Below are 115,343 nucleotides of genomic sequence, written 5' to 3'. Positions count from 1 at the left end.
CACCGTTGCCCTTGCCTGCACCGTAAACTTCGCCGAGGTCTTCCTTCGTAATCTTCTTCATGAAGTCTTGGAGGAGAGGAATGCAGCGGTTTGCGAAGAGGTAGCAGCCGTATTCAGCGGTATCGCTAATGACGCGGTTCATTTCATAGAGCTTCTTGCGCGCGATGAGGTTTGCAATCAGCGGAATTTCGTGAAGGGTTTCATAGTAAGCGCTCATCGGCTTCATGCCCGAAGCGGTCATCGTTTCGAATGCAAGTTCCGAACCAGCCTTGATCATAGCGACCATGAGAACGCCGCGGTCAAAGTATTCTTGTTCGGTAATCTTTGCGTCCGAAGCAGCGGTCTTTTCGAAAGCGGTCTTACCCGTTTCTTCACGCCAAGTGAGCAAATCCTTGTCGCCTGCTTCCCAGTCTTTCATCATCGTCGAAGAGAATTCGCCCGAGATAATGTCGTCTTGGTGACGGCGATAAAGGTCGGTCATAATCTTCTTCAATTCCAAGGAAAGTTCGTAAGCGCGAATCTTTGCCGGATTCGAAAGACGATCCATCATATTCGTGATGCCACCGTGCTTCAAAGCTTCGGAAACAGTTTCCCAACCGTATTGGAGGAGCTTTGCTGCATAACCCGGTTCAATGCCTTCGGAAACCATCTTATCGAAGCCGAGGAGAGTTCCGGTCTGGAGCATACCGCAGAGAATGGTCTGTTCGCCCATCAAGTCGGACTTGACTTCGGCGATGAAAGAGCTTTCGAGAACGCCGGCGCGGTCTGCATGAAGACCAGCAGCGTAAGCCTTTGCATAATCCCAACCCTTGCCTTCTGGATCGTGGTCCGCTTGGACAGCGATGAGGCACGGCATGCCGAATCCGCGAACATATTCTGCACGCACTTCGGAACCCGGACCCTTCGGAGCACACATAATCACGGTGATATCATCGCGAATCTGTTGACCTTCTTCGATGATGTTGAAGCCGTGGCTGTAAGAAAGAACTGCACCCTTCTTCATAAGCGGCATAATCTGCGGAATCACATTGTGATGCTGCTTATCCGGTGTGAGGTTGCAAACGAGGTCTGCACTCGGAATGAGTTCCTTGTAAGTACCTACCTTAAAACCATTTTCCGTCGCATTCTTGAAAGATGCGCGCTTTTCTTGAATTGCAGAATCGCGGAGTGCGTAAGATACATCCAAACCGCTATCGCGAAGGTCAAGACCCTGATGAAGGCCCTGAGCACCGCAACCGATAATCACAATTTTCTTGCCCTTAAGAGCTTCGGTTCCACGAGAGAATTCAGAAGCTTCCATAAAACGGCAATGACCAAGTTCTTCGATCTTCTTGCGGAGAGGGAGTGTATTGAAGTAGTTCATTTTTTTACCTCTAGTGTGTTACTACGTTCGCACAATAATGTAGAAAAATTTAGAATGCGAAAGCGGTTAAAAAGGAGGAATTAGTGGTCGGTGATCAGGGGTTAGTGGTTAGTGGGCAGGGGTTAGTGGGCAGGGGTTAGTGGTCGGAAATTTGCAAAATTTCATCTCCGGAGTTCCGATGGAATAATTTTTCATGTAAAATGTTATCTCCGGAGTTCCGATGGAATAATTTTTCATGTAAAATGTTATCTCCGGACTTCCGATGAACAAATTTTGCGTGTAAAATGTTATCTCCGGAGTCCCGACGGACAAATTTTGCGTGCAAAATGGTATCTCCGGAGTCCCGACGGACAAATTTTGCGTGTAAAATGTTATCTCCGGAATCCCGACGGACAAATTTTGCGTGCAAAATGGTATCTCCGGAATCCCGACGGACAAATTTTGCAAAAATGAGGCGCTTCGCACGAGTACATCAAAAATTTTCCGCTCTAAAACTTCGCGTTTCCCCTGCGCGGCTACGCCGCGCCATTATTTTCAATTCCTCCTTCCTCCCTCCTAATTTTTTCTTAAAGCTTTCCTTTTCTCTAAATTCTTTCTATAATAACGCTATGAAATTAGACGAATTGCTGGAAAAAGCTCAGTCCATCGCTATTTTTGGCCACGTTCGCCCTGACGGCGATTGCATCGGTTCTTGCCTTGGGCTTTACAATTACATTTGCGATAATTATCCCGAAAAAACGGTACAAATTTTTGCGGAAAATTTTCCGCCGAGTTATCGCATTTTGTCGGGAGCCGAAAAAATTCTTCCGGAATATGATGGACGCGAAGCGGATCTTTGCTTTCTTCTCGATACACCTTCGTTTGAACGCTGTGGCGCGGGCGGCGAAGCGGCTTTTCAAAAAGCGAAATTTACCTGCAACATCGATCATCACATTAGCAATCCTCAAAATCTTTGCACGCTGAATATCGTCGAACCGCAAGCGAGTTCCGCGAGCGAAGTCTTGTATTTTCAACTGGACTCGGAACGCATAAGCCAAAACACCGCCAACGCCATTTACTTAGGAATCGTCCACGATACCGGCGCATTTAAATTCAGCTGCACGGGAAAACGCACCATGATTGCCGTCGGCGATTTAATTGACAAAGGCGCCGATTTCGCGCGCATTATCAACGAAACTTATTACACGCGAAGCTACAAAGCCACGCGCGTCACCGGATTCGTCTTAGAAAATTGCAAACTCGCTTTAGACGGAAAAGTCGTCTGGGGAAGCATTTCTCCCGAAGAGTTGAAACGCTTTGAAGTTTCTCCGCTCGATTTGAGTTCAATTATCGATACACTCCGCGAAGTCAGCGGAACCGAAGTTGCGATTTTCCTTTATCCGGTCGGCAATTCGTATAAATTGAGTTTCCGCTCCAATTACATTATCGATGTCAATCAAATCGCAGGAAATTTTGGCGGCGGCGGTCACACGCGCGCAGCGGGGGCAAGCGTGAACGAATCTCCGGAATCGGTGATTCCCAAAATTCTCAGTCTAATTCAAGCACAACTTTCTCATTTCAATGCGATTTAAAGAAGGTTTATTGTGACGAAAAAAATTTTACTTATCAACTGGCGCGATATTAAAAATCCCGAAGCCGGTGGCGCAGAACTTTATTTCCACGAAATTTTCAAACGCCTAAACGCGAACGGCTACGAGGTCACCGTCCTCGCCCACCGCGTAAAAGGTTTGCCCGATGAAGAAGTCATCGATGGCATGCGCACGGTCCGCATCGGGAGCAAATTTCTTTTCAATTATTCCGCATTCTTTTACGCAAAAAAACACGAAAAAGAATACGATTTAATCGTCGAAGATTTGAATAAAATTCCTTTCTTTACGCCGCTCGGCACAAAAGCAAAACGCTTACACATGGTGATGCATTTCTTCCGCAAATCCATTTTCCGCGAGACATTTTTTCCGCTTGCGCTTTATGTTTATTTGATGGAACGCGCTGTTGCGCTCTTTTACAAGAACGAAAATTTCCTCGCTATTTCCGAAAGCACGAAAGAAGAAATCGACGACATGGGAATTCGTTACAAGAAAATGTTCCTCGTTGAACCGGGAATTGATACGGAATATTTTCACCCGACAGAAGCGAAAGCAAATCCGCCAGTCATCTCTTTCATCGGCCGTTTGATGAAATACAAAAACGCGCAATTTGTGATTCAAGCGATGCCGCGTTTAAAAGAACTCATCCCCGGAATTCAACTTCAAATTGCGGGCAGCGGCGATTATCGTCCCGAGCTTGAAAAACTCACGAAAGATCTCGGCGTTACCGATTCCGTGCAATTTCTCGGGCGCGTTTCCGAAGACGAAAAGCGCAATTTACTCAGCCGTTCTTCTCTTTTTATCAATCCTTCGTTCAAAGAAGGTTGGGGCATTAACAACATCGAAGCCAATTTATGCGGAACGATTTCGATGTCCAATAATGTCGCCGGTTTAAAAGATTCTGTCATCGACGGTGAAACAGGAATCCTTTATGAAAATGATAATCCCGAAGGATTTTGCGAAAAAGCCGCTGCGATTTTACACGCTCCTGAACGCCTGCACACCTTAGAAGCGAATGCGAAAAAGCGTGCGCTCGGCATGAGCTGGGATGCGATGGCCGAAAAAATGAAAGTCGCTGTCGATTCGGCTATGGAATCGTAAACGCTTTTCCCTCACAAAACAAAAAGCGAAAAACTTTTTAAATTGGCTGTAAAATTTTTCACGAGGTTTTATGTCTCAAATTGCAGATTTCTTTGCGAATTATTGGTGGCTTATTCTCATTTTAGTCATCGTCGTTATCATTATCGCCGCTGTGCGCGCGGTGCGCCGCGTCATCAAAGAAGGCGGTGGTGCATTTGACTTGGAAACGATTAAAAAGAATACCGCGCCGAATTTGGAATTTGTCCGTCAGAAAGGGCAAGCGATGCTCAAAGACGCCGACGTGATTTGCGAAATCAAAAATGGTCGCGTTATTCCGAAGCGCGAAGACATTATGACTTTCCGCACCGTTTACAAGACCAAGTACAAAGCCGCTTCATTCTACATCGCCAAAGAAAATAAAGTTGTTTATTTCTTCTGCAAAACCGAAGCCGGTTTACAACGCCGCTTGCAAAATTTGCTTTTCGATCGTCAAATGAAGAATAGCCATTGGCCGTATGCCGACAAGGCGACCGCCGAACATTTGCGCTATCCGAAAGCTTAAAATTCGATGGACGATTCCGCATTTCAAACGCTCCCGCTTTATGAAAGCGCGAGCGTTATTCGTCAAGAAATTCGTAAACAAAAAAATCTTCTTTTAACGGCGCCGACCGGCTCCGGAAAATCCACTTTGGTTCCGTGGATTCTCGCTTCCGAAAAAGAAGAACTTGCCAAAGTCGCAGTTCTCGAACCGAGACGTTTAGCGGTGACAAGTCTCGCCGGATTTCTCGGAAGTCTTTTGCCCGAAAATTCCTGCGTCGGTTACCGCATTCGATTCGAAAGCAATTCTTCGCCTTCGACAAAAATTCTCTTCACCACTTACGGCAATTTTTTAGAATCCATTTTGCACAAAGCCGAAAATTTCGACTGGATTGTTTTCGATGAATTTCACGAACGCCGCGCCGAAATGGATTTGCTTCTCGCCTATTTTTTAGCGTTACAAAAAACATCTCCGCAAGCGCCGCGCATTGCGATTCTCTCGGCAGAACTCAACCGCGAAGAACTCGAAAATATTTTACAAGTTCCGTGTTTAAAAGTCGGAAAGCCCGGTTTTCCGGTGCAAATTCTCAATCAAGATTCTCCCGTCGGAACGCCTCTCGCAAAAAATGTGGAGAAAGCGCTTCGCACTTTAGAGCGCAATCGAATTTGGGAAACTTCCCTCGTTTTTCTTCCGGGCAAAGGCGAAATTTCTACGGTGCACCGCCACTTAGACGAAGCATTCGGTTACGGAAAAGTGAAAATTTTGGATTTATTCGGCGGCCAAGAAAAATCGATTGAACGCGAAATTTTTTTGCATACAAAAGAACCGCGGATTGTCCTTTCGACAAATATCGCAGAAACGAGTTTGACAATTCCGAACGTTACCGGCGTCATCGATTCCGGTTTAGAACGCACGACCGAATTTAACGCCGAACAAAAACGGAACATTTTAAAACTCAGCCGAATTTCTCTGCAAAATGCGGTGCAGCGCACGGGGCGCGCGGGAAGAACGCAGAAAGGCGTTTGCATTCGTCTGTGGAATTCTCGCGAAGAATCGCTTTTCCCGAAAGGCATTATTCCCGAAATTTTGAAAAGCGATTTGCGTCCGCTCATCTTAAAAATTGCAGCCCTCGCTAAGCGTGCGCAAGTTCCGTTCGATGCCATTCTTTTGCCGACAAAGCCCGACGCAAAAAATTTTGAAAAAGCTTTTGCGGAACTCGTCAAAAATCAATTTTTAACCGACGAAAAATGCATCACCATTCTCGGCGAAAAAGTTTTGCAAATTCCGTTGAACGATTTATCGCTCGCCAAAGCTTACGCCGAAGCCGAAAAAATTTCTGCGCTTTCCATTGCGCTATTCAGCATTCTCGATGCCGATGAAATGCAAAGCAAAGAGCGGACGCCGCTCAATGCGCTCGAACTTGCCCGCGATTTAACCGAAAAAGGAAATCGCCTTTCACGAGAAATTCGACTTGCCCACAAACGCCTTCTCGATTATGCCAAAGAAAATGACCGCAAAAAATTTTCTGCGGATAATTCCGACGATGCAATCGCCATTTTCTTGAACGCATTTCCCGAAAGCATAGCGATTGCAAACAGCAACTCTTACAAAACGCCGACGGATACTTTTCCCATTTCGCCTGCGAGCGTAAACGATGCCAAAGCGATTCTCGTCTTTCATTTACTGCGCACGAATTCGCAGCAAAAATCCGAAATGCGCGCGGGCCTTTATCTGCCTGTTCCCGAAAAATTTTTGCAGCACGAAAACGCAACCGTTCGCTATGAACTGCTTTGGCGCTCGGGGCAAGAACGCTACATTGGACTTTTGATTCGAAGTCACGGCGATGTGGAAATTTCCCGCGAAGAAATTCTCCCGCAAGAAGCGAACGCCGAAACTTTGCAAAAACTTTTAGCGCTCACCGCAGACACTTGGATGGAGCGTCACCGCCGCGAAAATTTTTCGCATTTGTGGATGGACGAAGCGAATCAAATTCTTCTTTGCAAGATGAAACTCGCCGCCGAAAATTTTCCCGATTTTGGACTTCCTTTGTGGAATGACGAAGATGTGGAACTCGTCACCGCAGATTTTTTTGACGGCGTTTTTTTAATGCGCGATCTTTCGCCCGAACGCTTCCGCAAAAAAATGCAAGAATACTTCGGCGAAAATATGCTCAGTTGGCTCGCAAAAATGTTTCCGGATTTTCTCGTTCTTCCAAACGGCAAGCGGGCGCATTATCATTATGTGGAAAATTCTCCCGTCGAACTTTCTGCACGCATCGAAGACCTGATGACATTCCGCGGTGAACATTTTATCACGCAAGGAAAAGTGAAAGTCCGCTACGATATTTTAGCGCCGAATTTTCGCACGGCGCAGAAAACGTGGGATTTAACAGGATTTTGGAAAAATACTTATCCCCAAATACGAAAAGAGCTTCGGGGTCGTTACCCGAAGCATCCTTGGCCCGAAAGCGTTCTTTAATTATTCCATTTTGACGACGCTCCATTTTTTCGGCGTCGCATATTCACTCTTCGAATCGAAATTATCAAACTTGAAACTGTCCGCCGTTAAATTCTGAATGGCACCGCGTTCCGTTTTGCATTCAATGGATTTTGCCGCTTGGCAAGTATCGACCGTTAACACAAGATAATCGCCGAAGACTGCCCACTTGCCGAGACGACGCACTTTCATCGTGTTATCGCTCAAACCGGTTTTTCCGACGACGCGATATTCGTCATATTTAAAATCGAGAGTCCACTTGAGAGTGTCATTACTTTCGGATTCCCAACCGTGATCCGTCAAATCGGAAACTTTCGGATATTCCACTTTCATCGCAGTTGTGTGATAAGTTTTCTTATCGGTTGCGCCTTCGAAAATCAAATCGTCATCATCGACTTTCACCGTGTAATTGCCGAGAGTCGTCACCTTGCCCACGTGATACGCCGGGAGCAAAAGCAAATGCTGACGATGCACATCGTAATAACCCGCTTCAAACAAGTCTTCTTTCTTGTCGCCATTTTCTGCGACCGAAATGCGGACATATTCACCGTTTTTAAAGAAGCGATAAATCGACGACGCATCGCCTGTGCTCCATTCCGCTTTCTTTCCGACGAGAGAATCGGAGCGCGAAAGATAATCTTTAGTCACTTTACGCGTTGCTTTGCCGACTTCCTTCGCCTCTTTTCCGTTGATGGAAACCGTGAGAGAAGAATCCTTCACCGCAAATTCCAAAGAAATTCCCTTTTCCAATTCGGCGAGGAATTCATCGCCCTGCGCTTCGCCCGCTGCGTAAACCACGCCGTCGTCCTTCGTAAAGGTCAATTTTCCGCTCGAAATATCTGCGGTTTTTGCGACCGTGCCATACGAAGTTTCCGGATTCGAGGAATCGATTACCCACAAAGAATAAAGCCCGTTCGCGCCCGCCGTAAGCCAGAGCTTTCCGCCGAAGCGTTCGCCCAAATCCATATTCGGCATTTCGCTCATGATTTTTTGAATCGCATCTGCATCTTCTGCTTTTTGCGAAGACGAAGAAATATCTGCTGCGGACGAAGACGAATCTTCTTCGGGAGCAGAACTGCTAGAACTATCACTGCACGCAGTAAAGAAAAGTGCCGACGCAGCCAAAGCCAAAGAAATTTTTTTCAAATTCATAAAAACCTCATTTTTGATTTAAAACTAAATTCTTAAAAGCCGCCAAAACAAAGAATGTTGGATTTTCAAATTTGTTTATGGCAAGTCACAGCATTTCGTCATTGAGAACGAAAATGATTTGTCCAAGAAAATGAAGAAAAAGAAAAATTACTGCACAAAATGTAACTACTTTTCAAAATTTTTAGTATATTTAGACCATGATTGAAAGTTTACACGGAATTTTGATTGAGCGACACCCGACTTTTGCAGTGATTGAATGCGGCGGAGTCGGTTACGGCGTTCAAATTTCTTCGCGCACAGGCGAACGCTTGCCGCAAGAAGGTTCAGAACTCACGATGTTAACGCATTTAGTCGTCCGCGAAGATGCGATGGAACTCTTCGGATTTGCCGATTCTCAAGAAAAAGAAGTTTTCTTAAATATGATTTCGGTAAATGGCGTCGGGCCCAAAACCGCTCAGCGGATTCTTTCTGGCATTTCTCCGGGAGATTTTTTAGCGATTATCGCCCGCGAAGACAAAACTGCCCTCGGAAAAATTAAAGGCGTCGGAAAAAAGACTGCCGAACAGTTCATTCTCGCTCTCAAAGACAAAGCGATTGCCCTCTCGTCCGTCTCTGGGGGTGAACAAACGGCATTACTTTCTCCGAATCAAAGCGAAGCGGTCTTGGCGCTGCATACTCTCGGCGTCAAAGACCCCGCTGCCCAAAAAGCGGTCGAAAAAGCGGTCGAAATTCTCGGCGTTAACGCTTCGGTCACGCAAATCATTCCCGAAGCCCTCAAACACGTTTAACGATTCCCTATGTCCGAACGCATTATTTCTCCCGAACAAGCAAATGGCGAAGAAGCGGATTTGGAGAGAAGCCTCCGCCCCGAAACCCTCGCCGATTTTACCGGCGAAGATCACATCAAAGAAAGTTTGCAAATTGCGATTGAAGCCGCCAAACGTCGCGGTGAAGCGTTGGATCATTGCCTTTTCGCAGGTCCTCCCGGACTCGGCAAAACGACTCTTTCGGGAATTATCGCCAAAGAAATGGGAGTCGGCATTCACATTACCAGCGGTCCCGTTTTAGAAAAAGCGAGCGATCTTGCAGGACTTCTCACAAGTCTTGGCGAAAACGATGTGCTTTTTATCGATGAAATTCACCGCTTAGGCCGCGTCATCGAAGAATATCTTTATCCCGCGATGGAAGATTTTCGCTTGGATATTATGCTCGATTCCGGGCCCGCTGCCCGCAGCGTCAATTTACCGCTCAAGCATTTTACGTTAATCGGCGCTACGACGCGGACAGGGCTTTTGACCGGACCACTCCGCGATCGCTTTGGTTTACATTACCGTTTGGATCTTTACCCCGCCAAAGATTTGGAGCAGATTTTAAAACGCAGCGCCAAAATTTTGAATGTTAAAATCACCGATGAAGCGGCGAAAATTTTGAGTTCAAAATGCCGAGGCACGCCGCGTATTGCAAACCGAGTGCTTCGCCGTGCCCGCGATGTCGCCGAAGTGCGCGGCGAAGGAATTATCGATTTAGAAGTCGCCGAACGCACGCTGAAAATGCTCGGGATTGATAATCGCGGCTTAGATCCGATGGATCGAAAAATTCTTTCGACGATTGCAACGAATTTTTCGGGCGGTCCAGTCGGACTCGGAACAATTGGTGCATCCCTTGGCGAAGAACCCGATACCCTTGAAGAAGTTTACGAACCTTTCCTCATCCAGCAAGGACTTCTTTCGCGGACTCCGCGCGGGCGCGTTTTAACCCCGACCGCTTACCAAGCGCTGCATATTCCGATGCCCAATGGGATGCAAAGCGAATTGCCTTTCGCATAAATTTTTCGTTTAGACCTTTCGCGTAAAAATTTCAATCTTTGCTTTTGCAATCTTGAGCAAAAATGGACTAGCGAAAATTGAAATTTCCATTTTTTGCGAAAACATTTAACCATTTTCAAATAAAACTTTGAAATTTTTCAAAATTTTTGTTTTTTCTAAGAATTTTTACTGTTCATTTCAATTTTCACGATGATTTGAATTCATTTCAAACGAAAATTGAAATTTATTTGAGCATTACCTTGCTACGCCATTTTCCGCTTTTCCAACGGAATCGGAATAAAATGGGAGCAGTGCAATAGACGCAAACGATTGCTGCCCACGCATAACGGGGCGAAAATTGAAATACGTAAGCGGTCACATAAAGCGCAATCGCCGCAGCCCAATTCATGAGTGCGCTCGCAAACATGACCCAAAGCGTATCGCCCGCCCCGCGGAGAGCGCCCGCATAAACCACCAAAAAAACTTCGACCATAATGTAAAGAATCGCAAGCCGAATCATAAAAATCGCATGAGGACGCGCCGCATCAAAAATCGAAAGCGAAGCAGCCGTCGCATCAGCGGCTTCGGGGCGGAAAATGTCCGCAAGAACTCCGGGCAAAAATAAAAACAAAAGTCCGATTAACGCCGAATACATCCATCCAATTTTTAATCCCGAATAAGTCACCCGATTCGCTGCCGCCCCCGCTTTTGCGCCCACATAACGCCCGACCAAACTTGTCGTCGCCACTTCTAAACCGATGAGCGGAACGTAAGCGACCATGTCCCAGTTAAACATAATGGACGCAGCCGTCGCCGAAACCGAGCCGAGTCCGTGAAACATTAAAATCAAAAGTTGGAACGCCGCCATATTGAGGAACATTTCAACGCCAGACGGAAGCCCGCGTTGGAGCAATTCTTTTAACAATTTTCCGTTGAGCGCAAAAGAAAGAGTCGTCCCAAAACGATTGCGGTAACGTTTCCCAAAATAAGTGGCGAAGAGAATTATCGTCGAAACGGCATTCCCGATGAGAGTTCCGTAAGCGGCTCCCGCGACACCGCATTTCGGAATCGGTCCAAATCCAAAAATCAAAAAATAATTGCAGATGACATTGACGAGCATCCCGGCGAACGCCGCTTTCATCACAATTTTCGTTTCACCAATTCCGCTGAAAAAGCAAGGCGCTACATTGCGAACCAGACTAATCACCCCGCCAAACATCAAAATATCAAAGTAAGTCGTCTGCGCCGAAAGTTGCTCGACATCCAAATGCTGCATCGAAAAAATCCAATGCCCGAACGGAATCGTGAGAAGCAAAAACGGCACGCAAAAAAGGGAAAAGTAAATCGCCTGCACAAAAATGCGCGCACATTCGGTATATTTTTTCGCCCCGAGACGCTGCGAAACCATCGCCGTCGTATAACTAATCGCCCCCGTAAAAAGCGAGAAAAGCACAATCGTGACTCCCCCGCCACCGAGAGCCGCATTCATTTCGGCAGGTCCAAGCTTTGAAAGGAAAAGCCTATCGACAAAGGTCATCAGCGTGTCAAAAGACATAGAAAGGAGCATCGGCAGTGCAATAATCAGCACATCCTTCATGTCGCCGTTCTTTTTTAATTTTCCACGCTGAAAAATTCGAGCCGGAAAAATTCTCGAATAAATTCCTTCCAACATGAGTTACCTCGGAAACAAAAATAGAAAAATGAGGATGGGGGAACGGATTTATGCGCGAAGTTTTAAAGCGGACAATTTTGAAAATTTCATTCGAAATTTTGAATTAAGAATTTCACCATTTGAAAATTTGGGGCATTATCTTGACGCTGAAGATTACTGCTAGATTCTACCCCAAAGGACTTAATTCAACTAAGGAACTAAAGTTCCAAGTTTCATATATCGCTCCGCCTACGGCTTCACTCAGAATGACTTAGAGTTTGTCATCCCTTCGCAATGCCCTGCGTGTCATCCTGAACGCAGTGAAGGATCTAGCTGTTCTCATTGCGAAAAAAAAAACGCTAGATAAATCTCATTTCCAGAAATCCGGTGAACAAATTTCCTCCGGGAAATTTCATTTCTAGAAATCCGGTGTACAAATTTCCTCCGGGAAATGTCATTTCCAGAAAGCCGGCGAACATATTTCCCCTGGGAAATCTCATTTCCAGAAATTCGGCGAACATATTTCCACCGGGAAATCTCATCTCCAGAAATTCAGCGGACAAATTTCCTCTGGGATATGTCATTTCCAGAAAGCCGGCGAACATATTTCCACCGGGAAATCTCATCTCCAGAAATTCAGCGGACAAATTTCCTCTGGGATATGTCATTTCCAAAAATCCGGCGGACTTATTTCCCCCGGGAAATGTCATTTCCAAAAATCTAGCGGGCAAATTTCCCCTAGGAAACGTCATTTTTAATTTTTTAACGCTGAAAATTACAGCTAGATTCTACCCCAAAGGGCTTAATTCAACTAAGGAACTAAAGTTCCAAGTTTCATATATCGTTCCGTGCTCCGCACTCCTCTCAGAATGACACGGCGGTTGTCATCCTTTCGCAATGCCCCGCGTGTCATCCTGAACGAAACGCAGTGTAGTGAAGGATCTAGCTGTTCTCATTGCGAAAAAAAACGCTAGATAAATTTCATTTCCAGAAATCCGGTGAACATATTTCCCCTAGGAAATGTCATTTCCAAAAATCCGGCGAACATATTTACCCTGGGAAGTGTCATTTCCAGAAATTCAGCGGACAAATTTCCCCTGGGATATCTCATTTCCAAAAATCCGGCGAACTAATTTCCCCCGGGAAATGTCATTTCCAAAAATCCGGCGAACTAATTTCCCCCGGGAAATGTCATTTCCAAAAATCCGGCGAACTAATTTCCCGCAGGGGGGGGGAAGAACTTAGATTTTAGAACTTAGAAACTCTAAGCTCTAAAATCTAAGTTCTAAGATCTTGCATTGTGCGCCCCTAGTTGGAGTTTTCTAGGCAACGGACGGAAAACGCGTGGTACTTAATGTCGAGGTACTGGCGCGCGGACTCGACGTAGTAGGACAAGTCTATGTAGTAGACAATATCGTCGCTATCGACCTCGGTACTGGACCAAAAGATAGCGTACTCGTCTGCGTCGATGTAGCGTTCATTGAGGAAGCCGATGCCTGCGGGGAGCGCCGAAAAGCCAAAGGCGTCCGTTCCATTACCACTCTTTCCTTCGTATTCTTTCCAACCATTTTTCGCCTTGAGGGCAATGCCTGCTTTATCTTCTCCACCCACAGCATCCATTAAAGTTTTCCATTCGGCTTTGGACGGTAAGTGCCATCCCTCGGGGCAAGCATTTTGTGCCTCATCCCAAGTATAAAGCCGTCCCCATTTTTTGCAGTTATCAGGATTATCTTCATAACAGAAGCCATCCCCTGCGTAATTCAAATTTTCTGCCATCCAAATTTGGGTACCGATTTTCACCGTCTTGTAAACTTTGCTGTCGCGTTTGTCTGTCATCGTGTTTGGATTCCCGCAGGCAGAAAGCCCGAATACTAAAGCGGCTCCCAACGCCACCGCTGCGCATTTTGTTTCCAAGTGAAATTTCATATTACACTCCTAGGTTATTCTTCGCGACGAAATGCAAGAAAAAAACAGAAATGGCTAGGGATTTTGACTTTCCCAACTCCTAATTCTTCATTAAAAAAAAGAAGCCCACACGCATGCGGGCTCCTTTTTTTCGCTGGAATGCTTTTTAAGTGTTGCTGAAAATTTGGAATCCACCGTAGGATTCTTGACCGTGTTCCGAAAGATCAAGACCGCGGAGTTCTTCCTTTTCGCTCACACGCAGACCGATTGTCTTCTTAATCGCAAGGAAGATAATGCTTGCGCAGAGGAAGCAAGGAATCGCATAAGCGACAACGCCCAAGAGCTGAGTGAGAACGCTGAAGCGACCCGTGTAATCGAAGACGCCGACTGCAATCGTTCCCCAGACGCCGTTCACCAAGTGAACCGAAAGCGCACCCACAGGGTCGTCCAAACGCATTCTGTCAAAGAAGAAGACGGCGAGCACGACGAGGACACCTGCCACGGCACCGATAATCCAAGAACTCATCGGAGTAACTGTATCTGCGCCCGCGGTAATCGCCACAAGACCTGCCAAGCAACCGTTCAAAGCCATCGTCGCATCCGGCTTCTTCGAAAGAATCCAAGAAGTCGCTGTCGCTGTGATAATGCCTGCAACTGCGGCGAGATTTGTCGTTACCAAGATGAGAGAAGTGTCAAACGGATTTCCGGAAAGAGCAGAACCGCCGTTGAATCCCCACCAACCAAACCACAAGATGAATGTGCCGATGGTTGCGAGCGGAATATTGTGCGCAGGAATTGCGTGAGACTTGCCCTTCGAATACTTGCCGAGACGCGGTCCCAAGATGATAACGCCCGCAAGAGCTGCCCAACCGCCGACAGAGTGAACGAGTTCCGAACCGGCGAGGTCGTGGAAGCCGAGCTTCGAAAGCCAGCCACCGCCCCAAACCCAGCTACCGACAATCGGATAGACGAAAGCGACATAGAGCAAAGTGAAAACGAGGAAAGAGCTGAGCTTAATGCGTTCTGCAACAGCGCCCGAAACAATCGTCGCAGCCGTTGCCGCAAACATCGCTTGGAAAAGCCAATCCGAGAAGAGAGTAAAGTGGCCGTTATAACCGCTTGTAAAACTCTTCGGATTTAACCAATCGCCGATGCCAAAGCCCGCAAATCCGAGGATGCCGTTAAATTCACCCGGATACATAAGACCAAAACCGACGAGAGCGTAAACCGAAATGCCAATCGCCGGCACAGCGATATTCTTAAAGCAAATGTTCGCGCTGCTTTTCGCACGGCAAAGTCCCGATTCTACGCAAGCAAATCCGAGTCCCATGATGAACACGAGCATTGCGCTAATCATAATCCAAATGTTTTCGCTGATAAAGAGCGAATAATCCGGAGCGCCCGTAATAATCGAGCAATCGCCCATCAAAGGTCCGCCGTTTCCGCAGGCTCCGGTTACCGCTTCGGTAATTGTGGTTAAAGAATCCATGATTTATCTCCTTATCCGATAGCAGCTTCGCCGGTTTCACCCGTACGAATGCGAATGCATTGTTCCAAGTTTTCGACGAAGATTTTTCCGTCGCCAATATTTCCCGTGCGGGCGCCTTTAATAATCGCATCGATGCAAGGTTGCACAAATTCATCATTTAATGCGATTTGAATGCGAATCTTTTTGAGCAGTTGAACTTCTGTTTCGGTTCCGCGGTAGGTCGCGGTGTAACCTTTTTGCTGTCCACAACCCAAAACATTGGTGACGCTCATCTTGTAAATTTCAGCTTCGTAAAGAGCTTCTTTGACAGCGCCGAGTCTTTCGGGTTGAATGTAAGCGGTGACGACTTTCATTGTGTATTCTCCAGTGTTTGTAAAAGATCAAAGGAGCTGACCTTTTCGCTTCGGAGATATGCAAAAGCCGTGCCAAAAAAGAAAATTGGCGAAAATTAGCGAAAAAACGGCAATTTTAAAAGCGGAAAATTAAAATCCGACATTTTTGTTTGCGTAATTTCACAAAATTGTCAATTTGAAAATTCAAAAAAAATGCAGGAAATTCCTGCGCTGCTTATTTTTCGTTTTCTAAATACGATTGTAAAATGTGCTGTGCCGCAAGGCGATCGATTAAGCCTTTATCTTGTTTCTTTTTTTTCTTTTTTAAATAACTCGTTTCTTGAAGGGCCGCAACCGATGTATATGCTTCGTCTTCGGTTTTAATCGGAATGTTCGGGAAGCGTTCTGCGAGCTGTTTTACGAATTGTTCGACGACGAGATTTTTCCCATCTTGACGGCCATCGGGGCGATACGGCATTCCTACGACAAAAATGTCAATTTTATTTTCGCGGACAAGTTCTTCAAGCCGCGTCATCAAATCCGTCTTTTTTTGGTCTATCGTTTCACGGGCAAAAGCCCAACGCAATTCCGAATCGGCGAAAGCGATGCCGACGCGATGTTCACCGTAATCAATTCCCAGATAATTCACTCTCTAAAAGTAGAAAATTTTTTCTAAATTTTGCGCCAAATTGACGAGTACCTGAAGTACCCAAAATAGGACATCCAAAATGGATCAAAATAAAATCAGAAACATTGCGATTATCGCACACGTTGACCACGGTAAAACCACACTCGTGGACCAGATTCTTAAGCAATGCGGCACGTTCCACGAAGGCGAAGAAGTGAACGAACGCGTGATGGACTCCGGCGCTATCGAACGGGAACGCGGCATTACCATTCTTTCCAAAAACGCAAGCGTAAACTATAAAGGGTACCACATCAACATCGTCGATACACCGGGGCACGCCGACTTTGGCGGTCAGGTGGAACGCGTTCTCGGAACCGTTGACGGTGTGCTCTTAATCGTCGATGCTTTTGAAGGTCCGATGGCGCAGACTCGTTTTGTGACGCAAAAAGCTCTCGCTCTCGGATTAACTCCGATCGTCGTCATCAATAAGATTGACCGCGACGGTTGCAATCCGCACAACGCTTTGGACAAAGTCTTTGATCTTTTCTGCGAACTCAATGCGACCGAAGAACAGTTGGATTTCTCTTGCGTTTACGCAAGCGGTCGTAAAGGCATTTGCCGCAAAGAAGTCGATGATCCGGATGGCGATCTCCGCATTTTGATGGATCTCGTCATCGATAAAATTCCGGCTCCGAAGGGCGATCCGAAAGCTGCTCCGCTTCTTCAAATCAGCACTCTCGAATATTCGAGCTTCCTCGGACGTATGGCGGTTGGCCGCGTTCAACAAGGAACTTTTAAGACGGGCATGACCGTTGCGCAAAGCTTCCTCACGGACGACGATACCGCAACACCGAAAGTCAAGAACATTCGTATTCAGAAAATTTTGCATTACGACGGAATTCAATCCGTTCCTATCGACGAAGCAGGTCCGGGCGAAATTATTCAAATCGCAGGCCTTGAAATGTTCGATATCGGCGATACTCTTTCTGCTGTCGATAATCCGGTGCACTTGCCGCGCATTCACATCGACCCGCCGACCATCTCGATGCTCTTTACCGTGAACACTTCCCCGCTCGCGGGCAAAGGCGGAGGAAAGTTCCTCACCGGCAATAACCTCGCCGAACGTTTGGAACGCGCACACATGGCCGACCCGGCTCTTCTCGTCGAAAAGGCAGAAGGCGCTTCGACATTTAAAGTTTCCGGTCGCGGTATTTTGCATTTGACGATTCTCATCGAAAGCATGCGCCGCGAACTTTATGAATTCACGATCGGTTCTCCGCAAGTGATTTTCCAAAAAGATGAAAACGGAAAAATTTTGGAACCGATGGAACAATTCAAGGTTGAAGTTCCTTCGGAATATAGCGGTCCGGTGATCGAAGAACTCGGACACCGCAAAGGCGAAATGGTCGATATGGTGACCGACGATAATAACCGCGTTTCTTTGGAATATAAGATTCCGAGCCGCGGCCTTCTCGGCATCCGTTCGAAGCTCCTTTCTCTCACGAAGGGTTATGCTGTTTCGCAGTCTCTCTTCTTAGACTTCGAACCGTATAAGGGCGATATTCCGGCGCGCGTCAACGGCGTGTTGATTGCAAAGGAACCGGGACAAGCTGCGAGCTATGCACTTTCGAAATTGGAAGATCGCGGTTCTCTCTTCATCCCGCCTGCAACCGAAGTTTATCCGGGCATGATTATCGGTGAACACAACCGCACAACCGATATCATTGTGAACGCGACCAAGGGCAAGCACTTGACCAATATGCGTTCGAAAGCTTCGGACGATAACATTCAGCTTACGCCGTATCGTCGCATGACTTTGGAAGAATGCGTCACATTCATCAACGATGACGAATGCGTCGAAGTCACTCCGCAGTGCTTACGTCTTCGCAAGATTACTTTGGATCCGCATCTGCGCAAGCAAGAATCCAAGGCTGCCGTCGAAGACGACGACGACGATTAAGAAGAACATTAAAACAGAAAACTTCCCGCCTTTGGCGGGAAGTTTTTTTGTGCTCTGAAATTTTTTTAATTCTCGTAAACTTCCATGTAAGCGACATCGCTCCGCGTTCCTTGACGAACCATTTTAAAGCGATTCGCTTGCGGATAATAATACCAAATCATCCATTCATTTGCCATATCGGTGCGCTTGGTTTTGAGCATCGTCGGTTTTTCGCCGTTGAAGAAATCGCGCTTATGCGGAATCATCCGTTCCATCGGACGGTATTTGTGCACTTGATCGCCGCAGTGGCGTTCGATCATCCCTTGCGAATTTTTGCTCCAAATAATTTCCACATCGCAATCATCTTCGTCGCGGATTTTTTCGCAAGAACTCGGTCCTTCGGGACACCAAACGAACTTTTTAAATTTCTCGGAAACTTCGGAATCGCGGAAAACTTCGGCGCGGTGACGATATTCTTTGTAAACATCGTAAGTGCCCGCTAATTTGAAATGCGGCGAATCATATTCTTCGCAGCCATTTTCTGCGACGCGGACTTTGCGTTCAAACAAATCAATCGCAATTTTACAGCCGTCTTCTTGATAATCAAATCGCGTGTGCCCAAATTCTTCGCGGGCTTGCACATTTCCCATCGCCATTTCGGCGCGCGATGCGCCATCGCCATTTTGAATTTGAATATTGAAACGCCCCGGAGAATTCGGCGATTTCGAAAGAATCACAGAACCCGTCGACGACGAATAAATTCCGCTTAAATCGGAAGAACGTTCTTTGAAACGCGCGAGGTCTGCGCGGCGCACATAACCTTGTTTTGCAAATCGCGTTTTCACCGGAATATATTCGGGCGGTTCGGTGCGCGGCACATTTTCGTATTTCACCACTTTCTTTTTTTTCTTGGATTTTTTCTGCTTAATATACTTCACCACTTTTTTGCGCATCGGCGGAATCGGTAATTCTTCGACTTTATCCGTCGCCGTTAAATAGCCGAGAATGCGAGATTCCGGATTTTCTTTTTGGTAAACAGGAAGAGTTTCTGCAGCAAAAATAAAGGTGCACAAACAAGTCAAAAGCAAAATAATTTTCTTCATATCCATACCCCTTAGATTTAAACTTTTTTGCGCACAAATGAATGTAAAATAGTGTTTATTTTTAGCGCGAACCGATTAACTGTTTCACTTGAATTTCGGCTTTGCATGCTGCAAAGCGCGCCGCGAGAAGCGCTTCGCGGACCGAGCGCCATTGACTTTGCGTTTCGCGAAATTCGAAGGCAGAAATTCTTCCGACTTTAAAACGTTCTTCGCCCAAAGCGAGCATTTCGGAAGCGAGTTTATCATTGCCTTCGGCAACTTCTAACGCTTCTAATGCGCGGAGATGAGTTTCGACTGCGTTTGCCACATTCGTTTCGATATTCAAACGCACATTTTCCACTTTGAGTTCCGCAGAACGTTCTTCAATTTTTGCCGATTCCATCGTCGCATTATCTGCAAAACCGTTGAAGAGATTCCACGAAAGCGCAGCACCTACGCGGAAATATTGACTGTTCGCTTCGGCGGGATTTCCTTTATCTGCTTCGCTCGCTGTCGCATTCCACGATCCGTGCAAATTGAGTTTGGGATAAAGAGAAGATGACGCACCGCTGCGATTTGTCTCCGCATATTTTTTAGACGCAATCGCCGAGAGCAATTCGGCATTTTGTGAAACGGCGCGTTCTTTTGCCCGAGCAAGTCCTTCGGGAGTTTTCCAATCGGGATTGCGCTCTACCGAAATGGAATCGGGAAGATCGTCTGCGCTTGCGATTACGCCACCGCCGAGAAGTTCGTCTAAGTTACGAATTGCCGACGCAAGAGTCGACGCCTTCGAAAGATTCGCCGCGCTATCACTTGCAAAATCCATTTGCGCCGAAAGAACATCTAAACGAGTCATCGCTCCCGCTTCGAATTTATCCTGCGCCAATTTTTTTCGGGCGCGCGAAACCGATAAATTGGAATCGGAAAGGACGAGAGAAGAGTGCGCGTTCACCGCGGTAAAATAAGCGATTAAAACATTCGCAATTAAATTTTCGCGTTCCCGCTGCAATTCCGCTTTCGCCACTTCGACTTGCGCTTTTCCCAAATTGTATTTCGAAATATCCGCGAAGCCATCGAAGACCGTATAATTGACCGCAATTTGAAACGCGTCGCTATGACTTAAATCGTTATCGATATCCGTTTTCACGCCGGCTTGATTTTTCGAATAAGTGTCGCCGTAATTGTAATAGCGCGAAAGAGAAAGATCGACGGTCGGAAGCAAACCTTTGCGAGAATTTTTAAGTCCGGCGTTTGCGCTTTTCACATTTTCTTCGTAGATGAGCGCTGTCCGATTTTTTTCAAGCGCAGTCCGCACCGCTTCTTCGGGCGAAAGTTCTGCAGCGGCATTCGGTGACACAAAATGCATCATCACAAAAATGAGCGGAAGAATTTTCATCGCGGGCAAAAGCATTCCCGATTTGAATTCTTTCTTTTCTAATTCTTTTTTCGGTTTTCCCGCAAAGAACGAATACGCAGCGGGCACGACGAAAAGGGTGAGAAATGTGGCGAAAGAAAGTCCGCAGACAATGGTAATTCCCATCGCGATGCGACTCGGTGTTCCCGTTAAAATCAAAGGTACTGCGCCGAGAACGGTCGAAAGACTCGTCATGAGAATTGGACGGAAGCGAAGACGCGCTGATTTTTTTGCCGCCGCTAAGCGCGAGCAGCCGGTGCGTTCCATAATTTGGTTTGCAAATTCGACGATTAAAATGCCATTTTTCGTCACAAGTCCAAGAAGTAAAATCAAAGCGATTTCACTAAAAATATTCAACGTTTGCCCAAAGAAATAGAGAGAAATAATTGCGCCGGCTAATGCGAGCGGCACCGTGAAAAAGGTGACAAACGGAGAACGATAACTTTCAAATTGTCCCGCGAGAACGAGGAAAATGCAAGCGAGTGCGAGCAAGAAAACCATATACAATCCCGAAGAACTGTCTTCGTATTCTTTGGAAGTTCCCGAAAGTTCTGTTTGAATATTTAACGAATCCGGGATGACTTTGCGTGCGATGCGACGCATTTCGTTAACGCCATCGCCGACCGTTTTTCCCGGCATAAGTCCCGCAGAAATTGTTGCAGCGCTAAAGCGATTGTAACGCGGAAGTGACGGCGACGCGGACTGTTCGGAATAGGTGATGAAATTGGAAACCGAAAGCATTTCGCCCGAAGCATTGCGCACGCTGAGTTCATCTAAATTCGAAGGCGATGCGCGATATTCATAAGGCACGGCTCCGATGACATCATACTGACGACCGTCTTTATAAAATTCTCCATAAGTTTGATCGCCGAGAGTTAACGCAACAGTGCTTGCAATATCGTCGATGGAAACGCCTTGATCGTGCGCTTTATCGCGGTTAATTTGAACGTGAAGTTCTGGCTTCGTAAATTTTAAGTCCGCGTTAACCACGCTGAAGACATCGCTCTTTTCGGCTTCGGCGGTAAACTTCGGAAGCAATTCGCGGAGAGTTTCAATTTCGCCCGCTTGCAAAACGAATTGCACAGGAAGCCCGCCGCGACTTGTGCTAATCGCTTGCGGTTCAAAAACCATAACACGTAAATCCGGATAACTTGCGCCCAAAATTTGCACAGCCCGCGCAATTTCACTTTGCGAACGCCGTTTCGTTTTATCGCTAATGAGAGTGACGCGAATCATTGAACTTCCGCCCGATCGTGCGCCCGCTTGAATTTCTTCGTATTCCGAAGAATCCATTAACGCGGTCATTTCTTCGACGAACGCTTCCGTCATTTTTTTCGTTTGCCCAAGTCCTGTTCCTTCGGGCGCAGAAATGTTCACCATAAACATATTGCTGTCTTCTTGCGGAGCCATTTCACTCGAAAGATTTGTCAAACAAAAATATGCGATAAAAAGCAATGCGGCGATGATGACGAAGATAAGTCCGCGCACCCGCAAAAATCCGTTGAGAAGAGTGTTGTAAACGGAATTCAACCATTCAAAAATCGGTTCTGTTTTTTCGTATAAAATTCCTTTTTTCTGTGCCCGTAAAATTTTAGAGCAAAGCATCGGCGTAAGCGTTAAAGCGCAGAAAGTCGAAATCACAACCGTTCCAATCATCACTGCGACAAATTCGCGGAAGAGAAGTCCAGTCGTTCCGCCGAGCGCAAGCATCGGAACAAAAACCGCCATTAACACTACCGAAGTCGCGATGACCGCAAAGAAAATTTCGTGAATGCCCGCGACCGCAGCCTCTTTCGGCGACATTTTCTTCTCAATTTTTTGGTAAATATTTTCCACGATAACAATCGCATCATCGACGACTAAACCGATTGCTAAAACCATCGCCAGGAGAGTGAGAACGTTGATGGAAAATCCGAAAATATAAAGCACGAAGAAACTTCCGATAATCGAAACAGGAATTACAATCATCGGAATAAATGTGGTACGAACTTCGCGGAGGAAAATGAAAATCACCGCAATAACGAGCAAGAAAGAAACGAAAATCGTTTCGATGACTTCGCGAATAGAAGAGCGAATGCTCACCGAAGAATCCATGCCGTTGATGATTTTTACATCCGAAGGCAAATCGCGACGAAGCGCATCGACGCGTTTATAAAATTCGTCTGCGATGGCGACGTGATTCGAACCCGGCTGAGCGATGAGCGCAACAGCAATCACATTTTTTCCATTGCGTTTAAAACCGGTGCGCGTATCTTTCGGTTCATAATGAATTGTCGCTACATCGGAAAGGCGAATAATCGTTCCGTCCGCTGCCGTTTTCACCGGAATCGCATGAAAGTCTGCAGGCTTTTCTAAGCGGCCCAAAGTCCGGATGGAAAGATCCATCGTTTGCCCTTCAATTTTTCCGGCGGGCAATTCTTCGTTTTCTTTGGAAAGTGCTTTTGAAATGTCCGAAGGCGAAACGCCAAGCGCTTTCATCCGCAGCGGATCTAGCCAAAGACGCACCACCGGCGTTTTTTCTCCCCACAAATTCACTTCGGAAACGCCCGGAATGGTTTGAAGTCTTTCTTTCACCACATTCGAAGCGAGCTCCGAAAGTTCCATCGCATCGCGGGTATCCGAAAGTAAACTCGCAATTAAAATCGGATCCGAATCCGAATCGGATTTATAAACTACCGGCGCATCCGCTTCATCGGGAAGTTTTCTTTGTACGCGTGAAACGCGGTCGCGGATATCGTTTGCTGCGGCTTCCAAATCGGTGCCCACTTCAAATTCCGCGCGGATGACAGAACGTCCATCCGAACTTGTCGAAGTTAACGATTTAATGCCCGCAGCACTGTTCACCGAAGCTTCGATAATTTCTGTGACTTCGGATTCGACAACCGCTGCGTTTGCGCCCGTATAAGATGTGCGCACAGTGATAATCGGCGAATCGACATTCGGATATTCGCGAACGCCTAAATTCATCGCGCCAAATGCCCCGATTAAAACAATGCCCAACGCGAGCACTGTCATGAGAACGGGACGCCGAATGGAAAGAGTTGCAAAACTCATTCGTGCACCCCGTAATTCATGCTGTTTGCAATATCTTTAATTTCAAGAGAAGAACCTTCGCGGACGCTCATCAAGCCCGAAACGACGACAGTATCGCCTTCGGCAATTCCTTGCATGACATCGACCGTAATCGGAGTTCTAAGTCCCGTTTTCACATAAACTTTTTTCGCTTTTCCCGCTTGCATCAAAAAGACGTATGCGCCGTTGGCGTCAAGGGTGAGCGCTTCAGCGGGAATGGGAATGCCCGAAAATTCTCCGCCTGCAAAATGCAATTCCACGCGGACATATGTTCCCGCGAGATATTTTCCGCCCGCATTTTTAACGACTGCGCGGACTTTGCGCGTGCGACTTGTTGACGATAATGTCGCATCCATAAAACGCACCGTGCCCGCGATTTTCAAATTGCGTTCCGCATCGAGCAATTCCACTTTATCGCCGATTTTTAATTTCTGCGAATAACGCTGCGGCAATTCAAATTCCACTTTGAGTTCTTGCGTGTTCGTAAGAGTTGCGATTTTACTGCCGGCGGTAAGCCATGCGCCTTCGGACAAATCAACCGTTCCTAAAATTCCCGCAAACGGCGAACGAATTTCGGTCTTTTTCAGCTGCGCTTGAATTAAATCCACACTCGCTTCGGCGGTGACGACGGCACTTTCTACGGATTCTAATTCTTCGGCAGTTGCACCATCTTTTTCATAAAGAGTTTTCAAACGCGCCGCTTTCTTTTTGGCGAGTTCTAAATTCGCTTGAGCATTTTTCAAATTCGCTTTGAGTTCGGCGTCTTCAATTTTGGCAAGAAGAGTTCCCGCTGAAACTTTCATTCCATCTTTTGCGTACAACTTTACCAATTTTCCAGACATTTCTGCAGCGACATTTACTTGGTCGCTCGCAATCAGTTGTCCGTCTGCGGAATACAAACCCGAAGTTGAATCCGCCTTCGCAATATAAGCGGAAATACGAAGAGTTTTGGGAACTGCGCCCAGTCCGCGTTTTCCTTTGGCATTTCCCGCGGGAGCCGCCTCCAAGGAACACGAAGAAAGGAAAATACATCCGATAAGAAGAGCGAAAACCGCAGAAAAATTTTTCATTATTCAACCTTTTCAATTCATTATTTAGATGCATTTCCACGCCTTTCGGTTGCACGCCGAACGTCAAAAATGCATTTAATTAGAAACCGCAATTTCGGGGAAAGCGAGCGCCGGCACCATTAAACTCGTATAATCATCGGGATATTCGCTTCCGATGGCGACGAGACTTTCGAGTAAATCGATAAAGTTTGTGCTGAGAGTTGCGCCTTCAACGGGATGCACGATTTGTCCGTTTTCCGCGTAAAGGCCTTGCACGCCGATGCTCATTTCACCGCTTACCGCACTGCAGCCCGAATTGCCTTCGAGCTTTACTACGAGCAAACACCGCGGGAACATTTTTAAAAGTTCTGCAGTAGATTTTTCGCCCGGAAGAATGACGAGATTTGAAAATCCTGCACCGACTTTTCCTTCGTAAGAACGCAAAGCGCAGCCGTTGCTTTTACGTCCTTCGACTGCAGCCGTTTCCAAATTGTACAAGAAATCCGAGAGAACGCCATCTTGAATGACATTCACCACATCGGCGTAAGTGCCTTCGGAATCGTAAGTTTTCACTCCCGGCAAATCTTCGCGAGTCGGATCCGAAAGCAACGTGAGCCCAGCTCCCGCCACTTTTTTGCCGAGTTTTCCTTGCATCCGCGATTGTCCTTTTTGCACTTGTTCTGCGACAAAGGATGACGCATACATACCAAAGACTTGGCCCGCGACGCGTTCCGAAAGAATCACGGGCATTTTTCCGGATTCAATTTTTGATGGTTCCAAAAGTTCGCGCGCATACTCGACAGATTTCGTCGCAATTTTTTCTGCGGAAAGATCTTCGAATTTCATTTCGAGTTGATCGTATCCGCCGATTTTTTTGGAGCCATTCCGTTCGGCGACGACTCCGACGCCTGCGCTAATGCCGTTATCTTTGCGTTCAAAACGAACGCCGTTTGAATTCGCAAAAACAATCAGTCCTTCGGATTTTTGGCAGCCGAGATACGGCACATTTTTTACATCCGATGATTTTTCAAAGCAGCGTTTTTCAATGTCGATGGAAATTTCTGCCATCTGCGAAAGCGTGACATTTTTTAAATCGGGATTGTAATCAATTTTTCTTAACGGATGATTTTCGGGATGCGGCAATTCCAGTTTTAATTCTTTGGTAAATGCCGTATGCGAAAGCGCATCTTTCAAAGTTTGCTTTAACGCTTTTTCGGTTAAGCGCTCCGTGTAAGCATAACCCGGATGATTTCCTTGAAACGCGCGAATGCCAACGCCGACCGATTCCGAGATTTCGGTATTTTGAACTTTTCCTTGAAAAACAGAAACGCCTTCGGACTTTGAATGCGTTCCGATAATGTCAAAAGATGTCGCCGATTTTTTTGCTTCTTGCGAAAGAAATTCTACTGCTTCGGAAATATTCATGCGCGTGCCTTTTCAAAAGCGATTTGCGCTGCCGCAACCGTTTTCGTGAGAATTTCTTCGGAATGTTGTGTGCCAAAAAATGTCGTTTCAAATTGCGACGGCGGGAAAAGAATTCCTTGATCGAGCATCGCGTGGAAAAATTTTGCAAAGCATTTTGTATTCGAAGCCATTGCCGATTCCGTATCGTTCACCGGAAAATCCGAGAAGAAAATCGTGAACATCGCACCGACGCGGTTAATTTGTACAGCACAACCTACCGAAGCCGCTGCCCGTTTTAATCCCGCTTCTAACTTCATTCCTTTTTCTTCGAGAGCTTGCCACGGATTTAATTGATAAAGAGTCCGCAGTTGCGCAAGGCCCGCAGTCACTGCCATCGGATTTCCCGAAAGAGTTCCCGCTTGATAAACTTTTCCGAGTGGGCTCACATTGCGCATAAGCGATTCCTTGCCCGCATAAGCAGCAAGCGGCATTCCTCCGCCGACGATTTTTCCAAATGTAATCATATCAGGCGCAATGCCAAAACGCTTTGCAGCTCCGCCGTCCGAGACGCGGAATCCCGTCATCACTTCATCAAAAATTAAAACGGTTCCATTCTCTGTGCACAATTTGCGCAGCCCTTCCAAAAATCCCGGGCGCGGTGGTACGCAGCCCATATTGCCCGCAATCGGTTCGACGATTACCGCTGCGATTTCCGAAGCGTGCGCAGCAAACAAAGCAGAAACTTGTTCCAAGTGATTGTAATCTGCGATGAGAGTATCTTCGGCAACTCCCGGCGTTACACCCAAAGAACTCGGAGCTCCATGCGTTAACGCGCCCGAGCCCGCTTGAATCAAAAACGAATCGCCGTGACCGTGATAGCATCCGCGGAATTTGATGATTTTATTTCGTCCCGTCGCCCCGCGCGCAACGCGCACAGCGCTCATCGTCGCTTCCGTTCCCGAATTGACCAAACGAATTTTTTCCATTCCCGGAACTTTGGAAAGAATCAATTCCGCTAGTTCGACTTCGATGTCTGTTCCCATTCCAAAGCTCAAACCGCGAGAAAGTTGTTCTTGCAACGCTTCAATGACTTCGGGCGGATTATGTCCTAAAATCATCGGACCCCAAGAGCCGATATAATCCACATATTCTTTTCCACTGTCCGCATAAAGATACGGACCTTTTGCCCGACGAATAAAAATCGGTTCACCGCCCACGCCACCAAATGCGCGCACCGGCGAATCCACGCCGCCTGGCAAAACTTTCAAAGCACGAGTCCACCAAGAAACTTCCATTATTCCAACCTCACTTTTTTCCAGCCTTCTGCCCCAAAACGCAAATCGCGTTCCACGAATTCCCAAACTACTAATTTTTTCCCTTTGAGAACACCCGATTTGCGGGCAAGTTTTTCGCGGACAAGTGTACTTGCGCCACCGTCCGAAACAATCGCTGCAACCGGAGTTTGCAATTCACTAGCAAATTGCGAAATCCATCCCGCAGACATCGGCGCATCGGTTTCATAAATGCGCGAATAACTATCGCCTAAAATCAAAATTTTCGATTTGCGAAAATCATTTTGCCGCGGGCCTTTTGCATTTTTAATTTGATACGCTTCCACCGTTTGCACGGGGAACGCATATTCCAAATCCGCCATCGTCGCCACGTCGCCGGTTCGATCCGCAGAGACGAGAGAATCGGTGAAATTTTCATGCGGAAGTTCATTTGCAATCGGCATTTTGCGAACTTTTTCAGCAATCGCTTTCGCAGCAATTTTTGCACCGCGAGGCGTCCAATGCGTATCCGTATTTAAATACAGAAAATCGCCCGCACGATCTTTTTGCTTTGCCGCTTGTAAAACCGGATACAAATTCACCACGTTCACATTAAGTGTTTGCAATGTATCGACGAATCGTCTTCCAAGAGAAATATTCAAACCCGAAAGTCCATAAAGAATTGGATTTAAAATTTCTGGATAAATCGAAGGCTTTCCGGGAACGACGACGACCAACAGTTCTACGCCGCGCTTCGCCAGTTCATTGCGAAAATCAAGAACCGCTTCGATGGGATTTTCTAAGCTGTCCATTTTCCACGGTGCAGGCTTCACTAAGAAATCGACATCTTGCCGATAGAATAAAAAATTCGAATCGGCGAGCACCGCTTTTTCACCGGGATCGTGCAAAACTTTCCACGAAAATGTCTGATAAATCGGGCGCGTTTTTTTTACAAAAGTATTTTCTTTTTCCAAGCGATTTTCATAAGCCCGCAAATATTTTCCGCTGAATAATCCGTGATGAATCCACGAATCAAAAATTCGACTCCAAGAAATTCCCGCATAATTTTTCTGCAAATCCTGCGCCATTTTAAATAGCGAATCGCGGACGCTTTCTTCGGATTCCCACTCGCCAAGTAATCGTTCAAACACCGAAATTTTCTGCACCGATTCTTCCGTAGAATCAAGCGGGAGAAGTGAATTCACTTCGAGAAGTGTGCGTTTAAAATCTTGGACTTTCGTTTCTAAATCCGAAAGCATTTCTGTAAAAGAATCCGAGCGTTCGCCATTTTCCGTTTCAATTTCTGCAACGAGCGCTTGCAAATCCGATTGAATTTCGGAGGATTGTTTTTGCAATTTCTTTTCCCGCGAAAATGGAGAAAGAAAATCTTTTACCAAATCGAGCGGCGCAAAAGGTTCTCCCGTTCGAATAGAATGAACCAATTCCCACGACACCGGCAAAAGCAGCATCAAAAAAAATATCGCGGTAAAAAAAACGTAGTGGCGTTTCATAGAATTAAAAAAGTACCCCCACTGCGAATCGAACGTAGATCTCACCCTTAGGAGGGGCGTGCTCTATCCATTTGAGCTATGAGGGCAAAAAAATGGTAACGCAAATTTAGAAAAATTTTTCCTTCAAAAAATGCAGCGGATATTTTGCACAAAAAAATTGCCCGCCGGAGGCGGGCAATTTGCAGTTTTATTTCCGATTAATTTTCTTCGGGCTTTTCATTCGAAGCTTCAGAAGAGTCTGCAGTTTCAGCATTTTCTGCTGATTCCGAATTTTCTTCTGCTTCTTTCGGATTCACGCCGTCGGTAATTTCTGCTGTCGCTTGACCTTCGACGCTTTCTTGCTCGATGTCTTCGCTGCTCGGTAATGCGGTTGCGTCTTGCACCTTATCGTTTTCCGAAAGGGTAATCGCCTTCACACCTTGAGAAACGCGTCCTGTTTTGCGGATGCTTTCGACCGGAATACGAATCACTTGACCTTCACGGCTTGTGATAATCAAATCGTAATCGTCGGCGACGCTATCGACAAAGACAACATTTCCCGTTTTTTCGGTGATGTTGAAATTGCGAACACCTTTACCGCCGCGACGCGTAATGCGATACGATGCCGGTTCCGAGCGTTTGCCGTAACCGTTTTCGCTAATCGTTAACACCTTGCGATCGGACTTGAGCCAAAGCAGAGCGATGACTTCGTCACCTTCGGCTAAGCGAATTCCGCGGACACCGTGAGTGCCACGGCCCATCGTGCGGCAACTAGAAATCGGGAAGGTAATCGCTTGCCCGTTCTTTGTCGCGAGCATGAGCAAATCCTTCGCCAAGTTAGTACTGTCTGCGGGTTCTTCGCCATTTTCATTTTCCGATTCTTCGGTTTCAGGAACATTCGAATCGTCTTCGATTTCTTCGCCACGAGCGGCAGCTTCCATTTCTTCTGCAGTGACGCCCACGAGAATGACTTTGACCAATTCATCGCCTTCATCGAGAGAAATTGCGTTCACCCCGATGCGACGCGGATTTGAGAAGACCTTCAAATCCATTTTGTTGATGACGCCATTCTTTGTCACAAAGATGAGGCAATTGTATCCGCCGAATTTACGCACCGGAACAATCGCCGAAACTTTTTCGCCAGTCGTCAACTGCACGAAATTCACAATCGGACGACCTTTGCCGTTACGCGTGCCTTCGGGCAAATGATAAACCTTTGTCCAGTAAGCGCGACCTTTATTCGTAAACACGAGAAGGTAACTGTGCGTGCTCGCTGTAAAGATGGATTGAATATTATCCTGATCTTTTAAGCCTGCACCGATGATACCTTTACCGCCGCGGTTCTGCGCTTTAAACGTTCCAATCGGAAGACGTTTTACATAACCTTCGCGGCTAAGCGTAATCACTTGTTCTTCTTCTGGAATCAAATCTTCGGAATCGTAATCTTGCACAGCGGCTTCAATCGAAGTGCGACGTTCATCGCCGAATTTTTCGGTAATCGCATCGAGGGATTCGAGAAGAATTTGAACGCGACGTTCTTTGCGAGCGATGATATCTTCCAAATCGCGAACCGTAATGATGAGTGCTTGATATTCGTTTTCGAGTTTTTCAATTTCGAGGCCGGTAATACGCTTGAGTTGCATATCCACAATTGCCTGCGCTTGAATATCGTCAAACGAAAAACGATTTCTCAAATTCGTCTTAGCGTCTTCGGTGCTGCTCGAATTTTTAATAATCGAAACGACTTCATCCACGTTGCTGCACGCGATGCGGAGCGCTTCCAAAATGTGCATTCTCGCTTGCGCTTTTTTCAAATCGAATTGCGTGCGGCGGAGAATCACTTCCAAGCGGTGATCGACGTAGCAGCGAATCATATCCTTTAACGGGAGAAGAGTCGGCTGCGTCCGATTGACGAGCGCCAAATTGTAAATGCTGAAAGTATCTTCGAGCTGCGTGTATTTATAAAGATTATTGAGAACGATGTCGCCTTGGAAATCGCGTTTGATATCGACGACGACGCGCATGCCTTCGCGGTCCGATTCATCGCGGATATCGCTAATGCCGTCGAGTTTTTTATCGCGGACAAGATCAGCGATATTTTTCACCAAGAGCGCTTTATTCACCATGTACGGAATTTCGCTGATGATCAAGCGTTCGCGGCCCTTCGCATCTTTTTCAATTTCCACGCGAGCGCGCACACGAATTTTTCCACGGCCAGTCAAATACGCATCGCGGATGCCGGTCTTGCCGCAGATAATTCCACCCGTCGGAAAATCCGGCCCCGAAACATAATTCAAAAGTTCTTCGCCGGTGATGTCATTATTTTCGCAGTATGCGTGAATCGCTTTCGTGACTTCGCGCAAATTGTGCGGCGGAATATTCGTCGCCATCCCGACTGCAATCCCCGAAGAACCGTTGACGAGCAAATTCGGAAGTGCCGACGGCAAAACGAGTGGTTCGTCCAAAGTTTCGTCGTAGTTCTTTCCCATATCGACGGTTTCTTTGTCCAAATCTTCGAGCATCGTTTCGCCGATGCGGGTCATTTTCGCTTCGGTATAACGCATTGCTGCAGGACTATCGCCATCGACAGAACCGAAGTTTCCTTGACCGCGGACAAGCGGATAACGGAGCGAGAAATCTTGCGCCATACGCACAAGAGTATCGTAAACTGCCGAATCGCCATGCGGGTGATATTTACCGATGACTTCACCGACGATACGCGCAGACTTCATCGTCGGCTTGTCGGCGTTTAATCCGAGTTTGTGCATTGCAAACAAAACGCGGCGGTGCACCGGTTTAAGACCATCACGCACATCCGGAAGAGCACGAGCTACGATCACGCTCATCGAATAGCGCAGGTAACAATCCTGCATATCTTTTTCGATCAGGGATTCGTAATGAGTTCCCGGAGTCAATTTATTGATTTCATCAGCCATTGATTTTCCTCGATTTTATCTTAAAAAAACTTTTTGAATTTCTCGATCCAGCGGGGTCAGGTCGCTTTCCAAAGTTTGATCCACCGTCATCGGTGTAATGGACGCGTAGCCTTGGCTCAAGACGAGATCGTCGGATTTTTCAGCAAATGTTTCGGGCACTTTATAGCCCTCTAAAAAATACTTGCCCTCTTTTTCCACATAATAATCGGTAAACATGGAAACGTTCTGGCGCGCCACGCGGTAACCCGCAAAAGGAATTTTATCGTCGGGATAATTCACATTCCAAAATGTATGCGCCGGAATTTTTTCATACAATTTCGACTGCAAAATCGTTTTGGCAAATCGCGCCGCTTCTTTTTCCATTTTCTCTGAAATTTGAAAATCGGAATTGAGCGCAAACGAAACCGCAATCGCAGGAATCCCCCAAAGAGCCGCTTCGCGGGCACCGGCGACCGTTCCCGAATAAAGAGAAGAAACGCCGGCATTTTCGCCTTTATTCGGACCCGAAAAAACGCAGTCAATTTTTTCGTCGCGGAATAATTTTTTGATGGCGAATTTGGCGCAGTCTGCAGGGGAACCGGAAAGCGCATAAAATTCTAGCGGTTCTTTGCCTGCAATTTTCCGAAGAGAATGTCCCAAAAATCCGCAAAATGCATGGGAAACTCCGCTTTGCTCGGTCTCGGGTGCGACGACATAAACCGTCGCCACTTCCGTAAGCGAAAGCGCAAAACGTTCCAAATACGGGCTACGAAACCCGTCATCGTTTACCAGTAAAATTTTCGGCTGTGTATTTCCCGACATTGCGCATACAATGTAGAAAAATTCTACATTTGCGTCTGTATGACAAACGTTAAGATGCAGACTCCTCCGCTTCCCAAGGGAACGCGCGACTTTTACCCCGAATCCATGCGGATTCAAAATTATATTTTCGACACTTGGCGCAAAGCTGCGCTCCGTTTTGGCTACGAAGAATACGAAGGTCCGATGTTCGAACATTTGGAACTTTACACCGGAAAATCCGGCGAAGAAATCGTAAGCCAACTCTACGATTTTATGGATAAAGGCGATCGCCATATTGCGCTCCGCCCCGAAATGACGCCGACTCTCGCCCGCTTAGTCATTCAAAAAGGCAACTCGTTAAGAAAGCCGTTTAAGTGGTTCAGTATGCCGCGTCTTTTCCGCTATGAACGTGCGCAAAAAGGTCGTCTTCGCGAATTTTTCCAGCTGAATTTAGACATCATCGGAACAGAAAGCATTTATGCCGAAGCGGATTTGCTCTCGGCGATTGCGTCGATGCTCAAAGATTTCGGTCTTCAGGCGGATGATTTTTACATCGGCGTTTCGAGCCGTAAATTGCTCAACGCTTACCTCGAAGAAATCGGCGTTTCCGATGTTTCCAAAGTTTATCCGGTTTTGGACCGCCGCTTAAAAATTGACAAGCGCGACTTTTACGCAGAACTCGCCGACGCAGGACTTTCCGAAGAGCAAACGAAAAAGCTCGATGAATTGATGGACTGCAAAAGCATTGATGCGGTCGCCGAAAAATTGCAAAGCGAAAATGCAAAAGCTGCCCTCGACGAAATTCGTCAATTATTCAAAACCCTCGAATTTTCGGGCGCAGGAAAATCCGTTGCACTCGACCTTTCGATCGTCCGCGGGCTCGCTTATTATACAGGCATCGTCTTCGAAGTTTTTGACAAAGGCAAATCGATGCGCGCCATCGCAGGCGGTGGCCGATACGATAGCTTAACCGAAAAACTCGGCGGACCAAAAGTTCCCGGCGTCGGATTCGGCATGGGCGACGTTGTCCTCGCAAACCTTCTCGAAGAACGCGGGCTCTTGCCTTCGAACAAGCAATCTCTCGACTTTTTCGTCGCCAGTTTCACCAACGATATGGATAAAATTTTTGCCGTCGCTAGTGAACTGCGCAACCGCGGATTCGATGTCAACCACCCGCTTTCTCCGGTAAAACTCGGCAAGCAAATGGAACAAGCCAATGCGCAAGGCGCAAAAGTCGTCGTCTATGTCGATGGCGATAAAGCTCCTGCCGGCGGATTTGAATATAAAATTCTCGCCACCGGAACATCGGGCGCAGGAACTCTCGACGAAATCGCGGCACTTGCGAAATAAGGCGGACGCATGTCGCCCTTTCGCACTCTTCTCGCGATTTTAGCGGTCTTTTTCTTACTCGGGCTTCTTTCGTTCATTTTTCCCGCCGAAGGAATTTCCTTTGGTAGTTATACTTTGCGGTTTCCATCGCTTACCGAAGAATTGCGTGAAAATGCGCAAGTCGATTCGGTAACCGTCAATCCCGAAGAACAAATTCAAAAAATGCTCGAAGAAACGCGAGCGAAAGAATTCGCCGAATACGCGGATTCTTTGGCTTTTTACGAAGAATTTTTCCGCAACGGTTCCACGCGTTTTGATTTTCCCGACGAAAACATCGCATGGTTTGACCGCTTTTTTCAAGAAATCGAAGAAGCGTCCGATTCGGGCGAAGTCGTTCACATTGTTCATTACGGCGATTCGCAACTCGAAGGCGACCGCATCACCTCCACTCTCCGCGAATTTTTGCAAACACTTTGGAAAGGAACAGGCCCGGGAATGGTGCCGCCTCTCGCCGACATTCCTTCCTTTGTTTTCAACGGACACAGCATCGGCAACTTAGAACGCCACCGCATTTTTGGTCCCGCGAGCGAACACGCGCGCCACAATAAATATGGGCCACTCGCCCAAGTTACCGATCTCCGCGGAAGCGCAACTTTCACATTCAAAAAAAGTTTGCATTTAAAAGGTTATCCGCACGCTGGAAAATTTCAAAAAATTCGATTGCTCGCTAACAAAGCCAATCTCAAAACAAAATTGATTTATAGCGCAACGGTTTCCGATACGATTTTCGCCGATTCTCTTCCACCAAAAATCGTTGAAAAAAAGAAAAAATTTCAAGCGAATCTTCCCGAAGTCGAAACTTTCCCTGGCCTTTCTCTTTACACGTGGAATTTGCAGTACGAAACCGAATCGGTGACCTTAACCGTTTCGGGAAATGCTGAACTTTACACCATCGCACTAGATGCAAACGCCGGCGTCGCCGTCGATAATGTCGCCATGCGCGGAAGCTCGGGAACGATTTTCACCAAAATGGATAACGCGCTTCTCGCAAGCAGTCTTCGCGCGATGAACGCCAAACTCATCATCATGGAATACGGCGGAAATTTAATGCCGAGTGTAAACAAATCCAATTTAGATTGGGTCGAACGCATTTTGGAAAAGCAAATTTTAGCGATCCGCGAAGCCGCTCCCGATGCAGACATTCTTTTCATCGGCCCCGCAGACATGTCCAAAAAAATCGGCGGACGTTGGAACAGTTTCCCAAGCCTCGAAATGACCATCGAAAAAATCCGCGAAATCGCACTGCGTAACGGCTGCGCTTATTGGGATATGTATCGCGTCATGGGCGGACACAATGCGATGATTTCTTGGGTAAAAGAAAATCTCGGCGGTCCCGACTACATTCACTTTACGCGAAACGGCGCAGCGCGCATGGGCGAACTCCTTTATCAAGCGATTAAATTACACTACGATCATTATCGTTTCCGGAAAAGTCACGGCATCGATACCGAAAAATGGAACGAAATTCACGCATTTCAAAATCAAGAAAAATCCGCCGACACTTTAATCGCCCAAAACGATACTCTCGTTTTAACGCCGATAGAAAAAATTCCCGAAGACGATAACTTCGTACTCGATAGCGCCGACGAAAAAAGCGATTTTGAAAATGCAGATTCCATTCCGAGTGAAATAAGCGATTCGGTAAACGCAGCAGAAAATGCGCCAACGAATGAATTGAAAGAAGAATTCAACGAAAGCGTCGATTCCGCTAGCGCAGAAATTCGCCCCGAAAATTCCCCGTCGGAGGAAACTCCATGACGAAAAAAATTTTCTTTCATTTTCTCTTTGCAATTTTCCTTTTCCCGACGACTCTTTTGGCGGGAAGTAAAACCATCAACTTGCCAATTGATACGGCGAAAAATCACATCATCTTTCCCGCAGGAAATGCAGCGTTCGCACCATTTTTGCGCAAATTTGATTCGCTCACTTTCACCGGGAAAGGAAACATCAACATTTTACATTTAGGCGGTTCGCATTTACAAGCCGATGTTATTTCGAATCGCACACGAGTTCGTCTTTTAAAAGAATTAAAAATTCCCGCAGCTGGCCGCGGATTTGTCTTCCCTTACGCTGCCGCAAAAACCAATACGCCCGTGAGTTACGCATCGCGGAAAAAAGGCCACTTCAAATGGAAGCGCAGCGTTCTCAAAGGCAAGCGCCCGCCTCTCGGCGTTTTGGGATTTGAAGTGACGACCATTGACCCCGATGCCGAAGTGCGCATCGTTCTCGATAGTCGAATTCCCGACGAAGATTTTTGGAATTTCACCCAAGTCCGCGTTTTTGGATTTTCTCCCGATTCCATTGAACCAATTTTACAACTCGAACGCGGCGGCGTTTATTATCACGGCGAACGCGATTCTCTTTCGGACAGTTTTGCTTTTGATTTGCCCGTCCGCGCAGATTCTTTGATTCTCAGTTTCCCGTGGCCGAACGCACACAAAGAAAAAAGGCTCCGCGATACGCTTTCCAAACTTTCTCCCGCCGAACAAGATTCGCTTTTTGCAAATTCCCATTTTTTCAATTCGCAGCCATCGTTTACTCTCACCGGAATTTTGCTCAACGATACAATTCCCGGGCTCATTTACAATTCGATTGGAGTCAATGGCGCCGATATGAAAGCGTATCTTTCCCTCGAAAATTTAGAACGCGATTTGGAATTTTCGAAACCGGATTTAGTGATTTTTGCGATTGGCATTAACGATGCAAATGTGGAAATTTTCAATTCCGAACTTTTTAAAGCGCGCTACGATACACTCATCGCCCGCATCCAATCCGTTTCTCCGCAAGCCGCATTCATTTTCGTTTCGAATAATGATTGCTATCTCACTTCGACGAAACAGCCAAATTTAAACAGCGTTCTCGTCGCCCAAGCGGGTTACGATTTAGCGAAAAAACACAAAGGCGGATTTTGGGATTTATACGGAGTCATGGGCGGATTTAAATCTATTGAAACTTGGCAGAAAGCCGATTACGCCAAAAAAGATCATGTGCATTTTAAAAATGCGGGCTATGAACTTTTAGGCGATCTCTTTTACGATGCGCTCAAAGAAGTCATGCGCCCCGAAGCGCCGAGCATTTCGGTCATTCCGCAGAATCTTCCCGCACTCGGAAGACTTCCCACAGCGAATGCTCCCGCCAAAAGCATTAAGCACAGCAAATCCAAAAAATCCGCGCACAAGAAGGTGAAAAAATGAACCATCTCGCCGACCTTCTTCAAAGCATTTTCTTATTCGATCCTTCGAAGCCGCTGATTTTTACGCAGTTTTATTTCTGGGCATTTTTTGCCATCGTCTTTGCGCTGTTCACGATTTTTCACAGCAAAATTTTACTGCGCAATGCGTTTCTCTTTTTTGCGAGTCTTTTCTTTTATTATAAAACGAGCGGAAGTTATTTAACGCTTCTCGTTTTCTGCGTCATCGTCAATTTCTTCGGCGGGAAAATTTTAGACAAATTAACTCGTCGCGGATTTAAAATTGCGTTGCTCGTTTCTCTCGTCGTCATCGACCTTTTAACTCTCGGCTATTTTAAATATGCGTACTTTTTCGTCGATGTCGTGCACCAACTTTTTGGCATCGATTTAAAAGTCTACAACTTTTTTGCCGCGGCGGGCAATCGCATTTTCCATACAAATTCTCTAGTCGATCAAATCATTCTCCCTGTCGGCATTTCATTTTTTACCTTTCAAGCGATTAGCTATTGCGTCGATGTGTTCAAGAAAACGGTAAAACCGATTCAGAATATTTTTGACTTCGGATTTTATTTGACATTTTTCCCGCAACTCGTCGCCGGCCCGATTATCCGCGCCGATAAATTTATTCCGCAATTACACCGCAAATTTTTCTTATCGCATCACGCCTTTGGGATGGCAGTCTTTTGGATTTTAAACGGCCTCGCCAAAAAAATTATCATGAGCGATTTCTTGGCGACGCAATTCGTCGATAAAGTTTTCGAGACTCCGCTACTCTTCACGGGCTTTGAAAATTTACTCGCACTCTTTGCGTATTCGTTACAAGTTTACGCCGACTTTTCGGGCTATACCGATATTGCGACCGGAGTTGCGCTGCTCATGGGCTTCCGTTTGCCGCAGAATTTTAACAGTCCGTATAAAGCCGACAAGCCTTCGGAATTTTGGCATCGTTGGCACATGTCGCTTTCTCGTTGGCTACGCGATTACATTTACATTCCTCTCGGCGGAAACCGCGGCGCAGGATTTGGCACATTCTTTTGGACTGCGGTCATTTCGGCGATTGCGATTCTTCTTTCGGGAAGCGTTTGGGTGGCACTCGGGCTCGGCATTCTTTACGCAGCCCTTGCGCTCTGGGCATTTTTCCGAGTGGATTCGCGCAAAACAATTGCGAAGCATATCAATGCGATGATTACGCAGCTCATGGGCGGACTTTGGCACGGCGCAAGTTGGAATTTTATCATCTGGGGCGGATTAAACGGAATCGGAATGATCGCCAACACGCAATGGTGTAAACAAAAAATTGAAGTACGCGCAATTCTCATGTTTGTGATTACAGCAGTCGCCACCATTCTTTGCAAATTGCATTACGAACCGATTTTTGGAATCGCAGCCATTTGGAGCGGAATTATTTTCGTTGGCATTTATGCAAAACTCGTTTACGGACTTTTTTCTAAGACGCCACTTCCCCGCTTACGTTTTGCGTGGAATGTGATTTTGACATTCATCTTTATCACTTCAACGCGTTTATTTTTCCGCGCAGGTTCCAATTTGGATCCCGCTGAAGCGAACGAAGTCGCTTGGGAAACCGCCCGTAATATGATTCATCAAATCGGTTCTCCGTGGAATTTTTCACTCGTTCCGCAGATGGCATATTCGCATCTTTCGATTATTCTCGTCTTTGCGCTCGGCATGGCGATTCATTGGTTGCCCGATCGTTTTAAACGTTCTTACCGCGTCATTTTCTGTCACCTTCCCATTTGGGCGATGATTTTATTCGCCGTATTTGCGTGCCTTGTGATTTATCAATTTTCAAGCGCAGACTCGCCACCGTTCATCTACTTCCAATTTTAAACGTTGAAACGCACGGCTTCGCCGTGCGTTTTCATTTGAACTTGTCAAAATTTTTAGCGCGAAAGTTTTCGCACGCAGACGATTCCTTTGCGCCATTTTTCAATCGGTTCTGCGGGAAAGCCCGCATAAACTGCGCCCGCGGGGATGCTTTTTGTGACTCCCGCTTTCGCAGCGATGACTGCCCCGCGACCAATCGTTAAATGCCCCGCAATTTGTGCGCCGCCTGCAAATTCACAATCGTCTTCGACAACGGTTGTCCCGCCGAGACCCGACTGCGACGCCATATAAACGCGATTTCCCACTTCGCAATTATGCCCGATTTGCACAAACGAATCAAAATGACAATCGTCGCCAATTTTCGTCGGCGCAAGAAATCCCGCAGCCACGACAGAATTTGCGCCAAATTCAGAACGGTTGCCGATGCGAACTCCGCTCACATGCGGAACCATTTTGCGTTCGCCATCTTCATCGACATAAAATCCAAAGCCGCGCGACCCCACGACTGCGCCCGCTTGGAAAATGCAATTTTCACCGATTTTTACATTCGGATAAATCGTCACATTCGCCTGCAAAATTGTCCCCGCGCCAATTTCTGCCCCGCGCATCACCACGGAGCCCGGCCCGATTTCCGCCTTTTCACCGACGATTCCTTCTACAACTGCAGACGGATGAATTTTTGCCGACGCAGCAATTTTCGTTTCCGAAAAATTTTCTTCGTATAAAAATTTCACCGCCCGCACCATCGCCGCATACGGATTTTTCACCCGTAAAAGCGCACCGACTTCGGGCTCGCCCACAAAATCCGAAGCGACTAAAAGTAAACCCGCGGACGCGCTCCGCAATTCACCTGTTACCGTTTTCCCCGTAAAAAAAGAAATTTGATTTTGATTTGCCTCTTTCAGCGGCGCAAAACCTGTGATTTCAAAATTTTCCGTCGCCGTTTTCCATTGCAATTCGCCCGCTAAAAATTTCGCAAGCGATTCCGCATCTATTTTTTTCATCCGATTTTTATTCCCGGTTCGAGAGTGAGCATTTGCACCCGTGAACCAAATTCAATATGAATTTCTGAGCCGACGCGACGCGTCAAATCATCGCCATCCAACTGATGAAATTCTTCTTCGGAAGTCTGCAAAATAATTTCTTTCGCATGATGCGTTTTGAGAAAGCAACGCTTATAAATTTTTCCTAAAAGCGGAACCGTTCCAAGCGCAAGCGCTCCGAAAAAAGAATTCATATTGGGAACCGGCACCACTTCTAAAAGGCCGTCCGCCATATCGCCGCCGTCAAACGGATTTGCGCCCGACGCAAAGCTCGGAATATTGCCGACGATGACCGTGCGAAATCCCGAAACATCTTCTTCTTGCCAAATGCCATCTTGCGTTAAAAATTTGAGTTTCGCATTTCCCAAACAATGACGACGATCGGCAAAGAAACGGCGCACATAATGCAATTTATTGGCGATTACCGATGTGCTTGAAACTTTCCCCGATGCGCGATCCGCATTAAAATCGTGAGCAATCCGCGCGTCAATTCCGCTCGAAAAATAATTTGCCAACACAAATTTTCCGTTGACTTTCCAAATGTCAAACGGACGATGCTTCGCTTGCACTAAACGACGCACCAAGAAAAGCAATCCTTTATTCACAAAGGTATCGTATAAATTTAAAACGCGCGCTAAATCATTTCCTGTGCCGAGCGGAATGAGTCCTAAGCGAACTTTTTCGGCGAGCCCCGATTCGAGCATTACCGAAAGCATTGTGGACATCGTGCCATCACCGCCGACAGCGATGAGAGTTTCCGTTTTTTCGGCGACTTCGCGAATTTGTTCGCGCAGCCTTTTTCCATCGGTGAGTTCAGCCTTCCATTCGGAATTTTCAAATCCCATGGATTGCATAATTTCCGGTACAAACTTTAAGATGGACTTTCCTTGCCCACCGCCGCTGATCGGATTGATTAAAAAGCTGAACTTCAACATACCCTTTTAAATTACATTTTTATTTTTTAATAAGCAAAATTTGAACTTTCCCTTTTTAATCGAGCATGCCCAAACTAGCAAAATCAAAATAATAAATCGGATGAATGGAACTCGATGTGAGAATGAATAATTCATCTTGGGCGATGTCAATGTCCAAAGCCCCGCGGATTCCTTCTTCCGTTAAATCCACCCGACGAATCAATTCTCCGTTCAAATCAAAAATGCCGACGTAAGCGCATTTTGCATCGAGAAGCGCCAAGTATGCCGCACCAAAACGGATTCGCGTCGCCGAACAAAAATGCAAAGTGTTGCGTTTATCGCCCGCGGCCAAAGCCCGTCGCACTTGAAGATTTCCGCTTTCACTATAAATATTCAACCGCTGCGGTGGATCGGTTAATGCGCCCGAAGTTTCGACCGTCGCAATCATTCCCGCTTTGGCATCCATCGCCATGACCCGCGTCGCAGCGAACGAAGTCTGCGTTTTTTTGCAACCCGTTCCGTTGATTTTCAATTTTTCTAATCCCGAATTAGGCGCGTAATAAATTGCCGACGATGTAATCGCCATTTGCCGAAGCGAAACGTCGCAAAGAAATTCATCATCGTCGTAGCGCAAAAGAGAAATGCCATCGTAATAATACAAGAACGATCCAACGCTTTCAATTTTTTCCGCTTGACCCACCGGAATTTGCCCATCGGAATTTTCCGGTGTCCGAAATAATTCAAATGCACAAGTCCGCGCATCATTGCGACCGTAAACATACACGTGATTAAATCGATCGAGAATGTAAAGATCTTCGCCGTCTGCAGAAAGGGAAATTTGCTCCGCCGATGTAAACGGCACATCCGAAATGCGGCAAGAAAGCGCCGTCGAATCTGCAGCAGTCCATTCGCCACCGCACGAGACGAATAGCCCGAGAAAGAAGACGAAAAAAGCCAGAGATTTCACAAGACAAGTATAACAATTTTGCTATAATTTCACTTTAAAAGTCCTCTAGGATTTTGCGAAATGACACTAGAACAAAACATCGACAGAATAACGCACAAATGGCCGATTCCGCTTCGCGTGATGATCGTTTCCACGAAAGCATTTCTGTTTAATCACGGAACGATTCGAGCCGCAGCGATGACTTACACATCGTTTTTAGCGGTCATTCCGTTTTTAATTCTTCTCACCGCAATTTCGCTTTCTCTCGGACTCGGTTCTTTCTTCAATACTTATCTGCCTGTTCTCGACCAATTCTTCTCTCTCGGTCTTCCGCTTGACGATATTATGCCGCTCCTCGAAAATACGGAGCACATTCATCTCCGAACTCTCGGCGTCATCGGTTCTGTTTCGCTTTTCATCACTTACATTTTCGCAATCGGCAACTTAGAAGTCAATATGAATGTCGTTTGGGAAAATCAAACTTCGCGGCCATTCTTCAAACAATTCGTCGCTTATACGCCGCTGCTTCTTGTCGCCGCTCTCGGTTTCGCTTTTTTTGCCATGTTCGTGAATCATTTGAAAACCGGACTTTTAGAAGTCGCGAATAACTGGGAATTTTTGACAGCCGAAACGATTCCGCAAATCATGAGCACATTTTGGACAGTCGCGATGAATGTGATTTTTGTTGCGCTCATCTTTTTTGCGATTTTTCTTTTGCCCTACCGCAAAGGGCATTATTCCTACAAAAGACTTTTTTGGCCTTCTCTTGTCGTGAGCCTTGGCATTTGGGTTTGCACTTGCGGTTACCTCGTCATTTTAATTATGCTGCAAAAAAGTTTGGTGAGTCGCATGTCGCTCTTCTACGGTTCACTCGCTTTTATTCCGCTCGTGCTGCTTTTTGCTTTTGGATTTTGGGCGATTATGCTCTACGGAAATTGTTTGGTTTGGACGATTTATTCTTGGCCGCGTTCTGGAATTAAAAAATGGAATTGGGTGCAACCCGAAGGCTCGCTGTGAAAAAATTTTTCACCCTTTTCGTTTTTCTTTTTTTCGCTCCCGCATTCGCAGAAATTTCGAGTTTAAACGATTCGGAAAATGCAATTGTTTCGGACGAGAATAAAATTTTTCTCGGCTTTGAAGCGAATAATATTTTACTTCTCGAAGACGGTTCTCTCTATTTTTCTTTTCACGGCGGCGTTAAAATTCATCCGCAATTCCGTTTGGGAATGTATGCGGCAACCGTCGCAAACGATGTAAACACCAAAGAGCACGGCAAAAAAATTTCCATCGATTATAATTCTCTCGGAATTCTCGCCGAATATAAACCGCTTCAAATCGGCAATTTTTCGCTTTCGATTCCCGTGACAGCAGGCGCAGGATTTACAAGCATCAACACAAAAGGCGAAGAACATTCCAAAGCAAAAGACGGTTACTTTGTCGCCGATGCGGCGCTCCATTTCAATTATCAAATCAATCCGTCAATTGAAATCGGCATCGGTGGCGGTTACCGAGTATTCCTCGGCATCTCCGAAGATGACTTTGAAAATAGCGATTTCAACACGCCCTTTGGTGCGTTCTTCATCAACTGGGGCGAACGCTGAGGCTTCCCGTGGATAGCGAAATTTCTCTTCGCGGAGCGCATCTCCGCAATCTGAAAAAATTAAACGCCGACTTTCCCGTCGGAAAAATTACCGTGGTCTGCGGGCCTTCGGGCTGCGGAAAATCTTCTCTCGTTATGGATGTTTTGCACGGAGAAAGTCGCCGCCGTTACTTGGAAACGCTGAGTCCTTTTGCACTCAAAATTTTGGGAGGCCGCACCAATATTCCGCTCGATAGCGCGGACGGTCTGCGCCCAAGCATTGCGATTTCAGCTTCCCGCGGAGACGCTCCCGCAAAATCTTCGCCGCTTTCGATTTCGGAATGCGAATTTCCGCTGCGCATTTTATGGGCTGCACTTGCAAATCCTGCATGTCCCATCTGCGGAAAACCGATGACGTGTGACACGCGTGAAAATATCATCGTGAAAATTTGCGAACTTCCCCTCGGCAGTCGTCTCCAATTTCTCGCTGCCGTTGAAGTCAAAAATTTATCGCTCGATGCCATTTCGGCAACTCTTCTTTCGCAAGGATATTCCCGCGTTATCGCCGACGGAAAAAGTTATTCTCTCGATGCGCTTCGCGCAGAAGAAAAGCTTCTCGTTCCCCAAGAAATTTTCGTCGTCCTCGACCGCGTCATTATCCGCGAAGGCGTCCGCACACGCATCGCCGAAGCCGTCGACGCGACTCTCCGTTTTTCGCATACAAAAGTCATCTTGGATTTGGGTAGCGAACGAAAAATTTTTAGCACAATTCCATTTTGCGCCGAACACGATACGACAGCGGCAGCGTTAAATCCTGCGGACTTGTCTCCGCATTCTCTGCATTTTCAATGCAAAACTTGTGGCGGCAACGGAGAAATCGAAAGCAAAACCGAAGACAAAGATGCAGAAATTTGTCCGGACTGCGGCGGTTTTCGTCTGCAAAATTTCATCTTGGAATCGAGCGTGCAAGGAATTTCTTGGCGAAAAATTTTAAGCTCTTCTTTTGCTGAATTAGAAAAAATTTTGCCGGAAATTTTTAACGGGATTCTTCCCGAACATTTGAAAAGCACCGCCGAAATGCTTTTCGCACGCATTCACGCGGTGAACAAAATCGGACTCGGCTACTTGGGCGCCGGGCGCATCGGCAGTTCCCTTTCGGGCGGAGAACTCGGAAGACTTCGGCTTTCGCCTTTAGCAACGGGACATTTAGACGGCATGTGCATTTGCCTCGACGAACCCGCCAGCGGACTTTTTAAAACCGATGTCGAAAAACTTTGGAAAATTTTTGAAGAAATTCGCGACCGCGGAAACACTCTCGTTTTAATTGAGCACAATCCGTTTTTAATTGAGCGCGCGGATAAAGTCATTGAAATGGGCCCAGGCGCAGGCGAACTCGGCGGCGAAATTCTCTTCAGCGGAACTCCCGCCGAACTCCAAGCAAACGAAAATTCTCCCACCGGAAAATGGCTCCGCGAACTCGCCAAAAATCCGCCACAAAAATCCGACGAAAAATCAGACTCTTGCATTCACGTGAAAAAATTTCACCTCTACGATATGGCGCCCGTTTCTGCAGAATTTCCACTGCAAAAATTCAGCGTGATTTCGGGAGAAAGCGGAAGCGGCAAAAGCACTCTTTTATTCCAACATATTTTGCCGCGTTTTTACAAAGGCGATTTCAAAAAACTCGGCATTCAAAATATTTCGCTTTTAAGTTCCCGCGGATTTTTCAGAAATCGTCGCAGCACAGTTGCAAGTGCCATCGGCATTGCGCCGCTTTTCCGCGATTTGTTTTCAAAACTTCCCGAAAGTAAAATCAAAGGATTTTCCGCATCAAAATTCAGCACCGCAGTTCCCGGCGGACGTTGCGAAACCTGCAAAGGCGAAGGCATTCTCCGCGATCCATCGGGCTTTGAAGAAAGCGAATGTCCCGTTTGTCTCGGAAAACGTTTCCGCGATGAAATTTTAGAAGTCCGCTTTAAAACTCTTTCCTACGCCGATGTGTTGGATTTAACCGTCGAAAAAGCAGCGACGATTTTCAACTTCGCTTCTAAATTTACCGAAAAACTTTTGCCGCTTGTGCGCACAGGTCTCGGCTATTTACGACTCGGCCAATCGACTGCAAATCTTTCTGGTGGCGAAGCCGCTCGCATTAAACTTTCTCTCGCCCTTTCCCGCGCGAAATTTCCGAATACACTTTTCCTCTTCGATGAACCCGCCCGCGGACTGCACAAAAATGACATCGATAAAATGATTGCTTTAATCCGCGAACTCGTAGAAAACGGTCACACCGTCATCGCCATCGAACATCAAGAAGATTTTTTAAGAAACGCCGATTATAAAATCGAATTAAAAAGAAAAAATCATTAGCTTCTGCTAGCCGTAAAACGCACGTGGAAAGAATTCGAAGTCCATTTCACATTGCTATAATCATCGTCATCAGCGACGATTAAATTATAACTTAGCGCAATACCTAAGCTCCAATTTTCACCGACCCACCATTCTTTTCCCACTTCAAGATCGATTCCAACTCCTGTCGCCGAAAAACTTTCATAATTATAACGCAGCCAATCATCATCATCGTCATCCGAAGTGAAGACGGCAAATCCAACCGTTCCGCTGAAAAATAAATTGCTCATCACACCGTAATGAAACGGATAAATCGTAACGCCCGGGCCTAAAATACACGAAAGTACAGTGATTCGAGCCGTCGAGTTCCAATCTCCATTATCAGTGTAAACATTGAAATCATTTCGTCCGACCGAAAACCAAAATGCTCCATGAAGCACAACCGTTTGGTTTAAAGCACCGCCCACTTTGACAACCAATTCTTGCGAAAAATCATTATCCGATTCAATTTTATTTCCATCAAAGCGATTGGTTTCTTGCTTTGACAACCCCGCACCGTATTGAAGATTGATGAAAAATCCATCGTGAGTATACGGTTCTGCAAAAGCGAACGCTGCGACGGAAAGAATTAAAGCCAAAAATTTTTTCATCGGATACCTCCCAAAAATTCTGCACTAAAATGTAAAAAAAAATTTCATTTTCGCAATCATTTCGGATTGGAATCATTAAAAATTTTCATTTAACTACGCGTCAAAGAGAGGCGCAGACGGAACGAATTCGCATACCAAGAAATCGTATTTTTAAAATCGCTATCATCCGCAACGATGAAAGTATAAGCAAGCGAAAGCCCAAACGTCCAACTTTTTCCAGTCCACCATTCCTTTCCCACTGCAAAATCAAACCCATAACCGCCTGCGCTAAAATCTCCCGGATCATTATAGCCGTCACGATAAGACCATAAACTAGCCACGCCCATCGATCCGCTAAAAAAGACGTCTCGCATCCAACCTTGCTCTTTCGGATAAATGGTGATTCCTGGTCCCAAGAATATCGAAAAAAAGCCATCTTTATACTCAAAATCTCTCTGATATTCTTTTGCATCTCCGTAATAATTAAAATCACTTTGACACGTCGTCATAAAAAATGTTCCGTGCAATGCAACAGTCTGTTCAATAACACCGCCCACTTTGAATAAAAATTCGTGTGAAAAACCAAAGTCCGATTTCACCTGGCCGCCATCAAAATGATCCGATTGCACCATCGCGCCACCGGGACCATATTGAAAACTCATATAAAATCCATCGTGCACATAAGGCTCTGCAGAAACCATTGCGCAAGCAAGAATCACAAGAAGCAAAATTTTTTTCATCAACGCCTCCAAAACGTTTTTAAAATGTAAATCTTTTTCGATTTTCTTTTTTCGTTTTTTTCGATTTGAAACTTTTTCTCGCCTAAAAAATTTTGGGAATTCTTTCTGCGCTTTTCAAAAATCTGCAAAAAAAATTCGACGAAAATAATTAACTTTAACCGTGTCTTTATCCAAACGCATCAAGCGGCACGTGTCCGCAACTCCGCATCTTTTTCGAGTGATTTGTCATCTCGGTTTTGAAAAAACTTGTGCCAAAGAATTGCAGCAACTCGGGCTCGTTTCTCCGTGCACGATTAGCGACGGCGCAATTTTCTTAGAAGCAAAAATCGAAGACGCTTGGCGTTTCCTCGCTTTCTCGCGAACGGCGACGCGCATCGAAATGCAAATTGCAGAATTTCGCGCAGAAAATTTCGGGCGTTTAGAAAAGAAGTCCGCAGAAATTCCTTGGGAACTTTATTTTTTCAAATCGTCCATTCCCGCGGTACATTCCTTTTGCAAAAAATCGCGATTGTATCACAGCGATGCCATTTCAGAACGCGTTTCTGCAATCATTCAAAATGCATTAAATGAACGCGGCATTTTGCCTGCAGATTTAGACGATGGATTTTCGCCCGCTTGGAATTCTCCAACGCAAACCATTTTTGTGCGCTTGGAAAATGACATTTGTAAAATCAGTTTGGATCTCGCCGGCGAACCGCTTTATAAACGCGGATTCAATCGTCATGTTGAAAGCGCTCCGGTCCGCGATACTCTTGCCGCGTCCATTCTCTTCGAAGCGGAATTTTATTCGAAAAAAATTCTCCTCGATCCAATGGCGGGAAGCGGCACATTTTCTCTTGAAGCCGCTCTTTTCAAAGCGCAAGCGCATCTCAATAAAACGCGCCATTTCGCAACAGAATCGTTGCCCTTTTTCCGCCCCGCTGCGTGGAATTTTCTCACCTCGCATTTTCAAGGAATTGACGCCTCTTCTCTTTCAAAAATTGCGGCCAGCGATTTTTCCGAAAAAGCATTTTCCACTTTGCAATTCAATTTAATTTCTGCGGGCGCAGCGCCGTTTTTAAAAAATCTTCCTGCAGAAACTTTGCAAATTTCTCGCGCGAATTTTTTTGATTTGCCCCAAGCCAAAGCGGGAACTCTTCTCGTTTTAAATCCGCCGTATGGAAAACGCATTTCCGCGGACATCACAACTCTTTATCGCGAAATCGGAAAAAAAATCCGCAGCGATTTTACGCAAGCGGATATCGCCATCATGATTCCGGGATTAGCGGCCGAAAAAGCGTTTGCGCTCACCCCGAATCATTTTATCAAAACGTCAAACGGCGGCATTGACGTCAAAGTTTTCTTCATCAAAAACGGATAAATTTTTCGATTATTTTTTATCCTGCGACTTTAACGAACTCTGCATCACTAAACTTTTGACAAGTCCGAGAAGCGCGCTCATTTCAAATCGCGTTGGCGCTAAGCGCTGCAAAAATTCGCGAACCGCGGATTCGGTCCACGTGTTATTTTGATAACGATCCGTTAAATGCGCCCGCAGATACTGAAGAAAATTTTCAATTTGTCCGATATTCGCTTGTTCAACGCGTCCGCGTTTTAAAGGCACGCGATCCGTGCGAAGTCCGCGATTGTCCAAAAGACCATTGCGACAAAGTTCGTAGCACGCAGTCGTTACCGCTTGCGCTAAATTCAAACTCATTTGACCCGGAACCGGAATTTCACAAATCATCGCGCAGCGTTCAATTTCATCGAGCGCAAGCCCGCAAGATTCGCGGCCAAAAACGAGCGCAACAGTTCCCTCTTTCGGAAGAATTTCTGTAACCTGCGGAAGCGGCGTATGCGGAATCACCGTATCAAATCGACGACGAGAAAATGCGATGGCATAATGCGCAGTCGCAAGCGCTTCGTCTAATGTATGCACGACTTTTGCCGCATCTAAAATTTCTGCAGAATTGTGCGCCGTCCGATACGATTCTGGATTGACCGTATCGCGATTTGGATACACAATATAAAGTTCGGGAATCGCGTTGCAATGCATCGCCCGTGCGACAAATCCCACATTATGCGGATGTTCAGGTTCTACAAGAACAATTCGAAATGAAAGCATAAATCTTCACTTTTGAAAAGTTAATTTATACAAAAAATTTTTACAATTTCCACGCAAAATCTTGTCCGCGGATTTCGTTTTTCACGCATTCATTTTCTTCGGTTTTTGCGCCCGGAAAAAGAATCACATGATCGAGAGAAACGCCCGCAGAAATTTCTGCGCCCGGCATTAAAACTGTCGCTTTGGCATTCGCCACATTTTCTAAAGAAACACCGAAATTTCCGACGCCGAGTTCCTTTCTCCGAAAATCGCTCGCCCGCATTAAACCTTCGGGAGTTCCCATGTCAATCCAAAGCGCATGCTTTTGACTGTCATCGATAAACGGCGGCATTCCCATTTCACAAAGTCGTTTCCAAAATTCGCGGACATCGCGTTCCGATTCGCGGATCATTTGCAGCGCCCGTTTGGAATACCAAGAAATGCCAGAAAATGTCACACGTTCTTTTGTGCGTAATCCAAAACGATTTTGAATTCCCGCCATATAACCGCCCTTGACCGAAATCGAATTGACCGCTGGATTATCCACCGCTAAAAGGGCGCACGGCGCCCCCGATGAACGCGCCAAACGCAAAAAAGATTTCAAATCAAATTTGCAATAACAATCCGAATTCATCACGAGCAAATCGTCGCAAGGATCTTCGGCATTCATCCGAAAAAGCGGACCGCCTGTGCCCAAAATTTCGGGCTCTTCCGTCCACACTTTTTCAAATCCAAGCGCTGTCGCGGCTTCGGTTAATTTATCTGCAAAATAATGTGCATTCACATGCAAATGCGCTTCGGGAATTGTATTCGCGAGTTCCATTTGCAATTCGAGAATCGTCTTATCGACAACGCGCACAAGTGGCTTCGGCATTTGAAGAGTTAACGGACGCAGTCTTGTGCCGAGGCCTGCAGCGAGAATTAAAATGCGCACTTACAATTCTCCGTTTTCAATAAAATCGTGACGATACGTTCCCGAACCCAAAAGAATATCGATGGGAAGTTTTTCATATTCGTATTCGTAAGGCGGATTTTTCCACGCAAAATCTTTCGGATATTCGTGCACCAAATAACGCAGAATTCGAATTGCCATCTCAAAAGAGCGAAACACATTTCTATCTAAAACATGAATTTGTGCACCGCCGCAAATTTGACCTGCGCCTTTATGAAATGTCGGCTGGAAATAATTTTCACGGAAATAAACTCCCGGCAATTTGAGTCCATTCAAATAACGGCAAAGTTTCGGCGCATCGATAAACGGCGCACCAAAAAGTTCAAACGGACGCGTCGTTCCGCGGCCTTCGCTCACATTCGTCGCTTCGAAAAGGCACATGCCCGGATAAACGATTGCCGTATCGAGAGTCGGCATATTCGGCGAAGGCATGACCCACGGCAGTCCGGTTTCGTCAAACCACATTTCGGGTTTGTAACCGTCCATTTCCATCACATAAAGTTCACACTTCGGATAACATTCGTCTTGGAATTGTTTTGCGATTTCACCAATCGTCTTCCCGTGGCGGATTGGAAGTTTCCAAAGCCCGACGAAGCTCGTATAATTCAAATCCAAAGTCGGTCCTTCCACGGTATTTCCAAGCGGATTCGGACGGTCGAGGACGATGACTGGAATGCCCGCTTTTTCACACGCTTTCATGCAAAGGAAAAGCGTCCAAATGAATGTGTAATAACGCGCTCCGACATCTTGCATATCCACAAAAAGAACGTCGATATGCGAAAGCATCTCGGGCGAAGGCTCGCGGGTTTTCCCGTAAAGACTATAAACCGGAATTCCCAGTTCTGGATCGACAGAACCTTCCCATTCGATCATATTGTCTTGGGTGTGCCCTTTGATCCCGTGTTGCGGGCCAAAAAGAGCCGAAAGTTTGAAAAGTTTGCCATCATAACGGCGAAGGGTTTCGAGGGTATGATGATAATGAGAATCCACTGACGCTGGGTGCAAGAGGGCGCCTAAACGTTTTCCGCGTAAATGCTGCGGATAAGATTCTTCAAAATGAGAAAGAGCGATTTGAACAGTCATAATTTTCTATATTTTAAGGTACGATATCAAATATAAGTAGTTATATCTCATAAATCGTAAAACACATTAGGAAAATACAAATGCCTTATTTGAACAAAGTTATGCTCATCGGAAACATCGGCAAGGACCCTGAAACGAAAGTCACTCCGAGTGGACGCAAACGCGTTTCTTTTTCACTTGCAACTTCTCGCCGCTACCGCGATGCGAACGGTGAAACCCGCGAGCAGACAGACTGGCACAATATCGTCGGTTGGGGAAAAATCGCAGACATTATCGAACAACTCGGTGTTCACAAGGGAATGACTCTCTACGTCGAAGGCACTTTGACCTATCGTTCTTGGGATGACCAGAATGGTCAGAAGCGCTACGCGACCGATGTGAACATGGACACTTTCCAGCTTTTGACTCCGCGCAGCCAGAGCAACGGAAACTACCAGAACAATTACAACCGTCAACCGCAAGCAACGCCGGCGCCAGCTCAGACTCCGAGCTATGGTCGTTCTCCGACGATGAACGCTCAGCCTTCTCTTCCGCCGATGGGTGCAGGTCCCGACGTCGAAGAAGATCTGCCGTTCTAATTTTTTAGCGACAGAAGGTCATGCCAGCTTTTGAACTTATCGGTTTAGCGATTCTCTGGAGCATTGGGCTTTTGGCCGTGATCCAGACAATCAATTCCCGTGGCGCCATCCGAACAGCAATTTCCGGAATCATCACCGTTATTCTGCTTTTGATGGCGTGCTTTTTCAGCTACCTCAAGTTCGAAGGTTACGGATCTTTTGTTTCGCCGATGCTTTCTCCGACTTCAATTATCGCGGCAAATATTTCAGCCAACGAAGCCGAATTTAACAAGCGAACCAGCGACAGCACACAAAATCCGATGTCAAGTATTTCAAACGATGTCGGAATGAGCAAAAATGCTCTCAATTCTCCGGAGCGCTACATTTCTTCTGCAGAAAAAATCGCAGACGAAGCCCTTTCTCTTGTAAAAGAAATCGAAAAATTCAAAGCGCTTCCTAATGATATTGACGAACCGAGTCGCGAAACCGCCGAATCCAAAGCGCTCGCTCTCCGCAACGCCACCGCCAAAGTCAACAGCAAAGCGGCGGCTCTTTTTCATCCGAAGAGCGTGAGTGAACTTCACAGCAAACTCGTAAGCGCAACCGAAGGACTTCGCCTTGCCGGCTACGCGCTCCACGCTTACACAACCCTCGAAAATGCAGCCGATAAGCAGGCGCAATTTGAGCAAAGTAAGCGGCAAGCCGCTGCCGCCGCAGAAAGTATTTCGGCATACAAATCCGAACTCGGGAAACTTTTAAAGAATTAACCAATCACCACAACAAAGGCCAATTATGAGTCGCAATGTTGCCATCGTCGGCGCCACAGGCGCAGTAGGACAAGAACTGATTTCCATTTTGGAAGAGCGCAATTTTAAGCTGGATTCGCTGAAGCTTCTCGCCTCCAAGCGTAGCGCTGGCCGCAAAATGAAATTCCGCGGCGAAGAACTCACCATCGAAGAACTCACCCACGATTCTTTCAAAGGAATTGACATCGTCTTTTCTTCGGCTGGTGCTGCTATTTCGCAAGAATTTCTCCCGTCGGCAGTCAAAGCGGGCGCAGTTTGCATCGACAACACAAGCTTCTACCGCATGGATCCGACAGTTCCTCTTGTCGTTCCCGAAGTCAACCCCGAAGACATTAAACTTTACAAGCCAGAATTCGGCGGCAAAGGCATTATCGCGAACCCGAACTGCACAACCATTATGATGGTTGTGGTGTTAAATCCGATTAACAAAATTTCGCACATTAAGAAAATTCACATTTCTTCGTATCAGAGCGCAAGCGGTGCTGGCGCCGTTGCAATGGAAGAATTGAAGCAACAATACAAAGACATTTTGGAAACCGGTTCAACCACTCACATTTCGAAATTCCCGCATCAGCTGGCGTATAATGTGATTCCGCAAATCGACAAAATGACGGAAAACGATTACACGAAAGAAGAAATGAAGATGTTCAACGAAACACGCAAAATTATGCACAGCGATGTGCGCACGAGCGCCACTTGCGTCCGCGTTAGCTCGCTTCGTTCGCATTCCGAATCGGTTTGGTTCGAAACAGAACGTCCGGTTTCTGTCGAAGAAATTCGCGCTGCGTTGAAAAATGCTCCGGGCGTCACCCTCAAAGATGACCCGCAGAATTACGTTTACCCGATGCCGCTCGAAAGCGCTGGCCACGACAATGTTTACGTCGGCCGTATCCGCAAGGATCTCGCAGACGATAACAGCAACACGCTCTGGCTCACCGGCGACCAAATTCGAAAGGGCGCTGCATTAAACGCTATCCAAATCGGCGAATTGCTTTAAATCGAAAAACGCCCCGAAGGGGCGTTTTGAATGGAGTCTTTGCGATTTTTCGCAGAGACTTTTTTATTTTGCCGCAGATTTTTTTGCAATCAAACGACGATAACCTTCGGCGTTCCATTCCGCGGAACCTTTTTTAAATGGCGGAGTCAATTCATTTTTGAATTCAAAAATTTGATTGTTTTCATTTTTCCATTTTGCGCCCGAAGCAGCATCTTGACCGTCGAAGACAACGGCATCGGCTGCCGAAATAAGAATCGCACGATGATCCAATTTTTCATCTTTCAACGAAATGCAAAAATCGGGAGCCGCAAACGGTTCTAATCCAAGAGTAAACATCGAGTCTGCGGTTTCTACAAAATTCACAAAAGCTTCGAGAGGAACATCGCCATTTACAATTTCTGTAAATGTTTTCGCAGACCATGCCGCGCCCGAATTTTCACTGTAAACGCCGAGTGCGCCGGCTTCTAAAATTTTTTTGGCGAAAGTCAAAAACGATTCAAATTCTTCTGCACTTTGCACCGAAAATTCCAAAAAGAGAAGCGATTTGTGCGCAGCAATCTCTGCCGATTCTTCGGAAGAAAGCGGCGAATGTTCTGCAAAAATTGCCGCCAAATCGGCGACCGCATTTTGCAAAATCGGTTTATAAAAAATGGAAGAGCCCGCAACCATTACGCGCTCTTTGGACGTATCCAAATTCAATTTACTTTGCAAAAATTCAGGCGCTTCTTGTAAAGAGAACGGAAGCGGAAATGCGATGACGAAAGATTTCATTTTTTCCTCGTTTCAAGTTTGCGGGCGGTGTTTAAAAGAGAAACTGCCGAAATTTCGTGCTGCGTGAGAAGCTTTGCAAAGCCCGCTTGCTGCAAAGAATTTCCCAAATACACTTGTTCTGTTTGACCGGGAGTCGGAACGAAAATACATTTTGCAGATAAATTCACCATATCCATCACCGTGCTATATCCCGGCCGAGAAATCACCCACTTTGCATTTTTCACAGCATTCGCAAAATCTGCAGTTTCTAAATGATTGAAAAGAGTAATATGGGATGACGTCTGCGGAAGATTTTTTTCACCGGGAAGTCCGCGAATTATCGCATGCTGCCCCGCAATTTTGGAGAACGCACGGAGAAGTGCATTTTCAAACGCAGTGCGCATCGGTTCTGGGCCCGAAAGAAGTGCGAGAAAGCGAAATTTTTTTTGTGCATTTTCCGAAGTGAATTTATCCGCATTCTCTTTTGAAAAACGCGATTGCGGACCAATGTAGCGAATTTTTTTTGCAAAATTTTCGTCGGCATATTCAACGTGCGAAAGCTTTCCCGCAAGCCCCGGAAATTCTGCGTAATCGGGCACCCAAATTTCATCAAATTTTTTCATTTGACTTTGATGCCATTCCACGCCAATTTTTTCAAATGCGGAAAATGCCTGCGGAAACGCAATGCGCAGTTGATGCGTCATATAAATATTCTTCGCGCCCGCCGCCCAAAATCCAAAACGATTATCCGAAAAAAGAATGTCGTAACCGCGTTCGCGTTTTAAATTTTCGGCGATTTGATGTTCTGCGCGGATGACCCGCCGAATGTGACGATAATTTTTGAACAACCAAAACGGCATTTCAAATCCGCGTTCCGGATAACGGATGTTGTAACCCGAAATGTTAATTTGTTCTAACTCGGGAAATTCCGATTGATAGAGAGCCGCTTCGCGCCCGGAAACCGCCAAGTCAACAGTCGCACCTTGACGCAAGAAATTGCGAATCACGGGAATTGTCCGCGTCGCATGTCCAAGCCCCCAATCGAGCGGTGCCACGAGAATTTTCATTTGACTTCACTCGAGAACCAAGCATTTGCCCAGTCGCCGTGATCACAGTTTCGGTCACCGCCTTGATCGATTTGCAATTCGAATTGACGAGCGCCCGCAATTTTTACTTGCACCGGATACGATTCGCCGACATACAAACGCTTTGATTGCCAAACTTTTTTCCCGTCTGCGATGACGATAAATTCTGCGCCATCGCCGCAAGCGCTTTCATCATCGAGCCCGACGACAGCGTGGAAAGTTTCGTATGCTTCGGGCAAATTAAAAGACATTTTGGAAGTCGCATGCGAACCGATTCCAAAGCGGTAAGTTTCACCATTTAATTGCATGGTGTGATGTTCCACCGATTCATTCGTCTGCGGTTCGCCCCAATCCTGCGTATAACTCACAATCGGAATGGACGAAAGCAATTTTACTCCCGGCGCTTCGACAAAGACATCGCGCGTAATGCGCACTGTATCATCGGGCACATAAAAATCAAAACGATAACGCGAAAGCCCCGAAGAAACATTTGCTAATGAAACCGTTGAAACGGTGGAATCGAGAGTGCCTTCTGACGCTACCGAATCGCCGAGCCAAATGCGATACGCAACCGATTCGGGGAAATTCTTCGTGAGCGCAAACGAGCCCGCCGCATTTTCAATTTGCATATCGCTCACCGAAATTCCTTGCGCATAAAGGGAAAGTCCGTGTTTCGAAACAATTTTGTGCAGAGTCAACGGATAACCGAAAAGGCGATTTTCCGCGAGAATTTTTTCGACTTTATAACCGTCCAAAATCGATGTAATTTGATCCGTCGTTTTGAATCCGACGACGCGTGATTCGCGATTCACTTGGCCGTAGCCATCTTGCCCGCGGACCAAATAAATGTTGCCGTTCGTTTCATTTTGATATTTCGCAAATTCGTCGGCAGTCCAACCCATAAATGTGCGCTCGCTAAAACTCGAATATCCCGAAGCGAGCATTTGCCACGGACGCGCATAAATGTAAATGGAATTTTTCGGGAAAGTTTTCAGATACGAATTCAAATAATTTTCTTCGCCGAGAAGTTTATTTTTGTAATAAAGCATATTCGCATCAAAGCTCGAAGTATGCCAAATCGCAAGCCCCACCGAAAGGAAAATCGCAACCGCAGCGGCTACCGACGAAGATTTTTTGAAATTCAAACCGCAGGTTTCCAAGCAATCGCTTAATCCGAGCGCCATAATGAGCGCAAACATCGGAAGCGCCACCAACACATAACGCTGGTTAATGTCAATTTCAAATGTTCCCGAGACATTAAAAAGAATCACAAAAATTTGCAAGCAGAAAAGAATGCCGAGAATAAATCCGCGACGATAACGCTTCTTAAAAATCATCCGATAAAGAAGCCAAGCCGTTGCAAGCAAAAGCAGAATCGTAAACGTCGTATAGAACGGATCATTCATAATGCCGCCGTGCGACAAATCGCTTTCTAAACTCAGCATATGCTGAATATCGGTTTTGAGATTAAACCAGAAATTTGAGAAAGAATGCGCCGCATGCGTTCCGCCTTGGAAATCAAATCCGCGATAAGCCGCCATCGTGTTGACCGCAGGCCAACTCACCGCGATAACCGAAAGCACAAAAAGCGGTAAGCGATAAAATTCGCCGCGGAAATAACGGACATAATATAAGCCAAACGGAATGAATGCAAAAACGGTTTCTTGTCGCGTTCCCGAGAAAAATCCGAGAAGCGGAACCGTCAACAGAAAATGTTTCCACTTCACTTCTTTCGGCGGGACAAGCGCATACCAAGCGAGCAAAAGCGAGAAAATGCAAATGTACAAGACTTCGGTAGAAGCCGAGCGCGATTGCATTAAATATATCGGCATCCCTCCGAGGAAAACCGTCGCCGCAAGCGCACGCCAATCGCTTTTAAACCAAATTGAAAGCGCTAAGAAAAAGGCGATTAAACTCAAAAGATAAAACGGATAATTGACGAGCAATGCGGTATCGCGATTCGGTTCCGCGAAATGGAAAACGAGAGAATAAACGAAGCCGAGTGTTTTCCCTTTGAAATTATTCACTTCGGTATGGCAATCGAGAACGCCATCTTTCCAAATGCCTTCGTTGCAAATGCCTCCGGTATGATCGAAATACATTTGAAGACCCATCGATTCCCAACTCGTTTCGTCCGAAAGAACGCGGTGAGAATTTTCGATGTGATTCCACGAGAAAACGGTAAAAAATCCGAGAAGACAGAAAAGGGCGAGAAGACTTTTTGAAGACGGTAAATGCGCCCGTGTCCGCAGCACAATTTCTTTGGCGTTGACGATAAGCCCGACGATAAAAACGATAAATGTTATCAAGGACGCATAATAGCCGTAGCGAATATCCCACGTCCGCGCAAAAGGAACCGAGAGATTATTAAAAATTAAAAAAGCGCCGACAAGAACCAACAAGGTCAAAAAAATAATCCGCGCATCCTTCAGAGAAATTGAAAAGGAAATTTTATCGTTCATAATTGCAAAGTTAGAAATTAACCACAATAAAAAAATCCGCAAAAGCAAAAAACTTCTGCGGACATTCTTTTTGAAAAAGGAAAAATTACTTCACTTCGAGATAGTAAGATTGAAGAGTCTTGCCGTTCGAAGAAATCACGATGAGCTGCTTGCCCTTCGGAAGATTTCCCTTCACCGAGAAGAGACCTTCGGCCTTGTATTCTACAGCGAGTTCAGTCTTCTTTGAAGCATCGGGGAAGATACCGTTCTTGTCGGTTTCAAAGCCTTGGCAGTCTGCGTGAGCCGAAACGAGAGCGGTCGCAGCCGGATAAGCAGCAACTTCTACAGCGGTCGTCACAGAACCCGGATTGCAGTAGAGGAAGTCAACAGCCGATTCCACGACTTTCGCATCCGGAAGTTTGTTCACCTTGATATCTTTCTTGTTCTTCTTCGCTTTCTTGTCTTTCTTCTGGCTCGGAGCCGAAGCCTTCATGTCTTGTTCAAAGCTAATGCGAAGACCTGCGAGAGATTCTTTACAAGTCGTCGAGAAAATCGCCCATTCATTGGCAATCTTCACCGGAGTTTCGCCCGGAATATAAAGACCCGGAGAAACGGTGTCCGAATATTCGTACAAGGTAATTTCCTTGTTCGGTTCCTTATCGGTGGTCGTAAAAGTCTGCTGACCCAAGATATACTTGTTGCGACGAGCCTTGATCAAATACTTGCCAGCCGGAACATTTTCAAATTTGAACTTGCCGTCTTTCAGCATGTCTTTGTAAGCATACTTCTGAGCGTGCGTGCCGTAAATGGTCGAATCCATCCAAACGGTCGGCATTTCCACGGGCTTGCCGGTGAAAGCATCGACAACTTGACCCGAAATGGTTCCAGTCTTCTGGCAGCCCGAAAGCGAAAGAGCAATCGCAGCAGCAAGAGTGGGGAGCAAAATTTTCTTCATAGCAAATCCTCAATCAAATTTTTGTTGTCCAATTATAGATTTTTTTCAAAAGTTTTCCGCTAAATCGTCTTTGAAAAGACGCCTTCACGCTGCACCTTTTGCATGAGCGGATCAAGCTGCATCGCCAAATAGCGAATGACAAGAGTTCCGCGTTCCGTGGTGACGATTTCGTCGTCGGATTTCTTTTCTAAGAGGCCTTCTTTTTCCAAAGAAAGCAAGCGTTCAAAGCCTTCCCCGATGACGCGTTTTTCTTCGTCCGAGACCTTCAGTCGGCGATTGCACATAAGGCGTTCAATCACATCGCGGATAATCCGTTCTTCGTTCGAAAGTTCTTCGCAGCGGATTTCGGTGAGTTTGTGCGCTTCTTGCAATTCCACGTATTTCTGACTTTCGTGAACATTTTGCGTGTAAGCATTATCGAGTTGCGAAATCCCGCTCGAACCGAAAGCGTAAACTTCGCCGGTCGTTGCCCGCGTGCAATAGCCTTGGAAATTCCGATGCAAAAGTCCCGCAGAAAGTGCCTCAGCAAGAGAATCCTTCGGATCGACAAAATGATCCATCCCGACATCGATAAATCCCGCTTTCTTAAAATATTCGCGAGCGCCGAGGAATAATCCGAGTTTTTCTCGCGGAGTAGGCATCGGGAAACGTTCCAAAGTTTTCTGCGCTTTTTTTACCCAAGGAACATGCGCATAACTGTAAAGCGCAATGCGATCGGGATGCGCATCCGCTGCGGTTTCAATGCTTTTGTAAAATCCCGCTTCGGTCTGCGAAGGGAGTCCATAAATCAAATCCAAATTGATTCCGGTAAATCCGAGTTCGCGCGAAAGCGCAATTAAATCTTTCACCGGTAAAAGCGACGGCTCGCGTCCGATATTTTTCAGCACTTGCAAATCAAAATCTTGAATGCCATAACTCACCCGATTAAATCCGATGCGCGCAAGTTCGCGCAGACGTTTTTCATCGACGATTGACGGATTGCATTCGATAGCGATTTCTGCATGCGGAGCAAAGTGGAAACGTTCCCGCAATTTATTCAAAATTTTTTCGAGATAAGAATACGGAACACTCGTCGGCGTTCCCCCGCCAAAATGCACTTGCGTCACCGGGCGAGAAGAATCGATCCACGGCAATTTTTCGTCCATTTCCGAAAAGAGCGCTTGGAAATAACGTTCGCAATTTGCCATATCCGATGGCAAAAGTTCCGAAGTGCATCCGCAGAAAAGGCAGTGCTTCACGCAATACGGAATATGAAAATAGAAGCTCACATTTTGCGGTTTTAACGCATTCGATTCCCGCCAAACACGTTCGATTTGCGCTTTGTCTTGAGCAGGGCGGAAAAGATTCGCTGGCGGATAACTAGTATAACGCGGAGCATTGGTGTTATACTTCAAAAGAAAATCAATCATTCCGTTCATAGCAAAAAATGTAAAAAATTAGGAGTGAGAAATGTAGAATTCAAAGAAAAAGTCGGCTTCCTAAATGAAAAAGAAATGAGCGCCTATGATCTAGTCAAAAATTTTGTCCAACAAAAAATTGGAAACTTCACAAGCAACGATGTCATCGAAAATTGTCCGCGCCTTGGGCGTTCCTCAATTCTTTCGTCGCTAAAAAATTAACGGCAGAAGGATTCATGATGAAGCAAGGAATTGGCAAAAGCACATTTTATGTGAAGGCCGATATTCAATAAACTTCAAAGCAAAATCCCTATGACAAAACAAGAAATTTATCATTTTTTAGAAGGGGAAAAAATCGAGTTTGAAAAGAACATTTTTATTTGATCACCGTTAAAGGAGCCAAAAAACTGAACTTAAAAGCGTTTCGCAAATCGCATGGTCTGCGCACGGGAATCCGGTGAAAGTTGGGGTGGTGTAGAGGGGAATATCTTCCTAAATGGATAAAATATAATAGGTTACCTTTTCTACAAATTGCTCATAATCATTATATATGACAGTTGATTCAAACGGACTATATTGAATTGTAGCCTCTTTTACATTTAAATCTTTTTCATTCAAATAGAAATTATTGTATTCCTTACTATTATGCGGATTATTTTTCATTTTAGGAAAATCCACCAAATATAAAAGTGTTTTTGTTGGAGTATGAAAAAAAGATTCAATATTGTCGGACGATAAATGCAGATATTTTTCTATATGATGAGAATTAACATTTTCCCATTTCGAAAATTCTCCACCCTTTTTAAAATAAGGAAGTTCTTCTGGGATGATAATGATTTGAAAATACGGTATCTTATTCGCCCTAATATTCGCCGTTTCTCCAAGCATATTTTCAAAATAATTATTTGCATTTTGGCAATAATTTTGCATCACAAATTTAACACCAATTCCAGCAATCGGCAAATCTTTTTTATAAATGGTAATATCTACTTTTTTATCAAAATATCTTCCTTTCAATAATTGTTCTTTTCCATCCCCAATTCCAAGAGATTTTATTTTATATAAAACACCCAGTCTTTTTTGAAAATCATTTGAAATAGCTCCATGCAATATTTTTAATTTCTGATTGCTGCGAGACCCTGTTTCCAAAAACACCACAAAAGATTGAGCAACGATATCTAAGAATTCTTGATTATTCATACTTTTCCCCACTTAGTTTATAATTCAAATACATTTCAAGATCTTTGGATGAATATGTATAATATCCTCCTGATTTATAATTTTTTAAAAGAGAGATGTATTCAACAAAGTCTTCTGTTTGTAAAATTGACTTTATTTTTTCAAAAGAAAATTCTGTTAAAATATATAAGCCGCTATACACGCCTTTTCCCGCAGGAACTTCATTCAATTTAATTGTATCAATATCTTTAATAAGACTATTTATGGCGATTTTATTTTTCTTCACATCAAGAACTCCTTGAGAACGCCCAAATAAAAACCAAGCACTTCCATCTCCGTGAGAAGAAATGTTCTCTTTATGCAATAATAAATATGAATACGCCTTTTTAAATTTTTGAAATTCTAACTCCGAAAAAGGTTTTCCTTTAGCATTATAAGGATAGACGCACTTAGTCCATTTTCCAGATGAGGCTTTAATCACATCAATTACACAATCTTCAAATTCAAAATTTCCAATAAAAATTTTATCAGCTAGAGTGGCAAATCCATTTTTAACTTGAACACGGCATGGTAAATTTGAATTTCTTATTTTATGCAATAAGTCTAAATCTTTTTTTGAAGCCAAATAAAATTTTCCATCAATTACAAAATTTGCATAAGACAAATTTTCTTTCTTATGTAATTTTCCATCATAGGTGTAATAAAAAATTGAATCATTTTCTTTTTTATTAAACTGTGATATGATTGTATATGTAGTTGCATTAAATGCTTGATAATGCTCTAAATCTATAAGCTTCTTTAAATTTTTATTTTCAAGAATATAATGCCTTAATTTAGTCCCTGCTAAGCTATTTAGCCAAGAACTTGGTGTAATCACGCACATCACCCCACTATCATTCATCAGTTCAAAACAAATCTCAAAAAATACAATATAAAGGTCTGTCATTCCCTCTTGTGCGAACTGAAACTTTTTTACAGACTCATACATTTGTTCAAGATTGTGAACCCTCACATAAGGAGGATTTCCGACAACATAATCCATTTGATGATTAAATACATTAACCTCTAATGCGCTTCTATTTAACACGTTCCATTTTACATTTGATAATCCAAATTTTAAACCAACGGCATTCAAGTTTTCCAAACACTTTTTATATTCAATCTCATCAATTTCTATTCCATGGATATAAGACTCCAAATCTTTTTTTAATTTCTTTAAATCAGAATTCTTTGATTGAAAATATTCATTACAATACCTGAATACACTCTCAGTCAAAAAAGCTCCATCACCGCAACTATTATCAATTATATGTTTCTTTAAAATTTTACAACCTTCATAACCAACACTATCAAGCATTAGTTTTACAATAGACAATGGTGTATAAACTTGACCTTGTTTCTTTACTTTATTCATTAGATTTTCCTAAAAAGTTCATTTTGCATTCCGCTTCATCCCTTTCCAAGAATCCCCATGCACCACAATCAAATTGTGGTGCATACGGCGCTTCATCCTTTTGCAGAAAGGCTTCCCCAAAGCATCATTTTTGATTTTTTCAGTTGTTTTTTTGATGAAAAAGTTTTATAATTGTATTACAAGAGTTTGTGCACCACAATTTGAAAATGATGCATCACAGATGCCCCAATTTTCACCTTAAAAATTTTTACAGCACAAAATTTTTATACGAATTATCGATTTCTTCTTGATCAATTCCGATGTATAAAAGCGAAATTGCAGGACTGGAATGATTGAAAATTTTTTGCAGCAGCACAATATTTTTGAATTTTTTATAGTGATGATAACCAAAAGTTTTTCGGAGAGTGTGCGTGCCAAAATTTCCGTAAATGTTTAATGCATCGCACGCTTCATTCAAAAAGCGATACACTTGCGAACGATTTAAGCGTTTGCCTTTTTTGCCCACAAATAAAGGCTTGTTAGAATTCGGTTTATTTTTCAAAAATTCTCGAATGAGTTTCCGCAATTTTTCATTCAGAAAAATCCGTTTAAATTTGCTCGTCTTTTTTTCGCGAATTTCAAGAAAATTTTTTTGATAAACATCGCAAATATTGAGCGCTAAAATATCGCTAATGCGAAGCCCCACATTAACGCCCATCGCAAAAATCAAACGATTGCGTTTGCTTTTTTCTTTTAAATAATTTTCAATTTTTGAAACATTTTCTTTGGACTTAATCGGATCCACAAAATTCATAAAACCTCACCGCTGATAGTGAGGAACTAGAAGTTAGAAAAATCGCGCAATTTCAAAGTTTATTTAGAAGCGAGTAATTCTGCAAATTCATCGATTGTTTTAATTTCTATTTTCGGAAAATCAATTTGTTTAAGTTCTGCAAAATGATTATCATTCGTAACGATAAAATCTGCTTGAGATGCAAAAGCGCCATCCACAAATTTATTATCGTCTGGATCTTTTTTTATCAAATTCATTTTGAAAAAAGGATCTTTTTGAATGATGTTATCTGAGAACTCAATAATTTTCATGAAAAAATTCAAAACAATTGGGGAGGTATGTTGATTTAAAATTTCTTCATATTCATGCAAAATTTCATTTGAAATACAAAGAATATATTCACCTGCAATAAATTTTTTCCACAAAAAATGATACTTGCTAAATCGGCCTAGCATTTGAATTAAAACATTTGTATCAATTACGATTTTCAACTGCTTAGCCATGATATGGAGTTCTTAAATGTTGGTCGTTTAATTTATCCAAACACTTTTGGTCAAGCGTTTTCTCATTCCACATTTTTTCAAGTTCTTTTTCAAGACGTTCTGCATAAAATTTTTTTAAGACCTTCATCAAGTCGTGAAGTTCTTCTTCACTATTTGTTCCTGCAAAAGATTTTAGCACAAGCATTTGTGCAGGAGTAATTTTCTCTAAAGTCAATTCATTTTGCATTTTATACCTCTTTCTATGAATATAGATAAAAACAAAGTTCAAAAATTCATTTTCAAAATAATTAATCTTAGATTCTATTTTAAGTCAATAAGAAATTCCCCACCCCAAATTTTTTCTATCATTCCAAAAACTTTTCGAGGTTTTTATGAAACGTTTTTTAGGATTTGCTCTTTCTGCAATTTTACTTTGTGCATGCAACGAACAAAATGCAAAAGAAAATGCTGCAAAAAATTCACCTGCAGAAATTTCGCAAAATGAGACTTCAAAAAATGCGGTAATTTATTATTCGCAAACAGGCACGACGAAAAAAGTCGCCGAAGAATTTTCAAAGCAATTAAGTGCAAAAATTTTTGAACTGAAAATGGTAACGCCTTACCCTTCGACTTACGATAGCACGATTGCAGCCGTTAAACGCGAACGCGAATCGAAAACGCATCCGACTTTACAAAATGCAAAATTGAATTTGACATCTTTTGATACTTTGTACATCGGCTATCCGATTATGTTTGGAACATTTGCGCCGCCGATTTATACATTCTTAGATTCCAATAATTTGAGTGGAAAAGCAATTGTTCCGTTTTGCACTTACGGAAGCGGCGGACGCTTAGCCAGCGCCCATGAAATTCAAGAAATTGAAACGAATGCAAATGTTTTAATTGCATTCGGCATTTCCCATAAGCGGGCAAATAATTCTGCGGTCAATGTCGCAGACGAAATCAAAAATTTTATTGATAAAGTCAGAGCTGGCGCAAAAGAAGAAATTTTAGTCGGCGCTTATTCCGAAGAACGCGCGTTAACGCAAGATGATTCCGCAGCATTTATCGCTGCAACAAAAGATTACGCTTACTTAAATTTAAAACCACTTGCCGTTTCTTCGCAAGTTGTTGCGGGCACCAATTATTTATTCAAATGCACGATGCAAGCTTTTGGCGCTCCCGAAACTTTGGTAAGCGTTAAAATTTTCGCCCCGCTTCCGAATCAAGGCGAGCCGCAATTTATTGAAATGATGAAAAATTAAAAAACACGGCTTTGCCGTGTTTTTTATTTAGAATTGAAAATTTTGAACTGAGAAAAATTCAATTTTTCTAATTCTTCATTTTTTTCAAGTAAGCTTTTACGCCCGGAATTTTTACAACGTAAATTCCTAATTTTTGCGCTTTGGATTTTGGAATTTCATTTCCGTGTAAATCAAAATATTTAGTGTTCGATTCATCAAATTTTTTTTGTTTTAAACTTTGGCGAATGCTTGTCGTCGTATCCCCCGCCGATGACTTTAACTTAAATTCAAAGAAGTCAATATTCACATAATCGCCCGTGATTAAAAGTTTGAAAATGTGTTTGCCCGCAGAAATATTTCCGGCATCCACGCTGACCGTTTCGTAAACATCCCACTTGTTATCGGCGGTTTGTTTGACTTTCACTTCGTCGCCTAAATTTTTCTCGTCGAGAAGTAATTGAAAGCTGGAATTTTCTGCACCCGATGCAACGCTAATATCGATTGTGTAATCGCCCGCTTCAAAATCCATCGTGTATTCAAGCCATTCCTCTTTTTGCGTCATGCCAAGAACAACGCCTGTGCCTTCGTCATATAAATCGACGCCGCCTTCGCGGTAAGTGGACTTTCCTTGATTTTCGGAATCTTTATCGTAATACGAATCGTTTCCTTTTCCAATTCCCGGTTTATCGAAATCTTCGACTTCTAATTTCCCCGGAGCTTTTGTGGCAACGCCTTTGAATGGTTCTTGCGGAACAGGTTCCACCGGCGCCTTGTTCATCACTTGCAACATTTTTTCGGCATAGCGACGCCCAAATTCTTGATACGATTCGCTGCTAAAATGATATGAATCTTTTCCGTTGCCTTTTAAGCCGGTCGATTTGACCACATAAGTATTTTCCATGATATTTGGGAGAGCGCCAACTTGATTTAATGCAAAAGTATAACAGCAGCCGCCCGCATCGGAATCTTCCATTTCGCCCGCTAGAAACGGCACCGTATCGGCACTCAAATTGAGCGCTTTAAAAATATCGTCGCGCGTTTTTTTCACTTCGGTTTTCCAATCGTTTCCGTTCATCGCGCCCGATTCGCCTTGGTGAAAAATCACGCCTTTAATAACGCCGACTTCTTGCGCTTTTTTTCCAATTTCAACAATGCGCGCGTAAGCGTTTCCATCGGCGCCATAATCTTTTGCCCAATTGACAAGCCAAGATTGTTCGCCTGATAAATAATTGGCGTATTTGTCTTTGTCGAAAAGTTCAATTTTTGTGCCGCCAACTGCGACAGGAATCACGCCCACGGTGACATCGGGCAAACTATCCGCCATGTAGCGGCCAAACCAATCCGCAATCGACAAGCCTTCGCCACAATGAAACATCGGAGGAATCGCCGAATAAATTTCACCGACCGTTGGACGATTCAACTGTGCGCACGCTGTCGTTGCAAACATTTTATAGCGCGGATGTTCCACATCATCGACGCCTTTTCGAATGTCGCCAGCGCCTGCCATATTGCTTTGACCGTACGCAATGTAAATGTGAAAATTCGGATCGGGAGCCGCCCAAACTGAAGATGCTAACGAAAGATAAATTCCGCAGAGGCTAACTGCCATCGCGCACGATTTCTTCAAAATTTTCATATTCAAATCTCATCCCTTAAAAATGATTTCACGCTTTCGCTGCATGAAATCTGCCGAAATTTTCGGCAAATAAATTTCACCGCAAAAGCGCTTCTTCAGAAATTACACTCCTTTTCTTTTGCTCAACAATTTTTCGAAAAGAAAGTGTTGTAAAGAATTAAAACTGCGTAAAGAAATCCCAAGTTGCTACGGGAACCCATGTTGTCTGCGCGCCCGGATCTTTGTGATTCCAAATGTGACCGCCATTTTGCGTGCACCAACGCACCGGGAAACGAACGTCCACATCTTTGTAATTGTAGCAGATATGATTGCCGTAGCCCGGATATTCTTCGGCTTGTTCTTTGGTCGCATCTTTGCCCGCAGCGCTTGCATATTTAAGCGCCGTATTTCGCGCGGAGCGTCCCATTTCCGGCTTGCACAAATCATCTTGTAAACCGAGAACTCCCATCCAAGCGATAGGCTTTCCCGAATGTTCCGGAAGCCAAATGTTAACGTCGGCAGTTTCATAAACGGCGACAGCGCGGACAACATCTTGATGATTGCGAGAAAGTCCATTGGTAAACATGGAACCGTAACTGAATCCTGCGATAAAGACACGCGACGAATCGATGCAAAGATTGCTTTCTAAGTCCGCTAAAAGTTCATCGAAGAGAGTGTAATCCGGCTGCGCCCACGGAGCTTGATTTCCGTTTCCTTCGGGGGCGACAAAAATCGTCGTCATCTCGGAATCGAGAGGCTTTAATCCGTAATAACCTTCATCGCGGACGCCGCCTGCCCAACCGCCCATGCAATGCATTCCAAAAACTAAACGATACGGTTTTTGATTGTCGTAATTTTCGGGAATGTCAATTCGAATGGTACGCTTTCCTTGACTCCAATAAAAATCGTAACTGCCCGATTTGACGCGGTTCCACGATTTGCCGCAGCCGCGAGTCGGCACGGGTGCATTTTTCTTTGCCCAACCAAATGCAAATTTTTCTTCGGCGGGCGCTTTTTCAGAAAGAGTCAATTCGAGAGTCGTATCTAAATTGGCGAGAGGAATTTGCAATGTGTCAAAATTTTCTGCGATAATGCGAAGAGTGTCACCGAAGACCGCTTCTTTTTTGAAAATTTTCCCCGAAGAATTTTCCACACTTTTGGATTTTCCATGGGAATTGACCGCGGGCGAAAAACGGAAAATTTCATGAGAATTGCCATTTGAAATTTTAGCGACATACATCGCTTGCGGCGTTAACTTTTGCAAATCCACCGTCATCGCGCCAGTTCCACGCTGCGATAAAAGTTCAATGCCATTCAAATCAAAAATGCGAATTTGCAAAGAGTTCGAAAATGGCGCTTCGACAAAAAGCATGCGGTTTTGCACTTGCCATTGATTTGCCGAAATTTTCTGCGAAATTAACGCGGTTTCTTTTTCATCGGAAAGTTTAAAATGTCCGCTCACATCCGTTTTTGTCTGCAATCCTTTTTGCAAAAGTTCCACAGAGGCTTCGGCGATTTTTGCGCCTTCTTTATTTTTTACATCGCCTTCTAATGTAAACGAAAATGCATTCGACGCAAACGCAGCCGAGAAAATGGCGGGAAAAGCCAAACGAAAAAGATTCATACCAACCTCAACAAAAAGAGTTTTCTTAGAAATAATTTTCTTTTTGCTGAATTTTTGGGGAATTAAAAATTCTTCGTGGACAATTTATCCAAGACGCGGAACAAATCCGATTTTATTTTCGCCGCCGATGAACCATTTGGCGATATATTTTTTTGCTTCGGCACAAGCTTCGGGAAGCGATTTTCCCAAGGCGACATTTGCGAGAATCGCTGCGGAAAGAGTGCAGCCGGAGCCGTGCTTATCGACTCCTGGTAAACGCTTAGACGAATAGCGATATTCTTTGCCGTTTTCGTATAAAATATCTTCGGATTCGTCGCCGTCTGCGTGACCGCCTTTTAAAAGAATTGCCGTTTTTTTAAGTTCGCAATTTTTCAGTTTTAAAAATTCATATTCCAAACGATTCGGTGTTAAAAGATTGATTTTGGAAAAGATGGGAAAAAATTCTTCGACATCACGGTCCACGAAAAAACGAATGCCGGTGCTTGAACCCATAATCGGATCCCACAAAATGAAAGCGTTCGGATTATGCTTGCGAATCCATGTGATGATGTGCCAAAGCATTTCGGCGTTTTCAATGAGTCCGATTTTAAAATAAGAATAGCGACGAACTTCCGCTAATTTTTCGAGCTGTTCTTCGATTTGTTTCCAAGGAAGAAATCCCGCTCGCGCAAAGGAATATTCATTTTGCACCGTGAGCGCTGTGCAAACTGCCGTTCCGTAAACATCAAAAAATTGCATCGTTTTGATGTCGGTTAAAATGCCTGCGCCCGCGCTGCCGTCAAAGCCAGCAATCGTCATCGCATAATTCATTTTGTCGAGAACCTTTTCCATGCGGCAACGGAATCGGCAAATTCCCAAATTCCCGAAATGAATGCAGCGTTTTCAATTCCCGCGGGCTTTTCCGTCGCATCGCAACAGAAAAATGCGCCATTTAAATTTTCTGCGTTTTCGTTTCCGGGAAGTAAAATCTGCGAAATTTTTTTTCGCAGCGGAATCGAAAGTTTCTGCAAATCGCTCGCCTTTTCGAGAAAGACGCTCACTTGCAAATTCGTCCGCAGCACCGCCGCTTCATTTTGTTTCATCCAATCAAAAGTTTGATGAAATCCGAGAAGCCCAAATTCTTGCGCTGCATTGGGCGAACCGCAAAGAAATGTTTTTTGCCGAATCCGTTCGGGCAAAGCGAGCAGAAAACGTTCGAGTTCTAAATCGTGCATCCGCGGCTTTTGCACATAAAGGAAGTCTAATCCTGCGTCCGAAATTTTTTCGATTAAATCGATTTCATCGACAAAATTTTCTTCGCTTGTAAAAAGTGCAAACATCCGCAGATTCCTTTATTATTGATGCGAAAGTTTTCCGGTTTTCACATATTCTTGAATGTCGCGGGAAATGCGCATCGAGCAGAATTTCGGACCGCACATCGAGCAGAAATGCGAAGACTTCGCACCGTTTCCGGGGAGAGTTTCGTCGTGATAATCCATCGCACGATCGGGATCAAGTGAAAGTGCAAATTGATCGTTCCAACGGAAATCAAAGCGGGCGCGAGAAAGCGCATCATCGCGGAAATGCGCTGCAAAATGTCCCTTTGCCAAATCCGCTGCGTGAGCCGCTAATTTATAAGTCACAACGCCTTCGCGCACATCGTCGCGGTCCGGAAGTCCTAAATGTTCTTTCGGGGTGACGTAGCAAAGCATCGCAGTACCATACCAACCGATCATCGCTGCACCGATTGCCGATGTAATGTGATCGTAGCCCGGCGCAATATCTGTCGTGAGTGGTCCGAGAGTGTAGAACGGCGCATTGTGGCATTTTTCTTCTTGACGTTCCATGTTTTCGCGGATGCGGTGCATCGGCACGTGTCCCGGACCTTCGATGATAACTTGCACGCCTTTTTTCCAAGCGATTTCTGTGAGTTCGCCAAGAGTGTCGAGTTCTGCAAATTGCGCTTCATCGTTCGCGTCCGCCGTTGAACCCGGGCGCAGTCCGTCGCCGAGAGAAACGCAGACATCGTACTTTGCCAAGATGTCGCAGATTTCTTCGAAATGCGTGTAAAGGAAACTTTCTTCGTTGTGCACCATGCACCAGCGTGCGATAATCGATCCACCGCGGCTTACAATTCCCGTTGTGCGTTTGAGCGCAAGCGGCACGAATCGAAGCAAAAGCCCAGCGTGAATCGTAAAATAATCCACGCCTTGTTCCGCTTGTTCGATTAAAGTATCGCGGAAAACTTCCCACGTTAAATCGTCGGCGATGCCATTTACTTTTTCGAGAGCTTGATACATCGGAACCGTTCCGATTGGCACAGGACTATTCCGCAGAATCCATTCGCGGGTTTCGTGAATGTCTTTACCCGTCGACAAATCCATCACGGTATCGGCACCCCAATGCACGGACCACACCATTTTTTCCACTTCTTTTTCGATAGAAGATGCGACCGCGGAATTGCCGATATTCGAATTGATTTTCGTCAAAAAATTACGTCCGATAATCATCGGTTCGCATTCGGGGTGATTCACATTACTCGGGATAATCGCTCGGCCCGCAGCAATTTCACTCCGCACAAATTCCGGCGTAATTTCATCGCCTTTACCGCCGAAGAGTTCGTCCATTTTTTGATTTTCGCGGATGGCGACGTATTCCATTTCCCGCGTGATGACGCCTTCTTTGGCGTATTCCATCTGCGTTTTGTGGCGACCGTCTTTTTCTAAGCGTTCGCGAATCCACGGAGCGCGCAATTTTTCAAGTCCGCGATTGACATCAATCGTTTTTTCGGGATCGCCGTAAGGTCCGCTCGTATCGTAAACGGGTAAAACAGGACATTTCGGATCGTCCAATGTAATTTCGCGCATGGAAACTTTTAAATCGGGATAAATTTTACCGGGCACATAAATGCGACGGGACTGCGGAAACGGATTGAAAAACGCCATAAAAATTCCTTTTTAACTGGGCTGTAAAGTTAGCATTTCTCACCGAAACGGCGCATTTTTTCTTGGACGAAAACGCAGAACTTTGCCTAAGAAATCTCTACGCGAGAATTCTTCCCTTAAAATTTCAAAATTCAGAATGTTTTTTCTATTTTTCCCCAAAAAAAATTGGACTGATTATGTCGCGCAACAATAGCTTTGGAAGACTTATTCTTTTTGTTGTCCTCGGACTCATCATCGGTGGTGTCCTCGGCGAATGCTTCGGCTTTCTCTTTGGAAAACTCGGCGAATTGATGAATGCGGGCGGTTACAACAATATCGTGCACAATTTCTTTGTAAAACCGTTCTGGGCTTTGAATACAGGTTCCGGTAGCGAGATGCAACCGTTTGTGCTCGATTTGTATATGATTAAAATTTCCTTTGGCCTTGCGCTCAAATTGAACGTAATGAGTCTTGTCGGCCTCGCTGCAGGTCTTTACATTATGAAATGGTCCGGAGAACGCTAATGAAATCCATCCAAGAATTGAAATCCGCACTCGAAAACGGTGAAACGACTGCGGTAAAGCTTACCGAAGAATCCCTCGCTTCGATTGAGCAAACAAAAGAATTGAACGCCTACATTTCTGTCCTCGCCGACCGTGCGCTCGAAAAAGCAAAAGCGAGCGATGCCCGTCGGAAAGAAGGCAAAACTCTCGGCGCTTTGGACGGCATTCCTATTGCCATTAAAGACAACCTTTGCCTCGAAGGCACCCGCACAACTGCCGCTTCGAAAATTCTCGAAAAATTCGTTTCGCCTTACACCGCAACCGCTGTCGGAAAAATTGAAGCACAAGGTGCTGTGATCGTTGGCAAAACCAATATGGACGAATTTGCGATGGGCTCTTCGAGCGAATCTTCGTACTTTGGCGCTGTCGAAAATCCGGTGGACAAATCCCGCGTGCCGGGCGGTTCTTCGGGCGGTTCTGCAGTTGCAGTCGCAACGGGAACAGTTCCTGTCGCACTCGGTAGCGATACCGGTGGATCGATTCGTCAACCCGCAGCTTGCACCGGCATCGTCGGTCTCAAGCCGACTTATGGTCGCGTTTCGCGTTACGGCTTAATCGCATACGCATCGAGCTTGGATCAAATCGGACCTCTCGCTTCGAATGTTCAGGATGCTGCAATCGTGCTCTCGGCAATTTGCGGACAAGATTTACACGATAACACAACGAGTCAGCGCAAAACCGAAGACTTCGGCAGTAAAATCGGCGAAAGCTTAAAAGGCAAAGTCATCGGCGTTCCGAAAGAATACTTCGCCGAAGGACTTGACGCAGGCTGCAAAGCGGCGATTGAAAACGTCCTCAAGAAAGCCGAAGCCGAAGGCGCAACTCTCCAAGAAATTTCGATGCCGAATATTCGTTATGCGGTCGCGAGCTATTACATTATCGCTACCGCCGAAGCGTCGAGCAACCTTTCTCGCTTTGACGGTGTCCGTTACACTTACCGCAGCAAAGAAGCGAAGAATCTCTACGATCTTTACGCAATGTCGCGCAGCGAAGCCTTCGGAAAAGAAGTGCAACGTCGCATTATGCTCGGTTCTTACGTTTTGAGCTCGGGATTCTTTGACGCATATTATGTGCAAGCACAAAAAGTACGCCGTTTGATTTCGAACGATTTCACCAAAGCATTTGAATCGTGCGATGTGATTGCTTCTCCGGTAATGCCGGGTCTTCCGTTAAAGCGCGGCGTCAACGAAAGCGATCCGATGGCGATGTATCTTTCGGATATTTACACGGTGAGCTTGAACCTCGCCGGTCTTCCGGGCATTTCCGTTCCGTGCGGAAAATCCGAAGGGCTTCCGGTGAATATTCAATGGATTGGCAAACCTTACGCAGAAACCGATTTGCTTTCGATTGCTGCAGCCGCTGAAAAGCTTCACTAAAACTTTTCGCAAACACAAAAATCTCCGCCGCCGGCGGAGATTTTTTTCGTTAAAAAATCAATTTCAAAAATCAATTTTCAAAATTTTTTACGCTGATTTTTCGGGAGATTCTAAAGTGAAATCTTCTAATTTTCCCGAATCGAATAATTCCAAAAAGGCGTCTAAATATTCGGGGTCAAATTGCGTGCCGCGTCCATTTACCAATTCTCGGAGAATTTCTTCATGACTTAACGCGCGGCGATAAATGCGGTTCGAACTCATCGCATCGTAAGCGTCCGCGATGGCGACGATCCGCGCAAACGGCGGAATTTCTTTTCCCTTTAATCCTTTCGGGTAACCTTTACCGTCAAAGCGTTCGTGATGCGCGCCCGCGACTTCGGAAGCATAAGGCAAAATAAATAAATCTTTCAAAATATTCGAGCCGACTTGAGAATGCGCTTTAATCATTTCAAATTCGGAGTTCGTCAATTTTCCCGGTTTATTTAAGACAGCATCCGGAACGCTGATTTTTCCAATGTCGTGGAGAAGTGCATCGCAGCGAAGCGTTTCAATATCTTCTGCGCTAAATTTCAAAGCCGTCGCAAGTTTTGCCGAATAAACCGACACGCGAAAAGAATGTCCATCGGTATAAGAATCTTTGGCTTCAATCGTCTGCGCAAGCGAATCGATTAAACGAATTGTCACCGCTTCTAATTCTTCTTTGCGTTTCTCTTTTTCTTTTTGCACAAGCGCTTCGCTAATTTTCTTTCCGTGATTTTTCAAAGTGATTAACACAAAACGCGAAGCCAAAAATGTGGCGAGAATAATGGCAAATCCAATCGCGACTTCGGGCCCAATATCGCGCGAGTAAAACGGATCCAACCCCCGCGCCGTTGACGAAAACGCTAACCCCAAAATACTTGCGACCATCGCGACTCCCAATAATTTCAAATCTTCGTAGAGGATGCTTAGAACAATCGGAATTAAAAACATCGCAAAGACAATGGAAAATTGATAATGCGAAAAAGCGACATTCGTACAAATCAATTCGACGACTAAAATGAGAATAATTTTTTGCACCATCCGATTTTCTGTTTTGCGGATAATCCACTGCCCCGCCAAAAAAACGCCGACATTAAAAAGCGTCGTCGAAATAAAATAGCGAAACAATTTATCCACAATTGTATCGGGCGCATAACCTTGAGAACGCGTCCAATAGAGCATCGCATTATTCGCTGCTTCGACAACAAATATAAAGGCAATTATGATTTGCTGCGTCCGCGTGATAATTCGATTCCAACGCGAATAATCCACTTTTTCATCCATTATTTTTTCTTGCATAAGACCAAAACTCTCACTGAATTTTTAATATAAATTATTTTCAAAGTCAAATTTTTCAACTCAGCAATTTCATAGTCGATAATAATTTCATTTGTTCTTCTTTTCTTCAGAGCGTTTTTTATAATTTATCACCATGAAAGAAAAAATCTTACGCTACATTAAAAGTTTCCACTGGAAATTCCTCTTTATCTTTGCCGCCGCCTGCATTTTGCTTGCACTTCTCAACAATCTCCGCGTGAGCGATGATAAATCGGTCGAATGGATCGGCACGCAAAAAGTCATGGAAAAGCCTGAGGGATTCTAATGAAGAAACATATTTTATCTGCGATTCTTCTCTTGATAGCGACTTTCCTCGTCGCGGTTTCCGTTGCCGAAGTAGCCTTCCCCGAATCATTTCTCACCTTTACCGATTACGAATCGCTCATCGAAAAATTTCCGAAAATTTGGAAGTATAATATTCACGTCGGGCTTTCGGCACTTGCCCTCGGCATTTTGCTCGTCATCCCCGCTTACAAAAAAGACCGCGATTTTACAATTCAAGGACTCGAAACTCTTTTCCGCATTGGCATCGGCGGGATGTTCATCTTCGCAAGCATTTTCAAAATTCAAGACCCCAAACAATTTGCGACTCTCGTTGCGCAATATCAATTCTTGCCCGATTTCATCAACAACTTTTTCAGTTTAGTTTATCCGCAATTTGAATTCTGGTTTGGCTTAGCGATGATTTTTACTCCCTTTGTCAAAGAATCAGCGCTTGCGATTTTTTGGATGTTTGTTTCGTTTATTATCGCTCTCATTTGGGCGCTCGCTTTGGATTTGGGCATTACTTGCGGATGCTTTGAACTCGAAGGTGCGCAGAGTAAAAGCGAAGCGTGGACAGCTCTCATCCGCGACTTGATTCTTATCGGGCCTACATTCTGGCTCACCCTCCGCCCGAACCGAAGCTTAATCGGCATTTGGCGCAGGTAAAAAAAATGGAAAAAACTTTTCCCGTTAGCAAATACCTCACTGCAGTCAAAAAACTCCTCACCACTCAAATCCCACCGGTTTGGGTGAACGGAGTGATTACGCAAATCACAGAACGCGGGCGCATGGTTTATTTGAGCATCGCCGAATTTGCCGAAGGCGATGTGAAGCCGATTGCAAAAATTGACCTCTATCTATTCGCCGGCGAATTTGCGCAAATGCAAGCCCGCATCGCAGAACTTCCGATTCCTTTTACCATCAAGGAACAATTAAAAGTCAACTTTTTAATTGAAGCAGACTTTTACATTGGCAGCGGAAAATTTCAATGCCACGTGACAAATATCGATCCGAATTTTACCCTCGGCGAACTCGCATTAACGCGGCAAGCGATTTTAGAAAGACTTGAAAAAGAAGGACTTTTAACGCGGAATAAAATGCAACCGTTCGCAGCGATTCCGCTCAAAGTCGGACTCATCACCGGCGAAACGACCGCAGCTTTAAAAGATTTTACGACGACTCTTGCGCATTCGGGTTTTGCGTTCGAAGTGATTCCCGCTTACGCCAAAATGCAAGGCAACGAAACCGAAAGAACGGTTTTAGAAGCCCTCGGCAAATTGCGGCAAATTCCCGATTTGGATGTGATTTGTATCGTCCGCGGCGGCGGTTCCAAAACCGATTTGAATTACTTTGATAGCGAAGCGCTCTGCCGCGCGATTGCGATTTCTCCCGTTCCGATTTTAACGGGAATCGGTCACCAAATCGATGAAAGTTTAGTCGATAAAGTCGCCTTCCGCAGTTGCATTACGCCGACGGATTGTGCGAAATTTTTAATCGCTCGCGTCGAAGATTCCGCACGTCATCTCCGCGAAAAAATTTTACAAATCGCAAATGCGACGCAGCAAAAACTTTCAACCTCGAAATCGAAACTTTTCCGCACCGAAACCAATTTATCGGTCTTCTTTGAAAAGCGCATCGCAAGCGAAAAGCAGAAATTGTTTGCGCTCGCCCACAACATTGCGCGCGTTCCCGAACGGATATTTTCCCGCGAACGCGAAAAGTGGAATCGCAATTTAGATGGTCTGCGTTTCGGTTCGCAAAAAATCATCGCTCTCCAAAAGGCCAATTTCGAAATCGTCGAAGCCAAAGTAAAAGCAAACGATCCCAAGCGCATTCTCGCCCGCGGCTACACCTACGCCACCGCCAAAAACGGACTCATCAAGAAAGCTACAGACGTTCAATCCGGCGACGAATTCACGATACACTTTGCAGATGGGAACGTAAATTGCACGGTGAAATGATTATTTGACATTCCCGCGAAAGAAGGGAGTAGGGATTAGTGGCCAGTGATCAGTGGTCAGTGATCAGGGATTAGTGGTTAGGGCATTTAATCGCAGAATTGCAAGGACGCATTTTGCGGGTAAAATGGCATCTTTCAAAAGTGCAATGACACATTTGGCGGGCAAAATGGCATCTTTCAAAAGTGCAATGACACATTTGGTGAGTAAAACGGCACCATTCAAAAGTGCAATGCCCCATTTGGTGAGTAAAATGACATCATTCAAAAGTGCATGGACGTATTTGGTGAGTAAAATGCCTTGCCGCAGCGCTGCATGAGAAAAGGGAAAGCCCGCTTGGATTCAATTCATAATTGATAATTAACAATGCATAATTAGAGAGTTAGGCGCTTCGCGCGAAAACATCAAAAATTTACCGCATTAGAACTTCGCGCTTTCCCCCGCGCGCCAAAGGCGCGCCTAATTCTCAATTGTTAATTATGCATTGTTAATTGTGCATTATCATCAATTCCTCACTCGCCGCAGGCGGAGCACCGCATCAACATTTCTCCCTCCTAACTTTTCATTCCTAATTTTTCTTCCGCATTTTTCACTTCTTCTTCCGTCGGGGCTTTTGCATCTTTTAACGAATACGAAATGCCTAATTCTTCGTATTTCGGGAGGGCGAAGGCGTGATACGGAAGGACTTCTATGCGTTCGACGGTTTTGAGAGTGCGAATAAATTCTCCGGTTTTCTGTAAATCTTCGGGGAGATCGGTTAAGCCGGGAACTAGAACGCGGCGAATCCAAAGCGGGATTTCTTTTTCCGAAAGATACTTCGCAAATTGCAAAATATTTTCGTTAGAAAATCCGGTGAGATTTTGATGCGCTTTGGCATCGAATTGTTTTAAATCCAAAAGGACGAGATTTGTGACTCGCAAAAGGCGGTCAAGTTTCTCTAAATATTCCGGCAAAGATTGAAACGGATTTCCACTCGTATCAAGTGCGGTATGCACCGCATGAGCGCGGCAAATTTCAAAAAATTCGGTTAAAAAATCCAACTGGAGCAACGGTTCGCCACCGCTTACGGTAACGCCGCCGTTGTTTTTCCAGTAAGATTTGTAGCGGTAAACTTTGGAAAAAAGAGCTTCGGGCGAAATTTCTTCGCCGCCCGAAATTTTCCATGTTTCTGGATTATGGCAATAACGACAACGCATGCGGCAGCCCTGCAAAAACACGACAAACCGCACACCGGGACCATCCACAAGCCCGAAAGATTCCAGTTTATGAATGCGTCCCATCGTCATTACATGCTCGCGTGACACGTTCTCGAGATGACATCCATCTGCTGTTCTTTTGTTAAGTCGATGAATTTCACCGCATAACCCGAGACGCGAATGGTGAAGTTTTGATATTCTTCTTTTTCGGGATGTTCCATCGCATCAATAAGTTTTTCCCTGCCGAAGACGTTTACGTTCAAGTGATGCGAGCCTTGTTCAAAGTAACCGTCCAAAACTTGCACGAGATTGTTCACGCGTTCGCTTTCGCTGTGACCGAGCGCTTCGGGGTTGATTGTCTGCGTGTTGCTGATTCCATCGAGCGCTAAATGATATGGCACTTTGGCGACAGAATTGAGGGATGCGAGAAGTCCATTTTGTTCGGCGCCGTAACTCGGATTTGCGCCCGGAGAAAGCGGTTCACCCGCTTTGCGTCCGTCGGGCATAGCGCCCGTCGCTTTGCCGTAAACCACATTCGATGTAATTGTAAGAATCGAAGTCGTCGGTTCGGAATTACGATAGGTGTGATGCTTTTTAATTTTCGTGATGAAATTGCGGAGAAGTTCTACGCCGATATTGTCCGCGCGGTCATCGTCATTTCCGTATTTGGGGAAGTCGCCTTCGGTTTTGTAATCGATGACAATTCCCGCATCGTTACGAATCGTTTTGACCTTTGCATATTTAATCGCCGAAAGTGAATCGATGACATGCGAAAATCCTGCGATTCCCGTTGCAAAAGTTCTCCGGACATCGGTATCGATTAACGCCATTTCTGCGGCTTCGTAATAATATTTATCGTGCATGTACTGAATCGCATTCAGCGTATTCACATAAAGTTTTGCAAGCCATTCGAGCATCGCGTCATACTTTTTCATCACGTCATCGTAATCGAGATATTCCGCGGTAATCGGCTTCATCGCAGGGCCGACTTGTTCACCCGTTTTTTCATCGACGCCGCCGTTAATCGCATAGAGGAGAGCCTTCGCCAAATTCGCGCGGGCTCCGAAGAATTGCATTTCTTTTCCGGTTTGCGTTGCCGAAACGCAGCAGCAAATCGAATAATCATCGCCCCAGACCGGTTTCATCACATCGTCATTTTCGTATTGCACCGAGCTGGTTTTGACCGAAATTTTTGCCGCATACTTTTTGAAATTTTCCGGAAGACGACTCGTGTAAAGAACCGTCAAATTCGGTTCCGGAGACGGTCCCATATTTTCGAGAGTGTGCAAAAAGCGGAAGTCGTTTTTTGTCACCATGTGACGGCCATCGATTCCTGTGCCGCCGACTTCGAGAGTCGCCCACACCGGATCGCCCGAGAAGAGCGCATTGTAAGAAGGAATGCGGGCAAATTTGACCATGCGGAATTTCATCACCAAATGGTCGATGAGTTCTTGCGCTTCGGATTCTGTTAAAATGCCTTTTTCCAAATCGCGATTCACATAAATATCGAGGAAAGTCGAAACGCGTCCGACGCTCATCGCAGCGCCATTCTGCGTTTTAATTGCGCCGAGATAACCGAAGTAAAGCCACTGCACCGCTTCTTTCGCATTTTTCGCAGGACCCGAAATATCAAAGCCGTAAGACGCTGCCATGATTTTCAATTCTTTGAGCGCTTTAATCTGCATCGAAATTTCTTCGCGCAAACGGATAATGTCATCCGTCATCGTGCCATCGCCGCAATTTTCTTTGTCTTCTTGCTTTTTCGCGATTAAAAAATCGACGCCGTAAAGGGCAACGCGACGGTAATCACCGACGATGCGTCCGCGGCCATATGTATCCGGAAGTCCGGTGACAATGTGGCTGTGACGCGCGAGTTTCATCTCGGGAGTGTAAACGTCAAAGACGCCATCGTTATGCGTTTTATGATACTTCGTAAAAATTTCGTGGAGCTTCGGCGATGGCGTGTAACCGTAAGTGGTGCAAGCTTCTTCGGCCATGCGGCTTCCGCCAAACGGCATAAAGGCGCGCTTTAAAGGTTTATCGGTTTGAAGGCCGACGATTTTTTCCAAATCTTTTAAAGATTCGCAAATGTAACCGGGCGCGTGCGATGTAATCGACGAAACAATTTCTGTATCCATATCGAGAACGCCGCCTTTTCTGCGTTCTTCTTTCTGCAATTTTTGAAGTTCACTCCAAAGTTTTTCCGTTGCCGAGGTCGCCCCCGCCAAAAATTCTTCATCGCCGTCATAAGGCTTGTAATTTTTCTGAATAAAATCTCGGACGTTGATTTCCTCTTTCCAAATGCGTCCTTCAAAGCCGTTCCATGCTTCGTTCTGAATCATAAGTTCTCCTTTTGTTGTTACTAAAGCGCAATTTAGAAATTTTCATTTTCCTTCAAACGAAGCCCCGCAGATTCCTTCCCGCTTTTAAAACCAGAAGAATTCATTAAAAATTTTGATTTATCCACTTGAACGGCGTCAATTTTCGAAAAAAACATTTCATTTTATCGTCATTTTTCCTTTTCTAAATTTTAACATTTCAAAAATTCATTCTAAAACATTCATTTTTTCACTTTCATTTTTCAAAATTTTCATTTTTTCTCTCAATTTTATCCGTTTTTGAATCAATTTCAAAAATTTTCATCCAAGGTTTTCGAAAAATCTTCACTTTTCCAGATAAAATCTTCTCTTTTTCCCGATTATATTCTATATTTTCCGCAACTTTTAGGATTTAATTCACCGAGATACCCTATGACAAATCATGCATTAAGCGGTGCTCAGGTAATTATGGATTGTTTGAAGCGCGAAGGCGTGGACACAATCTTTGGTTATCCAGGCGGATCCGCGATTCCTCTTTTCGATGCCCTCCTTGATTCGAATATCAAGATGGTGCTTTCTCGCCACGAACAAGGCGCAACTCATATGGCCGACGGCTATGCGCGCGCCACAGGAAAAGTCGGCGTCGTCCTCGTAACGAGCGGTCCGGGTGCAACCAATACGTTCACCGGAATTTACACCGCTTTGATGGATTCTTCGCCCCTCGTCGTTCTCGCTGCGCAGACCACTACGCCAAACCTCGGTAAAGACGCGTTCCAAGAATGCGATACAAGCGGCATGACATTTGCTGCGGTGAAGCATTCCTTCCTCGTGAAAGATCCGAACGATTTACCGCACGTAATGAAAGAAGCTTTCCACATCGCACGTTCGGGTCGCCCGGGTCCTGTGCTCATCGATTTGCCGAAAGATGTGACCGCCGGAAATTGCTCTGCACAATTTACCGACGAAGTCAATTTGCCGGGTTATAAAATCCCGACTTACGCTGATACCGCTTCGGTAGAAAAGGCTGCCGCTCTTCTCAAGAAATCGACGAAGCCGCTTCTTCTCGTGGGTCACGGCGCAATCATTTCGAATGCGTCTCGCCAGGTGAAAGAACTCGCCGAAAAATTAAATGTGCCCGTTGTCGAAACCCTTTTGGGCCTCGGCGCTTTCCCCGAAACGCATCCGCTTTCTCTCGGCATGCTCGGGATGCACGGCACCGCTTATGCGAACAAAGCACTTCTCGAATGCGATCTCATCATGAGCATCGGATCGCGTTTCGATGACCGCATTACCGGAAAGCTCGACGAATTCTGCAAAGGCGCAACGATTATTCATGTCGACATCGACCCTGCCGAAGAAGGAAAAATTCTTCAGCCCGATGCATTCCTCTGCGGCGACGCCAAGTTAATTTTGGAACAACTTCTCCCGCTCGTTTCGCGTTTGGATACCGATGAATGGGTGAAGACGGTGCAGACTTATAAGAAGCGTTATGCGCTGACTTACCCGAAGCAGGGCGGTCTCCGGATGCAACATATCATCTCGACCGTTTACGAACTCACCAAGGGTAAAGCGATTATTACGACCGACGTGGGACAACATCAAATGTGGGTCGCTCAATTCTACAAAGCCGATTATCCGCGTCAGTTCATTACGAGCGGCGGCGCAGGCACGATGGGCTTTGGCTTCCCGTCGGCAATCGGTGCAGCAATCGGCATCGGTTCGGATTTAAGCTGGCCGGTTTGCTGCTTTGCTGGCGACGGCGGTTTCCAAATGACCGAATTTGAACTTGCGACTGCTGCGATTCACAAATTGCCGATTAAAATTTTCGTCATGGACAACAAATACCTCGGTATGGTGCGTCAATGGCAAGATATGTTCTACGGCAAACGTTATTCTGCTGTGAGCATGGAAGGCAATCCCGACTTTGTGAAACTCGCCGAAGCTTACGGAATTAAAGGATTCCGCATTAAACGCTCCGCCGATGCAGAACGCGTCATTCAAAAAGCACTCGAATATAAAGATGGCCCCGTGCTCATCCACTGCGAATGCGAAGAAGAAGATAATGTGTTCCCGATGATTCCGGCAGGCGCACCGCTTACCGCAATGTTAACGGAACAACCCAAAGGTCAGCTCGAAAAGCCGACAGGGAGCACCTAATCATGACAGCAGCTACTGAAAAGAAAGAAACCGCTCATTGCTTGAGCCTTCTCGTGGCAAACCGCCCCGGCGTCCTCGTGCGCATTGCGCTCGTCTTCTCGCGTCGCGGATACAACTTGGATTCTCTCGTCGTTTCGCCGACATTAAATCCCGACTTCAGCCGCATGAACATTGTGGCTCACGGTAATCCCGAAATTCTCGTCCAAATCATTAAGCAGCTCGAAAAGCTCGTCGATGTGATTCAGGCGAAGGATCATACCGGCTCCAAGACCGTGGAAAAAGAACTCGCGTTGATCAAGCTAAAATGCCAAGCGGAACAGCGGACCGAAATTCTGCAATACTGCGATCATTTCAAGGCGACGACCGTCGATATGACCGAAACTTCGATGATTATTCAAGTCACCGGAAACTCGGACAAAATCGATGCGATGAAACGTCTCCTCGATAACTTCGAAGTGTTGGAATACATCCGCACGGGTAAAGTCATTATGCTGCAAGGCGAAGACATTACCTAAAACTCTTCCCCGTTTTGAAAAGCGAACGCGCCGCGTTCGCTTTTTTCTTTTTAAAATTTTCCGTTCTACTTCCCCACTTTCTTTGCAAAATTTTTCCACAAAAAAAGCACCGCGATTTGCGATGCTTTTTTCTCGGGCTGATTGGATTCGAACCAACGACCTCTTGAACCCCATTCAAGCGCTCTACCAGACTGAGCTACAGCCCGCAAATTTTTTTGCCCATTTGCAGGCGCTCCAAATTTACATTAAAGTTTCCATTTTTGCAAGGGGAAAGCAAAAATCGTTCAATTTCATTTCCAATAACCGATGATTAAGACTTCGGGAGTCGCCTTCGGATGCAATTTGCTCGAAAAAGAAACGATTTTCGAAAGGCTTTTCTGCTTCATTTTCGGGTCGCGGAAAAGGCCTGCCGTTTTCAAAGTAATTTTTTGCCCCGGAATTTTCCCGCCTTCTTGAATCGCATCAAAATTTTTCACATTCAACGAAACATTTTTGATTTGCACCGAAAATTCTTTCGTAAATTCTTGCGGAAGAGTCAAATCGGGGCGCGTTTTTTGGTCTGCGCTCCACACATAAAATGTCCATTCGCGTTTTTCGCCCGAAGAATAATAGCCCGCGTCAAACATTTTTTCGCTAAAGATGAATGGCGCAACGACCGTTCCTTGCAATGTAATCGGATGCGGTTTGCCGTCGCTATCGACGATGACAACCATATTCGCCATTTTGCCTTCGAGATTCGCTGTTGAAAAATCAAATTCAACATTCACGGGTTCGCGGGGCTTTGCCTCTTTTGTGTATTGAAAATTGGAGCAGCCCACGCCTTGACAAAGAACGGTTTCGATTTGAATCGGACGATTCGAAACATTCGCGCCGCCGAGTTTAACGTGGCGCGTTTCGCCCTGCGGAATTTCGCCGAGTTCATACGGATCCGTTGCAAATTGAATGACGTCATCGGCAAATGCCACCGCCGAAAAGAGAAAAATCCAAGCAAAAAATTTTTTCATTTTTTCATTCCATCGTTTGCGATTAAAGTAGAAAATACAGCACAAAAAGCTGCGTTTCTAAAGAAAATTTTTCACCGCATTCCGTTAAATTTTCTATAATATACTCGCCTTCAACAACTCTTCGCAGAGGCTATCGTGTACGATATTTTGATTCTCGGCGCCGGCATTTCCGGCTTAAGCGCAGCCATTAAAGCTGCAGAACACGGACATTCTGTTCTAATTTTGACCAAGGGAGCAAAACCGGACGGTTCTTCAAATTACGCGCAAGGCGGCATTTGTTCCGTCACCGATCCGAAGGATTCTTTTAAGCTTCACGAAGAAGATACCTGCGAAGCAGGCGCTGGCCTTTGCAAAAAAAATGCGGTAAAAATTCTCGTCGAAAACGGACCGGATACGATTGCGCAGCTCGTCAAATGGGGAGTTAAATTTACTCCCGCCGAAGCGAACGATGCGAACATCCGTTTTGATTTGCATTTGGAAGGCGGGCATAGTCATCGTCGCATTTTACACGCAGCGGATTTGACCGGCAAAGAAATTATGCGGGCGCTTCTCGCCAAATTGCACGAATTTGAAAATATCACTTTCCTCGAAAATGCGCTCATCGAAGATTTGATTTTGAACAAAGAACGCAACCGCGTTCTCGGGGCAAAAGTCATTCATCAGCAAACGGGTGAAACCGAAGCGATTTTTGCCAAGGTAACGCTGATGGCTACTGGTGGTGCTGGACGTCTTTGGCTGCACACCATCGATCCCGCCGATGCTTGTGGCGATGGCATTGCGATTGCAGCCCGCGCCGGTGCTGCGATTCAAGATGTGGAATTTATGCAATTCCATCCGACATCGCTTTATGCGCCGAGCCTCAAAAAATCTTTCCTCATCTCGGAAGCGGTCCGCGGTTTTGGCGGCATTCTCAAAAACAAAGACGGCAAAGAATTTATGAACGGCGTTCACCCGCTGCGTTCTTTGGCTCCGCGCGATATCGTCGCCCGCGCCATTCACCGTGAGATGAAACGCACCGGCGAACCTTGCATGTTCCTCGATGTCACCGCACACAATCCGAAAGATACCAAGACGCATTTCCCGCATATTTATGCGAAGTGCCTTTCGGCTGGCGTTGACATGACAAAGGAATGGATTCCAGTCGTGCCCGCAGCACATTATATGTGCGGAGGCGTTCTCGTCGATACTTGGTCGCGCACAAAACTCGAAGGGCTTTACGCTTCGGGTGAAGTCGCCGCCACAGGCGTTCACGGCGCAAACCGTCTCGCTTCCAATTCCCTTTTGGAAAGCGTTGTCTTTGCACTTCGCGCTGTCGAAAATATGGAGAAAACAGGAATTCTCAAAAAGACATTCCGCACGCCGAAAATTCCGGCAGAAAAAATTTTGATGAAAGGTGGCGATCATTGGAAAAAGCGCACCCTCGAAGCGAAAAAGCTCATGTGGGAAAAATGCGGCATCGTCCGCTCGGTCGCCGGATTAAACGAAGGCCTCGAAGAGCTTCGCAAATTCAACTCCGAAGTCGAAACCGAAATGAAAAAGAAGACGCCAAAAACCGTCGCCCTTTTGGAATTCCGCAACGCCGTCGAAAGCAGCATTTTAATTGTGAAAAGCGCTCTCGCCCGCAAAGAATCCCGCGGTTTGCAATCGATTCTCGACTACCCCAATCTTTCGCCGAAAATCGTGCATCACAGCATTTTCCTCAAATATCCTCTCGAAGAAAATTAAGAAAACGCAGTGCAAAAGCACTGCGTTTTCTTAATTCATTCAAAATTTGCGTTATTGAATCCACGGGAAAATATTATCGCGGAACATAATTTCTTGCAATAATTTATCGTCTTCAAATTCTCCGCGGAACATCGCGGCTAATTTCATAAAGTCGCGTTCATGCTCTGCAAGGCGCTTTTCAGCGTAGCCATCCGCCGAATGATTGTGAATCATAAACGCCCAGTCCGAAGCTTGGAAAAGCACAAGTTCGCGTTCCATTTGCGCTAAAATTTTCTTCTGCTTTTCCGTTTGTGCGGAATTTTTGAACTGCTTAAAAATCGCAAACATTTTGAAGAATTTCGGATAGACAAATTCCACTTGCGGATTTACCCAGACCGAAGCAAATCCATTTTCGCCCCAAGAAGAGAAAATCGGGCGATGCGGTTCACACTCTTCGGAATCTTCTTGCATTTCATTCACCGAAGCGAGCTGCAAAATCTGCGACGAAGCGGCGCTTTCAAAAAGCGATTCGATAAATTGCGGACCTTCAAACCACCAATGGCCAAAAAGTTCTGCGTCGTAGGGACAAAGAACGCAAGGACGGTGCGAAGTCATCTGCGGGCCGAGTTCTGCCATTAACGCTTCTCGATTCGCAATGAAAAGGCGCGCATGTTCGCGGGCGAGATTCATCGCTTGCCACGGACGATACAATTCCTTTTCTTCCCCACCGGTAATGCGGTAATATTTAAATCCCGTATCGATAGGAGTTTCGCCGGCAAAGAAGTATTCGCCGAGATACTCCCGCGGAAGTTCTTTCGCAATGTCTTTGTAAAATTCGCGATATTCCGGATGTCCTGGGTAACCGCGTTGACGGCTCCACACTTCGACAGAGCTCGTTTGTTCACGTCCTAAAACCAAAAGTCCCGAAGGCGTTTTCATCGGCGCAAAGACACCATATTTCGGAGCGGGATCAGCGAGCAAAACACCGTGAGTTTCCATAAAGAAATACTCAAAATTTTGCTCTGCAAGATATTTGTCTAATCCATCAAAAAATCCGCATTCTGGGAGCCAAACTCCCCGCGGCGCTTTTCCAAAAGCGTGTTCAAATGCTTCGACGGTTAAGCGTAATTGCATCCGAATGCTTTCGGGTTCTGCTTGATACGCCGGCAAAAACGGATGCGTTCCCACACACGTTAAAAGCGCCAATTTTCCGCGCCGTTCTAGAGAAGCAAATTCGGATAAAATATCGCGATGCAGCCGATTTTCCCATAACTCCGAAAGTTCTAAGATGCGGGCTGCGTAAAATTTTGCAATCGGTAACCGAGCCGAATCATCCTTCAGCCGATTGAGTTCTTTGCTTGCGAGTTCCTGCAATTTTTGCAAATGCCGAGAATAACGCGAAAGCAAAAGTTCGTCCGAAAGCATGGCGAGAAGCGGTGGCGAAACGCTCAAATTGAGAGTCCCCGGCACGCCCTTTTCCGCTAAGCGAGAAAGGGTTTGCACGAGCGGCAAATACGTTTCGGTCAACGCTTCAAAAAGCCAGTTTTCTTCGAGAAAACGGTCATATCTTGGACTACGCACAAACGGCAAATGCGCGTGCAATAGCAGATACAACTGTCCATGACAATCAGCGGACATCGATCAATTTTACTCGGTGCGTTTCACAACGATAGGTACAATCGTCGTCGGGAAATCGCCGTCTTTATCGGTTGCGAAAACAGGAATAATCTGCGTCGAATCCGGCAAATCTTGTTCGAAGGAGAATGTTCCATCGGGGTTGAGCGGGAACGGTTCGCCGCGGACTTGTAAATGCGCATCCGGACGAGTTCCACCGTAAACGATTAAACGAGTCTTGACCCAGAGGAAGAAATCCTTTCCGTAATTGACGGTATCCGGACTCGGTTGCAACGCTTGCTTCGCAAGTTCGCCCGAAGAAAGAATGGAACCGCTCGAAATCGAACCCGAGAAGAAAGATTCCGAAGAACTCGCGAGATGTTCAAGCCAAGACGCTACAGTTTGACTCGAAAGACCCGAGCTTCCAAAGCCACCGATTCCGGCACTGCCGAGAGATGCTTTGAAGAAAACGCTATCGGAATTCTTCGCCGAATTTTTCACCGCATCGTAGCTGAAGACCTGCATCGCAGGCGCTTCGACGAGAGGCTTAAATTCACCGGCTTGCGTTTTTGCGCCGAGAGTTGCGCGGAAAGAAACCGCTTCGCGGTTTTGCACGTACCAACTTTTTGCATCGGCGGGCACTTCAATTTCGCGGAATTTTTCTTCGAATTTACGCTTCTTGTTTTTGCGGACGGTCAAGTCCGACGAAACATCATACAAACGAAGTACTAAAACGTCGCCATCTTCCAGCGTCTTTTCGAGATGTTCTTTTTTCACATCCCAGAATGCGTGGAGGAAGTTCGGATCGCGCTGCATTAATGCGAGATATTCCGGAGAAAGTTCTTCGGCCGATTTTTCTGCCTTCGCGGCTTTCACAACTTTCGCCGTTTTCGTTGCAGGCTTTGCTGCTTTCTGTGCCTTTGCGACGACTTTTTCAACGGCTTTTTCCGAAGATTTTTCCGCTTTCACCGCAGCCTTTTCGACGACTTTTTCTGCGGCTTTTGCTTTCGCTGCGACTTTCGAAACAGACTTTTCCACTTTTTCTGCCGCCGATGAAACCTTCGATGCGACCGTTTTCTTCAGTGCGCTGGACTTGACTGCAGCATTCTTCGCCACAGTCTTCTTGATTTCTTCAACCTTGGTCTTTACCTTGGTCTTTGCTTTGCTCGAAGCGTTTTTTAATTCCGCTACTTTGGATTCCGCTTTCTGCGAAATCGCCTTCAGCTTTTCGACCTTTGCCTTAGCAGAAGCTTTCTTTTTCGAGTCCATATCTACACTCCTTTAGTGCGCTTAGTGCACCGTCTTCGGTTTGTTACCCCAGTTGCCTACGCCGGTTAAACCGATTGCCACGCCAAAGAATTTTTCATCCCAAATGGCGTCCGCATCGGACTGACGTAAACCGCCCTGAATCGCGACATCCACTTTCGTGCTGCGACGACCCAGCGGGAATCCGGCACCGATTGAACCTCCGAATTCTCTCACGTCGGAAATGTAATAATTTCTAAACCAACCGCCTAGACGGAAATCCATTCTCTGCAAGTATTTTTTAAAATAGTCCGTGGAGCCCGAGCGTTCGTAACCGAGACCCACCAAAAATTCATTTTGCGTATCGGTCGAATCTTTAAGATTCCAGCTGCCGCCGATGTTGCGAATGTCGCAGTCCCAACCGCGGAGTTTAAAGTCGAGCATAAAATGATGACGTTTTTTCAAGCGGAAAGCGATACCGGTTGCCATCGCTGCGGGCACATCGATTTGCCGTTTGAGTTTTGTCGGTGCGAGAGTATCGATTTGACTAAATTCCAAATTGTATTCGAGCGAATTTTTCAAAGTGTAACCCGTCGTATAAGAGAAGTAATACGAAACGAATCGACCTTTGTAATGCAATGCTGCGGTATAATACGCCGGATGATCTTTGATTTTCCACGAGCCTTCTGCGGTTTCCGTGAGTTCCGAATTATTCGTTGCCCAAGAATCGTTCTTGGAAACTTGACTATTGTCTGCGCCCAAAGTCAATTCACGCGAGGCGGAGCCCATCACAAAGTGCGCCGCAAAACCGAGAGAAATTTTGCGGAAGAATGGCAGACGCACAGCATAAGCGGGAATGATTTCGTAGACGTTTCCTTTGTACTTAATGTCTGCGAGTTTCGTATTCGAAGAATCGCTCACGCTTTCGTCTAAATTCGACGAATACTTTTCGGAAAGCGCAAGAGAAAGTGCGCCGAATTTGTGAAGCGCAAACAAGAACGAAAGCGAAGGAATTTCCAAAGTGGTCGTCGCATACGATTGTCCGTGACTCGCCGCTACATTTCCTTCAAAAGCAATCGTCGCATTAAATGAAGTGTAATCTTCAAAGGCGATGGACGCAGGGTTCCAATCCACGTAGCCGCTTCCCGCTTTAGCACCACCCGAATAACCGCGGCCCATCGTAATCGCCGAAGCACCTTCCGTCGGTTTTCCAAGCGCTTCCAAACCGATCATCGACGCTGCATTTACAGCAGCGAAGCCCAAAAGAATCAGCAAGAAAAGTCGGCGCATCATTCGTCATCTCCTCGCTTTGTCGCAAGCCAAATTTTCAAATTCATCGGCTGGCTGATATAGTCCGAGAAATCGTAACGCGAGTAAGTTGGATAATCCATGAAAATGCACACGGAATCGCCCTTGTCGGTGATGTGATCGTAGTAAAGCGTATCATATGGAGCAAGCATCGAATAGCCCATACGAAGGATAACTTTCATCTTAGCGCCCTTTCCTGCTCGGTTAATGAAAGAACGCATTCCTTGTGTGATTTGAAGGCCTAACGAATCGCCTTTCATAAAGACCAAATTCGGATGACCATTCTTTTTAATCAATTCTTTGTTGAGCTTATAAACTTCAGAAGCTTCCATATCGGTTCCATTGGAATCGACGAATGTTGCGGCGACCACTTGGACAGGCATTCCGAGTTCAGAGCCTTCTTTCGAAGAACTGCGCGGCATCGTGAGCTGCGCCATCACAACCGCTTGACGCACATCATTGCTATCGCCTTCGGTATAAGGGAATTTATCGCCGTAGAAATCGCTCAACGCTTCGAGAATTTTTTCGCTCGGAAGTTCAACTAAAAGCGATTCCAAAACGCCGCCGTGCAAGATGACGCAACCGGAACATTCTTCTTTGGATGTGCTGATAATCGCTGCACGGAACGCCCAAATATTTTTATAGGTGTCACGAGTAATCGTATCTTCGCCCACGATTGTTGTCCGCGAATACGACTTCACCCGTAAGAACGGGACCACTTCGGCGCCAGGACCGTAGAAGCGATAAAGCCTTTTCGCTCCGGGGAAAGAAATTTTGAGTTGTAAACGCGCTGCATCTTTGACCTTCGTGAGTTTTTCATAAAATGCCGAAGGCAAGTCGATGCGGAAAGCGGTATTGAGAGAAGACATTTTGAGCGAATAAGTCGTGTCCGCAGAATCGGCTTTGGCAAATGCTTTGCGAAGTCCCACTCGCCATAATGAATCTTTGGTATCGCCAATGCTATCGACGAACGAAGAACCGTAGCCGGTTTCTAAAATCCACGAGAAGCGAACTTTGAGCGATTCCTTGAGAGGGAGAGAATCTTTTTTGAATTTTGCTTGCGCATAAAAATCCGAATCGGGATAAAGCGCAAGAAATGCGGAGCGGAATTTTTTCGCACTGTCCGCGCGGAAAGAAGCGAAGAAACTTTTATCGCGGAAGCCGAAATCTAACACCCATTCATGCGTCATGCCGTTGACTTCGCCCGCAACGCCTTGGTAATAATTGATGCGCGGCGTACTGTCAAAGCCCACTTGGTAGGACTCTGGCGAAATGCCATCGATTTCAACCGTTTGCACCAAATAATTCGACGGAAAACCTTGGTCATCGAGCCAAGAAACCAACGCGTCGCCATCCGAATCAAAAATGCAAGATGCCAAAAGCAGCATCGGCAAGATGGCGAAAAAAATCAGCGAGATGAATTTCTTCACGGAAACTCCGAAAAAAGGAAACAACGCTGCAAATATACAAAAACGGATAAATCGCGCCGCGACCTTTGTCGGCTTTCGCCTAAATAACTATACTTGGGGAAAAATTTTTGAGGTCATTTATGAAGCCTTTCCACGCTTGTTTTCAAAACATTAACGGAAACGATACGTATCCGCTGGACGAAGTCATTTATCGCAGCAAAGTCGATGGCAGCCTTTTGGAAGTGCACCACGACCGCGAAGCGCTCGCAGAACGTTCTCCCGAAGAATGGAAAAAGCTTTTTGCAGAACGCCGCATGAGCTTTAAGCCTGCCGATATGAGCGGCGTTTGGAGCAAGCGCGAAATGGTTCTTCCCGAAATTCCCGAAGAAGATATCGTCACCCTCCGCGAAGGTTTTAGTCCGCTTTTTGACGCAAGCGCTCTCGCCAAAGAAATCGGACTCAAAAAACTTTGGGTAAAACTCTGCGGAAACTCGCACACCGGAAGCTTTAAAGATCTCGGCATGACCGTGCTCGTAAGCCAAGTAAATTCGATGATTAAACGCGGCAAACAAATTGACGCCGTCGCTTGCGCAAGTACCGGCGACACATCGGCTGCGCTTTCGGCATTCACCGCAAAAGCTGGCATTCCGAGCATCGTATTTCTTCCCCGCGGAAAGACGAGCGTCGCCCAGTTAATTCAGCCGATTTCTAACGGCAGCATTGTTCTCGCTCTCGATACCGACTTTGACGGCTGCATGAAAATTGTGCAACAAGTCACCGCCGACAATCGCATTTATTTGGCGAACTCGATGAACAGCCTCCGCGTCGAAGGTCAAAAAACAATTTCTCCAGAAATTTGCCAAGAACTCGGCTGGCGCGTGCCCGATACCATTATCATCCCCGGCGGCAATTTGGGAAATGTCAGCGCTCTCGCCAAAGGATTTGACGATTGCCTCGCAATGGGACTTATTGACAAAAAGCCGCGCATCGTTTTGGCTCAAGCCGAAAACGCCAACCCGTTCTACCAAGCTTACAAACGCGGATTTGATAAACTCGTTCCCGTTCAAGCGAAGAAGACTCTCGCAAGCGCTATTCAAATCGGCAATCCGGTGAGCTATCCGAAAGCAGAACGCGCCATCAAAAATTATAACGGCGTCGTCGTCGATGTTTCCGAAGATGAACTCGCAAACGCAGCAGAACGCGGCGACAAAGTCGGTCTTTACGCTTGCCCGCATACCGGCGTCGCTCTCGGTGCTCTCTTAAAACTCTGCGCAAACGGAACGATTGACAAAGATGAAGAAGTCGTCGTCATCAGCACAGCGCACGGTTTGAAATTTACCGAATTCAAAGTCGCCTATCACAAGAAAGAACTCGAAGGCATCGTTTCGCAATATGCGAACCCGATTTTCGAAGCGCCCGCAGAAATCGGACCTGTGATGGACATTTTGAAAAAAGAAATGGCAGCACGGAGACGCTAAACAATGGTTTTGAACGTCATTTGGATACTCTTCTTTTTCGGTGCATTTATTGGCTGCGTTGTCCAATGGCTTGCGCTCGGAAATACGGGAATTTTCAACACGACAATTCTCGCTGCATTTGATATGTCCAAGACGGCGTTCGAAATCGCTCTCGGGCTCACAGGCGTTTTAAGCTTGTGGCTCGGGATTTTAAAAATCGGAGAGAAAGCTGGCGCTGTACAAATTCTCGCAAAAATTGTGCAGCCTCTTTTCTCTCGGCTCTTTCCCGAAATTCCAAAGGGTCATCCCGTCGTCGGGACAATGCTCATGAACTTGAGCGCAAATATGCTCGGGCTCGATAACGCTGCAACGCCGATGGGGCTCAAAGCGATGAAGCAACTGCAAGAGCTCAATCCTAACGCCGACAAAGAAGTCGCAAGCGATTCGCAAATTCTCTTTCTCGTTTTGAACGCAAGCGGTCTTACCCTTATTCCTGTAAGCATTATGACTTACCGCGCCCAAATGGGAGCCGCCAATCCTTCGGATGTTTTTCTGCCGCTTTTACTCGCCACATTTTTCAGCACCATCGCAGGCATTATCGCAATTAGCTTTTTTCAAAAAATTAAACTCAAAGATCCCGTAACCCTTTTATGGCTCGGCGGACTTTCTGCTGTTGTTATCGCAACTCTCGCTTACTTTAGCCATTTATCCGCCGAAGCTCTCGGCACAACGAGCCTTTTCATCAGCGGTTTCATTCTCTTCGCCGTGATTATTTCTTTTTTAGGACTTGCCGTTTACAAAAAAGTGCGCGCATATGAAGCATTCGTCGAAGGCGCAAAAGAAGGATTTCAAACCGCGGTCATGGTCATTCCCTACTTGGTCGCAATTCTCGTCGGCGTTGCCGTTTTCCGCGCAAGCGGTGCGATGGATTTAGTATTGAGCGGAGTTTCGCATCTTCTCGGACTTTTCGGCATCGGAAACGATATCGTTCCCGCTCTCCCGACTGCGATTATGAAACCTCTCAGCGGAAGCGGTGCCCGCGGCATGATGATCGATACGATGAAAACTTTCGGTCCCGATAGTTTCCCCGGTCGTTTAAGCAGCATTTTCCAAGGTGCTGCCGACACAACCTTCTACATTATCGCCGTTTACTTTGGCTCCGTCGGCGTTCGCAAAACTCGCCACGCCGTCACTTGCGCCCTCATCGCAGACTTCGTCGGCATTATCGCCGCAATCGCAATCGCCTACATTTTCTTTCCCCCGAATTAAAGTTGAAATTTAATATGGTAATATGATGAATCAAAAAAATGAAATTGCATTTGCTATTGCCTGTGTTAATGATTTTGCAAAAACTTTCCAATTAAAAACAAAAGAAGCATTTCAATATTTATTTCAATTCAAAGGAATCAAATTTCTTAAAGAAAATTATGAAATTGAACACACTTTATCCATTGAAAATGTTGTAGAAGATTTATCCATTTTCTGTCGTCGTCATGGAGGGAAATTATGATTTTATATCATGGAAGCAACACTGATATAATCAATATTGACCTCACAAAATGTAAGCCTTATAAAGATTTTGGAAAAGGATTTTATCTAACAGATATCAAAGAGCAAGCATTCAAAATGGCTAATCGAGTTGCCAAAATTTATGGTGGAATACCGATTGTAAATATCTATGAAATAGAAAATGATTTTCAATTAAAAAATTTTCTTTCTATAAAAAATTTTGGAAAAAAGACTACAGCAGAATGGGCAACATTCGTGATGAATAATCGAAATAAAAATTTTCAAGATATTCAAAATTTGCTCTGTAATAAAGACTGCAAATACGATATTGTTATTGGTCCCGTAGCCGATGACAATATGGCTCTTTTATTTCGCCAATTTGAAAATGAACTCATTGACTTTCAAACATTGTTAAATGGAATGATTTATAAAGAAACTTCTTCGCAATATTCATTTCACACCCAAAGAGCTGCAGAACTTTTAAATAAAATCGGGATTTCAAAATGAGTAAAAAAGAGCAGCTGATAGAATTTATCTCTCAAGATATCATTGAAAAAATCTGCGAAAATCAAAACGTCGAATATGATGAAGCGATGAATCTGTTTTATAATTCTCAATTTTTTGAAAAACTGCAAGATGATGCTACCGGGCTCTATTTAGAAGGCTCTGATTATTTGTATGAATTATTTGCCGACGAAATGAAGTTTGGAAAAATTATTCAAAAAGAAATTTAAGCGAAATGTGTCTGCTCCCTATCACCGAGCCTAAACGTTTACAAAATTTTACAATTCTTAAAGTTCACTTCAAGTTTTAATTCTTTTCTATTTTCAGTTTATCCTTTTGAGGTAAACATGAAATCTCCCCTTCTCTTCTTAGGAAGCTTGATGATGACCACTTTTGCCACAGCAAAAATTTCCGCCGAAAACGCTCTCACGGAGCGCGAACAAGGCATTGTTCAAATCGCCGCCTTTGCAGCAAACGGCAATTTGGAAAAATTAAAAACCGCAGTCGACGAATCGCTCGACGCTGGACTTACCGTAAACGAAGCGGGCGAAGTCTTTTTACAGCTTTACGCTTACGCAGGATTTCCGCGAAGTTTAAATGCGCAAAATGTGTTGAACGCAGTCGTCCAAGAACGCGAAAGTAAAAAGAAGAAAACGATTTTCGGCGTTCCCCCCGAAAAAGTTCCAAGCGAAAATCGCTACGCTGTCGGCCGCGAACAAATCAACAAAATTTTCGGCTACAACGCAAAACAAAATCGCCCGACCGAAATGGGTTACGCGACGACGACCGATGTTTTCTTAAAAGAGCATCTTTTCTCGGATATTATTCAGCGAAATAATTTAAAAGTCGAAGAACGCGAACTCGCCACCGTTTCGATGCTCGCCGCTCTTTTCAATGTGAATCCGCAATTAAAAGCCCACATTCACGGTGCGCTCACCATCGGAAATTCCGAAGAAAAATTGCGCGGTTTAATTCAAATCTTTGCAAAAAAAGTCGGCAAAAAAGAAGCGAAAAATGCCGAAGCAGTTCTCGCTCAAGTTTTAAAAGAACAGAAAGAAACAAAAATTCCGGCGGAAGAAGAAAAGCCCGCAATTCCTCGTGAAGCGCAAATTTCTGCATTCGCCGTGGGCAATTCCAACGATGCTTACGCCCAATATTTCATCGGGAAAAGTTACTTGGCTTCGCTCAACCGCGACGAAGTTTCTATTTCCAATGTCACCTTTGAACCGGGATGTCGCAACAACTGGCACATTCATCATCAAAGCGGACAAATTTTAATCGTCGTCGGCGGCACGGGCTGGTATCAAGAATGGGGAAAGCCAGCGCAAAAACTGCGCCCCGGTGACGTCGTCCATATTCCGCCCGAAGTCAAGCACTGGCATGGCGCCACAAAAGATTCTTGGTTTGCGCATCTCGCCCTTTCGCTTCCGGGAGAAAATCACACAAACGAATGGCTCGAAGAAGTTTCGGATGCCGAATACTTAAAATTGAAATAGCCCAAGAAAAGAAGAGCGCGCAGAACGCTCTTCTCTTTTAAAACTAAATTTACGGCAGAAAATTTTCGTTGGAGATGACTATGAAATTTTTGACTAGAAAGAATTTAATTTCTGCCGCAGCGATTTTTGCTGCATTTTGTTTTACCGCTTGCGATGATAGTTCTAGCAGCGAACCAAATTTTCCCGATGCCCCCAGCAGTTCGAGTGCCGCCGAAAAAATTTTTGCAAACGAAGTGCGTTATCAAGCTTCGACAAAAAATATGGAAAACTTGGAAAAATTGGGCGAAGTTCAAATTCGCTATGTCGATGAAAACGGAAAAATTGTCCAAGAAAAATTTGATGGCGAATGGAAGAAAACGGTTGCGTTAAATTCGGATGCCGACTCTATTCTCTACGCCGCCCAAGTCCGCGTTCTCTTAAAAGACAGCGCCGAAATTGCTGCAATCGACGAAGATTTAAATATTCATGTCGATCTCTACGCGGTTCTTCCTTATACGAAAAATGGCAAAGAAATTCTTGATACACTGCAGAATACTTTACTCACAAATGAACTTCGTTTTCATTCATCGCCGAAGTACACTTTTTCCACCGTTGAAAAACAGCGGGAAATTTTTGAAGGCTTTAATGTCAATTCACTCGCTTACAGCGAAAAATATTCTTGCGACGACGGAATTTGCAAAGCAGAAAGAATTTCAGAATTATTCTGGATTGTAAACGAAGAAGCGCTCGACGAAGATTAAAGCATGGCACGGCACACGCCGTGCTTTTTCAAAAAACACTTTTCTAAAATTTTTCTATGACACCTTTAGACGCCATCATGACAAAGTATGTGTTGCGCAATACCGCACTCGTTGAAATTTTCCCTGGAGAACTTTCGCATAAAACCGTGCAAAAAGCGCGGATGGGAACGCGGGCGATTTCCAAAAGAATGCAGCAAAAAGTGGTCGACGCTTTAAATGCGGTACTCGGTTTAGAAAAGCCGTATAAGCGCGCAGATATTTTTGGAGAAGCGCACCCACAAAATGCAGCAGAAAATTCTGCGGAAAGCGAAAATTAAAATTCCAAATTTTTGTGCGATTTCAAATAGGCGAAGGTTTTCTCTTCGCCTTTTTCTGCGAGCATTTTCAGTAAAAACAAAAGTTTGCGGTAAGTCGTATCCGTCATTTTTTCTTGGGCGGTGCTATTCAACAAATAGCGCAACGGAGAATCTTGTGTATAATTTTCGCGGTTGTATGTTTTCGAAGCTGCGATGCGATCGCAGAACATTTCTTTGATATAACGGTCCGGCATATCAACGGGAACGATTTTTTTCGTCGCCATTTCATAATCGTACCAATATTCAAAGTGATGTTTGTTTCTGCCTTTGTGATGCATCCACGCAAGGCTAAAACCGTAACTGCGACGCTCGCCATTATTCGGCGATTCTTTTCCGGTGTAAAATTTTGCGCCCGGTAAAAATTCCGTCAGCGAATACTTTGACAAATCGTGAAACAATCCTTGAAATCCAATTCCCGCGCGAAAGCAAAGTCGAATGACTTCGTGGCGGTGTTTTGTGATTGTCAAAAAATGTCCCAAGAAATGAAGCATTATCCTAATTGCGATTCGCGATAATCAAATCCAAACGCGCGACGCGAAACAGAAAGAATCGGCGGCATTTGAATGCGTTTTGCCAAAGCGATTCCTTTGTAACGATGCCACCAACGGCGCATATCGTCCATCACATCTTCGTTTGTGCGGAATTTCGTTTTGAAAAATTCCAAATCGACGCCGAGTTGTGCGCAGTAAAATTCAAAACCTTTGCTGAGCAATTCTTCGGAATCAGCGATGCCGTTACGCTGCCAACGTTCCATCCAAAATGCGAACAATTTATCGTGATACGGATAAATAATCGGGTCGCCTTTTCCTTCGTCGACATTTTGTGCATCCGAAAGTTCTGCGCTCGCCGGAATATCAATCGATGCTTGCGGAATTACTTCACGCTCTGCGTTAATTTCGCGGGCAAGTTCGTAAACTTGCGTTTTCCACAAATCACCGAGGGCGCACATCACTCCCGAAGTATCGCCATATAAAGTGCAGTAACCGACAGAAACTTCGCTCTTGTTTCCGTTGCAAGTAAAGCCTGCGCCGACGACGCTCGCAATCGTTGCAAGGAACGCAGCACTCCGCAAACGCGCTTGCAAATTTTCGTAATGAATGCCGACGACATCCATCTTTACATTATTACGCACAAACGAATCTGCAGCCAAACTTTCGCAGAGAGTTTTTGCAACGGTTTCAATCGGCGCCACCATATACGGGCAACCGAGATTTTCCGCTAAATCTTTCGCCGCATTTTTCGTCGTATTCGAATTGAAACGCGTCGGCATATTTACGAGGAAAACATTTTCATGTCCGATCGCTTCGGAATAGAGCACTGCGCTCACTGCGCTATCAATTCCGCCCGATGCGCCGATGACAATTTTTCGAATGCCAAAGCGTGCGAGATTTTTGCGAATCATATAAACGAGTGCTTGATGCACTTCGGCAATTCCCGTTTTCCGCGGCGCTTCCGTTTCCGAAACAGAAACAATTCCATTTTCAAAATTGACCAAACTTCCGTGTTCTTCAAAAATCGGCAACGAGAAAATGCTTTTTCCCTTGGCATCGTAAACGCTCGAATCGCCTTCGAATGCGTAAATATTTTTGCCGTTATTTTGCGTGCCGACGGCATTCACATAGAGCAGCGGAATTTTTGCGTTCTTCGCATGCGCTCCAAAAACGCGGTCGCGTGCGCGGTCTTTGCCTTGCGTATAAGGCGAGCACGAAATGTTCACGAGCAAATCGCCCGCCTGCATTTTCTTTTGCAAAATTTCAAACGGTTTAATTTTATATAACGAATCCCAACCGTCTTCGCAAATGGTAATGCCCAATTTAAATTCGCCCAAATCGAGTGGCGAAAGAATTTCGGAAACCGGCACATTCATCGTCTGCGCTAATTTTCGTAAATCCGAAAAATAACGCGGTTCTTCAAATTCGCGGTAACTCGGCAAAAGTGTTTTGGGCAAGAATTTTTTCTTGACGCCGCCGAAATCGATGAGCGTTTTGAAATTTCCATGCGACGCATAGAAGGCTGCGTTATACAAAAGAGCGCGGCCATTTTCACCGTTTTCTTTTTCCTTGGCGACACTGCCAAAAAGAATATCCACTTTTTCGGAAAGTTCGCAGATGGATTCATTGATGCGCAAGCAACGTTCTACAAAAGAATTTTCTTCCCACAAATCCGAGAGAAGATAACCGGGAACTGCCATTTCCGGGAAAATGACAAGCTTTGCGCCTGCAGCAATTCCCTCTTCGACAAATTTTTGAATGGCGGAAAAATTCTTTTCCGGATTTCCCGGAATCACTTCCATTTGAGCAATGTAGATTTTCATAATTTCTCTGCTTACATCCAGCCGCGTTCCGAAGTTCCCGAGATGCCGCGGACTTTCAAATCAAAGTCATCCGGATTCGTTGCTGCACCCAATGCGACTTCATAAGTAATCAATTTTTTGGAATACAAATCCAACAAAGCTTGGTCAAAAGTCTGGCTGTGATATTGCATGTGACCTTCGGCGATTGCTTGTTCGATCATTCCCGTTTTATTTTTATCGATAATGTATTCGCGAATCGCTGCGGTGTTAATCATAATTTCCGAAGCGGGAACGCGTCCTGCGCCATCCGATTTCGGGAGAAGGCGAAGGCTTACAATGCCCGCCAAACATTCGCCGAGAAGAAGACGCACTTCATCGTGTTGATGCGGCGGATACATCGAAAGAACGCGGGCAATCGTTTCGGTCGCATTCGTTGTGTGAATCGTTGCAAAAACCATGTGACCGGTATCGGCTGCGGTTAATGCAATTTGCATCGTTTCCAAATCACGAATTTCACCGACCAAGAGAACATCGGGGTCTTGACGAAGCGCAGAGCGTAATGCATTTGCATAAGAATTCGTGTCCACGCCGATTTCGCGCTGCGAAACAATGGAAGTGCGATCTTTGTGCAAATATTCAATCGGGTCTTCGACGGTGATAATATTATCGGCGACGGTATCGTTCAAATGGTCGATCATCGAAGCCAAGCAAGTCGATTTTCCCGAGCCCGTTGTTCCGGTAACGAGAACAAGTCCGCGTTTCCGTTCGGCGAGTTCCAAAATGACCGGCGGCAAATTCAATTCTTCAAATTTCGGAATGGACGCTTTAATATGGCGGATTACCATTGCCGAAGATCCGCGCTGACGAAAAACGTTCACACGGAAACGTCCCATTTCGCGGGCACCGACAGCAAAGTCGCATTCTTTATTGGTTTCGAACCGGTTCATCTGATCGCGGTTCATCATATCCATCAAAAATTCGTCCATCGTCGCCGCGTCAATCGCCACATCGACGACCTTCGTCAACTTTCCGTTGATACGATAAATCGGCGGAACGCCTACGCGAATATGCAAGTCCGAAGCTTTCTTCTGCGCCATCAAACGCAGAAGCTGTTCAATTTTGATAGCGGCCATCGAAATCTCCGTTTCAGCTTATGGATTTTTTTCGTTGCGAATTTTTTCAATTTCGGCAAGACGACTCCGCAGAGATTCATCTTCGGGTTCTTTGCGAATCAAATCCCGATAAATTTTTTCTGCTTCGTCGTAAACGCCTTGTTCAAAATAAATTTCGGCTAAAGTCCGCGTGCTCGTCGTCGGGTCTTCCGGGAGATCGTCCGAATCGCTGCCGAATAAACTGTCAAACGAATTCGTCACCGACTTGTTTAATTCTTGAGCACTAGCCGGTTCATCCAAATTCAAAACGTCGTCTGCGGAATTTTCTGGTTCCGCTTTTGCTTCGGATTTTTCTTCCGGTTTTTCTTTCGAAATTGGCACGGCATTTTCCGCGGGCGCAGAAGTTTCGTTAAACTTCAAATATTCTGTCGGGAAATCGTCCGAGTCGCTGCCGAATAAACTGTCAAACGAATTCGTCACCGACTTGTTCAATTCTTGAGCACTCGCCGGTTCATCCAAATTCAAAACATCATCTGCGGAATTTTCCGCTTCCGATTTTTCTTCCGGTTTTTCTTCCGAAATTGGCGCGACATTTTCTGCGGGCGCAGAAGTTTCGTCAAGCTTCAAATCTTCCGTCGGGAGATCGTCCGAATCGCTGCCGAATAAACTGTCAAACGAATTCGTCACCGACTTGTTCAATTCTTGAGCACTCGCCGGTTCATCCAAATTCAAAACATCGTCTGCGGAATTTTCCGCTTCCGATTTTTCTTCCGGTTTTTCTTCCGAAATTGGCGCGACATTTTCTGCGGGCGCAGAAGTTTCGTCAAGCTTCAAATCTTCCGTCGGGAGATCGTCCGAATCGCTGCCGAATAAACTGTCAAATGAATTCGTCACCGACTTGTCCAATTCTTGAGCACTCGCCGGTTCATCCAAATTCAAAACATCGTCTGCGGAATTTTCCGCTTCCGATTTTGCTTCGGATTTTTCTTCCGGTTTTTCTTCCGAAATTGGCGCGGCATTTTCTGCGGGCGCGGACGCCTCGTCAAGCTTCAAATCTTCTGTCGGGAAATCGTCCGAATCGCTGCCGAATAAACTGTCAAATGAATTCGTCACCGACTTGTCCAATTCTTGAGCACTCGCCGGTTCATCCAAATTCAAAACATCGTCTGCGGAATTTTCCGCTTTCGATTTTGCTTCGGATTTTTCTTCCGAAATTGGCGCGGCATTTTCTGCGGGCGCGGACGCCTCGTCAAGCTTCAAATCTTCTGTAGGGAGATCGTCCAAATCGCTGCCAAATAAACTATCAAACGAATTCGTCACCGACTTGTCCAATTCTTGAGCACTCGCCGGTTCATCCAAATTCAAAACATCGTCTGCGGAATTTTCCGCTTTCGATTTTGCTTCGGATTTTTCTTCCGAAATTGGCGCGGCATTTTCTGCGGGCGCGGACGCCTCGTCAAGCTTCAAATCTTCTGTAGGGAGATCGTCCAAATCGCTGCCAAATAAACTATCAAACGAATTCGTCACCGACTTGTCCAATTCTTGAGCACTCGCCGGTTCATCCAAATTCAAAACATCGTCTGCGGAATTTTCCGCTTTCGATTTTGCTTCGGATTTTTCTTCCGAAATTGGCGCGACATTTTCTGCAGGCGCAGAAGTTTCGTCAAGCTTCAAATCTTCTGTAGGGAGATCGAGCGAAGTTTCCGCTGGTTTTTCTGCAGCCTTCGACGGAACAAATTCTTCGGGCAATTCATCTTCGCCAAAGATATCGTCAAACGCATCCGAAAGGGTTTGCGGTTTATCTTCGGCAGGCGGAATGTTCAAAGTTTCTGCCGGTTCTTCTTTCGCTACAGGCTCGGGTTCGCTTACTTCTGTCGAACCAAAAATGCCAGAGAGCGCAGTCGAAATATCATTGCCTTCGATTTCTTCGGCAGGGAAAACATCTTTGTCCGTATTCGTCGGCGCAAAGCCCGCGATGGCACTGTTCAAGCTGCTTTCCAAATCGTTGAACGAAACTTCGCCATCGTTTTCATCCTCTGCCGAAGCGAGAGTGGCGAAAGAGGCGAACGGATCATCTTCATCCGTCGAAGATTCCGAAGCTTGCGGTGCAGTTTTTTCTGCAGGAGTCGTTTCTGCGGGAGCAGGAGCTGATTCTACCGGCGCAGCCGCTTGCGGAGCAATCGTTTCGGGGCTCTTTTCGATAAGCGGTTCATCCGGCAAATCGAGCGGTTGATCTTTCAGCAATTCATCGAGAGAAACATCGGCAGCGGTCGCTTCTGCAGCAGAAAGCGGTTCGGCAGATTCCGACGTCGGCGTTTCTTCGAATAAGTTCGGAGCATTTTCGCTCGTCCAGAACGGGTCGAGTGGATCCAAATTACGGAGGAGCAAGTAATAATGTTTGCTATTCTGAGCGTCGCCCTTTGCAGCATAAGCGTCGCCCATTCGGCGTAAAGCCGACAGACAACACGAATTGCGGAGCAGGACAAATTCGCAAGCTTGAATGGCGCTATCCCATTCTTCTTTTGCGACGAGAATTTTAGAAAGAACCAAATGACCTTCCACGCTATCGGGGAAAGCTTCAAGTCCCGATGTAACGCATTCTTTTGCTTCGTCCAATTCGCCGCGGTCGCACAAAAGGTCTGCGAGCCAAGCGAAAGCCATCGATTGTTTCTTTTTGCCGATTGCCTTGCGGAGTGATTCTACCGTTGCTGCCATATCTTACCCCTAAAACGACAAGGCGATTGCTTCGTCGGTCAAAAGAACAGGAATTCCGTTTTTCACCGGATAAAGTTTTGTTCCATCTTCGGAAACAAGCGCATCTTCAAGCGGTTCAGAAAGGAGGGTTCCGCCAACTGTTTTCAGCTTTCCTTGAGAAATTTCTGCGTTCACACGAGAAATCTCCGATTCCGAAGCTTCGCGAAGAGGCTTGCGGGTATCGGGAGTGCATAAAATCGAAAGCATTTCAGAATCCATAATTCACCTTTTTTTACCGAATAAAAATAGCCTTTTTTCTTACGCGGTGGAGTCAATAAAAATAATTCAAGTCCACTACAGCGTAATTTGTATTATTATCTGCTCCGATGAGCAGTTTCGGACAAAGTCCGAGAGATTTTATCTGCGCCGCATCGAATTGTTCGCGGAATCCATTCGCATCCGAAAGCACGAGCAATTCCCGAGAACCAGTCCTTTTGCAAATCGCCGCCAACTGTTCCATTCCGCCGAGAAGATGTTCGCGATTTTCTTCGGTCACACACTCGGGATGATTCGTGACGCAGCCTAAAATATTTAATCCCGGTTTTAAATGATAGCGGTCAAACCAGCACGCAATCGAATCCGTCGTCCCGCCGAGTAAAATGGAACGCTTTGCTTTGCCCGAAAAAATTTGGTAAAAATAACCGAGCCAAAAAAGAAGCCTTCGCCAAAATACACAGCCAAAAGCAATCGCAATCGCGGGATAAATTAAAGTCCAATCGGCGCGCAAAGCAAAAATTTCTGCGACGAGCGATACCGCTGCTGCGGGCAATAAGAATTTGAATAATCGAAAGCCTTCGAGTCTTGGGGAAACGTAATCGCCCGCTATCGCCATCGGCATCCAAGTAAAGAGCGCAAGCGCTGCAACTTGATGAAGAGAAATCGGTGCAAAGCAAGAATAGACCGCTCCGCACAAAACGGCGACGAGAATATCGACGAGCATTTTCCACCACTGCGGAACGAGTCTCGAAAAAACGCCGACGATCGCTGCAAAGAAAATTCCAATCGCGATGATAAATGTCGGCAAATGGTAATTGTGATGCTTCTTTGCAAAGATGAGCATCGCCATGTAAAATTCGACGAAAGTGCGGAATCGCCGCGTTTTACTGCTTTGACCTTTGAAATGGAGAATGCTCGTGCCCGGATAATAATAATTGTTAAAGCCCAACTTTTTTATCCGCAGGCAAATATCCAAGTCTTCACCGTACATGAAAAAGTCTTCGTCAAATCCGTGTAACTTGTCAAAGGTTTCGCGCTTGACGCCGAGAAAAGATCCGCTCACCGCATCGACCGCAGTTTCTTCATCCGGATCCAAATACGTCATATTATACGACGCAAAAATTTTGCTTTTTGGAAATAAAGCAGAAAGTCCAATCGTTTTGCAAATCGCAGCAAACGGCGACGGGAAAGAACGGCGGCACGCCCACTGCAATGTTCCATCGCCATTTAAAATTTTACAGCCGACTGCCCCGGCATCGGGCTTAGACGCCATGTAAGAAAGAGTGCGTTCAAAAGTTCCGCGCGAAACGACAGTGTCGGGATTTACAAAGAAGAGAACTTCTTTGGTTGCGCTTTTTGCCGCGAGATTGCAGCCTTTGCCGAAGCCTAAATTTTCTGCGCTGTCAATCCATTTCACATGCGGAAATGCATTTTTCTGTTCTGGAAGAATTGGAATCGGCGAACCATTATCGACAACGATAATTTCGGAATCGATGTTTTTGAGTGCATCGGAAACCGAAGCCAAACAAGCCGGAATATAGTCGCGGGAATTGTAAGCGACGATAATGACAGAACAAGAATACGGCGCAGTCATTCGGCTCCTTTACGAACGCTTAAAGCGCAGTTTTAAAACCAAGAAAAACGCTTCGGAAATAATTCCCCCGCTCATCTTGGACACGCCGCGGATTCTATCCGTAAAGACAATCGGAATTTCTTTGACCCGCAAACCTTTTTTCCAAATTTTAAAAGTCGTTTCGATTTGAAAGCAATAACCGTCGCTTTTCATCCCCGAAAGATCAAGCGCTTCGAGCGCAGAACGCCGGAAACATTTGAAGCCGCCGGTCGCATCTTTGACGGGAAGCCCTGTGACGATTCGCGTATAAAGGTTCGCAAAGTAACTGAGCAAAAGACGTTTCCAATCCCAGTTGACAACGCCGAGTTTCTTTTCGTTGTAACGGCTGCCGAGAACGAGATCGGCATCTTCGGCTGCGGCTAAAAAGCGCGGCAAATCTTCGGGATTGTGACTAAAGTCGGCGTCCATTTCGAAGACGCGTTCAAAGTCTTTTTCTAGCGCCCACTTAAATCCGGTGACGTAAGCCGAACCGAGTCCCATTTTTCCGGGGCGACGCAGCAAATGCACTTTGGCATTTTCTTTCATCATCGATTCGACGATGTCGCCCGTTCCATCGGGGGATCCGTCATCAACGACGAGAACTTCTAAGCACGGATCTTGTGAAAGCACCGCTGGAATAATGAGCGAGATATTGTCTTTTTCATTATACGTGGGAATAATCACCAAACTTTTGGGATAACTCATACCGATCCCTCCTCATCGATATTGCCGCGGACCGTTTCTGCAATCGGATAACGTTGCTTTTTATTGCGATTAAAAAGTTCCGCTAAAAATCCGAGCGAGAAAAGTTGCACGCCCATCAAAAGCGAGAAGCCTCCGACAACGATGAGCGGACGCAAATGCAACGCTCCCGTTTGAATCCATTCGAGTCCGAAGTAACCGAAAACGCCACCGCCGAACAAGAGGAAAATGAGTCCGAAAAGTCCGAAGAAATGCAGCGGTTTTGTCGCAAAACGATTTAAGAATAAAAGCGTTAAGAGATCGAGAAATCCCGAGACGAGACGCGAAACGCCGTATTTAGAAGAACCGTGAATGCGGGCGCGATGCGCAACCGGCATTTCGGTAATCCGCGCGCCCTGCCACTTCGCCATCACCGGAATAAAGCGATGAAAATCGCCGTAGAGATTGATGAAGCGAACGACAGAACTGCGATACAATTTAATGCCGCAGTTAAAATCGTGCAAACGCTTTCCGCAAATCAACGAAACCGTCAAATTGAAAAGTTTCGACGGCCACGTTTTGTGCCACGGATCGTGACGGCGTACTTTCCAGCCCGAGACGAGATCGTAACCGTCGTCGAGGATTTTCATCATCTTCGGAATTTCGCGGGGGTCATCTTGCAAATCGCCGTCGAGAGTTGCGATTAAATCGCCACGGCTTTTTGAGAAACCGAGCGATAACGCATCCGCTTTTCCGCAGTTAAATTGAAAACGGAAAAGGCGTAAAAAATCGTACTTTTCAGCGAGTCCGCGCAAAACCTTCCACGAATCGTCGCGGCTTCCGTCATCGATGACAATCACTTCAAACGATTTTCCTGTCGGCGTAATCGCTTGGATGATTTCTTCCATCAAAGGCGGCAAATTTTCTGCTTCATCTTTGACGGGAATAACCAGACTCAAATCCATAATTTGTCCTAACTAAAAACTATAAAGACGCCGTCGAATCGGATGCAATTTCTGCATCGGGCACTACTTGCAGCGGAGCGTCGGGCATCACCGCAATCGATTGAAGATTCATTTCCAAACGAGCGCGTCCTTGTTCGTCGTAAACCGAAACGTTTTCTAGACCCTTGTTCAGGTATTCCGTTGCGCGTTTCTTGTCACGGACGATTTCGAGCACATAAGAAGCAGCCCAGTAGCAGCGCCATTCATCCGCAAATTGAGCGATTCCGCGATCGAGGAAATGAAGCGCATATTCCACTTTTTCGTCGATTTGCTTTTTCTTTTCGGCGGTGAGAGGACCGCTTTGGAGAATCGCTCCGATGTCTTCGCGGACTTGGAATGCGATTTGCAAATAAAGCGACGTGTAGCTCGAAAGCAAGCGCATCGTTTCGCCATCGATGTGAGCGGTGCCATCACCGAGCCCGCGGAATTTATAAACGCTGTCAATTAAGTAAGCGGTGCGTTCCAAATCAAAATCTTTATTTTGTGCACGACGATCGGTCATATCGCCCTGCATTAAATTAAAGATCATGCCTTCTTGCACCATGTACTTTTCAAGTCCCATAAAGTTGGACTGTCCCACGGTCGTCGAGAAATGAAGCGGACGATCGATGTTATTCATCGCCAAATCCAAGACGAGTTTATACTGCGTAAGCATTAAACCCGCATGCGATTTTGCTTGCCATTCTTTGAATGCGGTATAAACTTGGAGCATAACTTTATACTGCTTCAGTTTAAGAGAATCCGCTGCGTTTTTGAGCGCACCCGTCGAATCGGTCATGTTGGCAATGCGAGCTTCAAGAGCGGGAATCGCACGGTCAGCGCGAGCAATCCAAGTCTGCGTGTAATGATCCGGATTGCGGTCGTTCATATCGCCGATTGCCATCGTCTTTTCGATGCCTTCTTTATCGTAGCTCAACTTGAGAATCGGTTCTTGTGTGAGCATTTGCTTGATGTACCAATCGGTATTGCCGAGCGACAAATTCACGACGCGAACATCTTTGCGGATACCTGCCACTTGCTGCGCAAACCAAAGCGGGAATGTATCGTTATCGCCATTCGTAAAGAGAATTGCATTCGGACGGCAGCTGTTGAGAAGATTATATGCATAATCCCACGGCACCCAAACTCCCGAACGGTCATGTTCTGTATAATTCGAGATGCACGGAATGACAGAGCAAATCACGATAAAGGCAATCGCCACCGGGGCTGCAAAAATCGAAGCGTTTGCAGCGAGCAAATAGACGAGAATGCCGATGCCTACGCCAAAGATTAAACTCATGAAAATGTAAGCAGGCGTATAGAAGTAATCACGTTCGCGAACTTCGATGTGCACGGTTTCGGGGAACGGAGCACGGCGTCCCACTTTTGCGTAACCCGCTTCAATCATTTTCCAAGTCTGCCAAACCGGAGCATTTTCCAAAGCGCGTAATTTATTTTCTGCCGCAGAAATTTCCGAAGCCGAAGCTTGACGGTAGCGAAGAGTATTCAAAACCATCTTCGCGTGTTCAATATCTTGCCGCGCATCGATCAAATCATTCGGATCCGGAACCGAGGGAATGTTAATTCCCGCTTGGCTCAAATCGTGCACATTATTTGCCATCGCTTGTTTCCAATATGTGTAATCGCGAGCAGAATCCATCCGGGTTCCATCGGCAAAGTTCACATAGAAGAGAAGTCCAAACGAGCAAAGCGCATACAAAAATCCGACATAAATGCCGAGCTTTTTATTGCGGCGGTAAGCGAAAACGCAGACGGCGAGAATTGCCCCGTTGAAGAACAAGAACCAAAGCAACTGCGCCGGAATATTATCGCCCATCAACTGCATCTGCGTCGGGAAATAGAATCCAAAGCGTTCCAACGGAACATTTTCCGAAGGATCAAAGACGTATGTGCCATTTCCGAAAGAAACGCCGCCGACCTTAAACGGCAAATACTGCGCAATTTGATAGCCGCCGTAACCCATATTCGGGAACGAGAGAAATTGATGCGACGCTTGCGCACGACGATGCATCGCACGAGAAAGCATACTTTCCGAACCGTACTGTTTCCGTTCGATGAAGTCGTTAAACGCTTTCCAATTTTCCGAATCGAAGAGGTTGCCGAGTTGCAAATTTCCTTGTTCATCGCGGAAGTTAATTTCCGGGTCATTTTCATCAATCGCCGGATTCATTTCGGAACGAATCGGCAAATAGAGATGCGAACTATAACCGAGAAGAGCGACGAGCGCAAAGGCGAGCGACAAGCGAATGCTCTTTTTCACTTCGACGCTTCCCACTTTTGCGAGAGCCAAAATGCCGAGGACAATCGCCGAAACAATTGCAATAGCGATGAAATTTGAAACCGCATAAATGACTGAGCAAAGAAGAGTTCCCGTAATCCAAATCGGAAGACGTGCGACAATTTTCTTCGGTTCTGCAAGGAGCAAAAGCACAAAAACAGCGGGCACGGTCAAGAGAGTATAAAGGTGCGCGCCGACGCCGAGGAAAGCGATGTAGCAAATGAAAATTAAAATGCGATTTCCCCAACCATCTTCTTTGTGGTCGAGCCATTTGAGCGCCAAGTAAGAAATGAGCATCACGATGAACATCGCAAAGCCGTAAACTTCTGCTTCAACAGCGCTAAACCAGAATGTATCGCTAAAAGTTAAAAGGAAGCCCGCAGTTAATCCCGCCGAAAGCAAGACCAATTTGCGGAAGCCCGCCGAAACTTTTTCTTTGAATTTATCCGTTTCGAGAATTTTTGCCAAAAAATCCCACGCAAAAAGCGAGGTCACAAAAACGGTCAGCGCAGAGCATACAACCGAAATGTAATTCACTCGTTTTGCGATTTCTTCGACAAAAGGAAGTGCAAGAATCACCGCCCGAGAAAGAAGAACGAAGAACGGAGTTCCAGGCGGATGCGGAATACCGAGAATATTTGCGCAAGCGATAAATTCGCCGCAATCCCAGAAACTCACCGTCGGCGCCATCGTCATCGCATAAACGATTAAAGCGACGAATGCAGCAAGTCCCGCTGTCAAATACTTTAACATTTTTTCAGAGATTTTTTTCACTTTGAATTTTCCCCTTTATCGCTAAGAATCATTCCTTTTTTCCGAGCAAATTGATTCAAGATGCCGTTCACAAAACGGAAAGAATCATCGGTGCTGTATTTTTTTGCGATTTGAACCGCTTCCGTGAGCACCACTTTAACAGGAACGTCGGGCTTATACTGCAACTCGGCAAGAGCGATTTCGAGCACAATGCGATCGAGAATTGCAATACGATTCAAATCCCAGCCGATGGAAAATTCTTGAATCGTCTGATCGAGTTCTGCGCGATGTTCTTGCACCAAATCGACGAGAGACATTCCGTAATTTTTTAATTCCGGTTTTAAATCCTTTTTGTTGGCTTCACGAAAACTGTTTAACACAATTTCCACGCAATCACCCATTTGATGCCCCGAAATTTCGACGCAATACAATAACTGCATCGCAAAAACGCGTGCGAGTCTTAATTCTTTCGATATCATGCGAGTTCCTTGTAAAGATTCACCATTTCCACGGCGGTTTCTGCGCAATCTGCGCCTTTATTGCCGCCTTTTAAGCCCGAACGCGCCATCGCTTGATCGACGTTATCCGTCGTGAGAACGCCAAAGATGACGGGAATTTTTCCATTTGCAGCAAGCGCTGCGGTTCCACTTGTCACCGCATTCACCACGCAATCAAAATGCGGAGTTTCGCCGCGGATTACCGCCCCGAGGACGATAACCGCATCAAATTTCTGCGAATCGACAAAACGCTTTGCAACTCCCGGAAGTTCAAATGCCCCAGGAACGCGGGCGACAGAAATATCTTGTGCGAGGACGCCAAGCGCTTCTAACTTAGAAACCGCGCCCGACAAAAGGCTTTCGGTAACCGTCGTATTGAATTCGGCGACGGCGATTGCCACTTTTAAGCCTTTGCCATTCAAATTCGTCTTGTAAAAATTGACATTTGCATTCATTTCAATTTTCCTTTCCAATGCTTAAGCGTCCAAGTGATTCAAAATGTGACCCATTTTTTGTTTTTTTGTTTGCAAGTAAAAACGGTCTTCGGGAGTCGGCGGAATTTCGATAGGAACGCGTTCCACAATTTCAATCCCGTAGCCTTCGATGCCCGTGACCTTCGCCGGATTATTCGTGAGAAGTCGCATTTTCTGCACACCCAAATTTTTCAAAATCTGAGCGCCCACGCCGTATTCGCGGAGATCCGGTTTAAACCCAAGGTGCTGGTTTGCTTCGACCGTATCCAAGCCTTGTTCTTGCAATTCGTACGCGCGGAGTTTGTTACAAAGTCCGATGCCACGGCCTTCTTGATTTCGCATATACAAGAAAATGCCGCCGTGTTCTCCGATAAAACGCATCGCGCTTTCGAGTTGAGCACCGCAATCGCAGCGTCTCGAGCCGAAGACGTCACCGGTCAAGCATTCGCTGTGCACGCGCACATAAACGGGCTTCGAAAAATCGGGATCGCCTGCAACCCAAGCGACATGTTCCGAACCATCGGTTTTGCTGCGGAATCCGTAAGCGCGGAATTTGCCGAATTTCGTCGGCACATTCGGTGCTGCAATGCGTTCGACAAAGGATTCTGTCCGCAGACGATATTCGATTAAATCTTTAATCGAGATGATTTTTAATCCGAATTTTTCGGCGACTTTTTGCAGATCTGGCATCCGCGCCATCGTGCCGTCTTCATTCATGATTTCGATGAGAGCTGCCGCCGGACGCAGTTTTGCAAGCTTTGCCAAATCAACTGCGGCTTCGGTGTGTCCTGCGCGACGGAGAACGCCTTCTTCTTGTGCATAAAGCGGAGAAATATGTCCGGGACGACCGAAATCGCTCGATTTTGAATTCGGATCCGAAAGAGCGAGAATTGTCGCAGCTCGGTCATGAGCCGAAACGCCTGTCGTGCAGCCTTCGATTTTATCGACCATAATCGTAAACGGCGTGCCGAGCATTGATGTATTTTCTTCGGTTTGACGCGAAAGGCCGAGTTCTCGGCAACGGCTCTTCGGAAGCGGACAACAAAGAACGCCGCGTCCGTTATGCAGCATAAAATTCACTTTTTCCGGAGTAATTTTTTCGGCTGCGATAATGAAATCGCCTTCGTTTTCACGATCTTCGTCATCGACGACAATCAGGAATTTTCCGTTTTTAAAATCTTCAATCGCTTCTTCAATTTTATTTAGCAAGGTCGCGTTCCTTTAAATAATTTTCAATGTATTTACCGAGCATATCCACTTCGACATTTACAATCGTTCCGGGAACCCAGTTGCGCAAATTCGTCCGCGCAAGAGTTTCGGGGATAATGCACACGCGCAAAGAATTTTCAAATTTCTCGGCAACGGTTAAACTGATTCCGTTTAAGGCAATGGAACCGCGGCGAATCACATAATGCTTTAATTCGTCGGGCAATTCCAAATCGACTTCGACGCCGGTATCCCGATTCATCACCGAAAGGACGCGGATTGTCGTATCCACATGTCCCATCACAAAATGTCCGCCCATAAACGAATCCGCTCGCACAGGCAATTCTAAATTGACGAGTTTTCCTGGCTGCGCTTGTTTGAAGGCGGTATTTTCAACCGTTTGATGCATTAAACAAAACGTCGCTTCGTCTGCGGTGCAACTTTCAATCGAAAGGCATACGCCGTCGTTCGCAACGCTATCGCCTAAATGACAATTCTTAAAAAATCCGAGTGCGCGCAGGCGCATCGTGAGCGCATCTCCGCGATTTTCTAGCGAAAGAATTTCGCCTGTCGCTTGAATAAGTCCAGTAAACATACGCCCCAAAAATAGAAAATTGCACATGGCAAAAGGCGAAAATTCCCCGTTCTCAGAGCTTTTTCTCCGGAAATTTTGGGCGAAAATCTTCCCTTCTTTTCATTTCGCGCATCCGTTCTTTGCATTCGCGATTTTCCCTAGGCATTTTCCTTTCCCGCATTTGAAGCATTTGCATTTTCGATTCCCGCGGAAGAGTACGAATACGCGCAGCGATTTGCCCGATAAAAAATTGCCGTTTCGCTAATTTTTCGTCTAACGAAATCGTTGAATTTTCCGCCCACAACGCCGAGAAAAAACAAAACACCAAAACAACAACCATTCTCATGCCGAAATGATTTGCAAATTCCGTGCCAAACTTTTTTCTAATAGCGGAAAGTGGCGCCAAGCCTTATTTCGCCGAGGCGATACGCATAAGAATAAAATTCGGGATGATCGGACGGAAGTCCCAAAAATCGGCGAAAGGACATGCCAACGGAAAGATAAGTTCCAAAAAATTTCCCGCGAAAATTTCCCTGCAACCGCGCGGAACCGAGAAGCTGTTTTCGATGCCACGACGATTCGACAATTTCTCCGTTTTCGGAATTTGCTCGAAACGATTTCCATCTATCGGGAAGCGGATTCATCGCCCAAAAAATTTGGCTGAAAAAATCGAGAGAAAAATGTTCGTCAAAGCGGTAACCAAATCGCCAATTCAATTCGGGTCCAAGTTTTAAATTGCGCCCGAAATAATAACGTTCGCGGAGAGAATCTTGCGAAATTTCACTGTCATTTTCAAAGGCATTTCCATTCAAATTTTCGAATCCATTTTCATTCGGATTTTCAAACGGATTCCATTCTCCTAAATTTTCATTCGGCGGTGCTGCATACCAAAAATAAGCGCAAACCGAAGTGTCGCGGTCAAATCGCCCGCTCAAAGAAACGCGTGAACGAAATCCGCGTGGCGGCTGATATTCTGCAAAGCCTCCGACTTTCAAACGCATCCGTCCGTTGCCATTTACAAATCCAAAATCCGAAGTTCCCGCCCGAAAATTTTTCGTCGAATAAAAATCGCGTTCCAAGAAAAGACTTCCCGAAACGACTGCGTTTTCTTCTTCGGAAATCGTTACGTCAGCGGTCACGCTCAGCACAAATTTTTCACCTTCGAGTGTGTATTCGAACGAAGGCGTAAACGCCCAACGACTCGTATCAAAAACGGTTTCATTTTCGCGGAGAAAAAAATCCGATGCAAAGCCGAGCGAAAAAAGATGCAGATATTTTCCGCGATGCAATTCATATTCTGCGCCGACTTGAAAATACGCTTCGCCCGAATATTCGTTAGCGCCTAAAGAATCGCCGTATTCATCGTATTTTAAACCGACAAATTCAACGCGCGAAAGCAAATGCCAATTTCTTTCTTTTTCATTTTCATCTTCTTTGACGATGCCAAGCGCCGTATAATATTCCGAAAGAATTTGCTGAATTTCGTCGTTGTAATTTCCCGAAAACGAATTGGCTTTTTCTAAAAGTTCAATGGTTTTTACCACATCGCCTGCGCTTTCTGCGTCCAAGGCTTTTTCAAAAAGCGAATCTTGAACGGCACTCGCAAACGCTCCGTTTCCACAAAACAGAAAACAACAAAAGAAAAAAGCAAAAACCCCAAAGCGCATGAATTAAAAATCGGGATCGCCAAATTCTGGCGGCGGAGGCGGCATCGGATCGCGTCGCATCGGTTCGCGCCTTTCTTCCCAAATCGGATCTTGCATCGGGCTGCGCTCATTTTCCATTTTTTCCATCGGATGCCGATTTTCGCGTTGCGGGCGCATTTCATTTTTCGGGAAATCTATTCTCATTTGAGAATTTTCGTTCCGATTTTTTTGCAATTCTTCTCGCACCGAAGCCTTTTCTTGCGCAGAACTTTCGCGGATTCGTGCGAGCAACTCGGCACGCGCCGCACGTCGTTCTGCGCGTTTTTCTTCCCAAGAATTTTCGTCGTGTGCGTTTTGTCCCTTTATTTCTGCGTTTTCCGCAGGGCTTCCCACATCGGCCTCGGGCAAAGACCGAGCATTCGCTGCACTCAAACCAAACACAGCGATAAAAAATGCAATCTGTAAAATTCTCGTATTCATCAAATGTTTTTATGCAAGAATCATGCCAAATATAAATTTAATTAGGAATTAAGTGTAAGTACGCACGGCTGCGCTGTAGCCGCACATTACCGCCCTTTCTTATTTCTAACTCCTCATTCCTAATTTAAATTTGTTTTATGTCTGATTTTATTTCTCAAGAAGGCTTCGACAAATTGATGGAGGAATGGAAGCGCCTCAAATTTGTGGAACGCCCCGAAATGCAGCGTCAAGTAGGCGCTGCTGCGGCAGAAGGCGACCGCTCCGAAAATGCGGCTTATACTTATGGCAAA

At 45.5% G+C, this 115,343-nt stretch carries 99 protein-coding genes and 2 tRNA genes (2 of these 101 cut by a window edge); 36 read left to right on the top strand and 65 right to left on the bottom strand.

What is annotated here, in order from left to right:
• On the bottom strand, positions 1-1,363 hold the 5' portion of the coding sequence (gene ilvC, locus B0H50_RS00965; RefSeq protein ID WP_106197389.1) for a ketol-acid reductoisomerase. It extends 122 nt beyond the left edge of the window; 1,363 of the gene's 1,485 nt are visible here — the first part of the coding sequence; it begins with the start codon at positions 1,361-1,363; the stop codon falls past the left edge of the window.
• 608 nt (positions 1,364-1,971) lie between these two features.
• Between ilvC and B0H50_RS00955 the strand changes: the two genes are divergently transcribed.
• The 4 genes from B0H50_RS00955 to B0H50_RS00940 all read left to right on the top strand — a co-directional run bounded on the left by B0H50_RS00955 (position 1,972) and on the right by B0H50_RS00940 (position 7,045).
• On the top strand, positions 1,972-2,934 hold the full coding sequence (locus B0H50_RS00955) for a DHH family phosphoesterase (RefSeq protein WP_106197391.1): 963 nt from the start codon (positions 1,972-1,974) through the stop codon (positions 2,932-2,934).
• A 12-nt stretch (positions 2,935-2,946) separates the two neighbouring features.
• A complete protein-coding gene (locus B0H50_RS00950; RefSeq protein ID WP_109587093.1) occupies positions 2,947-4,050 on the top strand; it encodes a glycosyltransferase family 4 protein in 1,104 nt (367 codons plus the stop codon).
• A 70-nt stretch (positions 4,051-4,120) separates the two neighbouring features.
• Entirely contained in the window at positions 4,121-4,591 is a 471-nt protein-coding gene (locus B0H50_RS00945; RefSeq protein ID WP_106197393.1) for a hypothetical protein, read from the top strand.
• A gap of 6 nt (positions 4,592-4,597) precedes the next feature.
• Complete coding sequence (locus B0H50_RS00940) at positions 4,598-7,045, top strand: ATP-dependent helicase C-terminal domain-containing protein (RefSeq protein WP_109587092.1); 2,448 nt, start codon at positions 4,598-4,600, stop codon at positions 7,043-7,045.
• Here the strand turns inward: B0H50_RS00940 and B0H50_RS00935 are convergent, their stop codons facing one another.
• Positions 7,046-8,215 carry a hypothetical protein gene (locus B0H50_RS00935; RefSeq protein WP_106197395.1) on the bottom strand — a complete coding sequence of 390 codons (1,170 nt, stop codon included), beginning with the start codon at positions 8,213-8,215 and terminating at the stop codon, positions 7,046-7,048.
• A 197-nt stretch (positions 8,216-8,412) separates the two neighbouring features.
• On the opposite strand from B0H50_RS00935, the gene ruvA reads away from it, so the two are divergent.
• Positions 8,413-9,003 carry a Holliday junction branch migration protein RuvA gene (gene ruvA, locus B0H50_RS00930; protein ID WP_106197396.1) on the top strand — a complete coding sequence of 197 codons (591 nt, stop codon included), beginning with the start codon at positions 8,413-8,415 and terminating at the stop codon, positions 9,001-9,003.
• Positions 9,004-9,012: 9 nt separating this feature from the next.
• Complete coding sequence (gene ruvB / locus B0H50_RS00925) at positions 9,013-10,041, top strand: Holliday junction branch migration DNA helicase RuvB (RefSeq protein ID WP_106197397.1); 1,029 nt, start codon at positions 9,013-9,015, stop codon at positions 10,039-10,041.
• Between the two features lie 223 nt (positions 10,042-10,264).
• On the opposite strand, the gene B0H50_RS00920 is transcribed toward ruvB, so the two are convergent.
• From B0H50_RS00920 to ruvX, 6 genes are all read right to left on the bottom strand, one after another.
• The gene (locus tag B0H50_RS00920) at positions 10,265-11,692 is read right to left on the bottom strand and encodes an MATE family efflux transporter (RefSeq protein ID WP_106197398.1); all 1,428 of its coding nucleotides are present in this window, start codon (positions 11,690-11,692) and stop codon (positions 10,265-10,267) included.
• A gap of 338 nt (positions 11,693-12,030) precedes the next feature.
• Positions 12,031-12,387, bottom strand: coding sequence for a hypothetical protein (locus tag B0H50_RS00915; RefSeq protein WP_146193648.1), 357 nt, complete (start codon positions 12,385-12,387; stop codon positions 12,031-12,033).
• Between the two features lie 592 nt (positions 12,388-12,979).
• Positions 12,980-13,597 (bottom strand): fibrobacter succinogenes major paralogous domain-containing protein, encoded by a 618-nt coding sequence (locus tag B0H50_RS00910; RefSeq protein ID WP_109587090.1) that lies wholly within the window; start codon positions 13,595-13,597, stop codon positions 12,980-12,982.
• 145 nt (positions 13,598-13,742) lie between these two features.
• Positions 13,743-15,002, bottom strand: a complete 1,260-nt coding sequence (locus B0H50_RS00905; RefSeq protein ID WP_106197501.1) for an ammonium transporter — start codon at positions 15,000-15,002, stop codon at positions 13,743-13,745.
• 74 nt (positions 15,003-15,076) lie between these two features.
• Complete coding sequence (locus B0H50_RS00900; RefSeq protein ID WP_106197402.1) at positions 15,077-15,418, bottom strand: P-II family nitrogen regulator; 342 nt, start codon at positions 15,416-15,418, stop codon at positions 15,077-15,079.
• 214 nt (positions 15,419-15,632) lie between these two features.
• Positions 15,633-16,046, bottom strand: a complete 414-nt coding sequence (gene ruvX, locus B0H50_RS00895) for a Holliday junction resolvase RuvX (RefSeq protein ID WP_106197403.1) — start codon at positions 16,044-16,046, stop codon at positions 15,633-15,635.
• 79 nt (positions 16,047-16,125) lie between these two features.
• On the opposite strand from ruvX, the gene typA reads away from it, so the two are divergent.
• Complete coding sequence (typA, locus tag B0H50_RS00890) at positions 16,126-17,985, top strand: translational GTPase TypA (protein ID WP_106197404.1); 1,860 nt, start codon at positions 16,126-16,128, stop codon at positions 17,983-17,985.
• Between the two features lie 65 nt (positions 17,986-18,050).
• Here the strand turns inward: typA and B0H50_RS00885 are convergent, their stop codons facing one another.
• From B0H50_RS00885 to surE, 9 genes are all read right to left on the bottom strand, one after another.
• The gene (locus B0H50_RS00885) at positions 18,051-19,067 is read right to left on the bottom strand and encodes a hypothetical protein (protein ID WP_146193647.1); all 1,017 of its coding nucleotides are present in this window, start codon (positions 19,065-19,067) and stop codon (positions 18,051-18,053) included.
• A gap of 61 nt (positions 19,068-19,128) precedes the next feature.
• Positions 19,129-23,514: an efflux RND transporter permease subunit gene (locus B0H50_RS00880; protein ID WP_106197406.1), complete on the bottom strand. Its 4,386-nt coding sequence runs from the start codon at positions 23,512-23,514 to the stop codon at positions 19,129-19,131.
• Entirely contained in the window at positions 23,511-24,602 is a 1,092-nt protein-coding gene (locus B0H50_RS00875; RefSeq protein WP_109587088.1) for an efflux RND transporter periplasmic adaptor subunit, read from the bottom strand. The genes B0H50_RS00880 and B0H50_RS00875 overlap by 4 nt, the downstream gene beginning before the upstream one ends.
• Before the next feature lie 75 nt (positions 24,603-24,677).
• Entirely contained in the window at positions 24,678-26,006 is a 1,329-nt protein-coding gene (locus B0H50_RS00870) for a TldD/PmbA family protein (protein ID WP_106197408.1), read from the bottom strand.
• Positions 26,003-27,280, bottom strand: coding sequence for a glutamate-1-semialdehyde 2,1-aminomutase (gene hemL / locus B0H50_RS00865; protein WP_109587087.1), 1,278 nt, complete (start codon positions 27,278-27,280; stop codon positions 26,003-26,005). Before hemL ends, B0H50_RS00870 begins: the two co-directional genes overlap by 4 nt.
• Positions 27,280-28,767, bottom strand: coding sequence for an alginate O-acetyltransferase AlgX-related protein (locus B0H50_RS00860; protein WP_106197410.1), 1,488 nt, complete (start codon positions 28,765-28,767; stop codon positions 27,280-27,282). The genes hemL and B0H50_RS00860 overlap by 1 nt, the downstream gene beginning before the upstream one ends.
• 13 nt (positions 28,768-28,780) lie before the next feature.
• Positions 28,781-28,853: transfer RNA gene (locus B0H50_RS00855), tRNA-Arg, on the bottom strand.
• Positions 28,854-28,964: 111 nt separating this feature from the next.
• Positions 28,965-31,682, bottom strand: coding sequence for a DNA gyrase subunit A (gene gyrA / locus B0H50_RS00850; RefSeq protein WP_106197411.1), 2,718 nt, complete (start codon positions 31,680-31,682; stop codon positions 28,965-28,967).
• Between the two features lie 15 nt (positions 31,683-31,697).
• Complete coding sequence (gene surE / locus B0H50_RS00845) at positions 31,698-32,483, bottom strand: 5'/3'-nucleotidase SurE (RefSeq protein WP_106197412.1); 786 nt, start codon at positions 32,481-32,483, stop codon at positions 31,698-31,700.
• 39 nt (positions 32,484-32,522) lie between these two features.
• On the opposite strand from surE, the gene hisS reads away from it, so the two are divergent.
• The 4 genes from hisS to B0H50_RS00825 are packed head-to-tail and all read left to right on the top strand — an operon-like array spanning position 32,523 to position 38,889.
• Positions 32,523-33,812 (top strand): histidine--tRNA ligase, encoded by a 1,290-nt coding sequence (hisS, locus tag B0H50_RS00840; protein ID WP_233244448.1) that lies wholly within the window; start codon positions 32,523-32,525, stop codon positions 33,810-33,812.
• A gap of 9 nt (positions 33,813-33,821) precedes the next feature.
• Positions 33,822-35,609 carry an SGNH/GDSL hydrolase family protein gene (locus tag B0H50_RS00835; protein WP_109587086.1) on the top strand — a complete coding sequence of 596 codons (1,788 nt, stop codon included), beginning with the start codon at positions 33,822-33,824 and terminating at the stop codon, positions 35,607-35,609.
• A complete protein-coding gene (locus B0H50_RS00830; RefSeq protein WP_109587085.1) occupies positions 35,606-37,045 on the top strand; it encodes a GDSL-type esterase/lipase family protein in 1,440 nt (479 codons plus the stop codon). Before B0H50_RS00835 ends, B0H50_RS00830 begins: the two co-directional genes overlap by 4 nt.
• Entirely contained in the window at positions 37,042-38,889 is a 1,848-nt protein-coding gene (locus tag B0H50_RS00825; RefSeq protein WP_106197415.1) for an MBOAT family O-acyltransferase, read from the top strand. The genes B0H50_RS00830 and B0H50_RS00825 overlap by 4 nt, the downstream gene beginning before the upstream one ends.
• 53 nt (positions 38,890-38,942) lie before the next feature.
• Here the strand turns inward: B0H50_RS00825 and B0H50_RS00820 are convergent, their stop codons facing one another.
• Genes B0H50_RS00820 through B0H50_RS00810 form a run of 3 tightly spaced genes read right to left on the bottom strand, consistent with a single transcriptional unit; the run spans position 38,943 to position 41,810 of the window.
• The gene (locus B0H50_RS00820) at positions 38,943-39,890 is read right to left on the bottom strand and encodes a UDP-3-O-(3-hydroxymyristoyl)glucosamine N-acyltransferase (protein ID WP_106197416.1); all 948 of its coding nucleotides are present in this window, start codon (positions 39,888-39,890) and stop codon (positions 38,943-38,945) included.
• The gene (locus B0H50_RS00815; RefSeq protein ID WP_106197417.1) at positions 39,887-40,864 is read right to left on the bottom strand and encodes a diacylglycerol/lipid kinase family protein; all 978 of its coding nucleotides are present in this window, start codon (positions 40,862-40,864) and stop codon (positions 39,887-39,889) included. The genes B0H50_RS00820 and B0H50_RS00815 overlap by 4 nt, the downstream gene beginning before the upstream one ends.
• A 55-nt stretch (positions 40,865-40,919) precedes the next feature.
• Entirely contained in the window at positions 40,920-41,810 is an 891-nt protein-coding gene (locus B0H50_RS00810) for a hypothetical protein (RefSeq protein WP_106197418.1), read from the bottom strand.
• Between the two features lie 60 nt (positions 41,811-41,870).
• On the opposite strand from B0H50_RS00810, the gene B0H50_RS00805 reads away from it, so the two are divergent.
• Genes B0H50_RS00805 through B0H50_RS00795 form a run of 3 tightly spaced genes read left to right on the top strand, consistent with a single transcriptional unit; the run spans position 41,871 to position 45,735 of the window.
• Entirely contained in the window at positions 41,871-42,806 is a 936-nt protein-coding gene (locus tag B0H50_RS00805; protein ID WP_106197419.1) for a YihY/virulence factor BrkB family protein, read from the top strand.
• Positions 42,803-43,390 carry a hypothetical protein gene (locus tag B0H50_RS00800; RefSeq protein WP_109587084.1) on the top strand — a complete coding sequence of 196 codons (588 nt, stop codon included), beginning with the start codon at positions 42,803-42,805 and terminating at the stop codon, positions 43,388-43,390. The genes B0H50_RS00805 and B0H50_RS00800 overlap by 4 nt, the downstream gene beginning before the upstream one ends.
• Before the next feature lie 8 nt (positions 43,391-43,398).
• The gene (locus tag B0H50_RS00795; RefSeq protein WP_106197421.1) at positions 43,399-45,735 is read left to right on the top strand and encodes an excinuclease ABC subunit UvrA; all 2,337 of its coding nucleotides are present in this window, start codon (positions 43,399-43,401) and stop codon (positions 45,733-45,735) included.
• Here B0H50_RS00795 and B0H50_RS00790 read toward each other — a convergent pair.
• Both B0H50_RS00790 and B0H50_RS00785 read right to left on the bottom strand, forming a co-directional pair.
• Positions 45,732-46,364, bottom strand: a complete 633-nt coding sequence (locus B0H50_RS00790) for a hypothetical protein (RefSeq protein WP_106197422.1) — start codon at positions 46,362-46,364, stop codon at positions 45,732-45,734. The genes B0H50_RS00795 and B0H50_RS00790 overlap by 4 nt on opposite strands.
• An 89-nt stretch (positions 46,365-46,453) precedes the next feature.
• Positions 46,454-47,083, bottom strand: a complete 630-nt coding sequence (locus B0H50_RS00785) for a hypothetical protein (protein WP_109587083.1) — start codon at positions 47,081-47,083, stop codon at positions 46,454-46,456.
• A gap of 160 nt (positions 47,084-47,243) precedes the next feature.
• Between B0H50_RS00785 and B0H50_RS00780 the strand changes: the two genes are divergently transcribed.
• Complete coding sequence (locus tag B0H50_RS00780) at positions 47,244-48,443, top strand: THUMP domain-containing class I SAM-dependent RNA methyltransferase (RefSeq protein WP_109587082.1); 1,200 nt, start codon at positions 47,244-47,246, stop codon at positions 48,441-48,443.
• A 9-nt stretch (positions 48,444-48,452) separates the two neighbouring features.
• Here B0H50_RS00780 and B0H50_RS00775 read toward each other — a convergent pair whose 3' ends face one another.
• From B0H50_RS00775 to B0H50_RS00765, 3 genes are read right to left on the bottom strand one after another with little or no spacing between them, the layout of a single operon-like run.
• A complete protein-coding gene (locus B0H50_RS00775; RefSeq protein ID WP_106197425.1) occupies positions 48,453-49,187 on the bottom strand; it encodes an RNA methyltransferase in 735 nt (244 codons plus the stop codon).
• A 40-nt stretch (positions 49,188-49,227) separates the two neighbouring features.
• Positions 49,228-50,100, bottom strand: a complete 873-nt coding sequence (locus tag B0H50_RS00770) for a sugar phosphate nucleotidyltransferase (RefSeq protein ID WP_109587081.1) — start codon at positions 50,098-50,100, stop codon at positions 49,228-49,230.
• A complete protein-coding gene (locus B0H50_RS00765; protein ID WP_106197427.1) occupies positions 50,101-51,201 on the bottom strand; it encodes an exo-beta-N-acetylmuramidase NamZ family protein in 1,101 nt (366 codons plus the stop codon). It abuts the gene before it with no gap.
• Positions 51,202-51,281: 80 nt separating this feature from the next.
• Here B0H50_RS00765 and B0H50_RS00760 point away from each other — a divergent pair, with 80 nt between their 5' ends.
• From B0H50_RS00760 to B0H50_RS00750, 3 genes are read left to right on the top strand one after another with little or no spacing between them, the layout of a single operon-like run.
• On the top strand, positions 51,282-51,779 hold the full coding sequence (locus B0H50_RS00760; protein WP_106197428.1) for a single-stranded DNA-binding protein: 498 nt from the start codon (positions 51,282-51,284) through the stop codon (positions 51,777-51,779).
• Between the two features lie 20 nt (positions 51,780-51,799).
• Positions 51,800-52,525 (top strand): hypothetical protein, encoded by a 726-nt coding sequence (locus tag B0H50_RS00755; RefSeq protein ID WP_106197429.1) that lies wholly within the window; start codon positions 51,800-51,802, stop codon positions 52,523-52,525.
• 25 nt (positions 52,526-52,550) lie between these two features.
• Positions 52,551-53,561 (top strand): aspartate-semialdehyde dehydrogenase, encoded by a 1,011-nt coding sequence (locus B0H50_RS00750; RefSeq protein WP_106197430.1) that lies wholly within the window; start codon positions 52,551-52,553, stop codon positions 53,559-53,561.
• 63 nt (positions 53,562-53,624) lie between these two features.
• Here B0H50_RS00750 and B0H50_RS00745 read toward each other — a convergent pair whose 3' ends face one another.
• From B0H50_RS00745 to B0H50_RS00700, 10 genes are all read right to left on the bottom strand, one after another.
• On the bottom strand, positions 53,625-54,332 hold the full coding sequence (locus B0H50_RS00745; protein ID WP_106197431.1) for a hypothetical protein: 708 nt from the start codon (positions 54,330-54,332) through the stop codon (positions 53,625-53,627).
• Positions 54,329-55,378, bottom strand: a complete 1,050-nt coding sequence (locus tag B0H50_RS00740) for a glycosyltransferase (RefSeq protein ID WP_109587080.1) — start codon at positions 55,376-55,378, stop codon at positions 54,329-54,331. Before B0H50_RS00740 ends, B0H50_RS00745 begins: the two co-directional genes overlap by 4 nt.
• Complete coding sequence (locus B0H50_RS00735) at positions 55,375-57,858, bottom strand: NPCBM/NEW2 domain-containing protein (RefSeq protein ID WP_106197503.1); 2,484 nt, start codon at positions 57,856-57,858, stop codon at positions 55,375-55,377. Before B0H50_RS00735 ends, B0H50_RS00740 begins: the two co-directional genes overlap by 4 nt.
• 85 nt (positions 57,859-57,943) lie before the next feature.
• Positions 57,944-58,792 carry a peptidase associated/transthyretin-like domain-containing protein gene (locus tag B0H50_RS00730; protein ID WP_106197433.1) on the bottom strand — a complete coding sequence of 283 codons (849 nt, stop codon included), beginning with the start codon at positions 58,790-58,792 and terminating at the stop codon, positions 57,944-57,946.
• 59 nt (positions 58,793-58,851) lie between these two features.
• Positions 58,852-60,210, bottom strand: a complete 1,359-nt coding sequence (gene hemN / locus B0H50_RS00725) for an oxygen-independent coproporphyrinogen III oxidase (RefSeq protein WP_109587079.1) — start codon at positions 60,208-60,210, stop codon at positions 58,852-58,854.
• Between the two features lie 471 nt (positions 60,211-60,681).
• Positions 60,682-61,389 carry a hypothetical protein gene (locus B0H50_RS00720; RefSeq protein ID WP_106197435.1) on the bottom strand — a complete coding sequence of 236 codons (708 nt, stop codon included), beginning with the start codon at positions 61,387-61,389 and terminating at the stop codon, positions 60,682-60,684.
• Entirely contained in the window at positions 61,382-62,782 is a 1,401-nt protein-coding gene (locus B0H50_RS00715; RefSeq protein WP_106197436.1) for an HsdM family class I SAM-dependent methyltransferase, read from the bottom strand. The genes B0H50_RS00720 and B0H50_RS00715 overlap by 8 nt, the downstream gene beginning before the upstream one ends.
• Before the next feature lie 247 nt (positions 62,783-63,029).
• The gene (locus B0H50_RS00710; RefSeq protein ID WP_106197437.1) at positions 63,030-63,575 is read right to left on the bottom strand and encodes a site-specific integrase; all 546 of its coding nucleotides are present in this window, start codon (positions 63,573-63,575) and stop codon (positions 63,030-63,032) included.
• A gap of 59 nt (positions 63,576-63,634) precedes the next feature.
• Complete coding sequence (locus B0H50_RS00705; RefSeq protein WP_106197438.1) at positions 63,635-64,057, bottom strand: putative toxin-antitoxin system toxin component, PIN family; 423 nt, start codon at positions 64,055-64,057, stop codon at positions 63,635-63,637.
• The gene (locus tag B0H50_RS00700) at positions 64,050-64,283 is read right to left on the bottom strand and encodes a hypothetical protein (RefSeq protein ID WP_106197439.1); all 234 of its coding nucleotides are present in this window, start codon (positions 64,281-64,283) and stop codon (positions 64,050-64,052) included. Before B0H50_RS00700 ends, B0H50_RS00705 begins: the two co-directional genes overlap by 8 nt.
• Before the next feature lie 145 nt (positions 64,284-64,428).
• Between B0H50_RS00700 and B0H50_RS00695 the strand changes: the two genes are divergently transcribed.
• On the top strand, positions 64,429-65,301 hold the full coding sequence (locus B0H50_RS00695; RefSeq protein ID WP_109587078.1) for a flavodoxin family protein: 873 nt from the start codon (positions 64,429-64,431) through the stop codon (positions 65,299-65,301).
• Positions 65,302-65,368: 67 nt separating this feature from the next.
• Here B0H50_RS00695 and B0H50_RS00690 read toward each other — a convergent pair whose 3' ends face one another.
• The 5 genes from B0H50_RS00690 to thiC form a co-directional block, all read right to left on the bottom strand.
• Positions 65,369-66,916 (bottom strand): sialate O-acetylesterase, encoded by a 1,548-nt coding sequence (locus B0H50_RS00690; RefSeq protein ID WP_109587077.1) that lies wholly within the window; start codon positions 66,914-66,916, stop codon positions 65,369-65,371.
• A 157-nt stretch (positions 66,917-67,073) separates the two neighbouring features.
• Positions 67,074-68,519: a T9SS type A sorting domain-containing protein gene (locus tag B0H50_RS00685; protein ID WP_106197442.1), complete on the bottom strand. Its 1,446-nt coding sequence runs from the start codon at positions 68,517-68,519 to the stop codon at positions 67,074-67,076.
• Positions 68,520-68,603: 84 nt separating this feature from the next.
• Positions 68,604-69,350, bottom strand: a complete 747-nt coding sequence (locus B0H50_RS00680) for a hydroxymethylpyrimidine/phosphomethylpyrimidine kinase (protein ID WP_233244446.1) — start codon at positions 69,348-69,350, stop codon at positions 68,604-68,606.
• Entirely contained in the window at positions 69,326-69,838 is a 513-nt protein-coding gene (locus tag B0H50_RS00675) for a hypothetical protein (protein WP_106197444.1), read from the bottom strand. The genes B0H50_RS00680 and B0H50_RS00675 overlap by 25 nt, the downstream gene beginning before the upstream one ends.
• Positions 69,839-69,853: 15 nt before the next feature.
• The gene (gene thiC, locus B0H50_RS00670) at positions 69,854-71,443 is read right to left on the bottom strand and encodes a phosphomethylpyrimidine synthase ThiC (protein ID WP_106197445.1); all 1,590 of its coding nucleotides are present in this window, start codon (positions 71,441-71,443) and stop codon (positions 69,854-69,856) included.
• A gap of 176 nt (positions 71,444-71,619) precedes the next feature.
• Between thiC and B0H50_RS00665 the strand changes: the two genes are divergently transcribed.
• Both B0H50_RS00665 and gatA read left to right on the top strand, forming a co-directional pair.
• A complete protein-coding gene (locus tag B0H50_RS00665; protein ID WP_106197504.1) occupies positions 71,620-71,946 on the top strand; it encodes a DUF4321 domain-containing protein in 327 nt (108 codons plus the stop codon).
• On the top strand, positions 71,946-73,361 hold the full coding sequence (gene gatA / locus B0H50_RS00660) for an Asp-tRNA(Asn)/Glu-tRNA(Gln) amidotransferase subunit GatA (protein WP_106197446.1): 1,416 nt from the start codon (positions 71,946-71,948) through the stop codon (positions 73,359-73,361). The genes B0H50_RS00665 and gatA overlap by 1 nt, the downstream gene beginning before the upstream one ends.
• 87 nt (positions 73,362-73,448) lie before the next feature.
• On the opposite strand, the gene B0H50_RS00655 is transcribed toward gatA, so the two are convergent.
• Complete coding sequence (locus B0H50_RS00655) at positions 73,449-74,681, bottom strand: HD-GYP domain-containing protein (RefSeq protein WP_106197447.1); 1,233 nt, start codon at positions 74,679-74,681, stop codon at positions 73,449-73,451.
• Positions 74,682-74,814: 133 nt separating this feature from the next.
• On the opposite strand from B0H50_RS00655, the gene B0H50_RS13240 reads away from it, so the two are divergent.
• From B0H50_RS13240 to xseA, 3 genes are read left to right on the top strand one after another with little or no spacing between them, the layout of a single operon-like run.
• Positions 74,815-74,985: a hypothetical protein gene (locus B0H50_RS13240; RefSeq protein ID WP_158256409.1), complete on the top strand. Its 171-nt coding sequence runs from the start codon at positions 74,815-74,817 to the stop codon at positions 74,983-74,985.
• Positions 74,985-75,650 carry a MauE/DoxX family redox-associated membrane protein gene (locus B0H50_RS00650; protein WP_106197448.1) on the top strand — a complete coding sequence of 222 codons (666 nt, stop codon included), beginning with the start codon at positions 74,985-74,987 and terminating at the stop codon, positions 75,648-75,650. The genes B0H50_RS13240 and B0H50_RS00650 overlap by 1 nt, the downstream gene beginning before the upstream one ends.
• 5 nt (positions 75,651-75,655) lie before the next feature.
• A complete protein-coding gene (xseA, locus tag B0H50_RS00645) occupies positions 75,656-76,945 on the top strand; it encodes an exodeoxyribonuclease VII large subunit (protein WP_106197449.1) in 1,290 nt (429 codons plus the stop codon).
• 63 nt (positions 76,946-77,008) lie between these two features.
• On the opposite strand, the gene B0H50_RS00640 is transcribed toward xseA, so the two are convergent.
• The 3 genes from B0H50_RS00640 to pflB all read right to left on the bottom strand — a co-directional run bounded on the left by B0H50_RS00640 (position 77,009) and on the right by pflB (position 80,480).
• Entirely contained in the window at positions 77,009-77,209 is a 201-nt protein-coding gene (locus tag B0H50_RS00640; RefSeq protein ID WP_109587075.1) for a hypothetical protein, read from the bottom strand.
• A gap of 287 nt (positions 77,210-77,496) precedes the next feature.
• A complete protein-coding gene (pflA, locus tag B0H50_RS00635) occupies positions 77,497-78,228 on the bottom strand; it encodes a pyruvate formate-lyase-activating protein (RefSeq protein WP_109587074.1) in 732 nt (243 codons plus the stop codon).
• Positions 78,228-80,480, bottom strand: a complete 2,253-nt coding sequence (gene pflB / locus B0H50_RS00630; RefSeq protein WP_106197452.1) for a formate C-acetyltransferase — start codon at positions 80,478-80,480, stop codon at positions 78,228-78,230. The genes pflA and pflB overlap by 1 nt, the downstream gene beginning before the upstream one ends.
• Positions 80,481-80,888: 408 nt before the next feature.
• Between pflB and ilvB the strand changes: the two genes are divergently transcribed.
• Together ilvB and ilvN are read left to right on the top strand one after the other, a co-directional pair.
• On the top strand, positions 80,889-82,613 hold the full coding sequence (gene ilvB / locus B0H50_RS00625; RefSeq protein WP_106197505.1) for a biosynthetic-type acetolactate synthase large subunit: 1,725 nt from the start codon (positions 80,889-80,891) through the stop codon (positions 82,611-82,613).
• Positions 82,614-82,615: 2 nt separating this feature from the next.
• The gene (ilvN, locus tag B0H50_RS00620) at positions 82,616-83,128 is read left to right on the top strand and encodes an acetolactate synthase small subunit (protein WP_106197453.1); all 513 of its coding nucleotides are present in this window, start codon (positions 82,616-82,618) and stop codon (positions 83,126-83,128) included.
• A 132-nt stretch (positions 83,129-83,260) separates the two neighbouring features.
• Here the strand turns inward: ilvN and B0H50_RS00615 are convergent.
• Positions 83,261-83,334: transfer RNA gene (locus B0H50_RS00615), tRNA-Pro, on the bottom strand.
• An 84-nt stretch (positions 83,335-83,418) separates the two neighbouring features.
• Positions 83,419-84,132 carry a DUF1573 domain-containing protein gene (locus B0H50_RS00610; protein ID WP_106197454.1) on the bottom strand — a complete coding sequence of 238 codons (714 nt, stop codon included), beginning with the start codon at positions 84,130-84,132 and terminating at the stop codon, positions 83,419-83,421.
• Positions 84,133-84,267: 135 nt separating this feature from the next.
• Between B0H50_RS00610 and nadB the strand changes: the two genes are divergently transcribed.
• Positions 84,268-85,857 carry an L-aspartate oxidase gene (gene nadB, locus B0H50_RS00605; protein WP_106197455.1) on the top strand — a complete coding sequence of 530 codons (1,590 nt, stop codon included), beginning with the start codon at positions 84,268-84,270 and terminating at the stop codon, positions 85,855-85,857.
• Positions 85,858-85,908: 51 nt separating this feature from the next.
• On the opposite strand, the gene B0H50_RS00600 is transcribed toward nadB, so the two are convergent.
• The 4 genes from B0H50_RS00600 to B0H50_RS00585 are packed head-to-tail and all read right to left on the bottom strand — an operon-like array spanning position 85,909 to position 91,433.
• Positions 85,909-87,474, bottom strand: a complete 1,566-nt coding sequence (locus B0H50_RS00600; RefSeq protein WP_109587073.1) for a glycoside hydrolase family 57 protein — start codon at positions 87,472-87,474, stop codon at positions 85,909-85,911.
• 9 nt (positions 87,475-87,483) lie between these two features.
• The gene (locus B0H50_RS00595) at positions 87,484-88,719 is read right to left on the bottom strand and encodes a DUF4912 domain-containing protein (protein ID WP_106197457.1); all 1,236 of its coding nucleotides are present in this window, start codon (positions 88,717-88,719) and stop codon (positions 87,484-87,486) included.
• Between the two features lie 21 nt (positions 88,720-88,740).
• A complete protein-coding gene (locus B0H50_RS00590; protein ID WP_109587072.1) occupies positions 88,741-89,988 on the bottom strand; it encodes a hypothetical protein in 1,248 nt (415 codons plus the stop codon).
• The gene (locus B0H50_RS00585; protein WP_146129104.1) at positions 89,985-91,433 is read right to left on the bottom strand and encodes a hypothetical protein; all 1,449 of its coding nucleotides are present in this window, start codon (positions 91,431-91,433) and stop codon (positions 89,985-89,987) included. The genes B0H50_RS00590 and B0H50_RS00585 overlap by 4 nt, the downstream gene beginning before the upstream one ends.
• Positions 91,434-91,552: 119 nt before the next feature.
• Here B0H50_RS00585 and thrC point away from each other — a divergent pair, with 119 nt between their 5' ends.
• The 8 genes from thrC (at position 91,553) to B0H50_RS00540 (ending at position 97,435) form a co-directional block, all read left to right on the top strand.
• Complete coding sequence (thrC, locus tag B0H50_RS00575) at positions 91,553-92,890, top strand: threonine synthase (protein ID WP_109587069.1); 1,338 nt, start codon at positions 91,553-91,555, stop codon at positions 92,888-92,890.
• A gap of 3 nt (positions 92,891-92,893) precedes the next feature.
• Positions 92,894-94,138 (top strand): nucleoside recognition domain-containing protein, encoded by a 1,245-nt coding sequence (locus tag B0H50_RS00570; RefSeq protein ID WP_106197461.1) that lies wholly within the window; start codon positions 92,894-92,896, stop codon positions 94,136-94,138.
• A 22-nt stretch (positions 94,139-94,160) separates the two neighbouring features.
• On the top strand, positions 94,161-94,379 hold the full coding sequence (locus tag B0H50_RS00565; RefSeq protein ID WP_106197462.1) for a DUF3791 domain-containing protein: 219 nt from the start codon (positions 94,161-94,163) through the stop codon (positions 94,377-94,379).
• Positions 94,376-94,885, top strand: coding sequence for a DUF3990 domain-containing protein (locus tag B0H50_RS00560; protein ID WP_106197463.1), 510 nt, complete (start codon positions 94,376-94,378; stop codon positions 94,883-94,885). The genes B0H50_RS00565 and B0H50_RS00560 overlap by 4 nt, the downstream gene beginning before the upstream one ends.
• Complete coding sequence (locus B0H50_RS00555; protein ID WP_106197464.1) at positions 94,882-95,112, top strand: hypothetical protein; 231 nt, start codon at positions 94,882-94,884, stop codon at positions 95,110-95,112. Before B0H50_RS00560 ends, B0H50_RS00555 begins: the two co-directional genes overlap by 4 nt.
• Before the next feature lie 117 nt (positions 95,113-95,229).
• Positions 95,230-96,378 (top strand): carboxymuconolactone decarboxylase family protein, encoded by a 1,149-nt coding sequence (locus B0H50_RS00550; RefSeq protein WP_199191844.1) that lies wholly within the window; start codon positions 95,230-95,232, stop codon positions 96,376-96,378.
• Between the two features lie 80 nt (positions 96,379-96,458).
• Positions 96,459-97,118 (top strand): hypothetical protein, encoded by a 660-nt coding sequence (locus B0H50_RS00545; RefSeq protein WP_109587068.1) that lies wholly within the window; start codon positions 96,459-96,461, stop codon positions 97,116-97,118.
• 56 nt (positions 97,119-97,174) lie between these two features.
• A complete protein-coding gene (locus B0H50_RS00540; RefSeq protein WP_109587067.1) occupies positions 97,175-97,435 on the top strand; it encodes a hypothetical protein in 261 nt (86 codons plus the stop codon).
• Here B0H50_RS00540 and B0H50_RS00535 read toward each other — a convergent pair.
• From B0H50_RS00535 to B0H50_RS00460, 15 genes are all read right to left on the bottom strand, one after another.
• Entirely contained in the window at positions 97,432-97,965 is a 534-nt protein-coding gene (locus tag B0H50_RS00535; protein ID WP_106197467.1) for a DUF5662 family protein, read from the bottom strand. The genes B0H50_RS00540 and B0H50_RS00535 overlap by 4 nt on opposite strands.
• A complete protein-coding gene (nadE, locus tag B0H50_RS00530; RefSeq protein WP_106197468.1) occupies positions 97,965-99,788 on the bottom strand; it encodes an NAD(+) synthase in 1,824 nt (607 codons plus the stop codon). Before nadE ends, B0H50_RS00535 begins: the two co-directional genes overlap by 1 nt.
• An 11-nt stretch (positions 99,789-99,799) precedes the next feature.
• Positions 99,800-100,900, bottom strand: coding sequence for a type IV pilus twitching motility protein PilT (locus B0H50_RS00525; RefSeq protein ID WP_106197469.1), 1,101 nt, complete (start codon positions 100,898-100,900; stop codon positions 99,800-99,802).
• Positions 100,901-100,918: 18 nt separating this feature from the next.
• Entirely contained in the window at positions 100,919-103,594 is a 2,676-nt protein-coding gene (locus tag B0H50_RS00520; protein WP_109587066.1) for a tetratricopeptide repeat protein, read from the bottom strand.
• A gap of 9 nt (positions 103,595-103,603) precedes the next feature.
• Positions 103,604-103,852 (bottom strand): Trm112 family protein, encoded by a 249-nt coding sequence (locus tag B0H50_RS00515; protein WP_233244441.1) that lies wholly within the window; start codon positions 103,850-103,852, stop codon positions 103,604-103,606.
• 52 nt (positions 103,853-103,904) lie between these two features.
• Positions 103,905-105,443, bottom strand: a complete 1,539-nt coding sequence (locus B0H50_RS00510; RefSeq protein WP_106197472.1) for a glycosyltransferase family 2 protein — start codon at positions 105,441-105,443, stop codon at positions 103,905-103,907.
• Positions 105,444-105,452: 9 nt separating this feature from the next.
• Positions 105,453-106,166: a polyprenol monophosphomannose synthase gene (locus B0H50_RS00505; RefSeq protein ID WP_106197473.1), complete on the bottom strand. Its 714-nt coding sequence runs from the start codon at positions 106,164-106,166 to the stop codon at positions 105,453-105,455.
• Positions 106,163-107,107, bottom strand: coding sequence for a glycosyltransferase family 2 protein (locus tag B0H50_RS00500; protein ID WP_106197474.1), 945 nt, complete (start codon positions 107,105-107,107; stop codon positions 106,163-106,165). The genes B0H50_RS00505 and B0H50_RS00500 overlap by 4 nt, the downstream gene beginning before the upstream one ends.
• 19 nt (positions 107,108-107,126) lie before the next feature.
• Positions 107,127-110,177, bottom strand: a complete 3,051-nt coding sequence (locus B0H50_RS00495) for a glycosyltransferase family 117 protein (RefSeq protein ID WP_109587142.1) — start codon at positions 110,175-110,177, stop codon at positions 107,127-107,129.
• A gap of 17 nt (positions 110,178-110,194) precedes the next feature.
• Positions 110,195-110,656 carry a transcription antitermination factor NusB gene (gene nusB / locus B0H50_RS00490; protein WP_106197475.1) on the bottom strand — a complete coding sequence of 154 codons (462 nt, stop codon included), beginning with the start codon at positions 110,654-110,656 and terminating at the stop codon, positions 110,195-110,197.
• On the bottom strand, positions 110,653-111,129 hold the full coding sequence (gene ribH / locus B0H50_RS00485; RefSeq protein WP_106197508.1) for a 6,7-dimethyl-8-ribityllumazine synthase: 477 nt from the start codon (positions 111,127-111,129) through the stop codon (positions 110,653-110,655). Before ribH ends, nusB begins: the two co-directional genes overlap by 4 nt.
• 21 nt (positions 111,130-111,150) lie before the next feature.
• On the bottom strand, positions 111,151-112,356 hold the full coding sequence (locus tag B0H50_RS00480) for a bifunctional 3,4-dihydroxy-2-butanone-4-phosphate synthase/GTP cyclohydrolase II (protein WP_106197476.1): 1,206 nt from the start codon (positions 112,354-112,356) through the stop codon (positions 111,151-111,153).
• On the bottom strand, positions 112,346-112,948 hold the full coding sequence (locus B0H50_RS00475) for a riboflavin synthase (RefSeq protein ID WP_106197477.1): 603 nt from the start codon (positions 112,946-112,948) through the stop codon (positions 112,346-112,348). Before B0H50_RS00475 ends, B0H50_RS00480 begins: the two co-directional genes overlap by 11 nt.
• 362 nt (positions 112,949-113,310) lie before the next feature.
• Positions 113,311-114,594, bottom strand: a complete 1,284-nt coding sequence (locus B0H50_RS00465) for a hypothetical protein (protein ID WP_106197479.1) — start codon at positions 114,592-114,594, stop codon at positions 113,311-113,313.
• A 3-nt stretch (positions 114,595-114,597) separates the two neighbouring features.
• On the bottom strand, positions 114,598-115,053 hold the full coding sequence (locus tag B0H50_RS00460) for a hypothetical protein (RefSeq protein ID WP_106197480.1): 456 nt from the start codon (positions 115,051-115,053) through the stop codon (positions 114,598-114,600).
• A 137-nt stretch (positions 115,054-115,190) separates the two neighbouring features.
• Here B0H50_RS00460 and greA point away from each other — a divergent pair, with 137 nt between their 5' ends.
• A protein-coding gene (greA, locus tag B0H50_RS00455; protein ID WP_106197481.1) for a transcription elongation factor GreA crosses the window boundary here: on the top strand, positions 115,191-115,343 show its start. 318 nt of this gene lie beyond the right edge of the window; only the first 153 of its 471 coding nucleotides appear in the window; the start codon lies at positions 115,191-115,193; its stop codon lies beyond the right edge, outside the window.

It is taken from the genome of Hallerella porci, from assembly GCF_003148885.1.
GTDB classification, from domain to species: Bacteria; Fibrobacterota; Fibrobacteria; order Fibrobacterales; family Fibrobacteraceae; genus Hallerella; species Hallerella porci.
The sequence above is the reverse complement of the archived record's forward strand: the minus strand, read 5'-3'. Positions and strand labels throughout refer to the sequence as shown.

Coding starts and splice junctions, on each gene's coding strand:
- B0H50_RS00955 (WP_106197391.1), top strand. CDS start 1,972: ATGAAATTAGACGAATTGCTGGAAAAAGCTCAGTCCATCGCTATTTTT.
- B0H50_RS00945 (WP_106197393.1), top strand. CDS start 4,121: ATGTCTCAAATTGCAGATTTCTTTGCGAATTATTGGTGGCTTATTCTC.
- B0H50_RS00940 (WP_109587092.1), top strand. CDS start 4,598: ATGGACGATTCCGCATTTCAAACGCTCCCGCTTTATGAAAGCGCGAGC.
- B0H50_RS00935 (WP_106197395.1), bottom strand. CDS start 8,215: ATGAATTTGAAAAAAATTTCTTTGGCTTTGGCTGCGTCGGCACTTTTC.
- ruvA (WP_106197396.1), top strand. CDS start 8,413: ATGATTGAAAGTTTACACGGAATTTTGATTGAGCGACACCCGACTTTT.
- ruvB (WP_106197397.1), top strand. CDS start 9,013: ATGTCCGAACGCATTATTTCTCCCGAACAAGCAAATGGCGAAGAAGCG.
- B0H50_RS00920 (WP_106197398.1), bottom strand. CDS start 11,692: ATGTTGGAAGGAATTTATTCGAGAATTTTTCCGGCTCGAATTTTTCAG.
- B0H50_RS00910 (WP_109587090.1), bottom strand. CDS start 13,597: ATGAAATTTCACTTGGAAACAAAATGCGCAGCGGTGGCGTTGGGAGCC.
- B0H50_RS00905 (WP_106197501.1), bottom strand. CDS start 15,002: ATGGGCGATTGCTCGATTATTACGGGCGCTCCGGATTATTCGCTCTTT.
- B0H50_RS00900 (WP_106197402.1), bottom strand. CDS start 15,418: ATGAAAGTCGTCACCGCTTACATTCAACCCGAAAGACTCGGCGCTGTC.
- typA (WP_106197404.1), top strand. CDS start 16,126: ATGGATCAAAATAAAATCAGAAACATTGCGATTATCGCACACGTTGAC.
- B0H50_RS00885 (WP_146193647.1), bottom strand. CDS start 19,067: ATGAAGAAAATTATTTTGCTTTTGACTTGTTTGTGCACCTTTATTTTT.
- B0H50_RS00880 (WP_106197406.1), bottom strand. CDS start 23,514: ATGAGTTTTGCAACTCTTTCCATTCGGCGTCCCGTTCTCATGACAGTG.
- B0H50_RS00875 (WP_109587088.1), bottom strand. CDS start 24,602: ATGAAAAATTTTTCTGCGGTTTTCGCTCTTCTTATCGGATGTATTTTC.
- B0H50_RS00870 (WP_106197408.1), bottom strand. CDS start 26,006: ATGAATATTTCCGAAGCAGTAGAATTTCTTTCGCAAGAAGCAAAAAAA.
- hemL (WP_109587087.1), bottom strand. CDS start 27,280: ATGGAAGTTTCTTGGTGGACTCGTGCTTTGAAAGTTTTGCCAGGCGGC.
- B0H50_RS00860 (WP_106197410.1), bottom strand. CDS start 28,767: ATGAAACGCCACTACGTTTTTTTTACCGCGATATTTTTTTTGATGCTG.
- gyrA (WP_106197411.1), bottom strand. CDS start 31,682: ATGGCTGATGAAATCAATAAATTGACTCCGGGAACTCATTACGAATCC.
- surE (WP_106197412.1), bottom strand. CDS start 32,483: ATGTCGGGAAATACACAGCCGAAAATTTTACTGGTAAACGATGACGGG.
- hisS (WP_233244448.1), top strand. CDS start 32,523: ATGACAAACGTTAAGATGCAGACTCCTCCGCTTCCCAAGGGAACGCGC.
- B0H50_RS00835 (WP_109587086.1), top strand. CDS start 33,822: ATGTCGCCCTTTCGCACTCTTCTCGCGATTTTAGCGGTCTTTTTCTTA.
- B0H50_RS00830 (WP_109587085.1), top strand. CDS start 35,606: ATGACGAAAAAAATTTTCTTTCATTTTCTCTTTGCAATTTTCCTTTTC.
- B0H50_RS00825 (WP_106197415.1), top strand. CDS start 37,042: ATGAACCATCTCGCCGACCTTCTTCAAAGCATTTTCTTATTCGATCCT.
- B0H50_RS00820 (WP_106197416.1), bottom strand. CDS start 39,890: ATGAAAAAAATAGATGCGGAATCGCTTGCGAAATTTTTAGCGGGCGAA.
- B0H50_RS00815 (WP_106197417.1), bottom strand. CDS start 40,864: ATGTTGAAGTTCAGCTTTTTAATCAATCCGATCAGCGGCGGTGGGCAA.
- B0H50_RS00805 (WP_106197419.1), top strand. CDS start 41,871: ATGACACTAGAACAAAACATCGACAGAATAACGCACAAATGGCCGATT.
- B0H50_RS00790 (WP_106197422.1), bottom strand. CDS start 46,364: ATGAAAAAATTTTTGGCTTTAATTCTTTCCGTCGCAGCGTTCGCTTTT.
- B0H50_RS00785 (WP_109587083.1), bottom strand. CDS start 47,083: ATGAAAAAAATTTTGCTTCTTGTGATTCTTGCTTGCGCAATGGTTTCT.
- B0H50_RS00775 (WP_106197425.1), bottom strand. CDS start 49,187: ATGCTTTCATTTCGAATTGTTCTTGTAGAACCTGAACATCCGCATAAT.
- B0H50_RS00765 (WP_106197427.1), bottom strand. CDS start 51,201: ATGACTGTTCAAATCGCTCTTTCTCATTTTGAAGAATCTTATCCGCAG.
- B0H50_RS00760 (WP_106197428.1), top strand. CDS start 51,282: ATGCCTTATTTGAACAAAGTTATGCTCATCGGAAACATCGGCAAGGAC.
- B0H50_RS00755 (WP_106197429.1), top strand. CDS start 51,800: ATGCCAGCTTTTGAACTTATCGGTTTAGCGATTCTCTGGAGCATTGGG.
- B0H50_RS00750 (WP_106197430.1), top strand. CDS start 52,551: ATGAGTCGCAATGTTGCCATCGTCGGCGCCACAGGCGCAGTAGGACAA.
- B0H50_RS00745 (WP_106197431.1), bottom strand. CDS start 54,332: ATGAAATCTTTCGTCATCGCATTTCCGCTTCCGTTCTCTTTACAAGAA.
- B0H50_RS00740 (WP_109587080.1), bottom strand. CDS start 55,378: ATGAAAATTCTCGTGGCACCGCTCGATTGGGGGCTTGGACATGCGACG.
- B0H50_RS00735 (WP_106197503.1), bottom strand. CDS start 57,858: ATGAACGATAAAATTTCCTTTTCAATTTCTCTGAAGGATGCGCGGATT.
- B0H50_RS00730 (WP_106197433.1), bottom strand. CDS start 58,792: ATGAAGAAAATTTTGCTCCCCACTCTTGCTGCTGCGATTGCTCTTTCG.
- hemN (WP_109587079.1), bottom strand. CDS start 60,210: ATGAACGGAATGATTGATTTTCTTTTGAAGTATAACACCAATGCTCCG.
- B0H50_RS00720 (WP_106197435.1), bottom strand. CDS start 61,389: ATGAATAATCAAGAATTCTTAGATATCGTTGCTCAATCTTTTGTGGTG.
- B0H50_RS00715 (WP_106197436.1), bottom strand. CDS start 62,782: ATGAATAAAGTAAAGAAACAAGGTCAAGTTTATACACCATTGTCTATT.
- B0H50_RS00710 (WP_106197437.1), bottom strand. CDS start 63,575: ATGAATTTTGTGGATCCGATTAAGTCCAAAGAAAATGTTTCAAAAATT.
- B0H50_RS00705 (WP_106197438.1), bottom strand. CDS start 64,057: ATGGCTAAGCAGTTGAAAATCGTAATTGATACAAATGTTTTAATTCAA.
- B0H50_RS00700 (WP_106197439.1), bottom strand. CDS start 64,283: ATGCAAAATGAATTGACTTTAGAGAAAATTACTCCTGCACAAATGCTT.
- B0H50_RS00695 (WP_109587078.1), top strand. CDS start 64,429: ATGAAACGTTTTTTAGGATTTGCTCTTTCTGCAATTTTACTTTGTGCA.
- B0H50_RS00690 (WP_109587077.1), bottom strand. CDS start 66,916: ATGAAAATTTTGAAGAAATCGTGCGCGATGGCAGTTAGCCTCTGCGGA.
- B0H50_RS00685 (WP_106197442.1), bottom strand. CDS start 68,519: ATGAATCTTTTTCGTTTGGCTTTTCCCGCCATTTTCTCGGCTGCGTTT.
- B0H50_RS00680 (WP_233244446.1), bottom strand. CDS start 69,350: ATGGAAAAGGTTCTCGACAAAATGAATTATGCGATGACGATTGCTGGC.
- B0H50_RS00675 (WP_106197444.1), bottom strand. CDS start 69,838: ATGTTTGCACTTTTTACAAGCGAAGAAAATTTTGTCGATGAAATCGAT.
- thiC (WP_106197445.1), bottom strand. CDS start 71,443: ATGGCGTTTTTCAATCCGTTTCCGCAGTCCCGTCGCATTTATGTGCCC.
- B0H50_RS00665 (WP_106197504.1), top strand. CDS start 71,620: ATGTCGCGCAACAATAGCTTTGGAAGACTTATTCTTTTTGTTGTCCTC.
- gatA (WP_106197446.1), top strand. CDS start 71,946: ATGAAATCCATCCAAGAATTGAAATCCGCACTCGAAAACGGTGAAACG.
- B0H50_RS00655 (WP_106197447.1), bottom strand. CDS start 74,681: ATGCAAGAAAAAATAATGGATGAAAAAGTGGATTATTCGCGTTGGAAT.
- B0H50_RS13240 (WP_158256409.1), top strand. CDS start 74,815: ATGAAAGAAAAAATCTTACGCTACATTAAAAGTTTCCACTGGAAATTC.
- B0H50_RS00650 (WP_106197448.1), top strand. CDS start 74,985: ATGAAGAAACATATTTTATCTGCGATTCTTCTCTTGATAGCGACTTTC.
- xseA (WP_106197449.1), top strand. CDS start 75,656: ATGGAAAAAACTTTTCCCGTTAGCAAATACCTCACTGCAGTCAAAAAA.
- pflA (WP_109587074.1), bottom strand. CDS start 78,228: ATGACGATGGGACGCATTCATAAACTGGAATCTTTCGGGCTTGTGGAT.
- pflB (WP_106197452.1), bottom strand. CDS start 80,480: ATGATTCAGAACGAAGCATGGAACGGCTTTGAAGGACGCATTTGGAAA.
- ilvB (WP_106197505.1), top strand. CDS start 80,889: ATGACAAATCATGCATTAAGCGGTGCTCAGGTAATTATGGATTGTTTG.
- ilvN (WP_106197453.1), top strand. CDS start 82,616: ATGACAGCAGCTACTGAAAAGAAAGAAACCGCTCATTGCTTGAGCCTT.
- B0H50_RS00610 (WP_106197454.1), bottom strand. CDS start 84,132: ATGAAAAAATTTTTTGCTTGGATTTTTCTCTTTTCGGCGGTGGCATTT.
- B0H50_RS00600 (WP_109587073.1), bottom strand. CDS start 87,474: ATGTCCGCTGATTGTCATGGACAGTTGTATCTGCTATTGCACGCGCAT.
- B0H50_RS00595 (WP_106197457.1), bottom strand. CDS start 88,719: ATGGACTCGAAAAAGAAAGCTTCTGCTAAGGCAAAGGTCGAAAAGCTG.
- B0H50_RS00590 (WP_109587072.1), bottom strand. CDS start 89,988: ATGATGCGCCGACTTTTCTTGCTGATTCTTTTGGGCTTCGCTGCTGTA.
- thrC (WP_109587069.1), top strand. CDS start 91,553: ATGAAGCCTTTCCACGCTTGTTTTCAAAACATTAACGGAAACGATACG.
- B0H50_RS00570 (WP_106197461.1), top strand. CDS start 92,894: ATGGTTTTGAACGTCATTTGGATACTCTTCTTTTTCGGTGCATTTATT.
- B0H50_RS00565 (WP_106197462.1), top strand. CDS start 94,161: ATGATGAATCAAAAAAATGAAATTGCATTTGCTATTGCCTGTGTTAAT.
- B0H50_RS00560 (WP_106197463.1), top strand. CDS start 94,376: ATGATTTTATATCATGGAAGCAACACTGATATAATCAATATTGACCTC.
- B0H50_RS00555 (WP_106197464.1), top strand. CDS start 94,882: ATGAGTAAAAAAGAGCAGCTGATAGAATTTATCTCTCAAGATATCATT.
- B0H50_RS00550 (WP_199191844.1), top strand. CDS start 95,230: ATGAAATCTCCCCTTCTCTTCTTAGGAAGCTTGATGATGACCACTTTT.
- B0H50_RS00545 (WP_109587068.1), top strand. CDS start 96,459: ATGAAATTTTTGACTAGAAAGAATTTAATTTCTGCCGCAGCGATTTTT.
- B0H50_RS00540 (WP_109587067.1), top strand. CDS start 97,175: ATGACACCTTTAGACGCCATCATGACAAAGTATGTGTTGCGCAATACC.
- B0H50_RS00535 (WP_106197467.1), bottom strand. CDS start 97,965: ATGCTTCATTTCTTGGGACATTTTTTGACAATCACAAAACACCGCCAC.
- nadE (WP_106197468.1), bottom strand. CDS start 99,788: ATGAAAATCTACATTGCTCAAATGGAAGTGATTCCGGGAAATCCGGAA.
- B0H50_RS00525 (WP_106197469.1), bottom strand. CDS start 100,900: ATGGCCGCTATCAAAATTGAACAGCTTCTGCGTTTGATGGCGCAGAAG.
- B0H50_RS00520 (WP_109587066.1), bottom strand. CDS start 103,594: ATGGCAGCAACGGTAGAATCACTCCGCAAGGCAATCGGCAAAAAGAAA.
- B0H50_RS00515 (WP_233244441.1), bottom strand. CDS start 103,852: ATGGATTCTGAAATGCTTTCGATTTTATGCACTCCCGATACCCGCAAG.
- B0H50_RS00510 (WP_106197472.1), bottom strand. CDS start 105,443: ATGACTGCGCCGTATTCTTGTTCTGTCATTATCGTCGCTTACAATTCC.
- B0H50_RS00505 (WP_106197473.1), bottom strand. CDS start 106,166: ATGAGTTATCCCAAAAGTTTGGTGATTATTCCCACGTATAATGAAAAA.
- B0H50_RS00500 (WP_106197474.1), bottom strand. CDS start 107,107: ATGGATTTGAGTCTGGTTATTCCCGTCAAAGATGAAGCAGAAAATTTG.
- B0H50_RS00495 (WP_109587142.1), bottom strand. CDS start 110,177: ATGTTAAAGTATTTGACAGCGGGACTTGCTGCATTCGTCGCTTTAATC.
- nusB (WP_106197475.1), bottom strand. CDS start 110,656: ATGATATCGAAAGAATTAAGACTCGCACGCGTTTTTGCGATGCAGTTA.
- ribH (WP_106197508.1), bottom strand. CDS start 111,129: ATGAATGCAAATGTCAATTTTTACAAGACGAATTTGAATGGCAAAGGC.
- B0H50_RS00475 (WP_106197477.1), bottom strand. CDS start 112,948: ATGTTTACTGGACTTATTCAAGCGACAGGCGAAATTCTTTCGCTAGAA.
- B0H50_RS00465 (WP_106197479.1), bottom strand. CDS start 114,594: ATGCGCTTTGGGGTTTTTGCTTTTTTCTTTTGTTGTTTTCTGTTTTGT.
- B0H50_RS00460 (WP_106197480.1), bottom strand. CDS start 115,053: ATGAATACGAGAATTTTACAGATTGCATTTTTTATCGCTGTGTTTGGT.